Annotated in this window: 111 protein-coding genes and 1 riboswitch (2 of these 112 cut by a window edge); of the genes, 97 read left to right on the forward strand and 14 right to left on the reverse strand. The window is 36.8% G+C overall.

What is annotated here, in order from left to right; translation table 11 throughout:
• From frlD to GCWU000282_RS07620, 4 genes are all read left to right on the forward strand, one after another.
• Nucleotides 1-326 carry the 3' end of a fructoselysine 6-kinase gene (gene frlD, locus GCWU000282_RS07605; protein WP_023354485.1) on the forward strand. 460 nt of this gene lie to the left of the window's left edge, so the window shows 326 of its 786 coding nt (coding positions 461-786); its start codon lies beyond the left edge, outside the window; it ends in the stop codon at nucleotides 324-326.
• A 19-nt stretch (nucleotides 327-345) separates the two neighbouring features.
• Nucleotides 346-1089 (forward strand): GntR family transcriptional regulator, encoded by a 744-nt coding sequence (locus GCWU000282_RS07610; protein WP_023354486.1) that lies wholly within the window; start codon nucleotides 346-348, stop codon nucleotides 1087-1089.
• A 15-nt stretch (nucleotides 1090-1104) separates the two neighbouring features.
• On the forward strand, nucleotides 1105-2118 hold the full coding sequence (locus tag GCWU000282_RS07615; protein WP_023354487.1) for an SIS domain-containing protein: 1014 nt from the start codon (nucleotides 1105-1107) through the stop codon (nucleotides 2116-2118).
• Between the two features lie 82 nt (nucleotides 2119-2200).
• On the forward strand, nucleotides 2201-3046 hold the full coding sequence (locus tag GCWU000282_RS07620; RefSeq protein ID WP_035040009.1) for a sugar phosphate isomerase/epimerase family protein: 846 nt from the start codon (nucleotides 2201-2203) through the stop codon (nucleotides 3044-3046).
• Between the two features lie 598 nt (nucleotides 3047-3644).
• Here GCWU000282_RS07620 and GCWU000282_RS07625 read toward each other — a convergent pair.
• Complete coding sequence (locus GCWU000282_RS07625; RefSeq protein WP_023354489.1) at nucleotides 3645-4457, reverse strand: Rpn family recombination-promoting nuclease/putative transposase; 813 nt, start codon at nucleotides 4455-4457, stop codon at nucleotides 3645-3647.
• Nucleotides 4458-4878: 421 nt separating this feature from the next.
• On the opposite strand from GCWU000282_RS07625, the gene GCWU000282_RS07630 reads away from it, so the two are divergent.
• Nucleotides 4879-7137 (forward strand): DEAD/DEAH box helicase family protein, encoded by a 2259-nt coding sequence (locus tag GCWU000282_RS07630; protein ID WP_035040011.1) that lies wholly within the window; start codon nucleotides 4879-4881, stop codon nucleotides 7135-7137.
• Nucleotides 7138-7223: 86 nt separating this feature from the next.
• A complete protein-coding gene (locus GCWU000282_RS07635; protein ID WP_023354492.1) occupies nucleotides 7224-7823 on the forward strand; it encodes a hypothetical protein in 600 nt (199 codons plus the stop codon).
• 245 nt (nucleotides 7824-8068) lie between these two features.
• On the opposite strand, the gene GCWU000282_RS07640 is transcribed toward GCWU000282_RS07635, so the two are convergent.
• Entirely contained in the window at nucleotides 8069-8533 is a 465-nt protein-coding gene (locus GCWU000282_RS07640) for an RpnC/YadD family protein (RefSeq protein WP_156913129.1), read from the reverse strand.
• 699 nt (nucleotides 8534-9232) lie between these two features.
• Complete coding sequence (locus tag GCWU000282_RS15900) at nucleotides 9233-9895, reverse strand: helix-turn-helix domain-containing protein (RefSeq protein ID WP_023354494.1); 663 nt, start codon at nucleotides 9893-9895, stop codon at nucleotides 9233-9235.
• Between the two features lie 230 nt (nucleotides 9896-10125).
• Here GCWU000282_RS15900 and GCWU000282_RS07650 point away from each other — a divergent pair, with 230 nt between their 5' ends.
• From GCWU000282_RS07650 to GCWU000282_RS07745, 20 genes are all read left to right on the forward strand, one after another.
• On the forward strand, nucleotides 10126-10347 hold the full coding sequence (locus GCWU000282_RS07650) for a DUF3791 domain-containing protein (RefSeq protein ID WP_023354495.1): 222 nt from the start codon (nucleotides 10126-10128) through the stop codon (nucleotides 10345-10347).
• Entirely contained in the window at nucleotides 10344-10853 is a 510-nt protein-coding gene (locus GCWU000282_RS07655) for a DUF3990 domain-containing protein (RefSeq protein WP_023354496.1), read from the forward strand. Before GCWU000282_RS07650 ends, GCWU000282_RS07655 begins: the two co-directional genes overlap by 4 nt.
• On the forward strand, nucleotides 10846-11076 hold the full coding sequence (locus GCWU000282_RS07660) for a hypothetical protein (protein ID WP_023354497.1): 231 nt from the start codon (nucleotides 10846-10848) through the stop codon (nucleotides 11074-11076). Before GCWU000282_RS07655 ends, GCWU000282_RS07660 begins: the two co-directional genes overlap by 8 nt.
• 77 nt (nucleotides 11077-11153) lie before the next feature.
• Nucleotides 11154-11996 carry an RNA polymerase sigma factor RpoD gene (locus GCWU000282_RS07665; protein ID WP_023354498.1) on the forward strand — a complete coding sequence of 281 codons (843 nt, stop codon included), beginning with the start codon at nucleotides 11154-11156 and terminating at the stop codon, nucleotides 11994-11996.
• 321 nt (nucleotides 11997-12317) lie between these two features.
• The gene (purB, locus tag GCWU000282_RS07670; RefSeq protein WP_023354499.1) at nucleotides 12318-13751 is read left to right on the forward strand and encodes an adenylosuccinate lyase; all 1434 of its coding nucleotides are present in this window, start codon (nucleotides 12318-12320) and stop codon (nucleotides 13749-13751) included.
• Nucleotides 13752-14061: 310 nt separating this feature from the next.
• Complete coding sequence (gene leuB, locus GCWU000282_RS07675) at nucleotides 14062-15150, forward strand: 3-isopropylmalate dehydrogenase (protein ID WP_023354500.1); 1089 nt, start codon at nucleotides 14062-14064, stop codon at nucleotides 15148-15150.
• Between the two features lie 254 nt (nucleotides 15151-15404).
• Nucleotides 15405-17078: a dihydroxy-acid dehydratase gene (gene ilvD, locus GCWU000282_RS07680; protein ID WP_023354501.1), complete on the forward strand. Its 1674-nt coding sequence runs from the start codon at nucleotides 15405-15407 to the stop codon at nucleotides 17076-17078.
• 260 nt (nucleotides 17079-17338) lie between these two features.
• Nucleotides 17339-19045 carry a biosynthetic-type acetolactate synthase large subunit gene (ilvB, locus tag GCWU000282_RS07685; RefSeq protein ID WP_023354502.1) on the forward strand — a complete coding sequence of 569 codons (1707 nt, stop codon included), beginning with the start codon at nucleotides 17339-17341 and terminating at the stop codon, nucleotides 19043-19045.
• Between the two features lie 81 nt (nucleotides 19046-19126).
• A complete protein-coding gene (locus tag GCWU000282_RS07690; RefSeq protein ID WP_023354503.1) occupies nucleotides 19127-19744 on the forward strand; it encodes an SAP domain-containing protein in 618 nt (205 codons plus the stop codon).
• A gap of 75 nt (nucleotides 19745-19819) precedes the next feature.
• Nucleotides 19820-20905: a 3-phosphoserine/phosphohydroxythreonine transaminase gene (serC, locus tag GCWU000282_RS07695; protein ID WP_023354504.1), complete on the forward strand. Its 1086-nt coding sequence runs from the start codon at nucleotides 19820-19822 to the stop codon at nucleotides 20903-20905.
• Between the two features lie 142 nt (nucleotides 20906-21047).
• A complete protein-coding gene (locus GCWU000282_RS07700; RefSeq protein ID WP_023354505.1) occupies nucleotides 21048-22214 on the forward strand; it encodes a phosphoglycerate dehydrogenase in 1167 nt (388 codons plus the stop codon).
• Between the two features lie 193 nt (nucleotides 22215-22407).
• A complete protein-coding gene (gene nadA, locus GCWU000282_RS07705; protein ID WP_035040313.1) occupies nucleotides 22408-23313 on the forward strand; it encodes a quinolinate synthase NadA in 906 nt (301 codons plus the stop codon).
• Nucleotides 23314-23326: 13 nt separating this feature from the next.
• Nucleotides 23327-24697, forward strand: coding sequence for an L-aspartate oxidase (locus GCWU000282_RS07710; RefSeq protein ID WP_035040316.1), 1371 nt, complete (start codon nucleotides 23327-23329; stop codon nucleotides 24695-24697).
• A complete protein-coding gene (gene nadC / locus GCWU000282_RS07715) occupies nucleotides 24663-25529 on the forward strand; it encodes a carboxylating nicotinate-nucleotide diphosphorylase (RefSeq protein WP_035040017.1) in 867 nt (288 codons plus the stop codon). Before GCWU000282_RS07710 ends, nadC begins: the two co-directional genes overlap by 35 nt.
• Complete coding sequence (locus GCWU000282_RS07720) at nucleotides 25517-26080, forward strand: transcription repressor NadR (RefSeq protein WP_023354509.1); 564 nt, start codon at nucleotides 25517-25519, stop codon at nucleotides 26078-26080. Before nadC ends, GCWU000282_RS07720 begins: the two co-directional genes overlap by 13 nt.
• A 302-nt stretch (nucleotides 26081-26382) precedes the next feature.
• On the forward strand, nucleotides 26383-26901 hold the full coding sequence (locus tag GCWU000282_RS07725) for a DUF3592 domain-containing protein (protein ID WP_156913130.1): 519 nt from the start codon (nucleotides 26383-26385) through the stop codon (nucleotides 26899-26901).
• Between the two features lie 203 nt (nucleotides 26902-27104).
• Nucleotides 27105-27509 (forward strand): HipA domain-containing protein, encoded by a 405-nt coding sequence (locus tag GCWU000282_RS07730; protein WP_023354511.1) that lies wholly within the window; start codon nucleotides 27105-27107, stop codon nucleotides 27507-27509.
• A gap of 55 nt (nucleotides 27510-27564) precedes the next feature.
• Complete coding sequence (locus GCWU000282_RS07735) at nucleotides 27565-27861, forward strand: hypothetical protein (protein ID WP_023354512.1); 297 nt, start codon at nucleotides 27565-27567, stop codon at nucleotides 27859-27861.
• A gap of 90 nt (nucleotides 27862-27951) precedes the next feature.
• Complete coding sequence (locus GCWU000282_RS07740; RefSeq protein WP_035040021.1) at nucleotides 27952-28470, forward strand: hypothetical protein; 519 nt, start codon at nucleotides 27952-27954, stop codon at nucleotides 28468-28470.
• A gap of 159 nt (nucleotides 28471-28629) precedes the next feature.
• The gene (locus GCWU000282_RS07745; protein WP_408605504.1) at nucleotides 28630-29835 is read left to right on the forward strand and encodes an IS256 family transposase; all 1206 of its coding nucleotides are present in this window, start codon (nucleotides 28630-28632) and stop codon (nucleotides 29833-29835) included.
• A 360-nt stretch (nucleotides 29836-30195) separates the two neighbouring features.
• Here GCWU000282_RS07745 and GCWU000282_RS07750 read toward each other — a convergent pair whose 3' ends face one another.
• On the reverse strand, nucleotides 30196-30831 hold the full coding sequence (locus GCWU000282_RS07750) for a tetratricopeptide repeat protein (protein ID WP_023354516.1): 636 nt from the start codon (nucleotides 30829-30831) through the stop codon (nucleotides 30196-30198).
• A gap of 370 nt (nucleotides 30832-31201) precedes the next feature.
• Here GCWU000282_RS07750 and GCWU000282_RS07755 point away from each other — a divergent pair, with 370 nt between their 5' ends.
• From GCWU000282_RS07755 to GCWU000282_RS07765, 3 genes are all read left to right on the forward strand, one after another.
• Nucleotides 31202-31855 (forward strand): YesL family protein, encoded by a 654-nt coding sequence (locus GCWU000282_RS07755; RefSeq protein ID WP_023354517.1) that lies wholly within the window; start codon nucleotides 31202-31204, stop codon nucleotides 31853-31855.
• A gap of 51 nt (nucleotides 31856-31906) precedes the next feature.
• Nucleotides 31907-34024 carry a glutamine synthetase III family protein gene (locus GCWU000282_RS07760; protein WP_023354518.1) on the forward strand — a complete coding sequence of 706 codons (2118 nt, stop codon included), beginning with the start codon at nucleotides 31907-31909 and terminating at the stop codon, nucleotides 34022-34024.
• A 72-nt stretch (nucleotides 34025-34096) separates the two neighbouring features.
• Nucleotides 34097-34654: a manganese efflux pump MntP gene (locus GCWU000282_RS07765; protein WP_023354519.1), complete on the forward strand. Its 558-nt coding sequence runs from the start codon at nucleotides 34097-34099 to the stop codon at nucleotides 34652-34654.
• 106 nt (nucleotides 34655-34760) lie between these two features.
• On the opposite strand, the gene GCWU000282_RS07770 is transcribed toward GCWU000282_RS07765, so the two are convergent.
• Nucleotides 34761-35144, reverse strand: a complete 384-nt coding sequence (locus GCWU000282_RS07770; RefSeq protein ID WP_023354520.1) for a DUF2500 domain-containing protein — start codon at nucleotides 35142-35144, stop codon at nucleotides 34761-34763.
• Between the two features lie 357 nt (nucleotides 35145-35501).
• Between GCWU000282_RS07770 and GCWU000282_RS07775 the strand changes: the two genes are divergently transcribed.
• The 5 genes from GCWU000282_RS07775 (at nucleotide 35502) to GCWU000282_RS07795 (ending at nucleotide 40166) form a co-directional block, all read left to right on the forward strand.
• Nucleotides 35502-36518 carry a transporter substrate-binding domain-containing protein gene (locus GCWU000282_RS07775; RefSeq protein ID WP_051384159.1) on the forward strand — a complete coding sequence of 339 codons (1017 nt, stop codon included), beginning with the start codon at nucleotides 35502-35504 and terminating at the stop codon, nucleotides 36516-36518.
• Nucleotides 36518-37192: an amino acid ABC transporter permease gene (locus GCWU000282_RS07780; RefSeq protein ID WP_023354522.1), complete on the forward strand. Its 675-nt coding sequence runs from the start codon at nucleotides 36518-36520 to the stop codon at nucleotides 37190-37192. The genes GCWU000282_RS07775 and GCWU000282_RS07780 overlap by 1 nt, the downstream gene beginning before the upstream one ends.
• Nucleotides 37182-37931, forward strand: a complete 750-nt coding sequence (locus tag GCWU000282_RS07785; protein ID WP_023354523.1) for an amino acid ABC transporter ATP-binding protein — start codon at nucleotides 37182-37184, stop codon at nucleotides 37929-37931. Before GCWU000282_RS07780 ends, GCWU000282_RS07785 begins: the two co-directional genes overlap by 11 nt.
• A 178-nt stretch (nucleotides 37932-38109) precedes the next feature.
• On the forward strand, nucleotides 38110-38358 hold the full coding sequence (locus tag GCWU000282_RS07790; protein WP_023354524.1) for a hypothetical protein: 249 nt from the start codon (nucleotides 38110-38112) through the stop codon (nucleotides 38356-38358).
• 26 nt (nucleotides 38359-38384) lie between these two features.
• Nucleotides 38385-40166, forward strand: a complete 1782-nt coding sequence (locus GCWU000282_RS07795) for a helix-turn-helix domain-containing protein (protein ID WP_023354525.1) — start codon at nucleotides 38385-38387, stop codon at nucleotides 40164-40166.
• Nucleotides 40167-40189: 23 nt separating this feature from the next.
• Here the strand turns inward: GCWU000282_RS07795 and GCWU000282_RS16630 are convergent, their stop codons facing one another.
• Nucleotides 40190-40360: a hypothetical protein gene (locus GCWU000282_RS16630; RefSeq protein ID WP_023354526.1), complete on the reverse strand. Its 171-nt coding sequence runs from the start codon at nucleotides 40358-40360 to the stop codon at nucleotides 40190-40192.
• Nucleotides 40361-40581: 221 nt separating this feature from the next.
• Here GCWU000282_RS16630 and GCWU000282_RS07800 point away from each other — a divergent pair, with 221 nt between their 5' ends.
• Both GCWU000282_RS07800 and GCWU000282_RS07805 read left to right on the forward strand, forming a co-directional pair.
• Nucleotides 40582-41157 carry a hypothetical protein gene (locus GCWU000282_RS07800; protein WP_023354527.1) on the forward strand — a complete coding sequence of 192 codons (576 nt, stop codon included), beginning with the start codon at nucleotides 40582-40584 and terminating at the stop codon, nucleotides 41155-41157.
• Between the two features lie 16 nt (nucleotides 41158-41173).
• Nucleotides 41174-41368: a hypothetical protein gene (locus tag GCWU000282_RS07805; protein ID WP_035040024.1), complete on the forward strand. Its 195-nt coding sequence runs from the start codon at nucleotides 41174-41176 to the stop codon at nucleotides 41366-41368.
• Between the two features lie 246 nt (nucleotides 41369-41614).
• On the opposite strand, the gene GCWU000282_RS07810 is transcribed toward GCWU000282_RS07805, so the two are convergent.
• Together GCWU000282_RS07810 and GCWU000282_RS07815 are read right to left on the reverse strand one after the other, a co-directional pair.
• Nucleotides 41615-41872 carry a DUF2442 domain-containing protein gene (locus GCWU000282_RS07810; protein ID WP_023354529.1) on the reverse strand — a complete coding sequence of 86 codons (258 nt, stop codon included), beginning with the start codon at nucleotides 41870-41872 and terminating at the stop codon, nucleotides 41615-41617.
• A gap of 28 nt (nucleotides 41873-41900) precedes the next feature.
• The gene (locus GCWU000282_RS07815; RefSeq protein WP_023354530.1) at nucleotides 41901-42152 is read right to left on the reverse strand and encodes a DUF4160 domain-containing protein; all 252 of its coding nucleotides are present in this window, start codon (nucleotides 42150-42152) and stop codon (nucleotides 41901-41903) included.
• A 212-nt stretch (nucleotides 42153-42364) separates the two neighbouring features.
• Between GCWU000282_RS07815 and GCWU000282_RS07820 the strand changes: the two genes are divergently transcribed.
• The 7 genes from GCWU000282_RS07820 to GCWU000282_RS07850 all read left to right on the forward strand — a co-directional run bounded on the left by GCWU000282_RS07820 (nucleotide 42365) and on the right by GCWU000282_RS07850 (nucleotide 47260).
• Nucleotides 42365-43201, forward strand: coding sequence for an ABC transporter ATP-binding protein (locus GCWU000282_RS07820; RefSeq protein WP_023354531.1), 837 nt, complete (start codon nucleotides 42365-42367; stop codon nucleotides 43199-43201).
• On the forward strand, nucleotides 43188-43901 hold the full coding sequence (locus GCWU000282_RS07825) for an ABC transporter permease (RefSeq protein ID WP_023354532.1): 714 nt from the start codon (nucleotides 43188-43190) through the stop codon (nucleotides 43899-43901). Before GCWU000282_RS07820 ends, GCWU000282_RS07825 begins: the two co-directional genes overlap by 14 nt.
• A 107-nt stretch (nucleotides 43902-44008) precedes the next feature.
• On the forward strand, nucleotides 44009-44305 hold the full coding sequence (locus GCWU000282_RS07830; RefSeq protein ID WP_023354533.1) for a type II toxin-antitoxin system RelB/DinJ family antitoxin: 297 nt from the start codon (nucleotides 44009-44011) through the stop codon (nucleotides 44303-44305).
• A 5-nt stretch (nucleotides 44306-44310) separates the two neighbouring features.
• The gene (locus tag GCWU000282_RS07835) at nucleotides 44311-44727 is read left to right on the forward strand and encodes a putative toxin-antitoxin system toxin component, PIN family (protein ID WP_035040027.1); all 417 of its coding nucleotides are present in this window, start codon (nucleotides 44311-44313) and stop codon (nucleotides 44725-44727) included.
• Nucleotides 44728-44740: 13 nt separating this feature from the next.
• Nucleotides 44741-45706 (forward strand): ABC transporter ATP-binding protein, encoded by a 966-nt coding sequence (locus GCWU000282_RS07840; RefSeq protein WP_023354535.1) that lies wholly within the window; start codon nucleotides 44741-44743, stop codon nucleotides 45704-45706.
• Nucleotides 45703-46494, forward strand: coding sequence for an ABC transporter permease (locus GCWU000282_RS07845; RefSeq protein ID WP_023354536.1), 792 nt, complete (start codon nucleotides 45703-45705; stop codon nucleotides 46492-46494). Before GCWU000282_RS07840 ends, GCWU000282_RS07845 begins: the two co-directional genes overlap by 4 nt.
• Nucleotide 46495: 1 nt before the next feature.
• Nucleotides 46496-47260 carry an ABC-2 family transporter protein gene (locus tag GCWU000282_RS07850; RefSeq protein WP_023354537.1) on the forward strand — a complete coding sequence of 255 codons (765 nt, stop codon included), beginning with the start codon at nucleotides 46496-46498 and terminating at the stop codon, nucleotides 47258-47260.
• A gap of 245 nt (nucleotides 47261-47505) precedes the next feature.
• Here the strand turns inward: GCWU000282_RS07850 and GCWU000282_RS07855 are convergent, their stop codons facing one another.
• On the reverse strand, nucleotides 47506-48780 hold the full coding sequence (locus GCWU000282_RS07855) for an ArsB/NhaD family transporter (RefSeq protein WP_035040029.1): 1275 nt from the start codon (nucleotides 48778-48780) through the stop codon (nucleotides 47506-47508).
• Nucleotides 48781-48950: 170 nt separating this feature from the next.
• On the opposite strand from GCWU000282_RS07855, the gene GCWU000282_RS07860 reads away from it, so the two are divergent.
• The 21 genes from GCWU000282_RS07860 (at nucleotide 48951) to mnmA (ending at nucleotide 70593) form a co-directional block, all read left to right on the forward strand.
• Complete coding sequence (locus tag GCWU000282_RS07860; protein ID WP_023354539.1) at nucleotides 48951-50480, forward strand: YifB family Mg chelatase-like AAA ATPase; 1530 nt, start codon at nucleotides 48951-48953, stop codon at nucleotides 50478-50480.
• The gene (dprA, locus tag GCWU000282_RS07865; RefSeq protein WP_023354540.1) at nucleotides 50477-51577 is read left to right on the forward strand and encodes a DNA-processing protein DprA; all 1101 of its coding nucleotides are present in this window, start codon (nucleotides 50477-50479) and stop codon (nucleotides 51575-51577) included. The genes GCWU000282_RS07860 and dprA overlap by 4 nt, the downstream gene beginning before the upstream one ends.
• Nucleotides 51578-51604: 27 nt before the next feature.
• Nucleotides 51605-53683: a type I DNA topoisomerase gene (gene topA / locus GCWU000282_RS07870; protein WP_035040032.1), complete on the forward strand. Its 2079-nt coding sequence runs from the start codon at nucleotides 51605-51607 to the stop codon at nucleotides 53681-53683.
• Between the two features lie 286 nt (nucleotides 53684-53969).
• Nucleotides 53970-54743 carry a GTP-sensing pleiotropic transcriptional regulator CodY gene (gene codY / locus GCWU000282_RS07875; RefSeq protein ID WP_023354542.1) on the forward strand — a complete coding sequence of 258 codons (774 nt, stop codon included), beginning with the start codon at nucleotides 53970-53972 and terminating at the stop codon, nucleotides 54741-54743.
• A gap of 224 nt (nucleotides 54744-54967) precedes the next feature.
• Complete coding sequence (flgB, locus tag GCWU000282_RS07880; protein ID WP_023354543.1) at nucleotides 54968-55363, forward strand: flagellar basal body rod protein FlgB; 396 nt, start codon at nucleotides 54968-54970, stop codon at nucleotides 55361-55363.
• A gap of 48 nt (nucleotides 55364-55411) precedes the next feature.
• Entirely contained in the window at nucleotides 55412-55855 is a 444-nt protein-coding gene (gene flgC / locus GCWU000282_RS07885; protein WP_023354544.1) for a flagellar basal body rod protein FlgC, read from the forward strand.
• A gap of 48 nt (nucleotides 55856-55903) precedes the next feature.
• Complete coding sequence (locus tag GCWU000282_RS07890) at nucleotides 55904-56230, forward strand: flagellar hook-basal body complex protein FliE (protein WP_035040034.1); 327 nt, start codon at nucleotides 55904-55906, stop codon at nucleotides 56228-56230.
• 34 nt (nucleotides 56231-56264) lie between these two features.
• Nucleotides 56265-57875: a flagellar M-ring protein FliF C-terminal domain-containing protein gene (locus tag GCWU000282_RS07895; protein ID WP_023354546.1), complete on the forward strand. Its 1611-nt coding sequence runs from the start codon at nucleotides 56265-56267 to the stop codon at nucleotides 57873-57875.
• 3 nt (nucleotides 57876-57878) lie between these two features.
• Nucleotides 57879-58895 carry a flagellar motor switch protein FliG gene (gene fliG / locus GCWU000282_RS07900; RefSeq protein WP_023354547.1) on the forward strand — a complete coding sequence of 339 codons (1017 nt, stop codon included), beginning with the start codon at nucleotides 57879-57881 and terminating at the stop codon, nucleotides 58893-58895.
• Nucleotides 58888-59709 (forward strand): FliH/SctL family protein, encoded by an 822-nt coding sequence (locus GCWU000282_RS07905; protein ID WP_023354548.1) that lies wholly within the window; start codon nucleotides 58888-58890, stop codon nucleotides 59707-59709. Before fliG ends, GCWU000282_RS07905 begins: the two co-directional genes overlap by 8 nt.
• A gap of 22 nt (nucleotides 59710-59731) precedes the next feature.
• Nucleotides 59732-61045, forward strand: coding sequence for a flagellar protein export ATPase FliI (gene fliI, locus GCWU000282_RS07910; RefSeq protein WP_035040036.1), 1314 nt, complete (start codon nucleotides 59732-59734; stop codon nucleotides 61043-61045).
• A gap of 18 nt (nucleotides 61046-61063) precedes the next feature.
• Nucleotides 61064-61534, forward strand: coding sequence for a flagellar export protein FliJ (gene fliJ, locus GCWU000282_RS07915; RefSeq protein ID WP_023354550.1), 471 nt, complete (start codon nucleotides 61064-61066; stop codon nucleotides 61532-61534).
• On the forward strand, nucleotides 61527-62345 hold the full coding sequence (locus GCWU000282_RS07920) for a MotE family protein (protein WP_023354551.1): 819 nt from the start codon (nucleotides 61527-61529) through the stop codon (nucleotides 62343-62345). The genes fliJ and GCWU000282_RS07920 overlap by 8 nt, the downstream gene beginning before the upstream one ends.
• An 83-nt stretch (nucleotides 62346-62428) precedes the next feature.
• Nucleotides 62429-63859, forward strand: a complete 1431-nt coding sequence (locus GCWU000282_RS07925; protein ID WP_023354552.1) for a flagellar hook-length control protein FliK — start codon at nucleotides 62429-62431, stop codon at nucleotides 63857-63859.
• Between the two features lie 40 nt (nucleotides 63860-63899).
• Complete coding sequence (locus tag GCWU000282_RS15905) at nucleotides 63900-64853, forward strand: flagellar hook capping FlgD N-terminal domain-containing protein (protein WP_023354553.1); 954 nt, start codon at nucleotides 63900-63902, stop codon at nucleotides 64851-64853.
• Nucleotides 64854-64948: 95 nt separating this feature from the next.
• Nucleotides 64949-65350 carry a TIGR02530 family flagellar biosynthesis protein gene (locus GCWU000282_RS07935; RefSeq protein ID WP_035040040.1) on the forward strand — a complete coding sequence of 134 codons (402 nt, stop codon included), beginning with the start codon at nucleotides 64949-64951 and terminating at the stop codon, nucleotides 65348-65350.
• Between the two features lie 88 nt (nucleotides 65351-65438).
• Nucleotides 65439-66926, forward strand: coding sequence for a flagellar hook protein FlgE (locus tag GCWU000282_RS07940; protein WP_023354555.1), 1488 nt, complete (start codon nucleotides 65439-65441; stop codon nucleotides 66924-66926).
• Between the two features lie 81 nt (nucleotides 66927-67007).
• Nucleotides 67008-68006 (forward strand): glycosyltransferase family 2 protein, encoded by a 999-nt coding sequence (locus GCWU000282_RS07945; protein WP_242828943.1) that lies wholly within the window; start codon nucleotides 67008-67010, stop codon nucleotides 68004-68006.
• The gene (locus GCWU000282_RS07950) at nucleotides 68003-68947 is read left to right on the forward strand and encodes a glycosyltransferase family 2 protein (RefSeq protein ID WP_023354557.1); all 945 of its coding nucleotides are present in this window, start codon (nucleotides 68003-68005) and stop codon (nucleotides 68945-68947) included. The genes GCWU000282_RS07945 and GCWU000282_RS07950 overlap by 4 nt, the downstream gene beginning before the upstream one ends.
• 9 nt (nucleotides 68948-68956) lie before the next feature.
• A complete protein-coding gene (locus GCWU000282_RS07955) occupies nucleotides 68957-69418 on the forward strand; it encodes an RrF2 family transcriptional regulator (RefSeq protein ID WP_023354558.1) in 462 nt (153 codons plus the stop codon).
• A gap of 92 nt (nucleotides 69419-69510) precedes the next feature.
• Nucleotides 69511-70593: a tRNA 2-thiouridine(34) synthase MnmA gene (gene mnmA, locus GCWU000282_RS07960; protein ID WP_023354559.1), complete on the forward strand. Its 1083-nt coding sequence runs from the start codon at nucleotides 69511-69513 to the stop codon at nucleotides 70591-70593.
• On the opposite strand, the gene GCWU000282_RS07965 is transcribed toward mnmA, so the two are convergent.
• Nucleotides 70583-71422: a histidinol-phosphatase HisJ family protein gene (locus GCWU000282_RS07965; RefSeq protein ID WP_023354560.1), complete on the reverse strand. Its 840-nt coding sequence runs from the start codon at nucleotides 71420-71422 to the stop codon at nucleotides 70583-70585. The genes mnmA and GCWU000282_RS07965 overlap by 11 nt on opposite strands.
• Before the next feature lie 9 nt (nucleotides 71423-71431).
• Entirely contained in the window at nucleotides 71432-73201 is a 1770-nt protein-coding gene (locus GCWU000282_RS07970) for an Rqc2 family fibronectin-binding protein (protein WP_035040043.1), read from the reverse strand.
• A 380-nt stretch (nucleotides 73202-73581) separates the two neighbouring features.
• On the opposite strand from GCWU000282_RS07970, the gene GCWU000282_RS15910 reads away from it, so the two are divergent.
• The 6 genes from GCWU000282_RS15910 (at nucleotide 73582) to rpiB (ending at nucleotide 80901) form a co-directional block, all read left to right on the forward strand.
• The gene (locus tag GCWU000282_RS15910; protein WP_169730267.1) at nucleotides 73582-74979 is read left to right on the forward strand and encodes a CAP domain-containing protein; all 1398 of its coding nucleotides are present in this window, start codon (nucleotides 73582-73584) and stop codon (nucleotides 74977-74979) included.
• A 258-nt stretch (nucleotides 74980-75237) separates the two neighbouring features.
• Entirely contained in the window at nucleotides 75238-77178 is a 1941-nt protein-coding gene (locus tag GCWU000282_RS07980; protein WP_023354564.1) for an InlB B-repeat-containing protein, read from the forward strand.
• Nucleotides 77179-77346: 168 nt separating this feature from the next.
• Nucleotides 77347-78915, forward strand: coding sequence for a DEAD/DEAH box helicase (locus GCWU000282_RS07985; RefSeq protein ID WP_023354565.1), 1569 nt, complete (start codon nucleotides 77347-77349; stop codon nucleotides 78913-78915).
• Between the two features lie 4 nt (nucleotides 78916-78919).
• Nucleotides 78920-79969, forward strand: a complete 1050-nt coding sequence (locus tag GCWU000282_RS07990; RefSeq protein WP_023354566.1) for an L-threonylcarbamoyladenylate synthase — start codon at nucleotides 78920-78922, stop codon at nucleotides 79967-79969.
• Between the two features lie 39 nt (nucleotides 79970-80008).
• On the forward strand, nucleotides 80009-80458 hold the full coding sequence (locus GCWU000282_RS07995) for an arsenate reductase/protein-tyrosine-phosphatase family protein (protein ID WP_051384161.1): 450 nt from the start codon (nucleotides 80009-80011) through the stop codon (nucleotides 80456-80458).
• Nucleotides 80459-80472: 14 nt separating this feature from the next.
• On the forward strand, nucleotides 80473-80901 hold the full coding sequence (rpiB, locus tag GCWU000282_RS08000) for a ribose 5-phosphate isomerase B (protein ID WP_035040334.1): 429 nt from the start codon (nucleotides 80473-80475) through the stop codon (nucleotides 80899-80901).
• Here the strand turns inward: rpiB and GCWU000282_RS08005 are convergent.
• Nucleotides 80882-81400, reverse strand: a complete 519-nt coding sequence (locus GCWU000282_RS08005; protein WP_023354569.1) for a DUF402 domain-containing protein — start codon at nucleotides 81398-81400, stop codon at nucleotides 80882-80884. The genes rpiB and GCWU000282_RS08005 overlap by 20 nt on opposite strands.
• Nucleotides 81401-81532: 132 nt before the next feature.
• On the opposite strand from GCWU000282_RS08005, the gene GCWU000282_RS08010 reads away from it, so the two are divergent.
• From GCWU000282_RS08010 to metK, 4 genes are all read left to right on the forward strand, one after another.
• Nucleotides 81533-82549: a S66 family peptidase gene (locus GCWU000282_RS08010; RefSeq protein WP_023354570.1), complete on the forward strand. Its 1017-nt coding sequence runs from the start codon at nucleotides 81533-81535 to the stop codon at nucleotides 82547-82549.
• Nucleotides 82550-82625: 76 nt separating this feature from the next.
• Nucleotides 82626-83177 (forward strand): DUF5662 family protein, encoded by a 552-nt coding sequence (locus tag GCWU000282_RS08015; RefSeq protein ID WP_035040338.1) that lies wholly within the window; start codon nucleotides 82626-82628, stop codon nucleotides 83175-83177.
• Between the two features lie 176 nt (nucleotides 83178-83353).
• Nucleotides 83354-84397 carry a PTS transporter subunit IIC gene (locus tag GCWU000282_RS08020; RefSeq protein WP_023354572.1) on the forward strand — a complete coding sequence of 348 codons (1044 nt, stop codon included), beginning with the start codon at nucleotides 83354-83356 and terminating at the stop codon, nucleotides 84395-84397.
• A gap of 121 nt (nucleotides 84398-84518) precedes the next feature.
• Nucleotides 84519-84622, forward strand: a riboswitch (SAM riboswitch).
• Nucleotides 84623-84769: 147 nt separating this feature from the next.
• Entirely contained in the window at nucleotides 84770-85960 is a 1191-nt protein-coding gene (gene metK / locus GCWU000282_RS08025; protein ID WP_023354574.1) for a methionine adenosyltransferase, read from the forward strand.
• Nucleotides 85961-86081: 121 nt separating this feature from the next.
• Here the strand turns inward: metK and GCWU000282_RS08030 are convergent, their stop codons facing one another.
• Together GCWU000282_RS08030 and GCWU000282_RS08035 are read right to left on the reverse strand one after the other, a co-directional pair.
• Nucleotides 86082-87776: a DAK2 domain-containing protein gene (locus GCWU000282_RS08030; RefSeq protein WP_035040048.1), complete on the reverse strand. Its 1695-nt coding sequence runs from the start codon at nucleotides 87774-87776 to the stop codon at nucleotides 86082-86084.
• A gap of 13 nt (nucleotides 87777-87789) precedes the next feature.
• Entirely contained in the window at nucleotides 87790-88146 is a 357-nt protein-coding gene (locus tag GCWU000282_RS08035) for an Asp23/Gls24 family envelope stress response protein (RefSeq protein WP_035040050.1), read from the reverse strand.
• 209 nt (nucleotides 88147-88355) lie between these two features.
• Here GCWU000282_RS08035 and GCWU000282_RS16820 point away from each other — a divergent pair, with 209 nt between their 5' ends.
• From GCWU000282_RS16820 to GCWU000282_RS08150, 23 genes are all read left to right on the forward strand, one after another.
• On the forward strand, nucleotides 88356-88526 hold the full coding sequence (locus GCWU000282_RS16820; RefSeq protein WP_035040052.1) for a hypothetical protein: 171 nt from the start codon (nucleotides 88356-88358) through the stop codon (nucleotides 88524-88526).
• Nucleotides 88527-88538: 12 nt separating this feature from the next.
• Complete coding sequence (locus tag GCWU000282_RS08045) at nucleotides 88539-89651, forward strand: hypothetical protein (protein WP_023354578.1); 1113 nt, start codon at nucleotides 88539-88541, stop codon at nucleotides 89649-89651.
• A gap of 346 nt (nucleotides 89652-89997) precedes the next feature.
• On the forward strand, nucleotides 89998-91719 hold the full coding sequence (locus tag GCWU000282_RS08050) for an extracellular solute-binding protein (RefSeq protein ID WP_023354579.1): 1722 nt from the start codon (nucleotides 89998-90000) through the stop codon (nucleotides 91717-91719).
• 176 nt (nucleotides 91720-91895) lie between these two features.
• Nucleotides 91896-92822 carry an ABC transporter permease gene (locus GCWU000282_RS08055; protein ID WP_023354581.1) on the forward strand — a complete coding sequence of 309 codons (927 nt, stop codon included), beginning with the start codon at nucleotides 91896-91898 and terminating at the stop codon, nucleotides 92820-92822.
• A gap of 12 nt (nucleotides 92823-92834) precedes the next feature.
• The gene (locus GCWU000282_RS08060; protein WP_023354582.1) at nucleotides 92835-93734 is read left to right on the forward strand and encodes a carbohydrate ABC transporter permease; all 900 of its coding nucleotides are present in this window, start codon (nucleotides 92835-92837) and stop codon (nucleotides 93732-93734) included.
• Nucleotides 93735-93736: 2 nt separating this feature from the next.
• Nucleotides 93737-94483 carry a copper homeostasis protein CutC gene (locus tag GCWU000282_RS08065; RefSeq protein ID WP_023354583.1) on the forward strand — a complete coding sequence of 249 codons (747 nt, stop codon included), beginning with the start codon at nucleotides 93737-93739 and terminating at the stop codon, nucleotides 94481-94483.
• A 22-nt stretch (nucleotides 94484-94505) separates the two neighbouring features.
• Entirely contained in the window at nucleotides 94506-97061 is a 2556-nt protein-coding gene (locus tag GCWU000282_RS08070) for a transglutaminase-like domain-containing protein (protein WP_023354584.1), read from the forward strand.
• A 3-nt stretch (nucleotides 97062-97064) separates the two neighbouring features.
• Nucleotides 97065-98381, forward strand: coding sequence for an alpha-L-fucosidase (locus GCWU000282_RS08075; RefSeq protein ID WP_023354585.1), 1317 nt, complete (start codon nucleotides 97065-97067; stop codon nucleotides 98379-98381).
• Nucleotides 98382-99776 (forward strand): leucyl aminopeptidase family protein, encoded by a 1395-nt coding sequence (locus GCWU000282_RS08080; RefSeq protein ID WP_023354586.1) that lies wholly within the window; start codon nucleotides 98382-98384, stop codon nucleotides 99774-99776. It abuts the gene before it with no gap.
• 183 nt (nucleotides 99777-99959) lie between these two features.
• On the forward strand, nucleotides 99960-101153 hold the full coding sequence (locus tag GCWU000282_RS08085) for a metal ABC transporter substrate-binding protein (protein ID WP_023354587.1): 1194 nt from the start codon (nucleotides 99960-99962) through the stop codon (nucleotides 101151-101153).
• 105 nt (nucleotides 101154-101258) lie between these two features.
• Complete coding sequence (locus GCWU000282_RS08090; RefSeq protein ID WP_023354588.1) at nucleotides 101259-101954, forward strand: metal ABC transporter ATP-binding protein; 696 nt, start codon at nucleotides 101259-101261, stop codon at nucleotides 101952-101954.
• A 12-nt stretch (nucleotides 101955-101966) separates the two neighbouring features.
• A complete protein-coding gene (locus GCWU000282_RS08095; protein ID WP_023354589.1) occupies nucleotides 101967-102809 on the forward strand; it encodes a metal ABC transporter permease in 843 nt (280 codons plus the stop codon).
• A gap of 57 nt (nucleotides 102810-102866) precedes the next feature.
• Nucleotides 102867-103532 carry a hypothetical protein gene (locus GCWU000282_RS15915; protein WP_023354590.1) on the forward strand — a complete coding sequence of 222 codons (666 nt, stop codon included), beginning with the start codon at nucleotides 102867-102869 and terminating at the stop codon, nucleotides 103530-103532.
• 320 nt (nucleotides 103533-103852) lie between these two features.
• Nucleotides 103853-104491: a TetR/AcrR family transcriptional regulator gene (locus GCWU000282_RS08105; protein WP_023354592.1), complete on the forward strand. Its 639-nt coding sequence runs from the start codon at nucleotides 103853-103855 to the stop codon at nucleotides 104489-104491.
• Between the two features lie 84 nt (nucleotides 104492-104575).
• Nucleotides 104576-106330, forward strand: a complete 1755-nt coding sequence (locus tag GCWU000282_RS08110; RefSeq protein WP_023354593.1) for an ABC transporter ATP-binding protein — start codon at nucleotides 104576-104578, stop codon at nucleotides 106328-106330.
• Nucleotides 106331-108055, forward strand: a complete 1725-nt coding sequence (locus GCWU000282_RS08115) for an ABC transporter ATP-binding protein (RefSeq protein WP_023354594.1) — start codon at nucleotides 106331-106333, stop codon at nucleotides 108053-108055.
• A gap of 8 nt (nucleotides 108056-108063) precedes the next feature.
• Nucleotides 108064-109551, forward strand: a complete 1488-nt coding sequence (locus GCWU000282_RS08120) for an ABC transporter ATP-binding protein (RefSeq protein WP_023354595.1) — start codon at nucleotides 108064-108066, stop codon at nucleotides 109549-109551.
• 16 nt (nucleotides 109552-109567) lie between these two features.
• On the forward strand, nucleotides 109568-110269 hold the full coding sequence (locus tag GCWU000282_RS08125) for an energy-coupling factor transporter transmembrane component T family protein (protein ID WP_023354596.1): 702 nt from the start codon (nucleotides 109568-109570) through the stop codon (nucleotides 110267-110269).
• A gap of 40 nt (nucleotides 110270-110309) precedes the next feature.
• Nucleotides 110310-110891, forward strand: a complete 582-nt coding sequence (locus GCWU000282_RS08130) for an MptD family putative ECF transporter S component (RefSeq protein ID WP_023354597.1) — start codon at nucleotides 110310-110312, stop codon at nucleotides 110889-110891.
• Between the two features lie 108 nt (nucleotides 110892-110999).
• Nucleotides 111000-111497 (forward strand): hypothetical protein, encoded by a 498-nt coding sequence (locus GCWU000282_RS08135; RefSeq protein ID WP_035040056.1) that lies wholly within the window; start codon nucleotides 111000-111002, stop codon nucleotides 111495-111497.
• Between the two features lie 301 nt (nucleotides 111498-111798).
• Entirely contained in the window at nucleotides 111799-112413 is a 615-nt protein-coding gene (locus tag GCWU000282_RS08140) for a TetR/AcrR family transcriptional regulator (protein WP_023354599.1), read from the forward strand.
• A 118-nt stretch (nucleotides 112414-112531) separates the two neighbouring features.
• Complete coding sequence (locus GCWU000282_RS08145) at nucleotides 112532-114193, forward strand: histidine kinase N-terminal 7TM domain-containing protein (protein ID WP_035040059.1); 1662 nt, start codon at nucleotides 112532-112534, stop codon at nucleotides 114191-114193.
• Nucleotides 114190-115343 carry the 5' portion of a sensor histidine kinase gene (locus GCWU000282_RS08150; protein ID WP_023354601.1) on the forward strand. It continues 121 nt past the right edge of the window, so the window shows 1154 of its 1275 coding nt (coding positions 1-1154); its start codon is at nucleotides 114190-114192; the stop codon falls past the right edge of the window. The genes GCWU000282_RS08145 and GCWU000282_RS08150 overlap by 4 nt, the downstream gene beginning before the upstream one ends.

Below are 115343 nucleotides of genomic sequence, written 5' to 3' on the forward strand. Positions count from 1 at the left end.
TAGCGGTTTTGCAAGCTGATTATTTCTTTTTCGCATCAGATTTTGGTGATACTGAGGAATTAAGACAAAAAATGAAAGAGCTTCATGCAAAAGGACCGAAGTTGGTGATTGTTACTTTAGGAGAGAAAGGCAGCCTTGTGTATGATGGAAATGACTTTACATTTTTTGGAATTGTACCATGCCGGGTAGTAGATACTATGGGTGCAGGAGATAGTTATATTGCGGGCTTTTTAAAAGGTATTATGGAAGAAAAAAATATTTTGGATTGTATGAAAATGGGAGCTGAAAATGCCAGTCAAACTATTGGATACCATGGAGCGTGGTAAAGAGGAATTATTGTGAAAAATGGAAGAAATTAAGCGTGAAATAAAACAAGAAATAGATTATCAGTCACCTATTTATCTGCAACTGAGAGAAGTAGTGCGTGCTAAGATTGAGGATGGAGAGTATCCACCGGGAACAGCTATTCCATCGGAAAACGTATTGGCAGAGACATACGGAATCAATCGGTTGACAGTTAGGAATGCCATTGATGCTCTTGTCAAAGAAGGATTATTGAAAAGAGTACAGGGTAAGGGTGTTTATGTAATGGTTAAATTTGAGAGAGATTTGGAAGTATTGGGAGGTTTTTCTCAAACCATGAATGAAAAAAATGCAAAGTCGGCAAAAAAGATTCTAATTCGGGAATGCAGAGTGGCGGGTGAGCATATTGCAAGGATTTTAGAGATTAAGCCTGAGGATGTTATCTACTATATCAAACGTTTGGATTTTGCGGATGAAGAGGCTATTGCTATGCAGGAAATATACATTCCTTATAACTTAGTACCCAATTTGGAAGAAGTGGATATTTCCGTATTCAGTATGTTTGAAATATATAAATTTTACGGTGTAAATCCAAACAGAGCCTGGCAAACGCTCGATTTGGCACGACTTACCAAGTCAGATGCCAGATTGATGAATATTGATGATACACAGGCAGTATTTTTATTTTCTTGTACAACCTATGATGATAATCATCGAGTAATTGAATACTCAAAATCATATACTCGTGGAGATAAGTGTAATTTTACAGTTCATTTTCACAAATAAGAGGAGGAAAATTCAATGCTGAAATTTGATGAGCAAAAGCAAAGAGATAGCGTCAATGGGGCTCTTGCTTTAAGACCTGAAATAGAAAAAGTAATAGATTCCGCTCAAAAACAGGGTTTTGATCATATTTTCTTTTTAGGAATCGGTGGTACCTGGGCATCCGGTATGCAGGTGGAAGTATATATGAGAGGCAAAAGCAGTTTATCCGTACTTGTGGAAAATGCGGCAGAGTTTATCACAACAGGAAACAAAAGGCTGACTAAGGATTCTTTAGTGATTTTTTCTTCAGTGACAGGGAGCACGGAAGAAATGGTTAAAGCTATAGAGAAGGTCAGAGAAATTGGAGCAAGAGTGTTCGGCTTTGTGGATAAGCCGGATTCTCCAATGGTGGAGCAATGTAACTGGTGTATTTCCTATCCAATGAATGAGCAATTAAAATTTTTTATGGTTGCAAATCGTCTGATGTACAATAATGGAGAATTTCCGGAATATGAAAGATATAATCAGGAGATGGAAACACATCTGGCGGATATTTTGATTGAAGTAGAAAAAGAAGCGGATGACTTTGCCCGAAAATATGCTAAAAAGAAATACAAAGCTTATAAGAAGCATCCGGAAATGCCACATTACTTTGTGGCAGCAGGTAGTACCTGGGGCAGTACTTATTCCTACGCTATGTGTTATTGGGAAGAACAGCTTTGGATTCGCACCAAGTCTATTACTTCCGGAGAATTTTTCCATGGCATGCTTGAAATTGTAGATGCGGAAACACCTATTACCTTATTTATCAGTGAAGATGAACAAAGACCTTTAAGTGAAAGGGTAAAAGCCTTTTTACCAAGAGTTTGTCGGAATTATACCATTATTGATACAAAAGACTATGAACTGAAAGGAATCAGTCCGGAATTTAGAGGTTCGATTTCTCACTTGGTAATTCGTGCAGTTAACAATCGTGTAGATGCTTATATGGAAAAAGAATTTTGTCATCCGATGACGATACGTAGGTATTACAGGCAGTTTTCTTATTAATGGCATAATATTTTTCATAACAAAAGAGGATGTAAATCAAGAGGATTATTTAATCGAAATGCAAAGCGATAGGAGGAAAAAGATGGGTAAAATTTCAATCAATCAATTTGCAGTTATGAGTGTACAATATTTTCACTATTCATTTGATTATTATTTGAAGTCGATGAAGGAATGTGGTATTAAGATGGTTGATCTCTGGGGAGCGATTCCACATTATTGCCGCTTGGACTATCCTTTTATAGAAGATGCCAGACAAAAGCTGAATGAGATGAAGCAAAAGATGAAGAATAATGGTCAAAAGGTGGTTGTATATACACCGGAGACTTTAGCATATCCATATAGTTTTTCTTCACCGGATGAAGCGGTTCGGAAAAGAACTGTTGATTATTTTGCAATGGCAATGGAAGATGCTCTTTATTTGGGAACAGATAAGTTATTTATCAATTCCGGATGTGGGCTTTTGGATCATTTCAGAGAGGAATCTTTTGGATATTTGATTGATACATTCAAAAGGATTGCTAAATTGGCGGAAGAGAAGGGAATCAAACTATTGTTAGAACAACTTCAACCCTATGAAAGTAATCTGGTGGTCAATTTGCAGGATGTAAAAAGAGTTTTGCAAGAAGTGAATTCCCCCAATTTTTATGTTTGTGTAGATGTAGTGGCTATGGCAGTAGCCGGAGAAAGTTTAAAAGAATATTTTGAAGAATTGGGTAGAGACAGAATACAACTTATTCATTTTGCAGATAGTTGTCATTATATTTTGGGTGATGGCGAATTGCCATTGGAAAAATATCTTAAAACGTTGGAAGAGTACGAGTATGACGGACTTATTGATTTGGAAATCAATGATTCAATTTATTGGGAAAATCCACATGAGTCAATAGCAAGGTCTGTACAGTGGCTGGAGAATTATTTTAGTAAATAGGATATTTATAGCATCGATTCGGATTCTAAAGAATGTACTTGATGAGAATAAAAACATCAAATTTGGTATAAAATATGTTGTATAAGTGGCATACTTTACATTTTGTTGTGGGGTATGCCGCTTTGAGTTTAAGGGTAAACTTGACTGCGTGTTAAGTGCAGATGTTAAATACCTGTAAATGCAACCTGAACGATATTGTTTTTGTTTATTTTGTTAGCAGTTTGAGGTAATATTGATGTTATGTCAGGTATAGAAAAAAGTTAACGAATAAAAAAGGTGAATATATTAAGAAAATTCAATTTCTGTAAAGTTTCATTTTGAGACTCAACAATGTGTAAAAAAGTAGTATAAAATAAAACTGCCAATATGTAACCCCGATTTTGGTTACAATATTGGCAGTAATTTTATTTTGACCTTCTACTTAAAATCATTATAATTTGTATATTCAATTATCCCATAAAATGTAGCAAGCAGGGAAACAACAAGATTTGTGGTATATATTAGCTAAGCTAAACGCAATACCTATCTTATAGGTAAAATATACCGGAGATTTTTACAGAGCCATAACCACCATCCATTGGCAGACCAGTAAATTTTGTTATAAGTTCGGGATTTTCAAAGCCATAATCATCTTCTCTGAAAGCCCTGTAATTTCCGCAATTAGCTCATCCTTGAAACCTCTTTTCTTCAAATCACCGGCAATTTTAATTTTTTCATTTTTAGCACCCTCTCTTCTACCCCGTTTCTCACCAATTTCCTCACTTTCACGCATCCATCTCTGTAAAGTTTCATCCATTTTTATAGCACCTCCTTCTTCAAACTTAAATCTGGATTTAATTTCACTTGTCACAGGGAACTCATCTGTATTGTAAGTATCATTTTCTGTAAACACTTTCATCAGTTTGGAAAACTTTGAACCGTTGTCGATTACTGTATTTGCATATATTTCGGTAAGCCCGTCCTCTACAACCTGCCCCGTTTCCATAACTACTTTTTTCACATGATATAGCGGAAGTCCGCTCTTAAACATATCAAAGGCTGATATAAATATTATGCAGACATCAGGAACAAATTCAAACTTTGTTCCGGTTTCCGTTATATTTGTAGTTAATACAGAGCCATTATAACGGACTCTTCTAAGATGGTCATCATTATCTGATTTCTGGACTTCGATGTTAATATGCCGCCCGTCTCCGGTTACACACTTTGCATCCATAATTATAGAACGCCCTTGCAGATTTTCCACCTTGCATTGAGGTATATTTTCGGTAACTATGAGTTCATCATCATCTAGGATGACTCGGAGTATTTCTTCGCAAAACTCTTTGCTTTCAGCCATCTTGCTAAACATCAAATCATCAATCGGGTTCAGCCCTCTGGCATATTCTTCAAATTCTTTCTTGGTTGGCATTGTAGTCCTTTCTTTCCTAGGATTTGCTATAATGCCTATATGGCTATTATAGCAGATATTTTGGAAAATATAAACTTAGAAATTCCTGCTAAGTAGAGAAAAGATATACTCAGTTTAGAATTAACATAGATATGAGCCACAATAACCGGGAAGAATTTGATGCCTTTATAGAAATTTACAGAGTAATATGAAAAATAAAAATTGTAATAATTATTGTAGCTCATATTTACAAATAAAATTATAAGATATTTTTACTTTTTAGCCAACGTTAAAGTAAACAAAAATTTGAGAGTTTACTATACAAAATAAACAAAAATAAGTATACACGAATTGTATTTAGTATTAAAAAAGATTGTATTTCTAATGCTTTGATGATAACATGTTTCTGTAAACTGATTATGTATTAATATTGGGGGAAGAAATGATGGACTTTATTGAAGTAAAATCAAACGGAACTGTAATATCAAAAAAAGGTACTAATCCAAGAGTTCCTTATAATCATCAAAAAGATGCGATGGCAAAGCTAAACTTAATTGATAAAGAGGATTCTTTCAGTACGCTTGTTGTATTGCCAACAGGTGGTGGAAAGACTTATACAGCATCAACCTGGCTTTTAAAAAATGCGGTTGATAAAAAGAAAAAAATAATATGGATAGCACATAGACAAATGTTATTAGATCAGGCGGCAGAATCTTTCCAAAAATTTGCGTATGCAGAAGCAATGCCACATATAAGTGAGTTTACATATAGAATAGTTTCAGGGTCATCAAGCCATGACAGAAGTATAGATATTTCCGAAAAAGACAATATTTTGATTTTAAGTAAAGACAGTATAGGGCGAAATATGTCGGTACTTGATAAATGGCTTAAAGGAGAAAAAGAAATTTATCTTGTAATTGATGAAGCTCATCATGCTACAGCAAAAACATATAGAAAAATAATAAAATATATTGAAGAACGAGTTCCTAATTTAAAGTTGTTAGGTCTTACAGCAACACCATTTAGAACAGCAAAGGAAGAAGAAGGACTTTTGGCAAAAATATTTAAAGATGGTGTTGACATTTCGGGAAGTGCGGTAAAAGGTAATCTGGGGATAACATATCAAATTGGTTTAAAAGAATTAATAAATGCCAGAATATTATCTACACCGATTTTTGAATGCAAATACACAGATGAAGACTTTGGTGTAAATCTTGGACTGGATGCATTAGAGAGCATTCAGAGATTGGATGTATTACCTGATGAACTTGCTGAAGAAATGGCATCAAATGCAGCACGTAATAAGTTAATAGTTGATACATATGTAGAAAATAAAGATGAATATGGGCAGACCATTGTATTTGCGGTAAATATTATGCATGCAATCGCCCTGAGTAAGCTGTTTACAAAGGCCGGAATTAGGTCTGATTATATTGTATCTGATATTAGAGACAAGATAACAGGTGTGACGATATCAAGAAAAGAGAATGAGAGAAAGCTTCAAAAGTATCGAGATGGAGAGTTACAGGTGCTAATCAATGTTAATATTTTAACAGAGGGAGTGGATCTTCCGCAGACTAAGACTGTATTTTTAGCCAGACCGACGGTTTCAAAGATTTTAATGACTCAGATGATTGGACGGGCACTTCGTGGTACAGCTGCAGGAGGAACATCAAAAGCCTATATAGTATCCTTTGTGGATCAGTGGAATGAAAACATTGCTTGGTGCAATCCTGCATCATTGTTTAGCGGTGAAGGAGAATTTCAAGATATTGACACTAATAGAGATAAGCGTCAAATTAGTGCGATTGCAATTTCAAAAATTGAAGAGTTTGCATCAATGTTGGATGACACGATTGATACATCTGCACTGGAGAATGTTCCATTTGTTAAAAGAATACCTGTTGGAATGTATGCTTTTACATATTTGGAAGAAGACGGCATGGATTTATCTTATCAGGTAATGGTATATGATAGTACGAAAGAAGCTTATAAAAAATTGATGGATTCTTTACCTGAGTTATTTAAGGTATTCGATATTGAGGAAGAGTATCTTAGTGATGAATTATTAGAAGAGCTGGAAGAACAGTGCAGATCATCATATTTCTGTGGTGAAATGGTTCCGCCATATGAGAGCAGAGATATTAAAAGTATTTTGAAATATTATGCTCAATATGATGAAGTTCCTACCTTTTATACTTTCGATGATATTGATAAAAATAAACTTGATATTTCAATCCTTGCTCAGCATATCGTAGATGAAGATATGGGACCAAGGAAGAAGAGTGAGTATCTGGACGGAATCTGGGAAAATAATGATGACAACTTACTTAGACTTTTCTTTGGAAGAAAAATATATTTTATGAAGCAGTTGGAATTGGAAATTCTTAAAATTACAGATAAAGATATATTTCTGGAAGAAAGTAATGTGAAATATGGTAAACGTAATTTTGAGGACATGCCTCTTAATGAGATTGGGAAAGTAGCACCGGATGTTGAGAAGGAATTAAGGGACAAAACATTTGAAGCATCCTTAAATAATAAAGGGCAATATGAATGTGCAATATGTAAGAAAGCATATTCAAACAGGATACCTTTCCAGATAGATCACATAATTCCGATGAATAAAGGTGGAAAAACCGTTGTGAGTAATCTGCAAGTCCTTTGCAGACAATGTAATGCTTTGAAAAGTGATAACTAATAATTTATCCTACTGTGCTATGCGAGATAAGAGGCCTGTGACTTATGGCGTGAATAATTGTGGTTTATATATAGGAGCAGTAAAAAATGGAAGAGTTATTGTATGATGTGTCTACACTTGCAAGGATTATTATAGAAAGTGATTTATCAGCTAAGGCAATAAGCAGGTTTTTATCCCGTATCTGGAATTATGAGGGTTTATATTTACCTATAAACTACAGATTTAATAAAAGAAAATTTTTTACTGAGGTCTTAGATGAAGTCTGCTATTGGCAAAATAAAAAAGATTTTGATAAAGAGTTATCGGGGGTGAATAATGATCTTCAATCTATTGGAAGTGAAATTACATATATCGCAGAAGATGACTATTATAATCTGAAATCATATTTTATGGAAATAAGGCTCAGAATAATATTTCTTGATAATAAAGACTATATAAGAATGAAACTTAGAACTTTGCTGCAAGATCATGGATATAAGAGAAGAACCGCAGGGTTAAATTCATATTTTAAACAATGCATGTATTTTTATCATATTAAGACATTCGTTAGAGGCGGGGTACTCTGCGATATAGAGAAAATAGCTTTGGATGATATGATTGTATTTCGTGTACTCGACAATCCCAGAGAGTATATTGAAGCTTTTGAGCTTTATAAAGAGAGCGGATTAAACAGCTATTCTAAGTAGTTTGCGCTTAACTTAAGAAGGGTGGGAATCTTGTGATAGAGATACCTACCCCTCTTTACCGTTTAAGATGCTTATGTACAGTTTCTTTGCAGAAACTTAGTCTTACCTTTTGTTTAGAACAACAATTATTATATATTCAATTACCCCATAAAGAGTTGCAAGTAGTGAGATAACAAGACAAGCGGTATATATCTTAGCTAAGCTCAACACAATGCCTATATTATGGGTAGGATGAGAAACCGGTTTCACAGAGCCGTTACCACTTGCTTTGAAAGACCGGTAATTTCTGCAATTAACTCATCGGCAAACCCTCTTTTCTTCAAATCACCCGCTATTTTAATTTTTTCATTTTTAGCCCCTTCTCTTCTGCCTCGTTTCTCACCGCGTTTTTCTCCCCGTTTCTCACCAATTTCCTCACTTTCGCGCATCCACTTCTGTAAAGTTTCATCCATTTTTACAGCACCTCCTTCATCCAACTTAAACCTGGCTTTGATTTCACTTGTCACAGGGAATTCATCTGAATTGTAAGTATCATTTTCTGTAAACACTTTCATCAGTTTGGAAAATTTAGAACCATTGTCGATTACTGCATTTGCATATATCTCGGTAAGTCCGTCTTCAATAACCTGCCCTGTTTCCATAACTACTTTTTTCACATGATAGAGTGGAAGACCACTCTTAAACATATCAAAAGCAGATATAAATATCACGCAGACGTCAGGTACAAATTTGAAGTTGTCGGGCTAATGTGCTTGTTTAATTGATTAAGTCACGCCTTCGCTGATAAATGTCCAGACTCGCTCCGGTTTTTCTGAAAGAGGTTGTTTTAGTATTGTTCTGTTGACGAAAAACCTAATGCGCTCGCTTAGGCATTATCAGCTCCGGCTGTTTAATTGATTAGTAGTTAGAAACAAACACATTAGCCACATTGGGCGAGCGATAGGGGGCTGTCTTTAATTTGGTGTTTAAGTTGTTATTTACATAAGTCTATGGTGACAGCTCCGAATGATAAATTCTAAGCGAGCGCATTAGGCATAGCGAAGCGAATGCCGGAGCGAGTCTGAAATGTTATCATTCGGAGCGTCAACTTTGCTAAAAAATTTGAAAGCGAAAATTCAAATTTAAGTATATGTAAGATACTCAGTTTAGAATTAATATAGATATGAGCCACAATAATCAGGAAGAATTTGATGCCTTGATAGAAACTTATAGAATAATATGAAATTTGCAGAACATAATAATTATTGCAGCTCATATTTACAAATAAAATTATAAGATATTTTTACTTTTAGCCAACGTCAAAGTGTACAAAGATTTCAGAGTTTACTATACAAAATAAACAAAAAAATGAGTAAAACAAAACCGCCAATATTGTAAGCCTAATTCAGTTACAATATTGGCAGTTATTTTTAATTGAATCTTCTACTCAAAATTATTACAATTATATACTCAATTATTCCATATAGAGTAGCAAGTAGGGAGACAACAAGGTAGGCGGCAAGATTTGTTATATCTGAGATTTCTGTTGCTGCCATTGCTAAAGAAACAATAGTGAGTAAAACACCTGTTGGGATGGAAATATATCTTAAAAGCGTAAGGATATCATCCATAGTCCGCTTGCCTGATATAATTGCAGCACCCAAGTTTATAAAAAGAAGTATAATGAATGTAGGTAAATCATATAAATCTAAGAATACATCAGTAAAATTAGACTTTGAAAGAATTCCTATTAGAATTGAGGTTCCAATAAATAAAGAAAGCCCGGCAAATAGGCGGATTATAACTTTGTTTTTAGAAAAACCGTTTTCACGAATTATTTCCACAAAATTAGTTTCAGCCTTTTGCAGATAGACATCTTCGGTCAAAGCTTCCCCTGAAAGAAGTTCATTTACCTTAATGTTAAGCGCATTGCACAGAGATTCATAATAAGAAATGTCCGGAAGGCTTTTTCCTGTTTCCCATTTAGAGATAGTTTTATCGCTAACACCTATCTTGTCTGCTAGTTCTTTTTGGGTAAGGCCGATTTTGGTTCTTGTAGTTGCAATAAATTTGCTGATTTTTTCAGTATCCATATTTATCTCCTAAGTTTAGATTATACCTATATAATACAGAGAGAATGAAAGAGAGACAAGCTACGATTTGTAGAATGACTCTACAAAAGGGAGAATTGTACTGCTTAATGAATAACCGGGATAAATTATCTTTCCCATTTCTTTTCAAATAGTGTATAATAATTATACGATTTGTAAGTTTTGTTTTAATAATTTTGTTCTAAAAGAGGGGGAGAAAGGAAACAACAAGTATGACTGATTTAAAAAAGAAAATTAATTATACGGTGGTCTGTATAGCTGAGTTTGCAGATAGATTTGATATTGCTGTAAAAGATGCTTTTAATTATTTGTATAAATATCAGGGAATAGCTTTTCTTAAAGAACATTATGATATAGAACATACATTAAGTATTGATGATGCTATAGACGATTTGATAATAGTGTGTAGTAATAATGGAGGCTATTTAAAATGATTTTATACCATGGAAGCAACACAGACATTAGAACAATTAATCTTGCATTATGTCGTCCTTTTAAAGATTTTGGCAGAGGTTTTTATCTTACTGTACTGAAAGAACAAGCAGAAAATATGGCAAAAAGAGTTGCCGGAATTTATGGTGGAAGTCCGGTGATAAATGTATATGATATTGATGAAGGTTTCATACATATGAGAGAATTAAACATAAAGAACTTTGGGGTAGAAACATCTGAAGAGTGGGCTAGATTTGTCCAAAATAATCGCAATAGAAAATTTGAAAATTTCTCAAGTATTGAATGCAATTTCGATAATAAATATGATATTGTCATTGGTCCAATTGCAGATGATGATATGGCGCTTTTGTTTAGGCAATATGAGAATGGTATGATAACATTTGATATGATGTTAAATGGTATGATATATAAAAAAACAACAAATCAATATTCTTTTCATACAGAAAAGGCAATAAGTCTACTTAAAAAGGTGAAAAATTATGGATAAGAAAAAGCAGATGATAGAATATATGGTTCAGGATCTTATAGAAATAATTTCCGAAACACAAAACTTAGAATATGAAAATGCGATGAACTTGTTGTATAATTCAGAAATATATAACAAGTTATTAGATATAGAAACCGGACTTTATAGGGAAAGTCCGGCTTATGTGTATGGATTATTACAAGATGAATTTAATTTTGGACATATAATTCAAGCGGAAATGTGATTCACTTGGTTGAAAATGAAATAATCAACATAACACAATCCCAATAAAAGATTAGTCAGAAGGAGATTTATAATAAAATGGCAGATAAACAATATGAATTCAGTACCCGTCTTGCTGACCTTGTGGCACAGGCACAAATTAGCGGGAATAAGGTGCACGAAAGCGATATAAAAGAATTTTTTGAGGACTTGGAGCTTGATGACAGTCAGTTTGACCATATTTTTGCTTATCTTAAAGCTTCTCATATAACCATAGAAGGGTATGAAGCCAAAGAAGAGATTGAAGCAGAAGTAAGAGAGTATGAGAATGCAGCCAAAGAACAGCTTGAAGAGGCTGCAAGAGAAGGATTTGATAAAAAGAGCGGAATAAAGAAAAAAAGTAATAAAAAAACACTTAACTTTCAATCTGAATTTTTAAATATGTATTTGGAAGAACTGCGATATATAGAGAAAATGACGGTCAAAGAAGAAGAGAAACTAATTGAACTGTTATTAAAGGGGGATGAGAAGGCTGAGGCTTCTTATATAGAAAGAAAACTTCATAAGGTAGTTGAAATAGCAAGAGGCTTTGAACTGACTGAGGATTATTTTAAAGAACTTATCTCCGAAGGAAATGTAGGACTTTTAATCGGATTAAAAGAACTCAAGAACCTTGAAAGAGATGATAAACCGATTGAATTTATTGAAAGCAGAATAGAAAGTGCTATGCAGGATTTTATAGAAGAAAGCCTTGAGATGGAAAGTACTGCCAATGCTATGGTTGCCAAGGTAAACTTTGTAAGCGATGCAGCTAAAAAAATGAAAGAAATGAACGGTTCATCACCTACGCTTAAGGAACTGGCAAGTTATACTAATTTGACCGAAGCTGAACTAACTGATATCATAGAACTGTCAGGTGATAATTTAAAGAGTAAAGAGTGATTTACCGGTATTCACTGGTAGTTAATATGTTCAATCAAAAACAGGCAGAATATTAAGCAAAATTATTCACGAAATATCAAGAAAGCGCATAATTAAGCCGCAGGCTTAGAATTATGTGCTTGCGCAGATATTTTGATGTAATCACATTTAGCGAAGGCTAAATGCGTGAATAATTGAAGCGAATTTCTTGCAGTAAGATTTCTTATCTTTTGAAATGTCTCATACGTAAATGTTGAAGCAAATTGCCTGAAGAATAATTATCTATCTGAACGGCAACACTATGAAAGAATATAATTTATCGTAAAATTACAGGAGGATAATATGAGTACAGACCGTTATGACAGCCCACTTTCAGGGAGGTATGCAAGCAAGGAAATGCAGTACATATTTTCACAGGATAAGAAGTTTACCACCTGGCGCAGGCTCTGGATTGCACTTGCAGAGGCAGAAAGAGAACTTGGGCTAAATATCACCGAGGAGCAGATAGCAGAGCTTAAAGAGCATGTGAATGATATAAACTATGATGTAGCTGTGGCAAGGGAAAAAGAAGTCCGTCACGATGTTATGAGCCATGTCTATGCTTACGGAGTACAGTGTCCTAAGGCAAAGGGTATTATCCACCTTGGCGCTACGTCCTGCTACGTAGGAGATAATACAGATATTATTATAATGACGGAAGGACTTAAGCTTGTTAAGAAAAAGCTTCTTAATGTAATGAGTAAGCTTGCTGATTTTGCTGATAGATATAAAGCTCTGCCTACACTGGCATTTACTCATTTTCAGCCTGCTCAGCCTACAACTGTAGGAAAGAGGGCTACACTTTGGCTTATGGAGTTAAAACTTGATTATGATGATGTCTGCTATATGATAGACAGTATGAAACTTCTTGGTTCAAAGGGAACTACAGGTACTCAGGCAAGTTTTTTGGAGCTCTTTGACGGAGATCACGAGAAGATTAAAAAGATAGATAAGTTAATAGCTGAAAAAATGGGCTTTACAGACTGCTTCCCTGTATCAGGTCAGACCTATTCAAGAAAGGTAGACTCAAGGGTGCTGAATGTGCTTGCGGGCATTGCTTCAAGTGCGCATAAGTTTTCAAATGATATAAGACTTTTACAGCATCTTAAAGAAGTGGAAGAGCCATTTGAAAAGAGCCAGATAGGTTCATCTGCTATGGCTTACAAGAGAAATCCTATGCGCAGTGAGAGAATAGCCTCCCTGTCAAGATATGTAATGAGTGATTTGATGAACCCTTATATAACCGCAGCTACACAGTGGTTTGAGAGAACTCTGGATGATTCCGCAAATAAGCGTTTGTCTGTTCCTGAAGCCTTCCTTGCTATAGACGGTATACTTGATTTATATATGAATGTGGCAGACGGACTTGTAGTATATGAGAAGGTTATAGAGAAGCATATAATGGCTGAACTTCCATTTATGGCTACCGAGAATATAATGATGGATGCAGTTAAGCGTGGTGGAGACAGGCAGGAGCTTCATGAGAAGATAAGGACTTTATCTATGGAAGCAGGAAGAAATGTAAAGGAGAGAGGGCTTGATAACAACCTGCTTGAACTTATAGCAGCCGAACCTTCCTTCGGTATTACTCTCGAGGAACTTAAAAAGCAGATGGAGCCTTCTAAGTACACCGGTCGTTCCAAAGAGCAGGTGGAGGATTTCTTAAAGGAAGTAATAAGACCTATACTTGAAGAAAATAAGGCAGAATTGGGACTTGAAGCGGAGATAAATGTGTAAATTAATGATGTACATAATGAAGAATTAAGGAAGATTTAGAATAATTATAACAATTTAATAATGATAATGTTTGAAAAAATTAAATATTAAACCACAATAATTTGAGTTTAACAATAACACATTAAAAGAGGTTGAAGAATTATCTTTCAACTTCTTTTTCTTATTTTAGATTAAAACCTATCTTTTTTATAATCCCTTAGAATAAACACTATATCAAACTATTATGTTTATTAAATAGTACACCCTTGCATTTAAGCTGGTCATATTGTATTATTAGGGGAAACATTTGTAAGCAGGAGGAAGAAAGTATATGGAAGCTAATATTACTCTTATAAAAGGTGACGGAATTGGACCTGAAATAGTAAATGAAGCTGTGAAAGTGCTTGACAGGATAGCTTCTGTATATGGACACAGGTTTAATTACAATGAAATCCTTATGGGAGGCTGTTCGATAGATGAGTATGGAATTCCTCTTACAGATGAAGCTATAAATACAGCCAAGGCAGCAGATGCAGTCCTTCTTGGTGCAGTAGGAGGCAATACGGATACTTCCCCTTGGTACAAGCTTCCGCCTGAAAAGCGCCCTGAAGCTGGACTTCTTAAAATAAGGAAGGAACTGGGGCTGTATGCCAATATAAGACCGGCTATTTTGTTTGATGAATTAAGAGCTGCCTGCCCGTTAAAAGAGTCTACAGGAGAAAAGGGCTTTGACTTTGTTATATTCAGAGAGCTTACAGGTGGGCTTTATTTTGGAGAGAGAAGCACTACAGTTGTAGAAGGAAAAAGAAAAGCGGTAGATACCTTAGTATATACAGAAGATGAGATAGAAAGAGTGGCAAGAAGAGCTTTTGAGGCTGCAGCAAAGAGGAAAAAACAGGTATGCAGCGTTGATAAGGCAAATGTACTGGATTCTTCAAGGCTCTGGAGACAGGTAGTCTCTGAAGTAGCTAAAGATTTCCCGGAAGTAAACCTTACCAACATGTTAGTTGACAACTGTGCTATGCAGCTGATAGCTAATCCTGCTCAGTTTGATGTAATTCTTACTGAAAATATGTTTGGAGATATACTTTCAGACGAGGCGAGTATGGTAACAGGTTCGCTGGGAATGCTTCCTTCGGCTAGTCTCGGAGAAGGAAAATTCGGCCTTTATGAGCCAAGCCATGGTTCAGCTCCTGACATAGCGGGACAGGATAAGGCAAATCCTATTGCAACAATAATGTCTGCAGCTATGCTTCTTAGATATTCCTTTGGACTTGATGCGGAGGCTGATAAGGTGGAAGAAGCAGTTAAAGCGGTACTTAAAAAAGGATTTCGCACAATAGATATTAATACAGAAGGCAAAGTTTTGGTCGGATGTAAGGAAATGGGAGACAGAATAGTGTCCGAGATTGAAAAATAATATTTTCTAACTCCAAATTATTGTGGCTAAATTATATACGGGAATCTGACAACAACCTTCATGTATTTAGAGATCTGTAACTTTGGCATGAATAATTTTGATAATCAGTTAAATTAATGATACAAGTGTCAAAAGTATAAAAACCGATTGATGCTCGATTGTAAGGGAATTTATTATCTTTTGATATGCAAAAAATGAGCAGATTACGAATTTTTTGCAAGGTTTTATGATAGTAACAAGAAAGGAAATAATAAATGAGAAGTGATAACGCAAGAGCCGGTATGCAACAGGCACCGGCAAGGAGTCTTTTCAATGCGCTGGGTTTTACAGCGGAAGAGATGAGAAAACCTATAGTCGGTATAGTAAGTTCATATAATGAAATAGTACCGGGACATATAAACTTAGATAAAATAGTTGATGCGGTAAAGCTGGGAGTTGCAGAGGCAGGCGGAGTACCTGTGGTTTTCCCTGCTATTGCTGTCTGTGACGGCATAGCTATGGGGCATATAGGAATGAAATATTCTCTTGTAACAAGAGATCTTATAGCAGATTCAACGGAAAGTGTGGCTATGGCTCACCAGTTTGATGCCCTGGTTATGGTACCTAACTGTGATAAGAACGTGCCGGGACTTCTGATGGCGGCAGCAAGGGTAAATATACCTACAGTGTTTGTTTCAGGCGGGCCCATGCTTGCAGGAAGGGTTAAGGGGTGTAAAACCAGTCTTTCCTCTATGTTTGAAGCGGTTGGAGCTTATGCGGCAGGAAACTTAAGTGAAGAGGATGTACTTGAATATGAAAATAAAGCCTGTCCTAGCTGTGGTTCCTGCTCAGGTATGTATACAGCAAATTCAATGAACTGTCTTACAGAGGCTCTAGGAATGGGGCTTCGTGGCAATGGAACTATACCGGCAGTTTATTCTGAGAGAATAAAACTTGCAAAACACGCAGGTATGGCAGTTATGGAAATGTTCAGGCAGAATATAAGACCTCGTGATATAATGACAAAAGAAGCTATTATTAACGCACTTACAGTAGATATGGCTTTGGGCTGTTCTACAAATTCAATGCTTCATTTGCCGGCGATTGCACATGAAATAGGCTTTGATTTTGATATAGCTTTTGCTAATCCGATAAGTGAAAAAACACCTAACCTCTGTCACCTTGCACCTGCGGGACATACTTATATGGAGGACTTAGACGAGGCAGGCGGTGTATATGCGGTTATGAAGGAACTTGCGGATATAGGGCTTATAAATACTGAATGTATGACAGTTACAGGTAAGACTATAGGTGAAAATATAAAGCACGCTTACAACAGAGATGAAGAAGTTATCAGACCTGTAAGCAATCCATATAGTAAAACAGGTGGACTTGCAGTACTTAAAGGAAACCTTGCACCTGATGGAAGTGTGGTTAAGCGTTCTGCCGTTGCAGAGGAAATGATGGTACATGAAGGCCCTGCAAGGGTATTTGAGTCGGAAGAGGATGCTATTAAGGCAATAAAGGGTGGTAAGATAGTACCGGGAGATGTAGTTGTTATCAGGTATGAAGGTCCTAAGGGTGGTCCCGGGATGAGAGAGATGCTTAATCCTACCTCAGCGATAGCAGGTATGGGATTGGATTCAACAGTAGCCCTTATTACAGACGGAAGATTCTCAGGAGCTTCAAGAGGTGCATCTATAGGACATGTTTCACCGGAAGCGGCAGTAGGAGGTCCTATAGCTCTTGTCAAAGAAGGAGATATAATTTCTATCAATATACCTGAGATGACACTTAATATGAAGGTGCCGGATGAGGAGCTTGAAGAAAGAAGAAAAGCCTGGAAACCTAAGGAAATGGGAGAAATTACAGGTTATCTTAAGAGGTATCAGGCTATGGTTACATCAGGAAACAGAGGAGCTATTCTTGAAGTGCCTAAGATGTATTAGTAATCACAAATTTTGGATAATTAATTTTTTGTTTGATTGGCGGCGGAATTTATAATATACTTAAGTTATAATAGTTTCAGTATAATATAATATTTTTACAAAAATAAGTGAATTACTAATATTTTTGCAAGGATTGTGATAAGCAAAGCTGTAGCAATCCTGTATCGTTGGATGCCAAATACTTTTGACACCCACATCATATCATGCTGTATAATATTGGCATATAATCGGAGTTAACAAATTTAGAAAAAGGAGAATTTATGGCAGAACTTAATGGATCACAGATTCTTGTTGAATGTTTGAAGGAGCAGGGAGTAGATACTATTTTCGGATATCCGGGTGGAGCGGTACTTAATCTTTATGACGAGCTTTACCGCCACCAGGATGAAATAAACCATATCCTTACTTCTCACGAGCAGGGAGCTGCACATGCGGCTGACGGATATGCGAGAGCTACAGGTAAGGTCGGAGTCTGCCTTGCTACCAGTGGACCGGGTGCTACCAACCTTGTAACAGGTATTGCAAATGCTTATATGGATTCAGTTCCTATGGTTGCAATTACAGGAAATGTAGGCACCAACCTTCTTGGTAAGGATTCTTTTCAGGAAGTGGACATAGCAGGCGTAACCATGCCTATTACAAAGCATAACTTTATTGTAAAGGATGTTAAAAAGCTTGCAAAAACAATAAGAAGAGCATTTAAAATAGCTTCAACCGGCAGACCGGGACCTGTACTTATAGATATAACAAAGGATGTAACAGCTAATAAATGCGAATATATAAAGGAAGAGATAAAGAAGACAGAAAAGAAAAAACCAGGGGATAATTTCACTGATAAAGAGCTTGACAAGGCTGCAGAGATGATAGCGAAGGCTAAACGTCCTGTTATTTTCATAGGTGGCGGAGCCATCATTTCAGAGGCACATAAAGAAATTAAAACTTTAGTAGACCTTATGGATGCCCCTGTTTGTGATTCTCTTATGGGAAAAGGTGCATTTGACGGCACAGACAAGCGTTATATGGGCATGATAGGTATGCATGGCACAAAGACAGCCAACTTCTCGGTAACAGAATGTGACCTTTTAGTTGTTCTTGGAGCAAGATTCTCAGACAGAGTTACAGGCAATACCAAGAGTTTTGCAAAGAGGGCTAAAATCCTTCATATAGATATAGATCCTGCCGAGATAAACAAGAATATAAAGGTTGACCTCAGCATTGAAGGTGATATTAAGGATGTGCTTAAGGAGCTTAATAAAAAGCTTAAACAGCAAGATCATGAGGAATGGATGGAGCATATAGCTGAGATGCAGGCTAAATTTCCACTCAGATATCATGAAAACGAACTTACCGGTCCATATTTTATAGAAGAGCTTTACAGACTGACCAAGGGTGAGGCAATTATTTCTACAGAGGTAGGACAGCATCAGATGTGGTCTGCACAGTTCTATAAGTATAGTAAGCCAAGAACCCTGCTTACCTCAGGTGGTCTTGGAACTATGGGCTATGGCCTTGGAGCTTCTATAGGAGCACAGATAGGTTGTCCTAAGAAGCAGGTTATTAACCTTGCCGGTGATGGCTGTTTCCGTATGAACATGAATGAGCTTGCAACAGCAGCACATTATAATGTACCTATAATTGAAGTTGTATTCAATAACAATGTACTAGGTATGGTTAGACAGTGGCAGACTCTTTTCTACGGCAAGAGATACTCGCAGACCATGCTTTCTCAGGATATTGACTATGTAAAACTTGCTGAGGCAATGAGTATAACCGCTTTCAGAGTAACCAAGAAAGAGGAAGTAGATGAGATTATTAAAAAGGCCCTTAAGGTTAAGGGACCTGTATTTATAGAGGTAGTAATAGACAGGAATGAAAGTGTATGGCCTATGGTTCCGGCAGGAGCTACTCTTGAGGAGACCTTCTCTGAGGAAGATGTAAAAGAAAAGGAAGCTAAGGCTAAGAAATAAAGATATGAGTTAAAGAAACAGACTTTCATAAAGTGAGGGCTGTTTCTTTAACTATAAAGTTGAATTTGTGGAGGAGGACATTTGAAGGAAGGTAGACCCAATTTTAGAGATATAAAATCATTTGAAGAATTTAGTAGATACTATTGGTATCGAGAAGAACTAGCCGAAATTTGTAAGTCTCTTGAATTAGAATACAGATGTACAAAACAAGAACTAAATCATATTATAGAACAATATTTTAAGGGAAATAGAGTAGAAAAATCCGTAAAGAAATTAACCAAAAATCAAACCAAAGCGATAACCTTAAACACAACATTGTTTGAATGTGGTTTTTCCTTCAACCAAAAATTTCGAGAGTATTTTTCGGCTGTAACGGGTGTTAATCCATTTAAGTTTAATGCTGATATGGCAACTGCATGGAGAAAAGTAAAAGCAGAAAATGACTTAAACTTTACAATTAAAGATATGCTTAAAGTATATTATGGCGAGTCTGACTACGCTAAGTATGATAATTCAGCCTGTCAATGGAATCAATTCCTAAAGGACTTTTGCTCAGATGAATTTAGCGACTATTATTCTGACAAGTTAAAAGTTGCTGCTATTCTATGGAAAGAAGTTAGAGACTCAAAAAATGAAAAAATTTATTCGAGACAACTACTAAATGAGTATGGAGATAAAATAGAGGAGTATCATAAATAACTTCAAATTTGTAGCAGCATAATGTTGTAATATTATTTGTTAAATAAATAACAATGCATAGAGGAGGGAAAATTTATGGAAAGAGTATATAATTTTTCAGCAGGACCTGCGGTACTTCCTGAAGAAGTGCTTAAAGAGTGTCAGGAAGAGATGATGAATTATGGTGAAACAGGCATGTCCGTTATGGAGATGAGCCACCGTTCCAAAGCTTTTGAAAACATTATAAATACTGCGGAAGCAGACCTTAGAGAGCTTATGAACATACCTGATAATTATAAGGTACTTTTCTTACAGGGCGGAGCCTCACTTCAGTTTGCCATGATTCCTATGAATCTTATGAAAAACAAGGTAGCTGACTATATTATTACAGGTCAGTGGGCAAAGAAGGCATTTGCAGAAGCTAAACTCTACGGTGATGCAGTAGCAGTGGCTTCCTCTGCTGATGAAACCTTTTCCTATATTCCTGACTGCAGCGACCTTCCTATCAGGGATAATGCTGACTATGTGTATATATGCGAAAATAATACAATATACGGAACCAAGTTCAAAACCCTTCCGAATACCAAGGGTAAAACTCTAGTAGCCGATGTTTCATCCTGCTTCTTAAGCGAGCCTGTAGATGTAAGCAAATATGGCATTATTTATGGCGGAGTTCAGAAGAATGTGGGACCTGCGGGAGCTGTAATAGTAATTATAAGGGAAGATTTGATTACGGAAGATGTGCTTCCCGGTACACCGACTATGATGAAATACAAGACTCACGCGGATAACAAGTCACTTTACAATACCCCTCCCGCTTACGGTATCTATGTATGCGGTAAGGTATTTAAATGGCTTAAGGCTCAGGGCGGACTTAGTGTAATGAAGGAGAAAAATGAAAAAAAAGCTGATATTCTTTACAATTTCCTTGATAATAGCAAACTTTTTAATGGCACGGTCAGAAAAGAAGACCGTTCACTGATGAATGTACCTTTTATAACAGGCAATGATGAACTGGATGCAAAATTTATAAAAGAGGCAACAGAGGCAGGCTTTGTAAATCTAAAAGGACATAGGACGGTAGGCGGTATGCGTGCCAGCATCTATAATGCCATGCCTTTAGAGGGAGTGGAGAAGCTTGTGGAATTTATGAAAAAATTTGAGGCTGAAAATTTAAAATAAACCATTAGGACAGAAATTATAAACTGAAAAATATAAATAAAACAGATTTGAACTAGGAACTTGATTTATTACAGAAGCGTAAAATGCAGGGTAAGTATCTGCAAAACAGAAAGTATCCTGTGGGTGATGAAAGGGGAAGAGTATGTATAAAGTAAAAACACTGAACAAGATATCAGACATAGGACTTAAAGAGTTTACTGATAATTACAGCTTTACAGAGGAATTAAATGAGGCGGACGCAGTTCTTGTAAGAAGTGCGGATATGAAGTCTCTGGAATTCGGCGGTAATCTTCTTGCAGTAGCCAGAGCAGGTGCGGGAGTAAACAATATTCCTCTTGATAAATGTGCGGAACAGGGAATAGTGGTATTTAATACACCGGGAGCCAATGCCAATGCAGTTAAGGAGCTTGTAATTGCCGGACTTTTGCTTGCGGCACGTGATGTAGTTGGTGGAATAAACTGGGTACAGGCAAATAAAGGAGCAGAAGGTCTTTCTAAGCTTGTAGAAAAGGAAAAGAGTAATTTTGCAGGAAATGAGATAGAGGGTAAGAAACTCGGTGTAATAGGGCTTGGTGCCATAGGTGTTCTTGTGGCAAATGCCGCAAAGAGACTGGGAATGGAAGTTTACGGCTGTGACCCTTATATTTCCGTAGAACATGCCTGGAGCCTTTCAAGAGATGTAATTCACGTAAAGACGGTGGAAGAAATATTTAGAACCTGTGACTATATTACAGTGCATGTTCCGCTTATGGATGCAACAAAGCACATGATAAATGCTGACAATCTTAAGCTTATGAAGGATGGAGTCGTAATTCTCAACTTCTCAAGAGATGCACTTGTAAATGATGAAGATATAGAGAAAGCTTTAGCTGACGGCAAGGTGAAGAAGTATGTGACTGACTTTCCGAATGAAAAGAGTGCCAATATGGATGGAGTTATTGCCATACCTCATCTTGGAGCCTCTACAGAGGAGTCGGAAGATAACTGTGCAGTAATGGCAGTTAAGGAAATAATGAATTATCTTGAAAACGGAAGCATTAAGAACTCTGTAAATTATCCTAACTGTGAGGTGGCAAAGCTAATAAGCAAGGCGAGAATTACACTTTTACATAAGAATATCCCAAGTATGATTACCAAGTTTACTACTGTACTTTCTTCTTATAATGTAAATATAGAAGAGATGGTAAATAAGAGTAGAGGAGACTATGCGTATTCGGTATTTGATATAGATACGGAAGTCACAGAGGAGATGAAAAAGGCACTTGAAGAGATAGAGGGAGTACTTAAGGTAAGAGCTATACAAGACTGAATCTAAAATATAACTATACAAGAATCATAGGATGTCAAAGGTATTTTGCTTTTGACATCTTTTATTTTACATATATATTTACAAGTGTCTTGTCAGATGTAAAGTTATGTGTTATCATAACATTCCGAAGAACATATTAAAAGAGTGGGAAAGGTTTGTTATGGAAAATGATATTAAATCTACAGTCAGTAAAGTGAATTTATCAGAAAAGATAAGAGAGTTGTGTAGAGAAAAAGATGCAGCAATATTGGCTCATTATTATGTTGACGGTGAAATACAGGATTTAGCAGACTTTGTGGGAGATTCATTTTATCTTGCCAAGATGGCTAAAGAACTTCCAAATAAAATAATAGTCTTCTGTGGGGTGACTTTTATGGGTGAAAGTGCCTGTATAATGAATCCGGATAAAAAGATTCTGGTGCCTGATATGTCTGCCGAATGTCCTATGGCAATAATGACAGAAAAGGAAGAGATTGAGGCTGTGAGGGAAAAATATGAAGATCTTGCAGTAGTCTGTTATATAAATTCATTAGCAAGGACAAAGGCACTTTGTGATGTCTGCATCACCTCTTCTAATGCATTTAATATAGTAAAAAATCTGCCACAGAAGAATATTTACATGATACCGGATGGTAATCTTGCAAGATGGATAGCCACAAAACTACCGGAAAAAAATATAATACCCGGTAAGGGCTATTGTCATGTGCACCATAGGATAACACTTTCTGATATACTTGAGGCAAAAGAAAAATATCCCGGAGCACCGGTACTTACCCACCCTGAATGTCGTATAGAAGTGTGTGAAATATCTGATTATGTGGGGAGTACAAGTGGAATTATACAATTTGCTTCAGAAAGTGATTGTAATGAGTTCATTATATGTACTGAGATTGGTGTTGGGCATAAGCTTCGTGCCGATAACCCTGATAAAAAGTTTCATTTTATAAAAAAGGGTGTATGTACAAGTATGCGCAGACTGAGTCTGGAAAGTGTATATAATTGCCTGCTAAATGAAACTCCGACAGCCTATGTGGAAGAGGAAACAGGCAGAAAGGCAGAGCATTCTTTGGTAAGGATGCTTGAACTGGCAGGTAATTAGAATGGAGAGTGTTATGAATTTAACAACAGATGTTCTTATAGTAGGAAGTGGGGTTGCGGGGCTTTATTGCGCGCTTAATTTACCGGATAACTTACAAGTCACTGTTATTACCAAAGCTAAGGTATACGAATGCGATTCATATCTTGCACAGGGAGGTATCTGTGTACTGAGGAATGACGAGGATTATAACAGTTATTTTGAAGATACACTCCGTGCCGGACATTATGAGAACAGTAAGGAATCAGTAGATATAATGATTAAATCTTCACGGATGGTGATAGAGGATCTTGTAAAATTTGGAGTTGATTTTACCAAAGATAAAGCAGGGAATTTTATTTATACAAAGGAAGGAGCACACTCGGTTCCGCGTATTTTGTTTCATGAAGACATAACAGGTAAGGTTATTACAGAAGCGCTTATAAAAGAAGTTCAAACCAGAAAGAATATAAAGCTGATAGAATATCTTACTATGATAGATGTGATTAGTTCAGAAATAAAGGGTATGAGAAGGTGCAGAGGAATAGTTGCCGTACATTCAGGAAAAGATAGTTATACGTCTGATAAACTTATAACTATTGAAGCTGCAAATACGGTGCTTGCATGTGGCGGTATAGGCGGACTGTATGAACACTCTACTAATTATGAACATCTTAAGGGAGATGCTATAGGAATAGCAATTAAAAACGGAATAAGACTTAGAAATATTGACTATATACAGATACATCCTACAACGCTTTATACAGAAAAGCCCGGAAGAGCATTCCTTATATCCGAGTCGGTAAGAGGAGAGGGAGGAATTTTACTTAATGCAGAAGATAAAAGGTTTGTAAATGAACTTTTGCCCAGGGATGTGGTGACAGAGGCAATTTTTGCAGAAATGAAACGTACCGGAGCAAAGCATGTATGGTTGTCTATGGAAAATATAGACAAGAAAGAGATTGTAGGACATTTTAAGCATATATATGAAAAATGTTTGGAAGAAGGTTTTGACTGTACCAAGGAGCCTATACCGGTAGTACCTGCGCAGCACTATTTTATGGGAGGAATAGATGTAGACAGTTATAGCAGAAGCAGTATGAAGAACCTGTACGCAGTAGGTGAAACCAGCTGTAATGGGGTACATGGAAAAAACCGTCTGGCAAGCAACTCACTTTTAGAAAGTCTTGTATTTGCAAAGCGGGCAGCCTGCCATATAGGAATGAACAGAAACAATAAAGTATCAGATACAAAATTTGATGAAATAAGTAAAAAATTTCAAGAACAAAATAAATATTACAAAGACATAAGTGCATTGTTTGAAATGTATAAAAGTTCTATATTTGAAGAAATAGAAAGGGAAAGAAAAAAAGATGAACAGAATTACAATGGAATTAAATGCGGATGAGATGATATTGCTTGCATTGAAAGAAGATATTACTTTTGGGGATATTTCCTCAGATGCAGTTCTTCCAAAAGCTGCTATGGGTTCAGTAGAGCTTATAGCAAAGCAGGATGGTGTAATTGCGGGGCTGCCTGTATTTAAAAGGGTATTTGAGCTTATAGATGGCAGTATAGATATAAAGTTTATGGTTGATGATGGGGATTTGGTGCATTCAGGAGAGAAATTGGCGGTACTTAGGGGAGATTTGCATTCCCTCCTGTCAGGTGAGCGTACTGCACTTAACTATTTGCAGCATATGAGCGGTATTGCAACATACACCCGCTCCATGGCAGATATTTTAGAAGGAAGCGGCATTAAACTGCTTGATACAAGAAAGACAACACCATGTAACAGGATATTTGAAAAATATGCAGTCAAGATTGGTGGTGGAAATAATCACAGATTTAACCTGTCAGATGGGGTTATGCTTAAGGATAATCATATAGCAGCGGCAGGTGGTATAAAGAATGCGGTGGCGATGGCAAAAAAAGAGGTATCTTTTGTCAGGAAAATTGAAGTGGAAGTAGAAAATCTTAATATGGTAAGAGAAGCAGTAGAGGCAGGAGCAGACATTATAATGCTTGATAACATGGATTATGAAACTATGAAAGAAGCTTTAAAAATAATAGACGGAAAAGCTGAAACAGAATGTTCGGGGAATGTAACAGCAGAAAATGTTGCAAAATTAGCGGCTCTGGGTGTAAACTATATTTCAAGCGGAGCGCTTACACATTCTGCTCCGATACTTGATATATCCATGAAAAATATGCGTCTGGAGGAGATATGCAAAGTTTGAAAGGTGTCGAAAGAAGAAATAGAATTGTAGAAATACTCACATCATCAGAGGAACCTGTACCGGGTGGCACTCTTGCCCTGAAATTAGGTGTGAGCAGACAGGTAATAGTAACGGATATTGCCATTATAAGGACAAAATTTCCAGATTTAACTGCAACAAGGAATGGATATATATTATCCGGCAATACCGGAAACAGGCGTATTTTTAAGGTAAGACATGATGATGAGGATATTGAAGATGAACTTACCTGCATAGTTGACCTTGGAGGAACAATTTTAGATGTATTTGTAGAGCACAGGGTATATGGAACTATAAGTGTACCTCTTGATATAAGTTCAAGAAGAGATATAACTAATTTTATGAATGATTTAAAAAGCGGTGTCTCCACTCCGTTAAAAAATATTACTCATGGCTATCACTTCCACACAGTAGAAGCCCATTCCGTAAAAATAATAGATGAAATTGAAAACATGCTGAAAGAAAAAGGATATCTCATAGAGGCAATGAGTTCACAAAACATATGGAAACCTAAAAGCTATAAGGAGATGTAGAACAATAAATAATTGATGAGAATTAAGTAAAATAAAAAATAGCATCTTAGATTTGTGATAAACATTTTTTACTGAAAAAATTGTTGAAGAAACATTTTGAAAAGACGGGGATTGTATGCGGAATACAGTTTTATAGGGCTAGTTATAAAGTTTAGTGGGAAAAATTTGAAATTTATGGTATTATATATATGACACATATGTAAAAAATATAATAATCTGATATAAGCTTGCCTATGCGGGAATTTTTATTCTTTGCAAGGGGTAGAGGGGGCAGATGCAGATTGAAGGGGAGGATGTTAAGTATGAGTAAAAAATCGGAACGTCGTGAACAGCATAAGGTAAAAGTCAGGAAACAGCTTTACAGCTGCATATTTGTTGGGATAGTAGGACTTGTTTTTCTGATACTTGGTATTACCGGAGTGATAGGAAATTTTCTGGAATATAATGACTATAAGAATTCGGAGGAGATTACCACTGTACAGGCAGAGGTAACCTATTCCGAGGTCAAAGAGAGAAAAGACCCCAACGGAACCGTCGAAATGTATTGGGATGCAGAACTTACGTATTCAGTAGCGGGGCAGAAATATAAGGGAAAAAAGGAATTTTCCACAGCTGCAAAGACTGGAGATATCAGAGAGATAGAGGTATATCGCTCTAGAAACGGAGGATATAAGCTGCCAAAAATCAAAGGCTTCGAGCAGCTTATCATAGCGGATATTATGATGATAGTTTCTATCGGATTGGGAGCAGTTCTGTTTTTAATAGGTTTGATTATGACTATCGGAACAGGAAGAGAATTAAAAAAGATAAGTAAAGGGTAAGAAAGGGCGAATACCTGAATAGAATAAAATAATAAAAGAAACAGGGTGACAGAAATACTTTGCATTGTTATACTGTTTTTTACTGTTATATATTAAACAAAGGGTGAAAATCTTTTATAAGAGATTTCCACTCTTTATTATTATAGAAGATTTTTCTTTGATATACATCAAATAAAAATGTATAATATTTACAAGGGTATCAGTTGATTCACGCTGATATAGAGATAGAAGGAAGAATATACGAAACCTGGCTGTGTGCTTCAGCAGATTTTAAAGCACAGGGAGAATCTAAAGTAGCTTTAGACGATTATTATCAGATAAATACAGTACAGGGGACTTCACGCTACAATTTTTGCAAAGAGAATGGATGGCAGAGATATATAGATACAATGTTGGCGGTTGATTTTCTTATATTAAACAGAGACAGGCATGGAGCTAATATAGAAGTACTGCGTAATAGCAGAAAACATTATTTAAGAATAGCACCGCTATTTGATCATGGACTTTCACTGTTATGCTCTTGTTACAATGAAGAGCAGATAGAAAAATTTGATGTTATGGAAGATAAACCTTGTCAAAACTTTATTGGAAGCAGGTCAACCTCTTAAAATTTAAAATTAATAGAAGATAAGAAAAGCATTTTTAAGAAGCCTTTGAAAGAAAATGATAAGAGTATTTTATACAATACCTAAAGAAGCCGGTTTGCTTTGGGTTAAGGAAAGGGTGATACCAAGTGGAAGGCAGAATATTGGCAGCATATTGAAAAATCATAAGCTGAAGCAGTATAATGAGATGAAGTTATTAGAACTGTCCGGAGGAAGAAGCTCGCAGGATAATTGTTATATCAAGAAAGTAGAATATGAAGATATTCCTTTAGAAATCAGAAAGCGAAGTGAAGAAAATGTACTGGAATGTTTTACATCAGGAGAACATGATGTTATTATGCAGATTAAATCTTAAATGTTAATATTTTGGCATAAGGTGGCTTTTAGTAGCCACTTATGCTATTACGTTCTTAATTTGTGGCGATTGCAGGAAAGAGGTAAAATTATGTGGAGAAAAAAATTATTTGTAATAATTTTTATTCTATTAGTATTTGTGATGATGGGAATGTATTTCTATCCTAGAGATATAAACATTTCAAAAGGAGAGAAAAAAACATTTGTAGTATTTAGTAATTCTGGCTTGAAATTTGAGGATGATAAGGTTGAACCAATTGTTGAAAGTAAAACATATGAGTTGCCAAAGAATAATGAAGTGGTAAACAATATTTTAAAAAATATTAAATTATATCCGACTTTAAAGGGATTATTTGAGAAAGGAGCTTATCTGTTTGAGGATATTGATTATACGATAAATATTTATATATTTGATATGCCGTCAGGAAAAAGTACTGGTAAAATATTAAATCTGACTATTAATTCGGCGGGATATGTAATATATAGTAATAATGATATTGATGTAATTATGAGTCTTGGTTTTGATAAAAAAAATAAGGCAGACAAATTAAAAAAAGAATTAGAAGAAATAATTAAAAATGAAGGAATAAAAGTTAAAAGTATAGAATAAGTATAATGCACTCACGCCTCAGGCTTAATGATAAATCCCGTATGTGAAACTTTTTCTGTAAATAGCTATTAAGCAATAGGTCTTCTATGATAAAATATAAATCATAGGAGGCCTTTTATTATGGCAAAAAGAGAAAAGAAACCGGTACACAAAGTTGTAATGACTGAAGGTAAAAGAAACATTATTCAGCAGTTACTTCAAGAGTATGATATTGAAACAGCTGAAGACATTCAGGATGCACTTAAAGATCTGTTAGGTGGAACCATCAAAGAGATGATGGAAGCAGAAATGGATGAACATCTTGGATATGGCAAATCTGAGAGATATGACAGTGATGACTACAGAAACGGCTATAAGCCTAAGATGGTTAACAGCAGCTATGGGCAGGTCGGAATTGAGGTTCCTCAGGATCGCAAGTCTACTTTCGAGCCTCAGATTGTTAAAAAGCGTCAGAAAGACATTTCAGACATTGACCAGAAGATCATATCCATGTATGCAAAAGGAATGACAACAAGGCAGATTTCAGAGACAATAGAGGACATATATGGTTTTGAAACGTCTGAAGGTTTCATTTCAGATGTAACAGATAAAATCCTGCCTCAGATTGAAGACTGGCAGAACAGGCCATTAGATGAAGTTTATCCAATCCTTTATATTGATGCTATCCACTATTCTGTCCGTGATAACGGCGTAATAAGGAAGCTTGCAGCCTATGTCATCTTAGGTATTAATACTGAGGGAAAGAAAGAAGTGCTTACAATACAGGTAGGTGACAATGAAAGCTCAAAATACTGGCTATCCGTACTAAATGAGCTTAAAAACAGAGAAGTAAAGGACATCCTTGTAATCTGCGCTGATGGTCTTACCGGTATAAAGGAAGCCATTGGAGCAGCCTTTCCTAAAACAGAGTATCAAAGATGTATTGTTCATCAGGTTCGTAATACATTGAAATATGTACCTGATAAAGACAGGAAAGCATTTGCGACAGATTTGAAGACCATTTACCAGGCTTCTGATGAAAAGAAAGCTCTAGTGGCCTTGGAACACGTGACAGGAAAATGGACACCAAAGTATCCTAACTCAATGAAACGCTGGAAGGATAACTGGGATGTTATTTCTCCTATTTTCAAGTTTTCTTCCGTTGTTAGAAAGGTTATTTATACAACTAATGCTATAGAATCGCTTAATTCTACATACCGTAAGCTTAACCGTCAGAGAAGCGTATTTCCAAGCGATACAGCCCTCCTTAAGGCCTTGTATTTAGCCACATTTGAAGCAACTAAAAAATGGACTACCACGATACGAAACTGGGCACAGGTCTACGGTGAGTTAAGCATTATGTATGAAGGACGACTGCCTGAATAGAATACAGTGGTAAAAGATGTGGGTGGCTTAGCCACCCTATATTGACAACCCCTTTTTTAGCTGTTATATATATAACAAGGGTGAAAATCCTATTTAAGAGATTTCCACCCTTTATTATCATAGAAGATTTTTATTTACAGACTTATCTTCATAGTCTCGATAAATCAATGTATTGTTATTCCGTTTTTTTACTGTTATATATTAAACAAAGGTGAAAATCTTGTATAAGAGATTTCCACCTTTTGTTATCATAGAAGATTTATACTTGCAGACTTATCTTCATAGTCTAACTAAATCATGTTCGAACAACAGCTTGTTAGTAAAAAGAACACAGCCAAAATTAAAATGCTTGAGTCTAAACTATGAGAATAATGATTTTAATCCGGACAATATTCCCTTATTCTTTATACCTGCCATCTGTCTAAGAGTTTTTCCGTTTTTATAACCATGTAATTCTGCTTCTTTTATCATTTCATCTGCTCTTTTTAGGTCGCCTTGTTTTGCTATAACAACTGCATAATTTGCATAGGCAATCCAGTAGTCAAAATCTGCCTTATCAAATAAAGGCAGTCCTTTTTCATAATATGGCATAGCCTTATCATAATCACCCCTTAAAATATGTATGGTTCCTATATTGGAATATGCGGCAGCTTCATTAGGGTTAATCTCAAGAGCCATATTATAATATTCGATAGCTTTATCTATATAATTTAAACTCCTGTAACATCTTCCAAGTTTTGTTAGAATACCAGAATTATATGAATCTTTTTCATAACACTCAATAAGAATTTCTAATTCTTCTCCGTACTTATCGGCTTCATGCAGCTGATTAGCATATCCCAATTTGCGAATAATATCATCTTCAGTTAAACTCTTATTAATTATATTTTCGTTAGTATCTAAAATATATTTACTTCCACAAAAAGCACACTCATATACATTGCCCTGCTTTTTTAGCTGGTTTCCACCACAGGCTTCACATTTAAGTAAAATCATTTTTTATATCTCCTTTAATAATCCTTTCATAAATTCACAACTTTTCTGCATTAAGTATTATAATAATTCATATACAAATGATAGTGGCAAACATAGGAAAATATTCTATATTGTAACATTCTTTATTAATTTTTACAAACAAAAACTCTACTCTGTTGTTCTTATTTTCATATTGTTATTTGATATTTTAAAACTGAGAATTTATGCAAATTGAAATAACAACTAAATTTTCACAGTTTGGACTTAATAATAATAAATTTTATCAAAACCTTAAAATCTGAGTTGCTATTTTCTGCTTGACATCTCCCCTGAATACGTAGATAATTATATAGTTATGAGACATCAGCAAAAGATAGATAGAGGTTAGAAAATGGGAAATTTATTTAACATGGACAATGCTTTCTTTCGTTTTATGGGAAAGCTTTTTGACGTAGTTGCGCTTAATCTTGTGTTTATAATTGTCTGTATACCGCTTGTAACGATTGGACCAGCCATATCAGCACTTTATTATGCTTCGGTTAAATCCATCAGGCGTGACAGAAGTTATCCTATTAAAGAGTTTTTTAAGGCGTTAAAGAGAGATTTTAAACAGAGTTTTATAGTGGGACTCATCCTTGTTTTGGCAGCAGCAATAATCTATGTAGACATAAGATTTGTGGTTGATTATATAAAAAATAATTTTACTGCCATGCGATATGTATATTTAGTTATCGGACTGGTAATATCATTTATATCGGTTTATATTTTTCCGCTTATTTCGAGATTTTCACTAAAAATATCAGGACTTTTCAGATTGTCATTTTATTTGGCAATAAGGCATCTGCTTACAACAATAGTTTCGATTATCCTGTTGTTTGGAGGCTTTGTACTTGTATATATTTCTGCAGGTTTAGCCCTGCTTTTTGTGCCTGTGTCAGTCAACCTTCTTATATCTATTATGATGGAAAAGGTACTTGTAAAATGTATGGATATGGTTCAAACAGATGAGGACAATGAAAATAAGGATCAGTGGTATTTGGATTAGAACAGAGCCCGGTAAGATATTGTAAATATCATTTTATGAAAGAGGAAAAATATGGACACGGATAAGTTTGCACTACCCAGAGATTTTGCAAAAAATGTATTTAACGATGAGGTAATGAAGGATAGGCTTCCAAGTGATGTGTATAAGGAGCTTAGAAAAACCATTGACAATGGCGAAGATTTGAATGAAAAGATAGCCAGAGCAGTTGCACATGCTATGAAGGCTTGGGCTGTGGAAAGAGGGGCTACCCATTTTTCACACTGGTTCCAGCCAATGACGGGAATAACCGCTGAGAAACATGATTCCTTCCTCAAACCTGAGGGTAAGGGCGGCATAATAATGCGCTTTTCAGGAAAAGAGCTTATTAAGGGAGAATCAGATGCATCTTCCTTCCCCTCGGGAGGACTTAGGGCTACCTTTGAGGCAAGAGGTTATACTGCCTGGGATTGTACTTCACCTGCGTTCTTAAAGGAAGATACTGCGGGAGTAACACTTTGTATACCTACCGCATTTTGCTCCTATACAGGAGAGGCTCTTGATGAAAAGACACCTCTGCTTCGCTCTATGGAGGCTATAAGTAAGCAGGCAACACGTATTGCAAAACTTTTTGGTGACGAGGATGTAACCAATGTCAGCTGTTCAGTCGGCCCTGAACAGGAATATTTCCTTATAGACAGAGAAAATTTCTTAAAACGTGAGGATCTTTTATTTACAGGGCGTACTCTTTTTGGGGCTATGCCGCCTAAGACACAGGAACTTGATGACCATTACTATGGCAATATTCCTGAGAGAATAGAGCTTTTTATGAAGGAGTTGAATGAGGAATGTTGGAAGCTTGGAATCTATGCCAAGACTCAGCATAATGAGGTGGCTCCTGCCCAGCACGAGATGGCTCCGGTATTTACAACCGCCAATATAGCAACAGACCACAACCAGCTTGTTATGGAAACTATGAGGAAGGTGGCAAAGCGGCATGGACTTGAGTGTCTGCTTCATGAGAAACCTTTCGCAGGTGTAAACGGTTCAGGAAAGCATAATAACTGGTCTATAGTTACCAATACCGGGAAAAATATGCTTGATCCGGGCAAAACTCCTCATGAAAATATACAGTTTATGCTGGTACTTGCGGCTATAATAAAGGCGGTAGATGAAAATGCTGTATTGCTCAGGCTGTCAGCATCCAATCCGGGTAATGAGCACAGGCTCGGTGCGGATGAGGCTCCTCCTGCAATTATATCTATTTTCCTCGGAGACCAGCTTGAAGATCTGGTAGAGCAGATAATAGAGACGGGAGAGGCTACTTCAAGTAAACAGGGAAGAAAGCTTGATATAGGTGTACACAGCCTGCCTAATCTTTTTCTGGATGCTACAGACAGAAACAGAACTTCACCGTTTGCATTTACGGGAAATAAGTTTGAATATAGAATGGTTGCTTCATCAATGTCCATAGCCGGTGCCAATACAGTGCTTAATACCATAGTTGCAAATGTGTTCAGAGATATGGCTGATAAGCTTGAGGAAGCGGAGGATTTTAATCAGGCTGTACATGACCTTATTATAGATACTCTCACAGAGCATAGAAGAATTATTTTCAATGGAAACGGCTATTCTGAGGAGTGGGTTAAAGAGGCCGAAAGACGTGGGCTTCCGAATACAAAATCAATGGTTGAAGCTATACCTTCGCTTGTAAGTGACCATACTATAGAAGTTTTTGAAAAAGAAAAGGTGTTAAACCGCACAGAGCTTGAATCAAGGGCGGAAATCCAGTATGAGAAGTATACAAAGACAATAAATATAGAAGCAAAAACTATGGTAGATATGGTAAGGAGATTGTTTATTCCTGCTGTAATCAAGTATCAGACAGTGCTTGCAAAGGCTATAAATGAGATGGAACATACCGGCATAGGCCTTGAGTGTTCAATACAAAAGAATCTGCTAAAGAAAATTTCATCCCTTCTTGAAGATGCTGACAGAATGACTGATGAGATGGAAGTAATGATTATAGAGGCGAAGAAACTGCCGGAGGGCAGAGCGCAGGCAGAAGAGTTTAATGTTAAAGTTGCGCCTGCAATGCTTAAGCTTCGTGAAAGCATTGACGCCCTTGAGACTATAGTGGATAGTGACTACTGGCCTATTCCAACCTACAGAGACATATTATTTGAAGTGTAGATTTTGAGTGCATAAATATCCGAATATACAGATATTTATGCACTTTATCTTCTTAAAGTAAGAGGTTAATTTATGAATATTATTGATATACTGTTTATTGGATTGGGGCTTTCGATGGATGCCTTCGCAGTTTCGGTCTGTAAGGGCTTGGCTATGAAAAAAATGAATATTAAGAAAGCTTTGGTCTGTTCACTTTACTTCGGAGTATTTCAGGCTTTAATGCCGCTGATTGGTTATTTTCTTGGAAGTGGATTTAAGAATGTGGTAAGCTCCGTAGACCACTGGATAGCCTTTGTGCTTCTTGGAATCATAGGAATAAATATGATAAAAGAGGCAAAATCCTGTGAAGCGGTAAATGATGCCATGGATGTAAAAACTATGCTGACACTTGCGGTTGCAACCAGTATAGATGCACTTGCAATCGGGGTTACTTTTGCATTCTTAAAGGTAAGTATTATACCCGCAATCTCTATAATCGGCACAACAACCTTTGTCTGTTGCTTTATTGGGGTTAAACTTGGAAGTATATTCGGAGAGAAATTAAAGACCAAGGCTGAGATTGCAGGTGGAGTTGTGCTTATACTTATGGGCACGAAGATACTTATAGAGCATCTTTTCTTTCAGGGATAATGAATTCGCCCCCAATTTTACCATAACAGTAAAAATCACTCTTACCTGCTTATAGGTTTAGAGTGATTTTTTGCTTTAAAGTTATTTAAATTACAAGGTATAAAAGTTAATATATTCTTTCAAAACCAAAATATCTGCTTCCCTGATGTTCCAGTATACCGATGTCGCCCTCTATTAATGTTCCGTATTCATAATTGTTAACTTGAAATTCCTTTCTGCTGCCCTGTTCAAATTCAAATGTAATATAATAATCAGTACTTGTACTTCCTCCATGCATTCCATGTACGTTTGTTCTTCTTGATACAACCTTAGCCTGCGATTTTAATCTCGGAGCCGCATTATTTCGGGCATTTGTGCGAAGGGAAGATACGATAACTGCTATTATTAAAAAAATAATTATAGCAAATGTTATAACAAACATAACAGGCAATATGCTTAAAATAGTAAAACCCGTATCCGGAAAATAATCATCATTAAAAAAATTAAACATAAATTTCCTCCTTATATCCGAGCAGGCATTATATCAGCGGGGCAATTATAAAGTGGTTTTAAAGTGTGTTGTAATTATTCATATGCTTGATAGTATAATTATATCATCAATATCTTTAGAAATTTTTAAGAAAAACTGAAATATCACATAAAACCGGATAAATTAAATAGAAAATCCAAGTTTGAAACTAAATATTCATTTCTTAATATCCGTGGTTAACAAATCACACAGTGTAATATTAAAATAATAATGTATATTTATGCAAATTTATGCTTTAAATATTCAAATGATTATGCTATAATACCTTCATCACAAAAAGTAAATGAAGAATATTTATTCACAGAGAGGAGTAACAATATGAAAAAATCAATGAAATTTGTCGCAGCATTAACCCTTGCCTTTGCTACTATGCTCACAGCCTGCTCAGGCAATGGCTCCAATGCAGAAGGCTCTAAGAGTGCTTCCAAAACAAGTGCTTCATCGAATATGCCGGCAAGTAAGACAAGCAGTGCCGGTAGTACAACAAGTACTGCAAGCAATACCGCAAGTACAACAAGTACAGCTTCTACTGTTAATACTTCAGAAGCAACTAAACTTGACCTTTCATCAATAACAGGCGATGGCGACAGACTTGATAAGATACTTGCAGCAGGAGTTATAACCTGTGCAACAAGTCCTGATTTTGCTCCTAATGAATTTGTGGATTTAAGTAGCGGCGAAACAAAGTATGTAGGCTGTGATATGGATCTTGCCCAGTATATAGCGGACAGTCTCGGAGTAAAACTTGAGATTAAAGCTATGAAGTTTGATGCAATCAAGGCAGCTGTTACTACAGGCCAGGTAGATATGGCGATAGCAGGATTTGCATATACAGAAGAACGTGCAAAAAATATGCAGCTTTCGGATCTTTTTGGTAACACTGATGCAGATGAAGGACAGGGAATAGTTATTCTTAAAGAGAATGAAGCAAATCTTAAGACAGCTGATGATTTTACAGGAAAGACTGTACTTGCGCAGAACGGTTCCATACAGATTGATCTTACTACTAATCAGTTATCACAGGCTACCTGCAAGCCTATAACAGATGTAAATAATGGTATTATGGAGGTACTGGCAGGCAAAGCCGACGGACTTACCCTTGATCTTGGTGTTGCGAAGATGTTTCTTAATGCGCATAAAGAACTTGCGATAAGTGAGTTTAAGTTTGAGTATGAATCTAAGGGAAATGTAATTGCCTGCACAAAGGGCGAAACAAAGCTTGTAAATGCAATAAACATGGCAGTAAAAGATGTGAATGATAAAGGACTTTATAAACAGTGGAAGGATAAAGCAATTGAGCTTGCAAAATCACTTGGAGTAGAGGTTAATGAATAATGGACATTATTAAAAATATAATCTTCTTAATAAACAAGTATGGTAATCTGTTTTTAATAGGTACAGGATATACATTGTTGTTAAGCCTTATAACTGTATTTTTTGGAACTATCTTAGGTTCTGTACTGGCTATGCTTAAAAATAATAGATTTTGGCTTGTAAGATTTATTGTCTCAGCTTATATAGAGATAGTAAGGGGTACACCAATACTTTTGCAATTATGTATATTTACATTCTTGATTCCACTTGCTTTTTCGGCATTTAAGCCATCTGATTTTGTCAGTGTGACTGTAGCACTCATATTAAATTCAGCAGCCTATGTATCTGAGGTAATAAGGTCAGGAATAGAAGCTGTAGATAAAGGTCAGACGGAGGCAGCGAGGTCACTTGGTTTAAATAAAAGACAGACTATGTTTAAAATAGTATTGCCTCAGGCAATAAGGTATATACTTCCTGCACTTGGTAACGAGTTTATTATGATGATTAAGGAAACCTCTCTTGCATCCACTTTCTTTGTAGGTGATTTGATGACCAGATATCAGGTCATAACAGGAGCCACTTTTCTTGTAATTGAGCCACTTATCATAATCGGAGTTATATATTTTATACTTACTTTTACACTATCAAGAGGTGTGGCTGTGCTTGAAAGGAGGATGAAGGCAGGTGAATGCTAATCATAATGAATACTTAATTGATGTAGTAGATTTACATAAAAGCTTTGGTGAGCTTCAGGTACTAAAGGGAGTTAATGAACATATCAGTAAAGGAGAGGTTATATCTATAATCGGACCTTCGGGCGGTGGCAAGTCTACCTTCCTACGTTGTTTGAATCTCCTTGAAGTACCTGAAAAGGGTGAAATTTATTTTGAAGGAACCAATATAGCGGATAAATCAGTAAACATAGATATACACCGCCAGAAGATGGGAATGGTATTCCAGCATTTCAATGTCTTTCCACATCTTTCAGTTGGTGAAAATATTACACTTGCACCTACTTTACTTGGTAAGAAAAATGCTGAAGAAGCTAAGAAAAAGGCAATAGAGCTGCTTGACAGAGTGGGGCTTCTTGAAAAATATGACGAGAAACCGAACAAACTCTCGGGAGGACAGAAGCAGAGGCTTGCTATAGTAAGAGCCTTAGCTATGGAGCCTGATGTAATGCTCTTTGACGAGCCAACCTCAGCCCTCGACCCTGAAATGGTAGGAGAGGTGCTTGCAGTTATTAAAAGCCTTGTAAGTGAAGGAATGACAACTGTAATAGTTACCCACGAAATGGGTTTTGCAAGGGAAGTATCAGACAGAGTGCTCTTTATGGATGGAGGCATTATAGCTGAAGAAGGAAGCCCGGAAGAAATATTCGGCAATCCGAAGAACCCTAGGACTAAGGACTTTTTAAGCAAGGTGCTGATGTAAATATTAAAATAATAAGAATATATAATTAAGGTCGGGCTTTGGCTTGACCTTTTTTGAATTTAAAATACTTTTAAGGTATGTTACAATTAACTCGGAATAAGTAGAGTCAGAGGTAACCGAATGAAATTTTATCGAACTTATTGCATCGCCCAGTGCCAGACTTGAGAATGAGGTCTTAATGTACTTAAAGTCTGAGATAAAGAAAATTGCTAATGCAAGTGAGGTAATTGAAGCATTGGCAAAAGGGTATTTAAAATTTAGAGGAGAACCTGTTACTAAGAAAATGGTGAAAGATGAGAAAGCACAGGTTCAAAAGGCAGGGCTAAACTGCTATAGATATGGATTTATTTCGCGTTCGGGATTTAAGGATGTAAATAAGGATAATGATAGATTAGTTTTGATTAAGTTAGAGGACTTGTTTGGATAGTTTTTAAAACAGCATAGGAGCATACTATGAAAAGTTTAACAGATAATTTTGGCTATGCATTAAAAAATATAAGAGAGACTATGGGATATAGTCAGGATGAAGTATTCCATGGCATAATCTCAAGAACGGCTTGGAATAAGTATGAAAATGGAGAGCTTACACCGGATATGTTTATGTTTCAGGTTCTGCTTGAAAGACTTGGTGTCTCAGATGAAAGGTTTGAGTTTATTACACCAGATGCACTTCATAAGTTTTATGTGTGGTATCTTAATTGTTTTGCTTATGCAGAAAAAAGAGATTGGGAGAAGCTGTTAATTGAAAGGGAAAAATTTGATTCTTTGACTAAGGTAAATGTCGGGATATATTATCAATACAGAGATTTTATAGACTATATAATAAACAGACAGGTGAATAATAATTATGAAAAAGCATATTTTTATATAAAAAAAGCTATAGATTATACAATAAAAGATATAGACCAAATAGTAAAACAAAGAAAACGCCTTTCTGTATTCGAGTGGCATTTAATAACCAATTTATATGACATAGAGTATGAGCTGTTTCCTGATAAAAAAGAGAGGATAACAGGTAAATTATATGAGTTTTATAAATATGCAGACAGAAGCATAGAAGATGGACTTGTTAAGCATAAGATAGTTCCAAGATTGGGGCTTGCTTTTTTAAGAAATGATAGAGAAAGCTTTGATATCGGTGAAAAGCTTGAACTTGAGGAAGATATTCTTAAAATGCTTACAAAATTTTTCTGTATAAGAGAGCTTCCGGAGATATTGAGGCTTCTGATAGAAGATGAGCCGGCTTTTGGCAAAAAGAATATTTATATGAAGCAGAAAGAAGCAATAGAGAGTGTATTTGCTATGGTAGGAGTTTCTGTCGGTTTTATGCCTGAAATTCATATAACAAATGTAAAAAAATACATGGTTTTAAGTGATGTGTTTAGACTTAGAAGGAAAGAGACAGGTTTAAGCGTAGAATCTGTAATTGCAGATATTTGTGATGTAAAGACCTACAGTAGAGCAGAACTTGGTAAAAGTTATCCTAAAAAGACCATATTGAAGAATATAGCAAAAAGATTAAATTTAAGATGGCTCTACTTTAAGGGAGAGATAGAGAGTGCTGAGTATGAGGATTTTATGCTTATGAGTGAATGCAGGAGGCTTGCTTCGCTCAGGGAAGTTAAGAAACTTTGTAGAGAGAAAGAAAAACTAAAACAGAGGCTTGATATGAGCATTCCGATTAATAAACAGGCGGTAGAAGGACTGGAGATTTATACAGAAGAGATTTCAGATGAAGAGAAGATAAAAAGATTGTGGGAGATATTTTCGTATACAGGACAAGTTTCAGAGAATAGTATATATACAAGAGAAGAGATTGAGTTTTTGAGTAATATATCCAGGCTGGTGGGAATAAAAGAGCCTTATAAGGGGATAGAAATGCTTGAAAGGCTTTTTGCAGATGTAAGCAACAAAAAAAGTGCATTTAATATTAGGATAGCAATTGTTTCAAAAAATTTGGTATGGCTATATAAAAATACAAAAGAATATGAAAAGAGCTATAATATTGCTTTAAATGAGGTAAAGACAGTTATTATAGAAAATGATGTAGGATTTTTATTGAACCTGCTTGATTATATTTCTACTATAGAAGAAGAACTCAGTAATATAGAACAAGCAAAAAAGATTTGTAAGGATATGTTCTATATTGCCGAGTTATATGAAATGTATGAAGATGCAATGATGATAAAAGAGTATTATGAAAAAGTATTTGACAGTAATATAAAGTGGTATTAGCGTTTTCATATAAAACCTATTATTTATATAGATTTTATTCCTCTTGTAGTATCGCCTGTTTTGTCTGCACATATACTTTTTATAGATACACTTGTATAACTGCTTTTTGATATTTCTGAAATAGTGGTTATTGAAAATATAAGACAGACTATAATTGTAGTAAAGGCTAAAAGAACTTTTTTCTTTGTTTTCATATGAATACCTCTTTCTTAATTTGATTTATTTTTGATACACTTACGCAGAATAACATAATATTAAATAATAGAACAGACCGGTTGGGTTTACATTTTTTATTCATTTATGTAAACTCTAGTGGTATGTTAATGTGTAGGGATATGTGATATGATGAGGGCGCTTAATTAAGTGAAAAAATCTCGAGAGAATCTGATTGTTTTAACTTGAAAGGAGTTATATAATGAATAAAATAAGTAAATACTTTACATTTATGTTAGCTATGGTGATTTTGACTTCAAGTGTTTTCTCCAGTAGTGTTTATGCCAGCATTATGATTGGTATGAAAAAAATAACAAATACAGAAATTATTTATGTTGAAGCTGAAAAAGGAGTAATTGTGCCGGTAGAAGTTACTGAGACTATATATACTCGCGATAGAGGATTTAGCGGATTAAGGAGCATTACAAGATATTCAAACTCACCCAAAATAGGTGAGTATCGTACTTATAAAATTAAAGTTTCCAATGAGGTTATGGGTTTACCTTTGTATACAAGTGGAAGTTTATCCGCATTAGCTAAGAAGAAGGCAGCTAAGGCAATTTCAGCAGCAATCACTAAAAAGTTGGGTGCTAATTTTATACCGGGATTAAATTTCGTTTCTTGGATTTTGAACACTGTTGCAATTGCTAATGCAGTCGCAGGAAATAAAGGATTAGAAGTAACCATTGATATGAAATATACGGAGATTAACATGCATAAAGATGGCTATTCAGTGAGAGGATGGTCTGCTGTAGGGCTATCTATTGATACCTATTAAGATAGGAGATATAATAATGGGTAAAAAATATTTATATGCAATAACTTTCCTTCAGTTGATTGTGTCTGTTGCAGGAATTATACTTATAATAATGAATTTACTTGGAATACGCAAGACGGATAATTTATTTCTTTTTATATTTTTGACAGTATTAGCAATATCTCAGTGTATAGACAGTATTACTAAAATCAGAGATAAAAGTAATCACTGAGTTTTTTCTATACCAGACAAATTATTATAGTTTTTATTAATGAAACAGACCGTTAGGATTTACAAAACTAAAAACGTAAAACCTAATGGTCTGTTAATATTGTGGGAAATGTGTTAAGATAGAGAGTATTTGCTTATAATCCCATCTTTGACAACTTATTATTAACTAATTACAATATTTTGCAAATATTTTTTCAGTGTGGAAGCCCTTTTTTAATATATTGTTGTTATTTTTAAGTAAGAATAATTATACATAGTCTACAACTCTTCCATTTTCCCAAAGTTCATTACATGATAAGTCAATATCATCATTCCAAGAGATACCATATCCCCCGGAATCCACTTGTACCTGTTCAAACAAACCTTTGACATTTGAGAGAGTTTTAAATGATTCAAATTTGTTAAAAAGAGAAGCAACATTATATTGCTTGCATTCACCATTGACAAAATTTATAAGAAGATTATATTCGGGCAAAGGTTTAACATCTTTAATCTTATAAAACATCGTATCTCCTTTCTGCCGTCTATAGCCATTATAATGGTGGCAGCTTGATAAACTCCTGTGTATCCCAAATTTTTTGTAATTCCGTTTTATGCTTAACCGCCCATTCTTTCACAAGAGATTGTGCTTTAGCAGGTAAATCACCTTCAATCATATTAAGGGTATTAATATCAAAAGCGCCTATATATTCACCATATAAAGCATGAAAGTGTGGAGGGTTATGTTCGCTTTGTTGAAAATACATTTTTATTATAATACCATAAAATCGTGAAATGATGGGCATTCTTAAATCTCCGTTTCTATATGTTATAATTTAATTATATCAAGAAATTGTATTATTATCAATACGCTCTGCACTTGAGATTCTCTTTTGCAAAACTAAAAAGTATACTATATTGTGTTCTGTTAATGTTGTAAGAAATGTGTTAAAATAGGGCGTATTTATTTAGAGTAATAATATATAAAAATGAAATTCTGATAATAAAGGAGTCTCTAATGCTAAAAATAACCAACCTACGTAAATCCTTCCGAGAAAAATCAGTCCTAAAAGATGTATCATTTACCGTAAATACAGGTGAAATAGTCTGTCTTTTAGGAAACAACGGAGCAGGAAAAACAACCATAATAAATTGTATATTAAAAATGATACGCCAAGATTCGGGAGAGATAACACTTGATGATAAGGACATACATAAATGTAAAAACAGTGAGTATTTTAATAAAGTAAGTGCCTTACTTGAATCAAGTACCAATGTATATGACTATTTAACAGGCTGGCAGAATATAGAGTATTTCGCAGGGCTATCCAAGATAGACAGTAAAAGCCCTGAAATAGCTAGGTACATAGACGATTTTGAATTAAAAGAAGCTATAAATAAACCTGTAGGTGAGTATTCAAGAGGAATGCAACAAAAACTTGCTCTGATAATATCTCTTATGCAGTCGCCCAAGCTTTTGCTTTTAGATGAACCAACCTTAGGTCTTGATATAAAAAGTAAAAACTCGGTTATTGACAACCTTAACTGCTTGGTAAAAGAAAAAGGAATGGCAGTCATACTTACCACACACCAGATGGAAGTAGTGCAGAAGCTTAACTGCAGAGTTCTAATACTAAAAGACGGAGTAGTTAAGGATTTCTCAGAAAATATCGAAGATAAAAACCTAAGTTATATAGTTTCATACATTAAAGACGGGAAAATAGTGGAAGAAGAGGTAGAAGGAGAGTTTGCGGAAGTTTATGACAGCTTTGCAAATGAAGAAATAATAGAGATAGTGAAGAAAAAGAAAGACATGGAAGAAAAGGTAATGGAGGCACTTGATGAATCTGATTAAAGCTGAATTTAGAAAAAGTCTTATCGAAGCGGTAAGCTATTATCCTGATTATATAGTAGGACTTATTACAGATTTTTTTATATTACTGATTGTAATAAATACTGAGGGAAATACCACCGAAAAGGTATTTGGATATATATTGTGGATGCTTGCAAGCGGAGTTATATCAGAAGCCTCTATGTGCATATCCACAGAAAAACAGCTTGGAACTTTGCAAAATATTATGATTAAACCTTATTCGATAGCGCAGATTGTTACGGTAAAAACTGTGGTATGGTTTAGCATCAATGTTATAAAAGCTATTATAACCCTTATTATTGCAATGTTATTCTTTGGTATTGAAAACCTGTTCAGGGCAGAATATTTATACATTACAATTTTTGTCTGTATAGGAATAATGGGGCTGTCCTATGTACTGGCTTCTGTAACCCTTATGTTTACGAAGGTGGCTTCTTTTGTAAATATCATAAGCTACGGTTTTCTCTTTTTGTCGGGAAGTATAGTTAAAATCCCTGATGTTTTGGTTTATACAAATCCGATATCTTATGGGGTAAAATATGCTTCTTTAATCTTAGAGAACGGACTTAGACTTACAGATACAATAATTTTCTTGTCAATATGTGCAAGCTGGCTGTTAGCGGGATATTTGATTTTTAAGTTTATGTTTAACAGGAGCAAGCAGTTTAGGTGGACTTATTAAGATATTTATTCTTGTGTTTTGCATTGTATTGATATTTTCATTATAAAAACATATAATGGTATTAAAGAAACATTATAAAGGAATACAATATGTAAGGAGGAAATATCATGGGAGAACAGGTTTTGATACAATTTAGGGCAGATAAAAAATTAAAACAGGAAGTAACAGACATATATGAACAGTTAGGTATAGATTTACCTACTGCATTTCGGATGTTTATGAAACGTAGCAAACAGGTACGGGGTATTCCGTTTGATTTAATATTATCAGAAGATACTATAACAAGAACAGATGCACTTAAGGCATTTTATGAAGCCAGAAAGCAAACAGCTGATATACCGGAAATGTCTTTGGAGGAAATTAATGAGGAAATAAAGGCAGCCAGAGCATCAAGAAAGAGGTGATTAATTTGGTATATGCAGTAATAGATACAAATGTGATTGTATCTGCACTTATAACGAAAAATCCTGAATCTGCTACGATAAAAGTTTTGGAGGCTGTTTTATATGGAGATATCACTCCTTTGTACCATTTGGATATTATTAATGAATATCAGGAGGTGCTTCATAGAAGTAAATTTAAAATTTCAGATGCAGTAATAAAGAAAATAATTGGTGCTATAATACAATATGGAGTAGAAGTATTTCCAAAGCCAACAGGAGAAATTTTAATAGATATGGATGATTTAATATTTTATGAGGTGGCTATGGAAAAGCGGGATGATAACTCATATTTAGTTACCGGAAATCAGAAACATTACCCAATTAAAGATTTTATTGTGACACCTGGTGAAATGGTTGATATACTTGGTGAAAGTAAAAAATAATTAAGGAAAACTTATGAAAGAAATTTTAACAGTAAAAAATCTTACAAAAGAATATTTTGTAAAAACAGGTAAAGAAACCGTAAAAGTAATAAAGGGCATAGATTTAAGCATAACAGAAGGTGAAAAAGTCGGTTATGTAGGACTTAACGGAGCAGGCAAATCTACTACCATAAAGATGCTTACAGGTCTTATCAAACCTACAGGTGGTGAGATTAGTATACTTGGTTTCAATCCTTTTGAAGAAAGAAAAAACTATGTGGAGAATATAGGGGTAATATTTGGACAGAGAAACCAGTTGTTCTGGGATTTAAGAGTGGAAGATTCTTTCATATTTAATAAAAGCCTGTATAAGCTGTCGGATAAGACCTACAAAGACAGACTGCAATTTCTGAATGAATATACAGATATTGCACCGCTTATGAAAAAGAGAGTTCTGGAGCTTTCTTTAGGGCAGAAGATGAAATGTAACATAGCCTTATCTCTGCTGCATTCTCCGAAAATTTTATTCTTAGATGAAGCAACCATAGGCTTAGACCTTATAGTTAAAAATGAAATCAAAAAACTCTTAAACGAGGTAAACAGAGAGTTTAATACAACTATGCTGTTTACCTCACATGACATGAAAGATATAGAAGATGTATGTGAAAGAATTATCATTCTTGAAAAGGGAAATATTCTTCACGATTTACCATTAAAGGACTTTAGAAAGCTCTATGGCGGTACAAAGAATGTAAGACTTTTACTGGAAAGTAAAACTGATTTAGACAAAATAATTTATTTATTTGAACAGAAATGGGCAAATAAATTTATGAATTTTGGCACTGACAGGGGAGAAAATTCTATAAATTTTTCATTTAATGAAGAAAAAATAAATATTTTTGAAATTATGGAAGAATTAAAAAATGAAGGAATAAAGCCTACAGATTTCACGATAAACAGTGACAGTTTGGAGGATATAATAAGGGGAATATATAGATGAGCCTGTTAGTTAAGTTAGAAAAATACCTGTCAGTTATGGCTATTTCCATAAAAGCAAGCTCAGCTTACAAAATAAAGCTGTTTTTCTATGCCCTTACAGGCATAACTCAATTTATAAGCTATTATTACCTGTGGAGTTCCTTGTATAGCGGGGAGCGTGAATATAATGGCTTTACGGGCGAAACCATTCTCACCTATTTTGTGGTATCATTTCTGATTCAGAGCATTATTCCGAGGTGGATTGCTATGGAAATAGGCTGGGGAGTTAAAAGAGGAGAAATTATCAACGTCTTCCTAAAACCGCTTGGCTTTAGGACATATTATCTGTTATATGCTTTCGGAGATGTGATATTTACCCTAATATTTATGGGCTTGCCTATAATACTTATCGCATTGTTCAGTACTTCTTTAGTACCTTGCGAAAATATTTTGTTATTTATATTAGTTTTAATTTTAAGCTATGGCATAGCCTTTAACCTTTTTTATCTTGTGGGACTGGTAAGCTTTGTGACAACTAATATCTGGGGAATATTTCTGACCTTTGACCTTGTAAATTTATTTTTGTCAGGAGCCTTGCTTCCGATTAAATTTATGCCGGAATGGCTGATAATGATTACAAAGATACTTCCATTCAGGTATGTTGTAGACTTTCCGATTTCCGTATGGCTTACGGGAAAGGCTGATATTTATGAGATTCTTGTTCAAATTATGTGGTTTATTTTTCTTTGCATATTCACAAAAATTGTATACAAGAGGGCTATTTCAAAGTTAGATATTTTTGGAGGCTGAGATGGGAATTTATATAAAATTATTTTTTACAAAGCTGTCCATGCTTAAAATGTATAAAAAAGATTTTTACTTAGGACTTCTTTCCTGCATAATAAAAGCAGTAATAAGCATTTTTTTGATCGAATTCATATTAACTAATTTTAGCCTTGTGGGAGGTCTTGAAAGTGAGAAAGCAGCTTATCTGTATTTCCTTATAGTTTTTATTCAGGCTGTATCGTGGATGCTTTTGCCGGGAATTATCGGTTTTACAGGTATATACATAAGAGATGCGGAGCTTGATATGGTGCTTTTGAAACCGGTAAATAAGTTGGTTTATATAATTTTTGAAAATATAGACATAAAAGAATTTCCGAATGTAACAGTAAATCTTGTGATTTTTATTATATCAATCATTAGGCTTAACTGTGGTTTATTTATAAGTATAATGCTGTTTTTATCAGTATTTCCGGGAGTGATTATAATATTCTCTCTTTGTCTTTTAATTAATATTTTAGGTTTTAGATATAAGGATACACTTATGCCTATTAAATTTCTGTTTTCACTGGTTGATATGTGCAAATATCCCCTGACTGTTTATAATCCGGTGATAAGATTTATATTTACAGTTATAATTCCTGTTGGTTTTATCAGTTATTTTCCGATTATTCAGATAAAAAATATAGCCTGGATATTTGCATTGGGTATAGCGGTCTCAGGTGTATTTTTGATTGTTTCTGTGTGTTTGTTTGAAAAAGCATTTAGGTTGTATGAAAGTACAGGTTCTTAGAAAGAAGAGATAATTGGAAATAAGATAAACAGCTCCTACCTCACTTTTGGGATAAAAACCGTCGAATAGTTAAAATTGAAATGGAGATAGAATAAAAAGCTATAATAGTATATAAATAGAGCTGAATGATAGATTCCTAAGCGAGCGCATTAGGTTTTTCGCAGAAAAACCGGAGCGAGTCTGGAAATACTATCATTCAGCTCTATATTTTTAGCTATTTACATAATTTTGAAAGACCGGTTGTTTTATCTCCACACAAACCATATAAACAGATATCCCGCCACAACAGCAGCAACTGTAAACGGAAGTCCTATCTTCATAAAGTCCTTAAATGAAACCTCATAGCCTTCCTTGCGAAGAAGTCCGATACCTGCTATATTTGCAGAAGCACCTATAGGAGTGATATTACCTCCGAGGGTAGCACCCACAAGCAGACCAAAGAAAAGAAGATAAGGCGCAATTCCCATTTCATTGGAAACACTTGCAATTACAGGCAGCATAGTAGCCACATAAGGAATATTATCTACAAAAGCAGAAATGAGGACAGAACCCCACACTATAATAGTAAAAAGCAGCAAGACATTGCCACCGCCCATATGAGCAATGATATCAGCAAGGTCTGTAATTATCCCCTGCTCCTGAATGCCGCCGATTACAGTAAAAAGACCCGCAAGGAGTGCCATGGTAGCATAATCTACATTCTTTATATTCTCAACCATAGTATCTTTATCTTTGGTAGCAAGGTATTCCCAAACCACACAGACAACTCCCCAAACCATACAAATTACACCGTTTGTTATTTCAGGCTTATCAGGAATGAAAGAAGCCGCTATAAGAAAAACAATATGTCCTACCATTGCTATGGTTGGTATATAATCCTTTACCTCAGTATGTTCATCAGAAGATACAGGCATAGTATCTTTACGGAATAAGAACATCATAATAGGAATTGTAAAAAGTGCTCCAAGCTCAACAGCAAAGAAGATTCCAAGCTTACCGTTCATAAAGAAGAAGTCCATAAAGTCCATCTTAGCCGCACCTGCAAGCATAATAGAGGTGGTATCACCTACAAGGGTTGCCGCTCCCTGGAGGTTTGAAGATACTGCTATGGAAATTATCATGGCAACAGGTGAAATCTTTAGCTTTTTACAGATAGCAAGAGCAACCGGAGCAACCATATATACTGTAGCAACATTGTCTATAAAGGCTGAAATTATGCCTGAAAAAAGAGACATAAAAATAGTAGTCCACATTACATTTGGGGAAAGATTAAGTATATGATTGGCAATAAGGTTAGGCATTTTGGATTGAATAAAATAATCTACAATGATTACCGTACCAAAGATCATAAGTAAGATATTCCAGTCTATGACATGGGCGAGGTCTCCAAATGGAAGTACACCTACAGCTAAAAATATGGCTGCCGTTGTACAGGCTATCCAAGGACGCCACTTTGCCGGAAGGAATATCATAAGGGCATACATAATGACAAAGAGTATGATTGCGATTGTTTTTAACATGTAAACTCCTTTAATAACTATAATAAAAAATATCATCTAAGTATAATACACTATGAAGGTATTAGCTTGCAATATATTTCACTGAAAAATTATTATTTATGTTTACAAACACACTTCCATCCATTATAATTGTTTTGACTATTTCTTAAATTTACTAAAACTAATATAATATGTTTTCTAGTGTAAAAAGTGTTGCCTTATCCGGCATCAACGGAATTATTACCAATGTAGAGGCTGATATCAGGAATGGACTTCCGGCATTTAATATGGTGGGATTTCTTTCTACCCAGGTAAGAGAATCCGGTGAAAGGGTAAGGGCGGCTATTCTTAATTCGGGCTTTTATTTAGAGCCAAAGCGAATCCTTGTAAATATATCCCCGGCAGATATTAAAAAAGACGGAACCTCATTTGACCTTGCAGTGGCAATAGCTGTTCTTGCTGCTCAGATGGGCTTTGATAATGAGTATTTGAAAGAAACAGCCTTTGTAGGCGAGCTTAGCCTTAATGGAGAGGCTAAGTCCGTAAATGGCGTGCTGCCTATGGTTTGTGCCGCAAAAGATGCGGGAATCAAAAGATTTGTACTTCCCGTGACTAATTACAGAGAGGCAAAACTGGTTGAAGGAATTGAAATAATCGGAGTGGAAAGCCTTGCCGAAACAGTAGAGATTGTACAAAATAAAATTGTTAAAGGCAGAGAAATCGAAGAAATATTAAACTTAGGTGAAGATATAAAGCTGCCCGATTTTTCGGAAGTGCATGGACAGGAAGGGATAAAAAGGGCTATTGAGATAGCGGTCAGCGGTATGCATAACATACTTATGATAGGACAGGCCGGTTCAGGGAAAAGTATGCTGGCAAGCCGTATTCCGTCTATAATGCCGCCTATGTCTGTAGATGAAAGCCTTGAAGTGACTAAGATATACAGTATATCGGGGCTGCTTGATGAAGGGAGAGGACTTATCGAAACGAGACCGTTCAGGTCGCCGCATAATTCCATATCCCTGCCGGCACTTGCAGGCGGTGGAAGCAAGGTGAGAGCGGGGGAGATAAGCCTTGCCCACAATGGAGTGTTATTTTTGGACGAGTTGCCTGAATTTAACCGTCAGACCATAGAGGTGCTCAGACAGCCTCTTGAGGAAAAGAAGATAACCATTGGCAGGATAAACGGTACAGCCACTTATCCGGCGGATTTTCTTTTGGCAGCGGCTATGAATCCCTGCAAATGCGGATTCTACCCGGATAGAAAACTTTGTCATTGTAATGAGGTACAGATAAAAAATTACCTTTCAAGAGTCAGCAGACCTTTAATAGACCGTTTTGACATAGTGGCAGAAGTTAAAAGAATAAGCTTTGCCAGCATATTTGAAAAAGAAGAAAAAGAAGCGGAAAATTCTGAAGATATCAGGAAACGTGTCTGTGCTGCCAGAGACATTCAGGAAGAAAGGTTTAAGAATGAAGGAATTCATTTTAATTCTCAGATGGATTCTAAAATGACAGATGAATTCTGCAAGATAGATTCAAAGACCAAGAGGCTTCTTGAAGAGGCCTATAAAAATATAAATTTGAGCCTCAGAGGCTACTACAGGGTGCTTAAAGTAGCCAGAACCATAGCGGATATGAGGGAAAAAAGAGAGGTTACGGAACTTGAAGCTGCGGAGGCTATCCATTACAGAGAGATGATTGAGAGGTTCTGGGGATGAGAGAAGAATTACTTATGTTCTGGCTCTCCCTGGAAGGGCATGTAGCAAAGATAAAATATGACATACTGGTGGCAAATTATGGAAGTCTGGCAGAAGCCTATGAAGCGGTAAGTAAAGGAAAATGCCTTAAACTTAAAGGTTTGGGTGATAAACTTTTAGAAAGACTGAAAAAACTGTCTGATAAGTCGGAGATTGAAGAAAAATATGAATGTATGAAGGATAAGGGAGTGAAATATTCCCATTATTTTAATAAAGACTATCCGGATAAGCTAAGAAATATATGCTCAGCACCGATAGGACTCTTTTATAAGGGCAGCTTACCGGATAATGAAGAAAAAATAATAAGTGTAGTTGGTTCAAGAGATGCTACCGACAAAGGCCTGTATTATGCTAATAAAATATCTAAGGAACTGTCGGACAGCGGAGTAAGTATAGTAAGCGGTATGGCACTCGGCATAGATTCCTCGGCACATTATGGTGCTTTACAGGGAAATAAAGGGAAGACCTACGCAGTGCTCGGCTGTGGAGCAGATGTGTGCTATCCGCCCAATAATATAGAACTGTATTTGTCCATTATAGAAAAAGGAGGGGTGATTTCTGAATTTCCGCTGGGAACACAGCCTGTGAGGGCTAATTTCCCGCAAAGAAACAGGATAATAAGCGGAATTTCAGACGGAGTTTTTGTTGTAGAAGCAAGGGATAAAAGCGGAAGTCTGATTACAGCCGATATGGGGCTTGAACAGGGAAAAAATATTTACGCCCTGCCCGGCAGGAGTGAGGAACCGTTAAGCCGCGGAACCAACAAACTTATCCAGTACGGAGCCAAGCTTGTAAATGAAGCAAAAGATATACTTGAGGACTTTGATTTTCCGATTTTAAATATAAAACAAGAGTGTTTACAAAATTTAATACTTGAAAGCCATGAAAAAATAGTGTATGCTACCCTCTGTTTAACACCAAAACATATTTCTGAAATTTTATCTGAGACAGGACTGGATGAAGGTGAACTTTTTAAGGTTCTTCTGGAACTTGAATTTAAGGGATATGTAAGACGGACAAGCTTTGAATATTATATAGCTGTCCCACTATATTTATGATGCAGCATTAAAGAGAGGAAGATGAGTATGCCTAAGTATTTGGTAATAGTTGAGTCACCTGCAAAAGCAAAGACAATCAAAAAATATCTCGGTACGAATTATGAAGTAATAGCGTCCATGGGACATGTAAGGGATTTGCCCAAGAGCCGGATGGGAGTGGATATCGAGAATGACTATGAACCAAAGTATATAACCATAAGGGGAAAGGGAGATTTGCTCGCAACTCTTAGGAAGGCGGTAAAGAAGTCGGATAAAGTATATCTGGCGACTGACCCTGACCGCGAAGGAGAGGCAATTTCCTGGCATTTGGTAAAGGCACTTAAGCTTGAAGAAGGAAAATATAAGAGAATTACCTTTAATGAAATAACAAAGACAGCAGTGAAAAATGCTATAAAATCTCCGAGAGATATAGATATGAGTCTGGTAGATGCACAGCAGGCGAGAAGAGTACTGGACAGAATGGTGGGCTACAGTATAAGCCCGCTCCTTTGGAAGAAGGTTAAAAGAGGACTTTCTGCAGGCAGAGTACAGTCCGCAGCTTTAAAACTTATATGTGACAGGGAAGATAAGATAAATGATTTCATCCCTGAGGAATACTGGACTTTGGATGCGCATTTAACCGCAAAAGGGGTTAAAAAGCCTGTAATAGCCAAGTTTTACGGAGATGAAACCGGTAAACTTTCCATTACCTCAAAAACTGAGATGGACAAGGTAATGAAAGAGCTTAAGAAGGCAAACTACAAAATTACGGAAATAAAGAACTCTGAGAGAATGAGAAAGGCTCCGCTTCCTTTTACCACAAGTACATTGCAGCAGGAAGCTTCAAAGAGCCTTAATTTCTCTACCCAAAAAACAATGAGGGTTGCACAGCAGCTCTATGAAGGCGTGGAGATTAAAGGACAGGGGCTTGTAGGACTTATTTCCTACTTACGTACCGACTCTACCAGAATTTCAGAAGAGGCAGATAAGGCTGCAAGGGAATATATAGATAAGGCCTATGGAGAAAAATACTTAGCAGAAGCGGCGGTTTCAAAAGATAAGGGAAAGAAGATTCAGGATGCGCATGAGGCTATCAGGCCTGCTCATACAGAACTTTCTCCGGTTGTTGTAAAGGAATCTTTGTCAAGAGAGCAGTTCAGACTGTATTCGCTTATCTGGAAACGATTTATTGCAAGCAGGATGAAGCCGGCAGTTTATGATATTAAGTCTGTTAAAATATCAGCAGGAAAGTATGTGTTTACGGCTTCCGCATCTAAACTTAAGTTTGATGGATTTATGTCGGTCTATGTAGAGGCTGACTTTGAAAAAGAGGTGGACAGTATTTCGGCAGGCATTGATGAGAATACCGAGCTTAAATTTGAAAAATTTGACGAAGTTCAGCATTTTACCCAGCCGCCTGCGCATTTTACGGAGGCTTCTCTTGTAAAGGCTTTGGAAGAGTTGGGGATTGGTCGTCCAAGTACTTATGCACCTACAATTACTACAATTATTGCGAGAAGATATGTAGCCAAGGAGAATAAGACTTTATTTGTTACAGAGATTGGCACAGTGGTTAACAGAATAATGAATGCGGCCTTTCCTGAAATTGTAGATATAAATTTTACTGCCACAATGGAAGAACTTTTGGATAAAGTAGAAGTCGGCGGTATAGAATGGAAGGAAATTGTCAGAAATTTCTATCCTGACCTTGAAAAAGAAGTTAAGGCAGAAGAAGAAAATCTTGAAAAAATTGAAATTCAGGATGAGGTTACAGAGGAGATTTGTCCAAATTGCGGAAGAAATCTGGTTATTAAATATGGGCCTCATGGTAAATTTCTTGCCTGCCCTGGCTTCCCTGAATGTAAATTTACAAAGCCTTACTTAGAAAAGGTAGGAGTGGACTGCCCTGTATGTGGTTCGGATGTCGTTATCAGGAAGACAAAAAAAGGCAGACCTTTTTATTCCTGTGAGAAAAGCCCTGAGTGTGAGTTTATAAGCTGGCAGAAGCCTTCTGCGGTAAGATGCCCTGATTGTGGGTCTTATACTGTAGAAAAAGGCGGAAAACTTGTATGCTCAAATAAAGAATGCCAAAAAATTGTTAATAAACCGATAAAATCAGATAAGTAATGCTTCACAATAGCGTAAAAATACAAAAATAAATTAATAATTTAAACAATTAATTAATTTATCTTGATTATTGGTACAATTATGTGGTACAATTTCCTTGTACAAAGATATTCGTCCTCAAATCTGCCTCATAAAATAGAATCATAAAAGCTTATAGTTGATTTTGTTTGAAAAGATAAAACACAGTCTTTTATGTATATTTATTTTATAGGGTAATCGCGAATGTACATAAACTTAAAATTATATCTCAACATTATGATGCGAGAAACATCAGGAGGGGGCTGAAATGAGTGTTCAGTTATTGGATAAGACCAGAAAAATTAACAAGTTACTGCACAACAACGATTCTCACATGGTGGTTTTCAATGATATTTGCGGAGTACTAAGCGAAATATTGGACTCTAATATCATGGTGCTCAGCAAAAAAGGGAAGGTATTAGGAATAAAAAACAGAGATGACATTCCTGCCATAAAGGAACTTATAAAGGACAATGTCGGGGGGTATATAGACGGTGACTTGAATGAAAGGCTTTTAAGTATACTGTCTACCAAAGAAAATGTTAATCTTACTACCTTGGGCTTTGAGTTTGAGGGTGTTAATGACTATCAGGCTATAATCATACCGATAGATATAGCCAGCGACAGATTCGGAACCTTATTTATTTACAAGGTAAAAGCGCCATATACAATTGATGATATTATATTATCCGAATATGGAACAACAGTAGTCGGTCTTGAAATAATGAGGTCGGTAAACGAAGAAAATGCTGAAGAAAGCAGGAAGATTCAGATTGTTAAATCAGCGGTAAATACATTATCTTTCTCAGAACTTGAGGCTATTACTCATATCTTGAATGAATTAAACGGAAATGAGGGAGTTTTAGTTGCCAGCAAAGTGGCTGACAGGGTTGGAATTACCAGGTCTGTTATTGTAAATGCTTTAAGAAAATTTGAAAGTGCAGGAGTTATCGAGTCAAGATCATCAGGAATGAAAGGTACTTATATTAAAGTACTGAATGATGTGGTATTTGACGAACTTACCAAAGTAAACAACAAATGATGGAACATTTGTGGGTACAAAGGGATTTGGTTTATGACTGAGTCCCTTTATACATTTTAAAAGCTAATTTTAAACTAATTTTGGATTTAGGTTGTAATTTTGTTAAAAAATATTTATAATAGATATGTTAGGGTATAATTATTATGACTATGCCTATAAATGGCTTGCAATATTATTATACCCGATTAAGTCGGTGACCATATTTTAATATAGGAGTTGTTAATATGATTGCGTCAGATGCATATAATTTTATCAATGTACTGGGGAAGGCTGCGGATGCAAGTTGGCTTAGAAACAATTTGATTTCAAACAATATTGCAAATAACGATACCCCGGGTTATAAACGTAAGGATGTACAATTTGAATCCTATCTTGCCATGGAGCTTATAAGAGGCGGAAGCCTCAGGCACAGGGTTGCAAATGCTGATTTAGACAGACTTGACGGTATTGCATATACAGATTATGCAAGCCTTAGTTATCGTGCTGATGGAAATAATGTGGATATTCACACAGAAAATACATATCTTGCAGAGAATCAGATCAGATACTATACACTTTTAGATTCTATGACGCAGGAATTTTCCAGACTTAAGCTTGCATTAACTTCTACAAACCAGTAGGCTTAAAATAATAATATAATTGTAACAGCATAAAGAGAGGTATAATAAATGTCAATTTTTGGAGCAATGGATATAAGTGCCACAGGTATGACGGCGCAGCAGCTCAGAACAGATGTAATTGCACAGAATATAGCTAATATAAATACAACAAGAGATCAGAACGGTAATGTCTACAGAAGAAAAAATGTAGTATTTACGGAAAAAGACGTTACAGGTTTTTCACAAATTCTTTTAAGAACAGCCGGAAGAGTCGGAAACGGAGTAAAGGTGACAAGTATTTATTCTGATACCAAGAGCCCTGTAAGGCTTGTTTACGATCCTTCACATCCGGATGCGAATGAGGATGGCTATGTGACATACCCAAATGTAAACACGGTTCAGGAAATGACTGATATGATAGATGCCACAAGGTCTTATGAGGCAAATGTAACAGCGTTCAATGCGACAAAAAATATGATCTTAAAGGCGCTTGAAATGGGAGGAGCACAGTAGTATATTTCAGTTCAACAATTCAAATACAATATTTTGGAGATGATTATAATGGATATTGCCGCAATAGGTAGTTTAGTTCCGCTTAAAAATATTAACGGTATAAATACAAAGAGTTCACAGGCAGGCATAGTTCAAGGGAATGGTAGTGAGGGATTTGAAAGTATATTCAAATCAGCTCTTGATATGGTTAAACAGACTAATGATCTCACTAACGCAGCAGAGCAGGAGGAAATGAAATTTGCTCTCGGTAATTCTGATAATATTGCCAACCTTATGGTAGCTCAGAGGAAAGCTAATATTTCGTTGCAGTATACAGTAGCTATCAGAAATGCAGTAATGAGTGCTTACAGGGAAATAATGAATCTGCAGTTCTAAATTCACTTTAATACTGCTGAGGAGAAAATTGTAGATGAATACGTTTTTAGAACGCTTAAGAAAAATACCGGCCAGATTTTTGGAATTTTGGAATAAATATTCACCGGTGCAAAGGATACTGATGATAGCAGTTGGTGTAGGAGTCTTTCTTGCAATCATTTTGGTATCTTATTTTGTTACAAGACCGGTAATGACGACACTGGTAAAAGCCGAGAAAACTTCGGAGACAGCTAAAATTAAAGATTTACTTGATGATAACGGAATATCTTATGAACTGTCATCAGATGCACTTACTATATCGGTTGATCAAAAAGACTATTCAAATGCTTTGCTGGTACTTGCTAAAAATGATATCCCTTCAATAGGAATGTCGATTGATGAACTTTTTAATAACGGATTTTCGACAACCGAAAGTGAGAAGAAGTTAAAAGCAAATATATATAAGCAGGATTGGCTGAGGCAGGTGCTTCTTAATATGGACAATATTGAGAATGCTGTAGTGTCTATAACCTCACCAACCACAGGAAATACTCTTTTTGCGGAAACTAAGGATACATCTGTTAGTGTAATCTTAACAGTAAGCAGTGATTTTAAACAAGAAAATGCAAAGACTATAGCTAACATACTTGCCGGAGCTGTCGGAAATGACAGCACAAAGGCTATTACCATAGCGGATCAAAGCGGTAATCTTTTGTTTAACGGTGCAGATAATGATGTGTTTAGCGGTGGTATCAACTCAATAAGTGATTATGAAAAGAATGTCACCGGAGTTAAAAAGGAAGAGATATATAAACTGCTTGTAGGTCTTCCGGCTTATGATGATGCTAAGGTGGCGGCTAATTTCATATTCGATATGAATAAAATCAGCTCGGTATATACAGAGTATACACCTCCGACCGGAGCCGAACAGGGTTTAAAGTCACACGACTATAGCTATGAGGCTCAGAATTCCAATGCAAACGGAGGGACACCTGGAACAGATGCAAACAGTGAAACCGACTATATGGTGCAATCCGGTGGAAATGCCCAGGGAAATGTATCTATAAATGAAAATGATTATTTGCCAAACAAGAAGGTAACCAATACTGAAGCTGCTATGGGAGCGATCAAGCCTAATGAGTCCTCAATAGCCATAACACTGATTTCTTATGTGAACTATAATGAAACAGAAATGAAGAAGAATGGCAGGCTTGAAGGAACCACATTTGATGAGTTTATGTTTGCAAACCAGGCAGCAACCGAGCTCACTGTTCCGGAGAATGTTATAACGCTGGTTTCAAGAGCTACAGGAGTACCGGAAGAGAATATCCAGATTTTAGCCTGGCAGATGCCTATATTCCAGCCGGAGGAAGGCGGAGGTTTCTTCACCTTTACCAACATACTTATGATTATGTTGGCGGTTCTTATAGTAGCACTCCTGATATTTGTAGTATTTAGAGGGCTTGCGCCTGTTGAAGTTGTTGAACTTGAGCCTGAGCTTTCGGTTGAACAGCTTCTTGCTACAACCAAGGAAAATCAGTCACTTGATGATATTGAATTCTCAGATAAGTCTGAGACCAGAAAGATGATAGAGAAATTTGTTGATGAAAATCCTGAAGCTACAGCTCAGCTTCTTCGTAACTGGCTGAGTGATGAATGGGGGTAAATAATGTCTACTAAGACTTATTCTGAATATACGGGAATTGAAAAGGGTGCAATTCTTATGATTGCACTCGGACCGGAAAAATCTTCCGCAGTATTTAAGCATCTTAAAGATGATGAAATAGAAGAACTTACCCTTGAAATTGCAAATACCAGAAGTGTTTCACCGGAAATAAAAGATGCTGTTTTAGATGAGTTTTATGAAATTTGTCTGGCTCAGCAGTATATTTCAGAGGGTGGTATCGGCTATGCAAGAGACCTTCTTGAGAAGGCGCTCGGTGCTGACAAGGCTCAGACTGTAATCGGTAAACTTACGGCAAGCTTACAGGTTAGGCCTTTCGAGTTTGTACGTAAGGCAGATGCTTCACAGCTGTTAAGCTTTATACAGGATGAACATCCTCAGACAATAGCGCTTATTCTCGCCTATCTGCCTACATCGCAGGCAGCGGCGGTGGTATCTTCACTTCCGCCTGAAAAACAGCCTGATGTGGCAAGGCGTATAGCAATGATGGACAGGACTTCACCTGATGTTATAAAGGAAGTGGAAGATGTGCTTGAGAAGAAACTTAATTCTCTTGTAAATCAGGATTACACCATTGTAGGCGGTGTGGACAGTATTGTGGAAATCCTCAATACGGTTGATCGCGGTACAGAGAAACATATTATGGAGACTCTTGAAATTGAAGAGCCGGAGCTTGCAGATCAGATTCGCAGGAAAATGTTTGTGTTCGAAGATATCCTGCTGCTTGATAACAAGTCAATTCAGCGGGTACTTAGAGATGTTGACAATAATGACCTTTCTATTTCCCTCAAAAATGTCAGCGAAGAGGTTCAGACAGCTATATTTACCAACCTTTCGAAGCGTCTTGCTTCTATGATAAAAGAAGAAATGGAATTTATGGGACCTGTACGTGTTAAGGACGTTGAAGAGGCACAGCAGAAGATTGTTAATATTATCAGAAAACTTGAAGATTCAGGAGAAATCATTATTTCACGTGGCGGAGGAGACGAGATAATTGTCTAATATTATAAAAGGCTCTAGGGCAATAGACGGAGCCGAAGGCTTTGTAATAGATTCTAATGCAAGGGCTGATTCATATTTTTCTTCACTTGTTAAAGAGCATGAGGAAGAGGCCTCAAAGGATCAGGAAGGGAACATATTACCTTTAGGTGACATAGTTCCCGAGCCGGCTGTAGAGGAGGAACCTAAGCTTACACCTGAAGAAATAGAAGAAGAAGCAAGGAAACGTGCTGATGAAATAATTTTAGAAGCAGAAGAATTAAAGAAACAGATATTGAATCAGGCTGTTAAAGAGGCAAAAATTAAAGAGAAAAATCTTAGTGAAGCTGCTAAAGAGGCAGGTTACAAAGAAGGCTATGAAGCTGCTAAGGCAGAGTTTGAAATCAAGTTTAAAGAACTTGAAGATGAAAGAGTCAGACTCAGAGAGGAATTTGAAGCCGAAACCGAAAGATTGGAGCCGCTTTTTGCGGGACTTGTAATTGATTATGTAGAGAGACTCACAGGGATAGTGGCAAAAGAATATGAAACTGTCATATATAATATGCTGGTATCCGCAGTCAATAATGCAGACAGCAGCCGCAGCTATATTATTCATGTGCCGAAAGAGCAGTTTGAGTATGTAAATTCGCGAGAAGGCTATATTAGGGATCTTGTCGGGGATCGCGTATATATTGAGATAGTGGCAGACCATGTCTTACCGCTTAACAGTTGTAAGATAGAAACAGATTCCTGTGTTATAGATGCGGGTTTGGATACAAGGCTTACAACTCTTGTGAATTCTATTAAACTCTTAGCAGGTAGCAAAAAGCAAAATTGATTAAAGATAGGAGGGCATAGTATTGATTGACATAAACAGGTATTATTCCCTTTTAGAACAGCCTTTGGAAAAAAAATACGGCAAGGTAACCAAACTGATAGGACTTACTATTGAATCACTTGGACCAAGTGCCAATATTAATGATTTATGTATAATCTATGCAAATAATAAATACAGTAAGGGAACCTATGCAGAGGTAGTCGGATTTAGGGACAACCGTATTCTGCTGATGCCCTATGGTGATTTAGAGGGTGTCGGAGTGGGGAGCCTTGTTGAGAGTACAGGGGCTCCCTTTCATGTTGATGTAGGCTATGATATGCTTGGAGTTGTTGTGGATGGTTTAGGAAGACCGATAGATACAAGTGTTACCTTTGAAAAAGAAGACAGTTATTCGGTTGAGGCTATGCCTCCGGATCCGCTCTCAAGGCAGATGATAGAAGAAGTACTTCCGTTAGGAGTTAAAGCCGTAGATGCACTTTTAACTGTGGGCAAGGGGCAGAGAGTCGGTATATTTGCAGGCTCCGGTGTAGGAAAAAGTACCCTTATGGGTATGTTTGCAAGAAATACCAAAGCAGATGTCAATGTTATTGCCCTCATCGGAGAGCGAGGCAGAGAGGTAAGAGAGTTTATAGAACGGGATTTGGGCGAAGAAGGTATGAGGCGTTCTGTGGTGGTAGTGGCTACATCCGACCAACCGGCTCTGATAAGAAAAAAGGCTGCTAAGACGGCTACAGCAATAGCTGAATTTTTCAGGGATAAGGGTGAAGATGTGCTTTTGATGATGGACTCACTTACCCGTTTTTCGATGGCACAGCGTGAAATAGGACTTGCAAGCGGTGAGCCGCCTGTTACAAGGGGATATCCTCCAAGTGTGTATTCAGAAATGCCTAAACTTCTTGAAAGAGCAGGAAATGGTAAGGACGGCTCTATTACGGGGCTATATACGGTGTTGGTTGACGGTGATGATATGAATGAACCTATAGCGGATACAGCCAGAGGTATACTAGACGGACATTTTGTTCTTTCAAGAACTTTAGCACAAAAAAATCATTATCCCGCAATAGATGTTCTGCAAAGCATATCCAGATGTATGTCTGCTGTAGCGGATAAGGAGCATAAAAGGTTTGCCGGTATGATGAAAAATGTAATGGCAACCTACAATGGCGCAGAGGATCTTATAAATATAGGAGCTTATAAGTCAGGTTCAAATCCGGATATTGATTTTGCTATAAGTAAGATTAAAGAGGTAAATGCTTTTTTAATGCAGAGTACAGATGAAAAATTCTTGTTTGAAGATGAACTTGCAGGGTTGAAATCAATTTTTTCGGAAACATAATAATAGCAAAGGTGAAGTATGGCAAGATTTAAATATAAGATGCAAAACATACTTGAATTAAAAATGAAACTTGAAGAACAACAGAAAATGGCTCTTGTTACAGCAAGACTTAACCTCAGTGACGAGGAAGAGAAACTTGAGAGCCTGTATGCCCAAAAAAGGAAGTATGAAGAGGCACTTAGGGAATCCTGTAAAAATAAGTTGAATGTCAATGCTATAAAATTAGGAACCTCAGCCTATGAGAGCATGGATTATTTCATAGGTTTACAGAAAATTGAAGTAAAAAAAGCAGAGGGAAAAGTTGAACTTGAGCAGAATAAAATGCGTGAGGCTATGAAAGAAAGAAAAATTCAGGAAAAGCTGAGGGAAAAAGCTTTTAATGTTTTTCTGAAAGAACTTGCTGCGGAGGAAGCTGCAGCTGTGGATGAGTTGGTGGCTTATAAGTATGGAAGTGAGATATATGAAGAGGAGTGGAAGTTAGATGGCTGATATGGATGATTTAGATAATATAGAGGAAGCAGGAGAAACCGGTCAACCTGAAGGGAAAAAAGATAAAAAGAATAAAAAGAGTGAAGGAAAAGAAGGGATATTCAGCAGAATACTCACATTTATAATAGTTCTTTTTATAGTAGCTATATGGCTTGCCATTTTTGCTTTTCTTATTAAATATGATGTGGGCGGATTTGGTTCTACTGTACTGAGACCTATACTTAAGGACATACCGGGTGTGAATGAAATACTTCCGGATATACCTGATGAGCAGGCGGCAGAGGAGAATAACTATCCGTATAAAAATCTTCCTGATGCTATGGAAAGGATAAAAGAGCTTGAAGCTCAGGTAGCTGCCGCGAACGGAAGCCGCAGAGGAGATGCAAATTATCTTGCACAGCTTGAGGCAGAGGTGGCAAGGCTCAAAACCTTTGAAGAAAATCAGTTGCAGTTTCAGACGGAAAAGGACAAGTTTGACAAAGAGGTGGTATTTAACGATAAAGCTCCGGATATAGAGGAGTACAAAAAATATTATGAATCAATTTCACCTGACAATGCTGCCGAGATTTACAGGCAGGTAGTGGAACAGCAGGAAAACGAGAAAAAACTGGTGGAGCAGGCAGAAATGTATAAAAGCATGAAACCTGAGGAAGCTGCTAAGATTCTCAACGGAATGGGTGGAGACCTTGATTTGGTTTCAAATATTCTGCTGCATATGAAGACTAGAGAGGCGGGAGCAATTCTTGCCAAGATGGATTCGAATATGGCGGCAAAAGTAACGAAAAAAATTTCAATAATGCAGAGAAAATAGGCTTAAGTTTTTCTCCCTTTTATCCGATATATATTACAAGGTGTGTTGTACACCTAATATTAAGGATAGGAGGGAGATTTTTTATGGCAACGGCGCAGGTAAAACTGAATGCTGTTTCACCATCGGTAACGGCTAAGTCTAAGTCACAACCTGTAAAAACCGATACATCATTTTCGGATATACTTAATAAAGAAAATAACGTTTCAGGATCTAAAGGTGGTTCTAAAGAGTCCAAAACTAATAATATAGTTTCGGAAAAGTACTTTAAAGAAAGTGGCAAGACACCGGCTAAAGCTGATAAAAGCACAGGCAGCAAGGTGAATGAAAAAGGATATGCAGGCAAAAATGCTACAGCCTATAAGGCTAAGGATGCTGCGGAAAAAAACTTTGTTGAAGAACCTGAAAATGGTGAAGAACAGGATGAAAAAGTAAAAAATCTGATGGCAATACTTGCAAATATAATAGCCGGTATTTCTCAAAAGACAGGAACTGATGAAGCTGCCGTCAAGGATTTTATAGCAGAAAACAATTTAACATCTGAAAATTTGCTGGACATTAATAGCTGGAAAGGTTTCGTTACCGAGGTGAACGGACTTGACAATATTTCAGCTATACTCACGAATGATGAAGCTTTCCGGGAATTAAATGATATTTCGGAGATGCTTGATAAATATTTAGATGAGATGGAGCAAATGACTGCCGGAATGACAGAAGGGGTCACAGATGAGGGTGAGAAGGGAGTTAGGCTATTTTCGGAAGAGGGAATTAAGCTTGATGAACTCCTTGAAAAGAGTAAGAATGTTTTAGCCGGAAAAGAGGCAGGCACTGAAGAAACTGTAGAAAAAGATACAGAAGAGATGTCTGTAATAATGCCTTTGATGACAGATGAGAACGGTATCGAAGCTGCGCATACCAAATCAGGGTTTGAGCAGAACAGCCGTAGTTCACAGGGAGAGAAGCAGAATGCTTCCGCAGAGGTCACAGGAATTTCCTCACAGAATTTATTTGATAATATTGCGGCAAATCTTCAGAAGCTTGAGGGTGCCGGTTCACTTCCGGAGGGAACTACTGCCAAAGCCATACTTGAGCAGGTTACAAATCAGATACATAATCTTCATGCACCGGATAAGACAAGTCTTGAATTTATGCTCACACCTGAGACGCTTGGAAAGGTAGCTGTAAATGTATCTTCTAAGAATGGAGTATTACAGGCAGAATTTAGAGTAGAAAGTGCTCAGGCAAAGGCTGCACTTGAGAGTCAGATGGTTGAACTTAAACTGAATTTTGAAAATCAGGGACTCAAGGTAGAGAGCGTATCTGTAATGATTTCTGAGAACGGTATAGGAAATGATGACGGAAACAGAAATACCGGAGAAGAAGGAAAGAGGAATAACAAAAGAAACAGAAATTTTGATATCGAAGAGAGGATTGACAGCATATCTGTTTCGCCGGAAGAAGCAATCAGACTCTATACGGATGAGGATACGGGAAGTAATATAAATCTTGGTGCATAAGTTAATCCAAAATATAATTTGGATTTAAGAAAGGTAAAATATGTCAGATTTTAGTACAAACTATAGCTCTGCCAGAACTGACAAAGGCCTTGAGGCACAGGTCAGAGACGGTGTTATAAGCAAAACTAAAAATTTACAAAATGTCAAGACTGCTGATGACTTGAATAAACTTGGTAAGGATTCTTTCTTAAAGCTCCTTTGTGCTCAGATGGAAAATCAGGATCCGATGCAGCCACAGAGCAATACTGAGTGGGTATCGCAGCTTGCAACTTATTCTTCACTTGAACAGATGCAGAATCTGAATGCAACTATAGCAAATTCACAGGCTTATGGTCTTATCGGACAGGAAGTGGTTATGGCTGCCAAAGATTCTGACGGGCATGAAACTACTGTAAGCGGAAAGGTTGACTTTGTATCAGTAAAAGGAAATAAGTCTTATCTGTCTATTGACGGTAATTTGTATCCGGCTTCAGATTTACAGTCTGTCATTAATCCGGAATATCTGAAAGGAGCAACCTTACCAAAGGTTGAAAATAAGCAGCTTAAATTTAATAAAGACAATCCGGGGGCAGTGAAGTTTAGAGTGCATATGGGTGAAGGAATAGGAAAGGCAGATGCACTCGGACTTAACATTGCGGGAAAGGACATTCCTGCTAAGAACTTCCATGTGGATAAAGACGGAATTGTAACAGTATATCCGGAAGCACTGAAGGATCTTAAGCCGGGAACATACAAGGTGGATGTTAAGTTTAAGAATGATTTTAACACACATAATAATACCAATCTTTCGCTGACAGTTACAGAGGGTGATGAGCCAAAGAAGCCGGAAACACCAAAGAAGCCTGAAGAAGATAAAAAAGCCGAAGGTGATAAAAAATCAGAGGGTGATAAAAAGCCTGTTGAAACAAATAAGCCGGATGAGGCAAAAAAAACTGAAGAAACTAATAAGCCTGTTGAATCCAAGAAACCGGATGAAACACCAAAGACACCATAACCCTATAACAAAGGCAATATGGGGTGATAAAAAATATGTATAAGTATTAACTTTTGCCCCAAATTGTCGATAAACTTAATGTGGGAGGTGAGATTGTGAATGTAAAAAATGGAAGTTTAGGTTCCATTGAGCAGATTAGAGGAAGATATCTTGATCAAAATGCCAAAGAGAAAAAGGTCAATGATAATAGTGGCTTTACAGGACAAAGTTTTAGGGATATACTTATAAACGAGTCTGAAAAAGAAGCAGGAGCGCTGAGATTTTCAAAACATGCTAATGCAAGGCTTGCCAGCCGAAATATCAATTTGTCAAATGAACAGATATCAAGGCTTTCAGAAGGAACTGACAGGGCAAGACAGAAGGGAATCAATGAATCGCTTATAGTAGTAGATGAGCTTGCATTTATAGTAAATGTAAAGAATAATATGGTTGTAACTGCTGTAGGTGACAGTGAAGATAAAATTTTTACAAATATTGACGGAGCAGTAATAAGTTAAAGCCGGACCTTAATGGGGGCTTTTGCTTCTGAATGACAGAGGAAGCACTTATTATAAAATAAAAAGTTTACAATGGAGGTCATTTATTATGATGAGATCACTTTTTTCCGGTGTCGCAGGACTTAAAGTACACCAGACTAAGATGGACGTTATAGGTAACAATATAGCAAATGTAAATACAGTTGGTTTTAAATCAAGTTCTACAGTATTTTCTGATGTATTCTATCAGACTACTCAGACTGCATCAGGTCCTAATAAGGAATCTAATGTGGGTGGTGTCAATCCGAAGCAGATTGGTCTTGGTGCCAATGTTTCATCCATATCTAAGAATATAACTGATCCGGGCGGTTCACAGACTACCAATAATGCTCTTGACTGTATGATTAACGGAGACTCATTTTTTGTAACAAAGAATGGCGGAAGAACATATTTTACAAAGAATGGTGCTTTCAAGGTGGATACAGACGGTACTCTTGTAAATTCAGAGGGTGCTAAGGTACAGGGCTGGCAGGTAGACCCTGATGATCCTAACAAGATTAAGCCGGGTCCTGTTTCAAACCTTAATATAATGTCACCTGAAAATATGTATACAAATCCTGAGGCTACAACAGCAGGTTATTTATCGGGAAATATTGACAGAACAGACAGCCAGATTGCTCCGGGTTCTGCCGGACGTACTTTCCAGATGAATTTCTATGATAATCTGGGTTACGAATATACCGCTAAATTTGTAATGAAACAGAGCAAAAACTCCGATAATGCTTACAATATAGAACTTAAAGATATCCTTAAAGATGGCAAATCCATTATGTACAACGCAGAGAAAAAGGATGATGGAAGCATAGAATACACAACAACCGGCTGGGGAGCAACCCTTTCTAAAGATAAACAGGAGTTGAGCAGTGTAGGTACAGTTGACAGTGTTGATGACGGTAAGCCGAATTTTGGTGATCCGGGTAAATTCAACATGGTATTTGACGGAACAACCGGTAAGTTTAAGAGTCTTGTTGAAGATCCGTCTGATGAGTATGATCCATCAGGCATGGATGATACCGTAATTAAAAAGATGTATCTTAATATCGGTGGTAAAACACCTAACCCATTCAAGAATATTGAACTTGACTTTTCACAGATGACTATGTTTGCGAGCCAGACTTCATCTAAGATAGAGTCAACCATGGGTGATGTAGACGGCAATGGTAAGGGTAAGATGAAGGGTACTATGAAGGGTGCTACCATAGATAATGCAGGAAAGATTTATGGTTCTTATGACAACGGTGACCTTAAGCTTCTCGGACAGATTGCGGTTGCAAGCTTTAAAAACCCTTCAGGTCTTGAAGCAGTCGGTAACAGTAACTTCGTTGAGACCATGAACTCAGGAAAATTTGACGGAGTAGGAAAAGACATTACTACCGATGGCGGCAAGATTAGTACAGGTATGCTTGAAATGTCAAATGTAGACCTTGCGGCACAGTTTACCGATATGATTACTACACAGCGTGGTTTCCAGGCTAACTCAAGAACAATTACAACAACAGACTCAATCCTTGAGGAACTTATAAATCTTAAGAGATAATGTGAACGCGTAGTATCTATGATATATAAAAGTAAAAACCTCAGCACAATTCTTTATGAATGGTGTTGGGGTTTTTATCTTTTGATTGATTTTGATGTGGTAGCAAGCCTGTTTACAGACGAACCACAATTTGATATACTTAAAACTCAAATACTAACCGAAAGAAGAAAAATGATGACTTTTGATATAATAATACCTACATATAAGCCGGGAGCAGAGCTTATCGCCTTGCTTAACGGAATACTTATCCAGACCTCAAGGCCGGATAATATATTTATTATAAATACTGAGGAGAGATTTTGGAAAACAGAATTTGAAACTGTCTTACCCGTAAATGTAATCCATATTAAAAAGTCCGATTTTGACCATGGAGCTACAAGAAGAATGGGTGCGGAGCTGTCAAAGGCTGATGTATTTATATGTATGACTCAGGATGCAAGACCGAAAGACGGTAGGCTTTTTAGTAATCTTCTGTCTCCCTTTAATGATGAAAAAGTGGCTATAGCCTACGCCAGACAGGAAACAGATGAAAAGGCGGGAGAGATAGAAAGATATACCAGAGAATTTAACTATCCGAATAAGGATAGGATAAAAACCTCGGAAGATATAAAAACTATGGGAATTAAAGCCTGGTTTTGCTCGGATGTATGTGCGGCTTACAGAAAGAGTGTTTATAATGAGGCAGGCGGTTTTGTAAAGCGTACCGTATTTAACGAAGACATGCTTATGGCGGCAAAGGTAATGGAAATGGGTTTTAAGGTAGTCTATAAGTCAGATGCAAGGGTGATTCATTACCATGAATACAGTATGAAACAGCAGTTTTGCAGAAATTTTGACTTGGGTGCATCTCACAGAGAGTATAAAGAAGTATTTGAAAAAGTATCTTCCTATAAAGAAGGCGGCAGACTGGTTAAAGATACAGCCCTTCATTTGCTGAAAGCAGGGAAATTTTATCTGATACCGAAACTTGTATTTCACAGTGCTGCAAAGCTAATCGGTTATAAACTTGGCAAAAAATATGATAAGCTGCCTAAGAGTTTAGTGTTAAAATTCTGTATGAATAAGGATTATTTCAAATGATTGCTATAATTATGGGTACTTACAACGGAGAAAAATACATAAAAGAGCAGATAGACTCTATACTTTCACAGGATTATGCCGGATGGAAGCTGTTTATCTTTGATGATGGTTCAAAGGATAATACGGAGAAGATTGTAAATGAGTATGTGAAAGATTATCCGGATAAGATAAGTTTTAGGAAAAATAAAATAAACTTTGGGGCTGCGGGCAATTTCTTTAACGGAATAAAAGAAACAGCAACCGAGCTGGCTCCTGAGGCAGAGTATTTCTGCTTTGCGGATCAGGATGATGTGTGGGTAAAGGATAAACTCAGCCGTTCACTTGCTAAAATAAATCAGATAGAGGATGGTAAGCCGGCTCTTGTATTTTCGGATGTAGTCATTACTGATAAAAACTTAACAATAACCGCCACTTCATATTTTGAGGTAGAAAAAGTAGACAGGACAAGGGTTTCGCTTAATTACCTGCTTATGGAGAATAAGCTGATAGGTGGTACGGTTATGATAAACAAGGCTTTGGTAGGATTGGAGCTTAGGGCGGAAGAGATTGGACTTGTACCTCATAAAAAAGCTAAGATGCATGACTGGTGGTTTGGCTTAATTGCGGCAGGTCTTGGAAAGATTGGCTATGTAGAAGGCTTTACGGAATATTACAGACAGCATGAAAACAATGTAGTCGGAGGCGGGAATTTTACTTCTTATTTTAAAGCAAGAATTAGTAAAATGCATGAAAATAGAATGAGAATAAGGGAAAATATAGCTCAGGGAGAGGGATTTCTAAAGTATTTCGGAGAATATCTTGACGAGCCTGAGTTAAGTGCGGTGAAGGAGTTTGCTGCACTTAAAACTAAAGGATATTTAGGAAGAAGAATAAGTATAATTAAAAACAGATTTCTTAAATCAGGACTGATAAGAAATATAGCATTATTTATATTTGTGTAGGAGAAAAGAATGAAGATTTCAACTAAAGGAAGGTATGGCTTAAGGGCTGTACTTGATATAGCCATGCATGACGAGGCTGCTTCGGTAAGCAGTATAGCTGCAAGGCAGTTTATTTCGGAGAACTATCTTGAAAGGCTGATAGCTATGTTAAAAAAGGCCGGTATAGTAAACAGCCTCAGAGGGGCACAAGGAGGCTATGTGCTTGCAAGACCGGCTGAGGAGATTTCGGTGGGAGAGGTACTTAGGGCACTTGAAGGTGACCTTAACCCGGTAGACTGTTCTGAGATAGATGGTTCACTTTGCGAGGGCTCAGATACCTGTGTGACTAAATTTGTATGGAAGAGGATTTCGGACAGTATAAAACAGGCTGTAGATAATCTTATGATATCTGAGCTTGCGAATGAAGGTAAGCATTTATTGGAAGAAAACGGTTGTGATAAAAATTCGATTCCGGTATGTAACAGGAAATAGCCAATCCTGTATCATTGGGTGTCAAATACTTTTGACACACATATCATCAAATTTGAAAGATTAGATTTTTGTAAAATTAGAATAGGAGAAAAATGGCAAAAAAAGTAGTAGTTGGTTTGTCGGGGGGAGTGGATTCATCGGTAGCAGCCTATCTGTTAAAAAAGCAGGGATATGAAGTCTACGGAGTTACTATGGATATTTGGACAGAAGGAGCTGTAGATACGGTAAACGGAGGCTGTTTGGGCTCCCAGGCCAAGGAAGATGCAAGAAAGGTTGCCGAGACCTTGGACATACCTTATAAGGTGGTAGATGTGAGGGGGAAGTTTAGGGAAAATGTAATGAATTATTTTGCTGATTCTTACAAAAACGGAGAAACACCCAATCCCTGCACCTTATGTAACAGGAGGGTAAAATGGGAAGCACTTTTTAAGGGAGCAGAGCTTTTTGGTGCGGAATATGTGGCAACAGGACATTATGCAAAGATAAGAAAGCTTGCAAACGGAAGGTATACTATTGCAAATTCATACACAGCAGCTAAAGACCAGACCTATGCACTTTGCAATCTTACACAGGAACAGTTAAGGCGAACTTTACTTCCCATAGGAGATTATGAAAAGAGTGAAGTAAGAAAAATTGCAGCGGAAGCCGGTATAGAAATCGCTGCAAAGCCTGACAGCATGGAGATTTGCTTTATACCGGATGGTGATTATGCAGGATATCTTGAAAAAGAGTATGGAATTGCAGCCCATAAAGGCAACTTTGTGGACGTTGACGGTAATGTATTAGGAGAGCACAGGGGGATTGTACATTACACCATAGGTCAGAGAAAGGGACTGGGTATAGCCTTTGGCAAGCCCATGTTTGTAAAGGAAATAAGACCTGAAACCAATGAAGTAGTGCTTTCAGATAATGAAGGTCTCTTTACTGAAAGAGTAGTGGCAGAAAGAATTAATTTTATGGCTGAAACCAAAGAAGAAATAGAAGCTTCGGATAAAATTTATCTGGCAAAAATCAGATATAATCATAAGGGTGGGGAATGTAAACTGTCTTTTGAAGAAGATAGAATTGCGGCAGAATTTTTAGAACCACAGAGGGCTTCTGCCCCGGGGCAGACATTGGTTGTCTACAATGAGGCAGGAGAGGTTGTCTGTGGAGGAAGAATAGTTAGAAACTAATCTTTATAGGCTTTCTGTTTTCAAAAATATAATAACCGTCAAATTCAAGTTCTTTTAACAGAGCTTCGCATTTATCAAAATCATAGGCAAGATGTTCAGGTTTATGTCCGTCTGAGCCTATGGTTATTTTTGTGCCGCCAAGTTTCTTATAACGTTTTAATACATTGGCCTGCGGATTAGGTGAACCAAGTCCGTATTTATAGCCTGCGGTATTTACTTCCAAGGCTTTATCAAGTTCTATTATACGGTTCAGGATGGGATCGATAAGCCCGGCATATTCACGGTAAGAGTAGTTACCTTCTCCGGGATTTCCCGCTTCATCTCTTATGTATCTGAATATATAGTCAAGATGCCCAAGAGTATCAAAATCCGTGAAATTGTTTATCATCTCTGACATTATTTCAAAATATCTTCTTACGGCCTTCTTGCTGTCGTGATACAGCCAGAATTCAGGGTAATACGGATCCATACCGTCTATAAGATGTATGGAGGCAATTACAAAATCAAAATTGTTGCTTTTTAAAAGAGTTTCATATTCAGGAAGGGCTTTTTTGCATAAGCCTAATTCTATTCCTGTAAGCACATTTATTTTATCCTTATATGCAGCCTTCAGTTCCTTAATTTTATTAAGATACTCAGGTATATCAAGACTGAAGATGTTCACAGGGTTACCGTTATCGTCCTGAATTTCGGGATAATAAAGGTCTTCGTGGTCGGTAAAACAATAATGCTTAAGCCCAAGCCGTATGGCTTCTGTAAGCTGGTCTTCCATAGGAGTTTCAGAGTCTCCGGAGAAGGAAGAGTGTGTGTGCATATCCGCAATTATCATAAGTTCCTCCTATATCTGCTTAAGCCCCGAAATATCGGAATCAGCAGTTAACGAATAATTAGTATAATAAACTACATAGCCCGGTTTTGCACCGTTCGGCTTTTTAACTTCTTTTTTCTGTACATAGTCCACTTCGTGCTTTGTACCATCCCCCGAAGCTAGGGAGGAGGTATTGACAGAGGAATAATGGACAGCGAGCTTGCCGGCTTCTTCAAAGGTTCTGTCCGGAACTTCTCTGCCATTAGTAACAAGCAGGACATGGGAGCCCGCACATTTTTTGGCATGGAACCACCAGTCACTGTTTGAAGCCAGCTTGAAGGTAAGATAATCGTTTTGAATATTGTTCTTACCTACATATATATCAAATCCGTCACTTGAAATGAAATGAAGGGGTGTACCTTTAGCTTCTTTCGCCTTACCCTTTTTGCCGCTTATACCGTTTTTTTTGGCATAGCCGGCATTTTCAAGTTCTTTTCTGATTTCTGCAAGGTCTTCCTCGTTTTCAGCTATATCAAGAGACATTTTAATGGATTCTAAGTGGTTTAGTTCTGCCTGCGCTTCTTCCTGCTGCACAAGTACAGCTTCGTAAGTTCTTTTAAGACGGGCATATTTATCAAAATATTTCTTTGCATTTGCCATAACAGGAATAGTTGTATCTAAGTTAATATTTACTTCCTTACCTGAATAGTAATCGGTACAGGTAAGTACTTTATCCCCATCATTTGCCTGATAACCATAGGTGGTGATAAGCTCACCGTAAATTCTGAATTTATCCCTGTTTTCTGTATCTCTAAGCTGTTTGACAAAAATATCGAGCTTGTTTGCCGTTCTGGATATAGCATTAGTTATAAGTTTTCTGAGGTCGGTAGATTTCTGCCTTATTCTGTCGGTCTTGTCTTTGGAATTATAAAACTCCTCAAGCAAAGAAGAAATATCAGAAAAAGTTTTGCTTTCCATATCACTGTATATACTAAGCCTGAAAGCGGCAAAAGCCTTTGGTGCAAGGTTTGCACCATAATAAATAGTCGGTGTAAATTCACCTTTTTTAATAAGGTTGATGAATTTTTGAAAATTATCAAAAACCGCGCCTACATTTTCTGTATTAAGTGAAGCTGTGGACTGATCTGCATCAAGACCTGAAAGTGCGCAGATTTCATTTGCAAGCTGCGGAGAAAAACCTGTAAGAGATGTGTATATTGCTTTTCCTATAGACACAGGCTTCTTTGCAATTACATCGGTAAAGTAGTCTATACCGGCTTCCAGAGGGTTAATCCTGCCTTCCTGTTCAGGCACAAAGTAACTTTTCCCGGGCAGGATTTCTCTGACGGAACTCACAAGCATGGATACGTGTTTAATACTGTCCAGTACTTTTTCTTCATCATCAAGTAAGATGATATTACTGTATTTTCCCATCAGCTCAATCACGAGATTTTTGACAGATAAATCTCCCATTTCATCTAAATGCTCCGTCTTTATACGTATTATTCTTTCAAGCCCCGGCTGTGAAATATCAAGTATTTTGGCACTTCCGAGATGCTTTCTGAGAAGCATACAAAAATTTGGAGCCGTCATAGGAGACTTCCTGCTTTCTTCTGTAATATAGGCAAGCGGAAGGGAAGCATTGGCAGAGAGAAAAAGCCGGTACTGGGTTCTGTTATTTTTCACTGTAAGTACAAGTGCATCTTTCTCAGGCTGTGCAATCTTAGTAATGTAGCCGCCGGTAAGGTGAGTTTTAAGTTCATAAGTAATTCCGGCAACTACAGTTCCGTCAAATGACATATCGTTTCCTCTTTCTAAATTATTTATGTCCACTCCGTTTACATCGGATTCTTTAATCTAAAACTTTAGTCTGCCCGTAAATTTAGCAGTTACAACTGGTTTGAAAAAATCCGCTTCTTCAGCTGTCAAGCCAAAAATATAATATAACAACATATTATTATAACATATTGCTTAATCATATAGCAAGATATTGGAGAATCGTAACCTTATAAAAAGTTACAAAAATATTACAAAATGATTACGATCCTCTTGCATTATCATAAGAACTATGATAAGATGTGCTTAAAGGACTTGCGATAAAACTAAAAAATGTATTTTTTTGAAAGTTTGATGAGCTAATGTACACAGAAAGTGAAAAAATGAATGGGAATGAGGAAAATATGAAGCGATTTTTTGTAAATAAAAGAACAGCTTTGATTTTTAGTGCTATGTTCTTGCTTGCATCAATAATATCGATCTTAGAATTGAAAGATGATATAAAGGCTGATAACGGTACCGGTACAATCGGATTAAGTGTAGATTATCGTTCGCCGGAAGATATCAGAAATTATATTGCTAATTACGGAACAGAGGAAGATGCAGATGTTGTTTATGATGAAAAACCTATGGATACAAAGCCGTATTCGTTAGGAAAGCTATCCAAAGGGACTTTAGAGTCTGCACTTAAGCTGCTGAATCAGATGAGATATATAGCAGGTATTCCGTATGATGTCGAATTAAGCGGTAGATATAATGAATTGGCGCAGGCGGCAAGTGTGGTGTCTTTAGCCAACGGAGATATTGATCATAATCCTAAAATGCCTAAAGGAATATCGGATAGTCTGTATAGGTTGGGAAAAGATGGAGCATCTAAAAGTAATTTAGGCATGGGCTATAGAAGCATTAATAGCTCACTTATAAGCTATATGGAAGACGGTGGCTATAATAAGGACAGGGTTGGCCATAGAAGATGGATATTGAATCCGGCTATGAAAAAAACCGGTTTTGGTTTTGCAACAGATTCTAAGTCTTATGGATATACCGCTCACTATGCTTTAGATAGCTCAGGCAGCTCAAAATATAATTCACCTATTGTTTGGCCTGCACAAAACATGCCGGTAGAGTATGTCAATGACAGCTATCCCTGGAGCATATCTTTAGGCTATGAAATAAACATTTCTGACATTCATGTCGAACTTGTAAGAATTTCAGATAATAAAACATGGAAATTCTCATCCGCGTCGTCAGATGGTTACTTTACGGTTGACAACAGAGGATATGGGCAGAAGGGCTGTATTATTTTCATTCCTAATATGGGCTATAATGATGGAAGAGCTGAGTATATGGATGGGGATAAATTCAGGGTTACTGTTAAGGGATTGAAACATAAATTATCTTATCAGGTGTCGTTTTTTAATCTGCATCCTAAAGATGTAAGTTATAAAACTAAAGCAAATAATAAGAATAAATTAAGTTATAACGGAAAAAAAGTAAAATTTAATTCTGATACCAAAAATGAAAATATAAAAACTGCCAAGCAACAAAAATTCGGTAAAAAAACAGTTTTTTTATCAAGAAACAATAAACGGATTTTTTCCGTAAATATGAAAAATAAGTGTAAGTATATACTTATGTATTCTTCCGGTAAAGATATGGCTAAGTTTAAGATAATAAATCTAAATATTAAAACCCCTGTAATTAAACAATTAAAGCCGGGGAAGACTTATTATGTTAAATTATGTGCAGTTAAATCAAGTAAGATTAAGTGGGGAAAGGTGAGAAAGATTGTAGTGAAATAACCATTGATTGGTTAATAAATATTATTTCAAAGGCCGGCAGGAATTATGCCGGTCTTTTGTTGCCCTCCCACCCAAATTATGAAATAAAATTAATTGGCTTATATTTCAAAAACTGCTATAATCATATTGTATGATGTGGGTGTCAAAAGCATAAAAATTCGATTGGTCTTGCTTGCAAGAGAAATTATTGTATGTAATAATAAATTTTTAAAAGATTAAGGTGTGTAATAATTCGATACTGCTGATATAGGAGAAAATATGAAATATATTAAACAAACCTTTTACTGTGCCACACCGGCTATTATGCTAGCTCTTTGTTTATTTTGTAATGTTTTTACACAAATAGCTTTGGCGGCGGATATTACTCTCAATTTGAAATATACGGTAGAAAATGCAGAGGCATATTATGTTATAACAAAAGGAGAGACACCAAGCACCTTGCAGGTGATTTCTGAAGGTCATGTTGTGTCGGGTCAGTTAAGTCAGGTGACTTTTAATGATTCTGAAAAAATACGTATAATCTATTTCGTAAAACCTGCGGAAGGTTATCTGCTTACAGGTGCGGGAACTACAGGAAAAGGTAATATTTCAGCCATTCACGAGTTAAAAGATCCTTCTAAGTTTAACCGTACGGAAGCACATGTACCACAAGAAGTCATTGAGCGTTTAGAAAATGAAGGATATAAGCTTGCGTGGGGTTACACCAGACATGCCGGTAACAGAAATCATCTTGATGACAGGGTAGACGGATACCGTCCGAAGGTGGAAACGACAATTACTCACAATGCATCCAATATTGAAGTCGGCCAGACTTTGACTATGAATATTGTTGTGAAACCTCAAAGGCCGTTCCGAAACAATCAAGATAACCGTACATATGAAACCTCTATTCCGGATGGTGCAACCAAAGTCACTATTGATGGTAATAAGATTATAACAGTCACTGATTTGACGAAGGAAAATAATAATGAGTACAGAGGAACTGTCAGTTATGTAATAACTGAAGATGATGTTAAGGTAAATAATCATACAGTTGTTGTCAATTCTAGGGTGGATTATACCTTGGATTTATCTGTTAACACAGGAGATTATCAGGGAGCCAGAACAAGGACAACAACAAGGGTAGATGCTACACCGGGTACGGCAACTTTTAACCTTGTAAGCAGCCCGATACGAAAACTTGAATATGATTTAGGGTATGTCGGAGCTCCTTCAATTCCGAGTGAAACACACAACAGCGGAAACAGTGTGAATGTTAATGCGATAACCTCTACTCGTGACGGATATGAGTTTGCAGGATGGTCTTATAAAGATTCTGTGGGAAATACTGTAATTCTTCAACCATCTGATACATTTTCTATGCCTGACAGAGTGTCCGGTACTAAACTTGTTGCTTTGTGGAAGACGGGGCTGACAGTGGATAATAATAATGGTGAGTCGGTGTTGCAAGATTCAGCCATAGTAGGGCAGCCGATATCCTTAGTCAGGCCTGTGAAGGAAGGCTATGTATTCTTGGGTTGGAAAGATTCTGACGGAAATACATACGGTGCTGATAAAACTGTTATTATGCCTGATAAACGATTTACTCTGCTTGCCCTGTGGAGAAGTTTGTCTGAGGGAAATGCTTCGGTATTTCCTGATGAAGATGATTTAAATGACGGAAATGTAACCGCCACTGATAACAAACTTGCGACCGGCTCTAGTATTAAAACCGCAACCGAATCAAGTATCAAAACTGCGACCGATTCCGGTGTCAAACCGGTGACAGGCTCAAGTATCAAAAAGGCGACCGGAAAGAAAAATAAATCTGCAACAGGCTCTAAAAGTAAAACATCAATCGGTTCAAAAAATGAATCCGGAAACGGCTCAAAAGGTAAGCAGGCAGAAAGTTCAAGTGACAAACAAGCAGCAGGTTCAAACAGTAAACAGGCAGCCGATTCCGGTGATAAAATAATTGGAAAATCGAGGAAGTGGTCAAATAACGGGCAAATTGAGGAACTTAATATTGATCCAAGTGCCAATCCTGCAGCCGGACTAAATATTGAACCTGATGCTGCTTCCTTAATGGGAAAAAATAAAGCCCGTGGTACATTACCTAGGACAGGAGGTACAACAGATATAAGCTTTTGGCTAGGTCTGTTCATATTGTCAACACTTTTTGTTTCGTCAATATCAAATTACAGAAGGAAGAGTGTATAATACCCTAATATGTCATTTGACAAAAATCCCAACACTATGCTATAATCTATCAGTTACCGGGCATCTCATTTCGGAGATGCCTTTTTTTCAAGTTTTATGCAAGTAAAATGATATGAATGAAAGATGTTTAGAACACGAAAGGTGGAAATTTAATTGAAATTTAATGAAATGCAACTCGATGAGCGTATATTAAAGGCTGTTAAGGAACTTGGCTATGAAGAGGCAACTCCTATCCAGACTGAGGCTATTCCTGTAGCTATTACGGGCAGGGATATCTTAGGACAGGCACAGACCGGAACAGGTAAAACAGCAGCTTTTTCTATACCTATCTTAAATAATATTGATTCAGGCAACAAACATTTGCAGGCGGTAGTGCTTTGTCCTACCAGAGAACTTGCTCTTCAGGTTTGCGGAGAAATAAGAAAGCTTTCAAGATATATGCATGGCATCAAGCTTGTACCTGTATATGGAGGACAGGACATAGTTAAGCAGATAAAGTCGTTGAAGCAGGGAGCACAGATTATTGTCGGTACTCCGGGGCGTGTGATGGATCATATGCGCAGAAAGACTGTAAAGTTTGATCAGGTTAAGATTATGGTGCTTGATGAAGCTGATGAAATGCTTGACATGGGCTTTAGAGATGATATTGAAACCATACTTGCAGAAGTTCCTGAGGAAAGACAGACCATGCTTTTCTCAGCTACCATGCCAAAACCAATCCTTGATATTACCAGAAAATATCAGAAAAAGGCACAGAATATTAAGATAGCCAAAAAAGAACTTACGGTAGAAAATATTGAACAGTATTATTATGAAGTAAGAAGAAACTATAAAGACGAAATACTTTCAAGAATCCTTGATATGTATAATCCTGAGCTTAGCATAGTGTTCTGCAATACCAAGAAGAAGGTGGAAGAGGTTGCAAATGAGCTTCAGGGCAGGGGTTACTTTGCAGAAGGACTGCACGGCGACCTTAAGCAGCAGCAGAGAGACAGGGTAATGGGTAATTTCCGTAACGGTAAGACTGAAATCCTCGTAGCTACCGATGTTGCGGCAAGAGGTATTGATGTAAAGGGAGTTGACCTTGTTATTAACTACGATTTGCCACAGGATGACGAATACTATGTACATAGAATAGGAAGAACCGGAAGAGCAGGAAAGGCAGGACTCGCACTTTCATTTGTAAGCGGTAAAGAAGTGTACAAACTTAAGGAGATTCAGCGTTACTGCCATACAAAAATCAGGCTGAAGCCGGTGCCATCCCTTGATGATGTTACAAATACAAGGGTGGACAGCCTCTTTGATGAATTGTCTGAGATAATTGAAAATGAAGACTTAACCAAGATGACAGAGCTTATAGAGCAGAAGGTAAATGAAGAAGACTTTACCTCTCTTGATGTGGCAGCAGCCTTCTTAAAGCTTTATCTTTCTTCTAAGGAAAGTAACGGCGAAGATAATTCTGAACTCGACAGCGAATTTACAGGCAGTACTGAAAGCGGTATGGTAAGGCTGTTTATCAATATCGGTAAAAAAGACAGGGTTAAACCGGGCGATATCTTAGGCGCAATAGCGGGAGAATCAGGCATCTCAGGCAAGCTTGTAGGAGAAATCCAGATGTATGATAAGTATACTTTTGTAGAAGTTCCTGCTGAGAATGGTAAAGAAGTGCTTTTTGCTATGAAAAATGCTAAAATAAAGGGAAAGAAGATTAACATAGAGCCTGCAAACGCGAGGTAGTAAGATGAAGACGGAATATGTGGATTTAAGGGATGGTAAGGATGTAAAGGAAGGTCTTTACAAGGCTGCGGAAATTATTAAAAATGGCGGACTTGTAGCCTTCCCTACAGAAACTGTGTATGGGCTTGGAGCTAACGGGTTGGATGAAAATGCAGTTCCCAAGATTTATGAAGCCAAAGGAAGACCTTCCGACAATCCCCTTATTTTACATATAAGCGAATTTGACGAAATAAAAAACATTGTAAAGGAAATCCCTGATGTTGCCTTTGTTTTAGCAGATGAATTTTGGCCGGGACCTTTAACTATGGTGTTTAAGAAGAGTGACATAGTTCCATATAGAACTACAGGGGGACTTGAAAGTGTTGCTGTAAGAATGCCGTCAAATAAGATAGCAAGAGAGCTTATAAAGATAGCAGGAGTGCCTGTTGCAGCTCCGAGTGCCAACTCATCCGGCAGGCCAAGTCCTACTAAGGCAGACCATGTCCTTTGTGATTTAGACGGAAAAATAGATATGGTTATAGACGGCGGAACAGTGGACATAGGACTTGAGTCCACTATTGTAGATGTAACCGGAGAAGTACCTGTTATACTGAGACCGGGTTTTATTACCGAGGAAATGCTTTCAGAGGCTATAGGCAGGGTAGATATAGATGAAGCTGTAAAAAGTCTTACTCTTGATAAAAACTTAAAGCCCAAGGCTCCGGGTATGAAATACAGACATTATGCACCACAGGGAAAGATGACCATATATAAAGGAAAGCCTGAAAAAGTAGTAAAGATAATAAATGAAGAAACAGCAAAGTCAGAAGGAAAGAAAACAGCGGTACTTGCAACTGATGAAACAAAGAGGTATTATAAAGCTGATATTGTAATTTCGGTTGGAAGCAGGGAAGACTGTGAAAGCATTGCGCATAACCTTTTTGATACACTTAGAAGCTTTGATGATATGGGTGCGGAGATAATATTTTCAGAGGGCTTTGATGAGAGCAGGCTAGGCTTTGCTATTATGAACCGCCTGCATAAGTCTGCCGGTTACAATATTGTGAATGTTTAGGGTGAATTTATATTTATGGGTTTTCAGCAGGAGGTAATCGTGTTCGATAAAATTATTTTTGTATGTACAGGGAATCATTCCAGAAGTCCTATGGCAGAAACCATATACAAGAGTCTGGCTGAAGATGAAGGGCTGCCGTCTATATCAAGAGGGCTGGTTGTATTATTTTCGGAGCCGATAAATGAAAAGGCGGAGGCAGTTCTTGAAAATCATGGTCTGACCTGTGCGGTAGAGTCTTCTAAAGAGTTAGCTAAAGAGGATATCACGGATAACTCACTTATTTTGACAATGACAGATAAGCAGAAAAAACAGGCTCAGGAGAAGTTTGAACTTGAAGAAAATGTATTTACAATCAAAGAGTTTAACGGTGAGGAAGGCGAAGTAAAAGACCCTTACGGAGGTACCCTGGTTGATTATGAGGAGTGCTATAACGAGCTTTTAAGGCTTATCAAAAAGACTATATATAAACTTGATGAAATGGGGAAATAATTATGGAAAACAAAATTATTGCTATCGGAAGTGACCATGGCGGCTTTGAGCTTAAGCAGGAGATTATTAAGTATTTAACAGAAAAAAATATAGAGTATAAAGATTTTGGCTGCTATGATGAGACCTCCTGTGATTACACGGAGTATGGAAAAGCAGTTGCGGAAGCAGTGGCTGCGGGAAAATATGAAAAAGGAATTTTAATCTGCGGTACAGGCATAGGTATATCCATTACAGCAAATAAAGTGAAGGGTATCAGATGTGCCCTTTGCAGCGATTGTTTTTCGGCAGAGGCTACCAGAGAGCATAATGATGCCAACATTCTTGCCTTGGGTGGCAGAGTAGTTGGCACCGGAGTTGCACTGAAAATTGTTGATACCTTCTTAAATACACCGTTTTCAAATGAAGAAAGGCATATAAGAAGAATCAGCCGGATTGAGAGCTAAGGTATTTTTCAAGCTCTGTGACAGGCTCTTGAAGCATGGAATATTCATTATTGTAAACATAATTAAGCAGGTTGTGAAAGCTGTTGAGGGCTTTTATTTCCTGCTCTTTTGTTATGAGATTTTTGTTAATAGCGTCTGCAAATTCGTTAATATCCATAATTCTTATACTATTATCAGGATAAATAACCACATCAATAAGCAGGTCAGTGAAATTTATATCATTTCCGTTAAAAGCAAGCTCTGAAATATCATTATACCAATAAAGCAGTTTTCCATCGCTGTCAAAAAACTTGCTGGTCTTGATGCCGAGTTTCGGATAATAGGCAGAAAAACCGCCCGATATATCCTGACGGAGGCGGATGGCTTTCCAGCCTGAAACAATTAACTCGTCGGATACATAATAGATAGTATCATGATTTAGGGTTATAACCTCATCAGGTATATAACGTCTTCTGGTAACAGTATAAGCTTTATATTTTTCAGGGTTAAAATTAATCATTTTTTTACCTCAATTATGTTATATGTTATCATAAAAGTTAGATTGATAATTAGATTTATTAAGTTTTAATTACTTGTATAATATGGTATCATTTTATTTAGCAGAAGTAAACTGTATTTATAGGAGAAAAACATGAATATACCTGATTTTATAAAAAAAGGCGATATAATAGGGGTTACAGCTCCATCAGCGGGCTTTACGGAGCAGGTTGATTTGACAAAGCTTGAAAACGCAAAGTTTAACCTTTCTGAAAAAGGTTATGAGGTGATTGAAACCTGTAATGTGAGAAAATGTGAAAAGGGCAGGAGTTCAACGGGGAAAAAACGTGCAGAAGAATTTCTCTCACTTATAAGAAATGAAGAGGTAAAGTATATACTCTCTGCAAGCGGTGGTGATTTTCTTATGGAAATGCTTGAATACCAGGACTATGAACTTATAAAGGCCAATCCGAAGTGGATACAGGGTTATTCCGACAATACAGGGCTTATTTATCCGATTACCACTATCTGTGATATGGCAACGGTGTACTCAGGTAATGTTGGTGATTACGGGATGTCACTTTGGCATGATGGGGTAAAAAACAATTTGAAGTTACTTGAAGGAAAAAACATAGAGCAGAAAGAATTTGACCTTTTTGAAAATGAATATGTTAAAAAAGTAACAGGCTACGAAGGATATAATCTCACAGACAAGGTGAAATATGAGTTTGTTTCAGAAAATAAATCTGAGAGTTTTACAGGAAGGCTTTTGGGAGGCTGTCTTGATGTGCTTATTATGCTTTGCGGAACTAAATATGATAAGACTGAGGAGTTTGTGAGAAAATATAAGGAAGACGGCATAATCTGGTATTTAGAAAGCTTTGACCTTTCTTCCGCAAGAATCCAATGTGCGCTGTGGCAGCTAAAAGAAGCCGGTTGGTTTGAAGGGGCTAAGGGCTTTTTATTCGGCAGACCTTGTTTTTTCAGGGAGGAATATGAAACAGACTTTAACGAGGCGGTAAAGACAGCCTTAGACAGTATTAATCTTCCTATAATAACAGGCTGTGATATAGGACACAGACCACCGCGACTGACTATGATAAACGGACTTGTGGCTGAGATTAGTTTTGACGGAGAACATTTTAAAATGAAATACCCGGAATTATGCTAAATAAGTATAAAATCAAGTGAAAAGTAAGAAAGGAAAATGTGCAGGCATCCGGAATGCCCGGGCACAGGGTAATAATGTGAGCAGAGGTTTTTTTGCCAGATTTTTTGGACATTTGAGAACAGTGGGCAAGCATAGGGCACTTGTAAGAAAGCACTGTTTTAAGCTGGGCTTGTACTGGCAGGGACTTACACATGATCTGTCTAAGTATTCTCCGACTGAATTCTGGACAGGGGTTAAGTACTATCAGGGGGATAAAAGCCCTAATTTTATCGAAAGAAAGGCTAATAACGGCTACAGTTATGCCTGGCTTCACCACAAGGGCAGGAATAAGCATCACCTTGAATATTGGATAGATTATGACCTGAGTGACGGTGCAACTATGATGGGACTTGAAATGCCGCCCAGATATCTTGCTGAAATGTTTTGTGACAGAGTGGCTGCAAGCAAAACTTACAGAGGAAGTGCATATAAAGACTCAGATCCCTATGATTACCTTATGCTTGTAAAAGACCACTATATCATTCATCCTAAGACACTTTCAGAACTTGAAAAGATAATGACTATTCTTAAGGATGAGGGGGAAGAGGCAGCATTTAACTATATAAGGAAAGAAATATTAAAAAAATAGTATTTATGGAGAAAGCTTTATGATTTTTTCTATCAGACATTATGAAAAAATAAAATTATAAAAAAATACTGGACTTATGAGTTTTCTGCTGTATAATTATACACGTATCATATGACTAACTTTATATTTCGGGTAAATGCAGAATTGCCTGAAATAGTCAGAAAAAGGAGAATGACGTGGGTAAGAAGTACAGTTCGGTTAAAGATTTTCTGGTTAAAAAAGAAATTGAGATTTCATTCAAACGCTATGGTATTGATGTCTTAGGTTCAATGGCAATGGGACTTTTTGCATCACTTTTGGTAGGAACAATACTTAATACAATAGGCTTGAAACTTGGAATCCCTTTTTTATCTGAGACAATATGGCCGATTGCAAAAGAAATGACAGGTCCGGCTATTGCAGTTGCCATTGCAATGGCACTTAAAGCACCTAATCTGGTAGTTTTTTCTTCCCTGATTGTTGGATACGCAGGAAACCAGCTGGGTGGTCCCGCAGGGGCCTGGATTGCTGCCTGGCTCAGTGTAGAGCTTGGAAAAATAGTTTCAAAGGAAACTAAGATAGATATTATAATCACACCGGCAGTAACCATTATATCAGGTGTGGGTATAGGAACATTTTTAGGACCTGTAATAAACAATCTTATGAGCGGGCTTGGAGAGACCATTATGCTTGCAACCACCTTACAGCCATTCTGGATGGGTATAATTATTTCGGTAATTGTAGGTATAGTACTGACATTGCCTATAAGCTCTGCGGCGCTTTGTATGATGCTCTCCCTTGCAGGACTTGCGGGAGGGGCGGCAACAGCGGGTTGCAGTGCTCAGATGATAGGTTTTGCGGTAATGAGCTTTAAGGAAAATGGTTGGAGCGGTTTGCTGGCTCAGGGACTCGGGACTTCCATGCTTCAAATCCCTAATATTTTGAAAAACTGGAAGATATGGATACCGCCTACATTGGCTTCTGTTATAACAGGACCTATAGCCACAACTGTGTTTAAACTGGAAAATATTCCTCTGGGTTCAGGTATGGGAACCAGCGGACTGGTAGGGCAGATTGGCACAATCACAGCTATGGAGCAGGCAGGAGCCTCAGCATTTATTACTTATTCAGGAATTATAGTAGTTCATTTTATTTTACCTGCGATACTTAGTATTATATTTTATAAAATTTTGAAAAAAGTCGGTTGGATAAAGGATGGAGATTTGAAATTAAATTTATAGTAAAATCCAATAAACATACTTACGTATTTGATAAATAACTATAAATAACTTTTGAAGAAATGGCAGAATTGTCTGCTTGACAGAATCAGAATTATGTAGTACCATTCTAAACAAAGATATTCTCTTATTCAGAGTGGCGGAGAGTGAAGGCTCTGTGAAGCTACGGCAACCCCTGAAAGATGGAAGGTGCCAACCTGAGCGAAGTTTTACTTCGAGCAATAAGAGGATTTGATTATATTTGTCAAGTCCGATGAGGTTAATCAGAATAAGAGAGGTTATCGAAAGATAGCCTCTTTTCTTTGCGGAATTTTATGTTTTCCGGGGAAGAGAATCAGTTTTATCCAATAAATAAATGTTGAAAAGGAGAAGAAGATGGATAAATTTATATTTACTTCAGAATCAGTTACAGAAGGACATCCTGATAAAATTTGTGATGCTATTTCAGATGCGATACTTGATGCCTGCCTTGCAGAGGATCCTATGAGCCGTGTTGCCTGCGAGACAGCTACCTGTACAGGTTTTGTACTTATTACAGGTGAAATTACCACTAAAGCTAAGGTAGATTATGCCAGAATAGCAAGAGATACAATCAAAGAAATCGGTTATGATGATTCAAGAAAAGGATTTGATGGAGAGACTTGTGCTGTACTTGTGGCGATTGACGGACAGTCACCTGATATTGCAATGGGTGTGGATAAATCATTTGAAGTAAGAGAAAATGAAATGAGTGAGTCTGAGCTTTCTGCTATCGGTGCGGGAGATCAGGGAATGATGTTTGGTTATGCCTCTAACGAGGGTGACGAGCATATGCCTTATGCCATTTCTTTAGCTCACAAGCTCACAAGAAAGCTTACAGAAGTAAGAAAGAACGGTACACTCCCATATCTCAGACCGGATGGCAAGAGCCAGGTTTCGGTAGAATATGACAAGGATGATAAACCGGTAAGACTCGAAGCAATAGTTATTTCAACCCAGCATGATGAAGATGTCAGTCAGGAGACTATAAAGAAGGACATAAGGGCAGAAGTTATTGATAAGGTTGTAGATTCTTCTATGGTAGATGAGCATACTAAAATCTACATCAATCCTACAGGCCGTTTTGTAATCGGAGGCCCACATGGAGATGCCGGACTTACAGGAAGAAAGATAATAGTGGATACCTACGGTGGAGCAGCTAAGCATGGTGGCGGTGCATTTTCCGGTAAGGATGCTACTAAAGTAGACAGAAGTGGAGCCTATGTAGCAAGATATGTAGCCAAAAATATAGTTGAAGCAGGTTATGCAGACAAGATTGAGATTCAGCTTTCTTATGCTATCGGTGTAGCTGAGCCAACTTCCATACTTGTGGATACCTTTGGCACAGGAACTGTAAGTGAAGAAAGGCTTGTTGAAGCTATCAGAGAGGTATTTGACCTTCGTCCGGCAGGTATTATTAAAATGTTAGACCTTAGAAGACCTATCTACAGAGGAACAGCGGCTTACGGACATTTTGGAAGAACTGATATAGATCTTCCTTGGGAGAAAACTGATAGGGTAGAAGAACTTAAGAAAATTTTAGGATAATTTTTAATCAGAAATAATAAGTGATTGTAACAAAAAAGACTTCATAATTGCCGGTTAAAGCTTTTATGAAGTCTTTTTGTAAGCTCATTTTATAAACTAAATAATTACAATTCTATTATAATTATTCAACTGAAAGCAGATAATAATAAACAGGCTGACCACCAAACTGAAGCTCAACATCTAAATCCTGATAAACCTCAGAAATCTTCTTAGAAAGAGCATTGGCATCGTTTTCACCAACATCGGCACCATAGTAGAGGGTTATAATACCGGTTTTATCATCTACAAGATCTTCAAGCATTTCAAGTACAGCCCTGTCAACTGAATCACAAACTGATATTATGCCTGCATCACCTATACCCATTATATTACCCTGGCTTATATTCTTTCCGTCTATAACAGTATCACGAACCGCATAGGTAACTTCTCCTGATTTGGTATACTTCATACCCTCAGTCATTTTATCAGTGTTATCTGCCACGTCACCGTCATGAATATAGTTGATAACTGCGGAAATTCCCTGTGGCACAGTCTTGCTTGGGATAACAATTACATTTTTGTCTTCTGTAAGTTCTTTAGCCTGATTTGCTGCGAGAATGATATTTTTATTATTAGGCAGAATAAAAATATTGTCGGCATTGACTTTATCAATGGCATTAAGAATATCATCTGTACTAGGGTTCATAGTCTGTCCGCCTTCGAGTACAAAGTCAACTCCCAGACCCTTAAAAATCTCACTGAGACCGGCACCGGCTGATACTGCTATAAAACCGTCTTTCTTTCTTGGCTCGTTAGAAACTTGAGGAGTATTTTTCTCAGCTTCTTTCTGTTCACGAGCTTTCTGTGTGGCATTTTCAATAACTCTTTCATGGTGTTCTTCACGCATATTATCTATCTTCATGCTTGTGAGCTGGCCATATGTAAGAGCCTTTTGGATGGCAAGTCCCGGATCATTGGTGTGAACATGTACCTTAACTACATCATCGTCAGCAACCACTACTATACAGTCACCAAGCCCTTCCAGATACTGTTTGAAATCTGTCTCATCCTTTTCGGTAAATTCTTTTTCAGACATAATGATGAATTCTGTACAATAGCCAAATTTAATATCAGCAGTTTCTATGTCATCAGTAATTCCGGATTTGCCAGATGAAACAGCAGGAGTGTTTATATTTCCGTCTGCAAGCGGAACTATTTTACCAAGAAGCACATCATAGGCACCTTTAAGTACCTCTAAAAGTCCTGCACCGCCCGAATCGACTACGCCGGCTTCTTTAAGAACAGGAAGCATCTCAGGAGTTGAGTCAAGAACTTTTTCCATATGAGCAATAACCTCACCTGCAAACTTTGCTATATCATTAGTTGTGCCGTCAAGCTCAGCGGCTTTGTCAGCGCCTCCTTTGGCAACGGTGAGTATGGTTCCTTCTTTCGGCTTCATGACAGCCTTGTAAGCAGTTTCGGCAGCCTTATTAAAGGCAGAAGCCAGTACGGATACAGTCACGTTGTCGGCATGGGCTGTTATTTCTTTACAGAAGCCCCTTAGAAGCTGGGAAAGAATAACACCGGAATTTCCCCTTGCACCCCTAAGCGAACCGCTTGACATAGCCTTGGCAAGATTTTCTATTGTAAGATCCTCAACTGCATTTACTGCTTTTACCGCAGACATGGCTGTAAGAGTCATGTTTGTTCCGGTATCCCCATCAGGAACCGGAAATACATTAAGTTCATTAATTCTTTCTTTTTGAGACTCAAGTCTCGCAGCACCTGCTAAAAAAGCCTTTTTAAGCATAGATGCATCCAATTTAGATATTGCCACTTGTGAATCCTCCTTAATCAACGACTCTTACGCCTTCTACGTAAACATAGATATTTTTTACCTTCATACCTGTAAATTCTTCAACCTTATAAGTTACATTTTCAATAAGATTTTCAGCCACTGCGGAAATGCTTACTCCGTAAGCCACAATAATATGAAGCTTAACAGTAATTTCATTATTCTCGATTAAAATATCGACACCCTTGCTTAAGCTGTCTTTCTTTAATAAAGTTGCAAGACCGCTAATCATACTTAGGGAAGCCATACCAACTATACCGAAGCACTCAATGGCGGCGGAACCTGCATAGCTGGCAATAACATCGTTGTTGATTGAAACCTCACCTATATTTGTATTAACATATCCTTTCATAAAACCTCTTTTCCATGTGAGAACACATTGATGTTGATGTTTTGTGTATACTACAAGAATTATACCCATTTCTGTGTAAAAATTCAAGTTTGATATCTTACTTTATTTTTTCTTTTAAATATGGTAGTATTAATATACATCATTTATCTCTGATTATTTACAAAATATTGAGATTATGCTGTAAAAACATGAATATAAGGAGAAGAAAAATGTCAGAGTATGAGAATAGCAACGAAAAGGCTTATAGGAGTATGAATTTTGTGGGTATAGTCAATATTGCTTTAGGAATAGTGTTGGTGGTGGTTTCTGCTGTATGTGGGGCATTCATCATAGCAGGCGGGACAAAGCTGATTAAAGACAAAAAAGGAATAACTTTTTAATGGAGATAGCAGATGAAGCTAAGCACTAAAGAAAAAATTGCAAGAATTATAGATGCTATGCTGTATGGAGATTTTACTACCAAGAAGTATTTATATGGTATATTGATATTTACATTGATTACACTTGTCACCGGGATTATGGCTGTATTCGGTGCCGGTATATGGTACGGACTGACAGCTATGTTAGTGGGAGTGGTAGATTTGATTTGGTGGCAGTCAATGACGCTTACTGAAAGTGAGCTCAAAGAACAGGGCGATAAAGCCAGATATCTCCGGGAGAAACAAAACAAAAAGCTGGAGAAAGAGGAGGAGAAGGTAAGAAAAGAGGAAGAGAAAAGAGAGAAGAAAGAGCCTGAAAGTGAAGTAGAGAAAGCTTTGGGAAAAGCTGAAGAGAGCCTTGAAAAAAATGCAGAGTATAGAATAACAAGCGAAGAAATTAAATATGTACTAAAAAAGTATAAGGCAAAAAAAGACCACAGGGAAATAATTATAGATTCTTGTGAATCTTTGGGGTTGAAAGAAAGCCCTGCGTATATATGGGCAGACAGAAAGAAGTATTATTTTCTGATTCTTACAGACGGAGAACCTCTTAAGCTCGACTATCCGTTAGAATATAATATGAAAATTTATTATGAAAACGGAGTAAAGTCTAATCCTGATAAAGAATATAAGAGGTTTAAAGGAGTTTCTATGGTTTCTATGGCATTTAGTCCGTTTTTACCGGACTATTATCAAAAAAGGACAGATAAGGGAACTGCCTTTTATAAAAACCTGTATAGGCTGGGCAGTGATATGTATTTTACAAATACCTCTGCTAAGAATGTATTTGATATAACAGGTGCGGATTTTGAAATTAAAGATGATGTAACAGAGGATATCAGACATGGTGAGGACTTTAAGAATGCCTATAAAGCGAATATTCTCTGGAGAGACGGGGCAATGTCTTCGGATGAATATAAGAAGGTAATTACAGGACTCCTCAGCAGTCTTGCGAGAGCAGATATAAGGTTCGATGATTTCAACAGAATTTTAGAGCAGATGTATGAGTATAATTTTATAACAAAAGCCTATAAAGAGTTCTATACTAATTACAGAAAAAAATATAGGGAAGAAAAAGGGAAATAAACAGGAGTAATATTCATAATCCTTATTTTCGGTATGCAAGCCGTCAATAAGGATTTTTTTTTGATATTATTCAAAAACTAAAAATGGACAAAAGTGGACAACTGACCAACTTAGTATTAATGTATAAAATTAGCCCTAAAAACCCCTTTACAGATGTTGATTTTTTATTTTTTTTATGTATAATCTAATTGAAACTTGGTTATCTTTAAGCTAAATTTAAAGAAAATTACGATAAACAACAGGTTTATACTATAATTTTTGTATATTACCTATAGAAATAATCTATACAGGTAATAAAATCAGCTTTGGATAATTTAGGAGGAACTTACATTATAAGGAGGAGAACATGAAAAAAGGGTTTAAGAAATTCCTTGCAATGGGACTTGCAACTATACTTGCTGCAAGTACACTTACAGCTTGCGGCGAAAAAGGTGATGCCGGGAAAACAAGTTCACAGAAGACAAGCAAGACAAGTAAGGTAAGCAGTGCGGCAACTTCAGGAGTGGCACTTAATGAGGCGGGTACTTATCCGATAGTAAAGGATGGTAAGCTTGAGCTTTCTGTATTTACACTTAGCATGCCTAATGTACAGGATTTTGAAACAAATGACTTCACTAAATTCTTAGAGGAAAAGACAGGAATTCATATTAAGTTCGTAACAGCCGGAAGAGATGAATATGAGGAGAAACTCAACCTCTTATTACAGTCGGGAGATTATCCTGATGTAATACTCGGTGGTGCACCAAATCTTGCTAAGTATGGTGTAAAAGAGGGAGTTATTATTCCGCTTGATGATTATCTTACAGATAAAAATGTTCCTAATTACTTAAAGCTTGTTGCTAATTATGATATTAACAAGACAAAGGAAGCTGACGGAAAGATTTACTCTTTGGGTGGAGTAAATGACTGCTATCACTGCCAGTTTGCAAGAAGAATGTGGGTAAATCAGAAATACCTTAAGGAAATGGGAGTAGAGATTCCTAAAACTACAGAAGAATTTAAAAATGTGTGTAAGAAATTCTTAGAGTATAAGAAGGGCGGAATTGCAGTTGCAGGTGCGGCACAGGGCTGGCATACACGTATGCAGGATTGGCTGATGGGCGCATTTACCTTTGTACCTAGTAAATCTGCAACTCTTAATGCCAGAGATTATGTAGTACTTAATGATGAAACAAAGAAGATTGAAACTGTTGCCAATACAGATGCTTACAAAGAAGGTCTTAAGTATATGAGAGAGCTTTATAAAATGGGGGCTATCTATGACGGTAACTTTACACAGACAAGTGAACAGTTAAGAACATTAGCTAATCAAGAAGATGAACCTATACTCTTCTTCACAGCAGGTGTTAACTCAGATGTTATAGATCCTGACAGTAATAACAAGTTGTATAGAAATTATGTACCAATGGCACCTATAAAAGGACCTGACGGAACTCAGATTGCCTGGACAATACATAATTCAGGATTCTCATCAGGAGGATTCTGTATTACAGATAAGTGTCAGAATATTGAAGCAGCTCTTCGCTGGGTAGATTTCTTCTACAGTGAGACCGGTGATCTTTGCTCACAGTATGGTGCAGATGAAGGGAAAGACTGGGTACTTAATCCTAAGGGCAAGGTTGGCTTAAATGGTGAGCCTGCGCTTTACGAAGTACTTAATCTCTATTCATCAGATCCTCAGAACCATGACTGGCAGGATGTAGGCCTGAGAGTTGCTCCGGCTCCTTACCGTTTAGGACAGGCAGTAGATGCAAATGTAGATCCATATTCACCGGCAGGACTTGAGAAGCTTTTATTTGATACTTCAAAGAACCTTTATGAACCATACGCAAACAACACAAAGCTTCTTAACCTCTCAGAGCTTAAACTTACTGACGAAGAGAGTACAGCTGTTTCTACAATGGCAGTTGAGCTTGAGAAGATTATAGAAGAAAACTCTGTAGCATTCATAACCGGAACCAAGGATATAGATGCTGAGTGGGAGAGCTACAAGGATGCTATTAATAAAGCAGGAATTGAAGAAATCTTAAAAACATATCAGACTGCGTATGACAGACAGACTAAATAATGATTTTTTGCCTGAAATATAGGCAGATGAAATTAAGGAAGCTGTCCATACTTTGGATAGCTTCCTTATTCAATAGGAAATTAATCTGCAACTCCCTGTTGAATAAAGGTCCCTACGAGGGATGCAAGCTTACTGCAGGGAAATAGATTAATATTTTAGAAAGGAATTATGTAGCTATGGCAAAAAATAGTGCTACGGTAAGTAAAAGCAATAAGATTAAGTCTGCAAACTGGCAGTTCTGGGTTATTATAGCTATTCCTATTATTTACGCTATAATATTTGCCTATGTACCTATGGCGGGAATAGTCCTTGCTTTCCAGGATTTTTCCATAAGAAAGGGAATATTTGGAAGTGACTGGGTGGGACTCAAGTATTTCAAACAATTTTTGACTTCTACCAGCAGTGTTTTAGTAATCAAGAATACATTAATTCTTGGAATATATTCATTTTTGGCTTCTTTCCCGGTGCCTATTATTCTTGCGATAGGAATAAATGAAATGAGAGCTAAGAGATATAAGAAAACTGTGCAGATGGTTACTTATGCTCCATATTTCATATCTATAGTTGTGCTTGTAGGTATGATGATGCAGATGATGGATCTTAGAAGCGGTATAATCAATGTTCTTTTACAGAAAGTAGGTTTTGAGCCGGTAAACTTCTTTGGAAATCCAAAAATATTCAGACATCTCTATGTATGGAGCGGAGTGTGGCAGTCAGCCGGTTATGCTTCTATTATATACTTAGCGGCTCTTTCGGGTGTTAGCAAAGAACTTCAGGAAGCAGCTATAGTTGATGGGGCAAATAGGATTAAGAGAATACTTCATGTAGATATTCCCGCAATCCTTCCGACTATTATAATTATGCTTATATTTAACTGTGCAAGCATAGTGAGCATAGGTCTTGATAAAGTTTTCCTTATGCAAAACTCATTAAATGCTTCTGTATCCGAGGTTATATCAACCTTTGTATATAAGGTGGGTGTAGTTAATTCCAATGTGGGATTTTCTACCGCTGCCGGACTTTTCCAATCAATTGTATCCTTTGTGCTTCTTATAATAGTGAATAGAATATGTAAGAAGATTACAACGAATAGTTTATGGTAAAGGGGTGATATAATGGAGAATGCTAAATTCAGATACATGAGTATAGGTGACAAGACGTTCACAGTGGCGAACTATGTCATACTTACAACTATATTTTTAATGGTACTTTATCCGATTATATATGTGGTATCGGCTTCGTTTTCCAGTCCGCAGGCTGTTATAAGCGGAAGAGTTCTTTTACTTCCCGTAGAACCTACATTAAGAGGATATCAGGCTGTTTTTCAGAATGCAAAGATACTTACAGGATTTGCAAATTCAATATTTTATTTGGTTGCGGGAACTGCGGTAAACATAGTGATGACTATTCTTTGTGCCTATCCTCTGTCCAGAAAAGAATTCAGGGCAAGATGTGCCGTAGCCATGTTCTTTATATTTACAATGTATTTCAGTGGAGGTATAGTTCCTTCATACATTCTTGTAAAGAGCCTTCATATTATGGATACAAGATGGGCTATGATAATACCTACAGCTATGTCTACATATAATATGATAATCTGCAGGACTTATATAGTAAACTCAATTCCCGATGAGCTTTACGAAGCTTCACAGATGGACGGCTGCACTCCTTTTAAGTATATGCTTAAGGTAATAGTACCGCTCAGCAAGCCGATAATTGCAGTGCTTGTGCTTTATTACGGAGTTGCAAAATGGAATGATTATTTTAACGCGATGCTTTATCTGTATAAAGAAGGGCTTCAGCCGCTTACCATAGTTATGAAAGAAATACTTATTCAGAACAAGGTAGACTTAACAAAAGTAGGAAATGCTTCTGCGGTTGCAAAATTACAGGGAATGTCAGAACTTCTAAAATATTCTACAATAGTAGTGGCATCCCTTCCGGTAATGTTACTTTATCCGCTTATTCAGAAGCATTTGGTTAAGGGTGTAATGGTAGGAGCTGTGAAAGGTTAAATATGAAGGATTATATTTTGGAATGCTGTATAGACAGGCTGGAGTCTGCTATAAATGGTGAAAAAGGAGGGGCAACAAGGTTTGAACTTTGTGCCAACCTTATAATAGGAGGAACAACTCCGAGTTTAACATTATTCAGGCAGGTTAGGAAAAATACTAACCTGCCGATTCATGTTCTTATAAGGAACAGGTTTGGAGATTTTTGTTATACAGATAATGAAATTGAAGAAATGTGTGACTCTGTAAAAGAATTTGCCAAGGCAGGGGCAGATGGTGTGGTTGTGGGAGCCTTAACTCCTGAAGGAGATTTGAACGTGGCTGCTATGAAGAGGTTTATAGAGGCAGCAAGTGGTACAAAAACCGTACTTCACAGAGCCTTTGATATGTGCAGGGAACCATTTGCAGCACTTGACAAGGCTAAGGAGTTAGGTGTGGATACAATACTCACCTCAGGTCAGAAGGGAAACTGTGTAGAGGGAGCCGGACTTTTAAAAGAGCTTATAGAAAGAGCCGGTAATGATATAAATATTCTGATAGGCGCCGGAGTAAATGCAAAGGCAATAAAAAAAGTATTTGAAATGACGGGTGGAAAAAACTATCATATGTCCGGCAAGAAGGTTATTGACAGCAGAATGATATATAGAAAAGAAGAAGTAAGTATGGGGCTTCCATCACTTAGCGAATATGATATCTGGGAAACCTCAGAAGAAGAGATAGCAGAGGCTGTAAAGGTACTAAGGGAATTATAGAAATTTTGAAGCAGGAGGGACTATGTTTTCAAAAGAGTTTAATAAAAAAATCATTGAAAGGCTTGATTACAGAATAAAAGAGCTTAAGCTTACTTTATTAAAGGAAGAATTAGACAGGATAGCTGAAAGGGAAGACAGTGATGTAACAGAGGCTCTTTACTATCTTTATGCCTTTATGCCGCTTAGCGATATAGGAGATTATACTACTGAGACCTTTCTTGACTTTGCGAGGCAGGGAGCCTTTCTTTTTAAAGAGGGAGAGTTTAGGGGTAAGGTTGACGAAAAAATATTTGCTGAATATGTGCTTGGAGCCAGAATAAATAATGAAGATATTTCGGAAAACAGAAGTTTTTTTTATAAGGAAGTATCTGATTTAATAAAAGACAAGTCAATGAAAGCGGCTGTGATAGAGCTTAACTATTGGTGTTCATCCAAAGTAACCTATAGAACTACCGATAATAGAACAGCCGGTCCGATTACAGTATATAATAATACCTATGGACGCTGCGGTGAAGAGTCTACATTTGCGGTTTCGGTGTTTAGAAGTGTAGGTATTCCTGCAAGACAGGTTTATGTACCGCTTTGGTCGCATTGTGATGATAATCATGCCTGGGTAGAGGTATGGTGCGATGGAAGGTGGTATTTCCTGGGAGCCTGTGAGCCGGAAGATGAACTGAATCAAGGCTGGTTTTTAAATGCTTCCAAAAGAGCTATGATGGTACATGCAAGGTGCTACAATCCTGAACTTGAAAAAGATGTAAATGCAGGAGTAGGTATACCGGTTGCTGTAAATGTCCTAAGTACCTATGCACCTACTAAGGAAGTTACGGTAAAACTTGTAAATGAAGCAGGGAAAGCTGTTCCTGACACAAGAGTATATTTTAAGGTAATAAATTACAGTTATCTTGGGGACGTAGCCGTAACCTGTACAGATAAAAACGGTATTACAAAGCTTAAAACAGGTAACGGAAGTATTATAATATCTGCAGGCAGTGGTGGCAGTTATGGTGAAATCCTTGTAGATACAGAGAATACTACAAATGTAGAACTAAAGCTTAGCAAGGAGGGCTACAGAGAGGTAGAAAACTCCTTTGTTATGAGAGCGCCGGGGCTTCTTAATTCCGGAACCGGTGAAAATCAGGTGAAATCAGGCGGCTCGGATGAAAGAAAGAAGAAAGAGGCTAAAAAAAGAGCTGACAAAGAAGGAGGCTTATTTGACAAGGAAGCTGCAAATAAAGCGGTAGAAGGTTTTAAGGAAGATGACAGAAAGGCTTTGTTAGATATCCTTTCTAAGTCCTGCAGTAATCAAACTGAACTGCAGAAGTTTTTGACAGAGATTAATGAAATTCCTGCCGAGTGGAAGTTAGAACTGCTTAAAAGCCTTGCAGATAAGGATTATCAGGATACTGCTACCTATACTTTATTTGAACATTGTCTATATACGGACATCAATCTCTGTGAAAAATATCCTAAAGACATTTTTTATAAATATGTGCTTTGTCCAAGAGTTTCTTATGAAAAGATACTTCCGTTCAGAAAATATCTTTTAGAAAAATTTAAAGGTACAAAGGTATCAGATATTGACGAGATCAGGGAATTTTTTAGCAAAGTTAATTCAGAGCTTAAGGAAAAGCCTGAGTTTGAATATGCAAACTTAATCAGTACGGCTTATGGAGCTTATTGGTCGGGCTATGCGAGTGCAAGGTCAAAGAGGGTGATTTTCATACAGATTTTAAGAAGTCTTGGTATTCCTGCAAGACTTAATCCAAAGGATGACTCTATGGAAGTTTACTTAAATGGTGAGTTTGTTGCCATAGAGGTTTCAAAAGAAAGCCCTAAAGGAAAACTGGAGTTTGAATTTGCGGGGGATGTTCACTGGAGTTATTATGAAAACTTCTCATTGTCTAAATTTACGGACAATGAGTATGATCCTTTAAGCTTAAATACGGAGGATATTACAAAGGCAGATAATATAGTGGAACTCAGTGTAGGAACTTACAGGCTGGTAACAAGCAACAGACTTCCAAACGGTAATATATTTGCAAAATCTGTGATTGCCGATGTAGAAGAGGGGAAAACAACTAAGCTTCCTGTAAGCTTTTATGAGGCAAAAATAAGTGATATGCTTTCAGACTACCCTATAAGAAATATAAGCTTTGAAAATAAAAATGCAGAAAAGATTTCTATTCAAGAGCTTACAAAAGCTGATAACGGAATCTTTATCTGGCTGAATGCAAAGGCTGAGCCTACAGAGCATATCTTAAATGAGCTTTTTGATAAAAAGGAGTTGTTTAACAGGCTTAAAACGAAGATATACTTTGTGGTAAAAAATGAAAAAGAACTTGAAGATACCAATATTAAGAGGGTTAGTGAGGCACTTGTCAATAAAGAAATCCTGTTTGAAGCATTTGATACGGAAACAGGAAAACTGGCAAGAGAGTTATATCTTGAACCGGGACTTTATCCGCTTATCTGCATGGTAAACAAAGAAGGTAAGGGAGTTTATGGTACGGCAGGTTACAATGTAGGTACGGCAGACATGTTACTTAAAATATGTGGTTACTTAGAGGAGGAATAAAAGATGAATCAGGTTGTTAAAGACAGAACAGAGCGTACAAAATGGTATAACAGTGCAAGATTTGGAATGTTTATTCACTGGGGGCTTTATGCAATTCCTGCAAGGGGTGAATGGGTTAGAAGTGTATATGAGATTCCGAAGGAAGAATATGATCCTTATTTTGATGAATTTACTACAGAGAATTATAATCCGAAGGAATGGGCAAGGCTTGCAAAGAAAGCGGGTATGAAATACGCAGTACTTACAGCCAAGCATCATGATGGCTTCTGCCTCTTTGATACAAAATTAACAGACTTTAATTCGGTAAAAGCTCCTTGTAAAAGGGATCTTGTAAAGGAATTCTTAGAGGCTTTCAGGGAAGAAGGGATAAAGGTAGGTCTTTATTATTCCATTATTGACTGGAGACATGAAGATTTTCCGCATTTCGGTGATATGCATCATCCGATGCGTAATAATGAAAAATGCAGTAATGAAAACAGAAACTTTGACCGTTATCTGGAGTTTATGTTCGGACAGATTAAGGAATTGCTGACTAATTACGGGCATCTTGACCTTATGTGGTTTGACTTTTCCTACGGAGATATGAAGTGCGATAAATGGAAGGCTAAGGAGCTAATGGAAATGGTACGCTCCATTCAGCCTCATATCATAGTTGACAATCGTCTTGAAGGAAGTGCAGAGGATGCGGGCTCTATTAAGACCTTGGAGCCAACCACTTATTCAGGGGATTTTGCTTCACCGGAGCAGATGATACCACCTGCAGGAATAAGGGATGTGGCAGGTAATCCATTACCTTGGGAGGCTTGTATAACCTTAAACAATCACTGGGGCTACTGCTCTTATGACAATCATTACAAATCTTCTAAGATGGTTATAAGAATGCTTGTTGAATGTGTAAGCAAGGGTGGAAATCTCCTGCTAAACGTAGGTCCGAATGCCAAGGGTGAGATTCCCGAAGAATCAGTAAAGATACTTGAAGAGGTAGGCGTTTGGATGAAGCAGAACGGAAGAAGCATTTATGACTGTGGTTATGCAGAGCTTCCAAAGCCTGAGTGGGGAAGATTTACAAGAAAAGGAAATATTCTCTATGCCCATGTAACGGAGGAGCAGGCAGGAGCCATCTGCCTTCCTAATCTTGCGGGAAAGATAGAAAAAATGCGTCTTGTAAAGGACAATTCCGTTATAGATGAAACTTTCTACTGGAATTTAAAAGAATTTTCAGAGCATTCTTTCTTCTTCTTTTCACCTCATGCAGCAGACTGTTATCCGCTTCCTGATGAAACTGATACGGTAGTTGAGATATTTCTTAAGGAGGAATAAATGGAGATAAGTTTAGGAAACGTAGGAAATACAGAGATAATATACGTAAAAAGCAAAGAAAAAGACTATCCGTATGAAAGTAAGGTGAAGGATATTTTTAATGCAGAATATCTTGAAACCTTGCTGTTTCCTGTAGAAAATGGTAAGAAGATACTTTTGGTGGGATTAGGCAAAGAAAATGTAAAAGAGCCCGGCATCTCTATGGAAATCTCTGCCAAAGCCTGCAAGGAGCTTAAAAAGTATGAGATAAAAGAGTATAGCTTTAATATAGAAAGCCTTAAGCTTAACAAAGAAAGCTTTGTAAGTTTTGCCAAGGGGATTTATCTTTCGATTAAGCCTGCAAGGACATACAAGAGCAAGGTTAAGAAAGAAGATGTAAAAATAGGCATAACAGGAACAAAGCTTGATATAGAGCCACTACTTAAGAAAGCTGAGATAATAAGTGACAGTATAATCTTTGCAAGGGATATGGTAAATGCCCCTGCAAATTATCTTCATCCGAAAGAATTTAGCGAAAAAATAGCTGAATTTGTAAAAGATACAGCCATAGAAGTTGAAATACTGCCTGTCGAAAAGCTCAGGAAAAAGAAAATGGGCGGTATACTCGGAGTAGGGGGAAGCAGTGTATTTCCGCCTTATCTTGTAGTGCTTAGATATAAAGGAAACCCTAAAAGGGGAGAAATCACAGCCATAGTTGGTAAGGGTGTAACTGTGGATACTGGCGGATATTGTCTGAAGCCGTCACAGTTTATGGCAGGTATAAGAGGAGATAATGGCGGTGCGGCAGCGGTAGTAGGAGCTATTGCCATACTTGCTAAACTAAAGGCAAAAGTAAATGTAACAGCCATTGTTCCTACTGTAGAGAATAAAATTGCTCCTGACAGCTATGTAGACGGTGATGTGCTTACTTCCTACAGCGGCAGGACAATAGAGGTTTGTGATACGGATGCGGAAGGCAGATTGATACTGGCTGATGCGGTTACCTATGCGGTACGAGATGAAAAAGCAGGAAGAGTGCTTGACATTGCAACTCTTACCGGTGCGGTTGTAAATATGTATGGCTTCACCATAGGCGGAGTGGTTACAGATTCCGATGAAATGTGGGAGGAGTACTATAAAGCATCCCTTAAGACGGGAGAGAAGCATGCCCGTATTCCTTTTGGCAAAGAGCATGAAAAAATGCTTGAAAGTGATATAGCAGATATAAAAAATGTAGGCGGCAAATTCTGCGGTACTATAACAGCAGGGCTTTTTATAAGAAGTTTTGCCGAGAAAAAGCCTTGGCTTCATATAGACATAGCAGGTACAGCCTGGGTAGACGCGCCTGATTATGCTTATCAGGATAAGTATGCAACAGGTGTGTGTGCTGATACGATAGCAGAGTGGCTGATGTAAATTCGAGTAATTATTCAGCCTTCCCCAATCACAGACACTTAGGGTCACACTTGTGTAAGTAGTTATAAATTTGAGATAGATTTGCAAATTCCCTCTTGACAAATCTGTAAAAGAGTAGTATTTTATCCTTTGTATTATTGCGACTGAGTTGCAAAAATAAAATGAAACTATAAAGGAGAAGATATGAAAAAGAGAATAATGATGCTTACAGCTATGGCTGTAATGGTATGCGGAATATTTGCAGGCTGCGGAAAGACACAGACGGAAACTAAGTCAGGTTCTAAATCAGTGACATCTTCTGCAAGCAGTACAAGCAGTAAAAGTACTGTAAGCTCCGCAAGTACTGCAAGCGAGACTAAGACAGATGATACAAATAAGAAACTCAGTGTAGTTTGTACCATTTTCCCGGAATATGACTGGATAAGAGAGCTTGTAGGGGATAAGAAGGATAATTATGAAATCACTTATCTTATGGATAAGGGTGTTGACCTTCACAGCTACCAGCCTACAGCAGAGGATATAGCAAAGATTGCTAACTGTGACCTTTTTGTATATGTAGGCGGCGAGTCTGACGGCTGGGTTAAGGATGCACTTAAAGAGAGTAAAAATGATAAGATGCAGGTGGTAAATCTTCTTGAGGCGCTTGGAAACAATGTAAAAGAAGAGGAAGTTGTAGAGGGCATGCAGGAAGAAGATGAGCACGATCATGACCATGGTAAGAAGGAAGATGCTGACCATGACCACGAGCATAAGGAAGATGCGGATCACGATCATGATCACAAAGATGATGCAGATCACGACCATGATCACGATGAGGATGGTCATCATCATGACGAGGTTGAGTATGATGAGCATGTATGGCTGTCACTCAGAAATGCTTCTTCACTTGTAAATGAACTGGCTGCAAGACTTCAGATTATTGACCCTGAGAACAAGGATTATTATGCGGGAACCGCAGCTGAATATACCTCTAAACTTGGTGATCTGGACTCAAGATATCTTGCTGCGGTAAAGAAGGCTAAGAATAAAACAGTACTTTTCGGTGACAGATTCCCATTCCGTTATTTAGTTGATGACTACGGTCTTAAGTATTATGCTGCTTTTGTAGGCTGTAGCGCAGAAACAGAGGCAAGCTTTGAAACAGTAGCCTTCCTCGCAAAGAAGGCAGATGAGCTTAAGCTTAATAATGTTTTAGTAATTGAAAATTCTGATCAGAAGATAGCAAAGAAGATAGTTGAGACAACCAAGGCTAAAGATCAGAAGATAGTTGAAATGAATTCTATGCAATCTGTAACTGCTGATCAGATTGCAGATGGAGCTACTTATCTTGGTATAATGGAGGCTAACTTAAAGGCTCTGGAAGCGGCACTTAAATAATGATAATTTACTTACAAACATCCGACTGAATATTGTGCTTCATAGCAATATTTGCGGATGTTTGAAAGTTATTTTAAAGAATAGATAGATTTGGAGAAACAAAGTATGGCGTTTATCACTTGTAAAAATCTTGAACTTGGTTACAAGGATCAGCTTGTAGCCACAGGTATCAATTTTAAGGTGGAAAAGGGTGATTATCTCTATGTAATCGGAGAAAACGGAGCCGGTAAATCTACTCTTATGAAAACTCTGCTAAGGCTTATGAAACCTGTGTCGGGAGAGATTATTTACGGTGACGGACTTCTTCCGTATGAAATAGGCTATCTCCCACAGCAGAGTCTGGCACAAAAAGATTTTCCCGCCTCTGTGTGGGAGATTGTTTTGTCAGGAAATCTTGCAAGGATAGGCAGCAGGGTGTTTTACAGAAAAGAGGATAAACTAAGAGCTGAGGAAAATCTTGAAAGACTGCATATTATGGATCTTAAAAAGAAATGTTACCGTAATCTTTCCGGAGGACAGCAGCAAAGAGTGTTGCTTGCAAGGGCTCTTTGTGCAACGGATAAACTGCTTCTTTTAGATGAACCGGTAAGTGGGCTCGATCCTAAGGTAACGGCAGAGTTTTATGGACTTATAAGTGAATTAAATAAGTCGGGTGTAACCATAATTATGGTGTCACATGACTTGGCGGCAATAGAAAATGAGGCGGGAAATGTGCTTCATATAGGGAGTAAAGGTCAGCTTTTCTTTGGAAGTAAGAAAGACTATCTTAAAAGTGATGCTAGGGAAAGTCTTGGAGTATAGAAGGGAGTAATTTTGGTAGAAATTTTAGAAAAATTGCAGTATTATCTTCAATTTCCGTTTGTAATTTATGCCTTTATAGTAGGTGTACTTATAGCCCTCTGTTCATCGCTTTTGGGAGTTACTCTGGTGCTTAAAAGGTTTTCATATATAGGTGACGGACTTTCACATGTAGCCTTTGGAGCTATGGCAGTTGCAAGTGTAATCGGACTTACCGACAAAATGATAATCATCCTACCTGTTACTATAATAACAGCAATTTTCCTGCTTAAGACAGGGCAGAACAGCTCTATAAAGGGAGATGCGGTTATAGCTATGCTTTCTGTAGGAGCGTTGGCTATCGGCTATATGTTGATGAATTTATTTAATACAAAGGGAAATGTGTCTGGAGATGTGTGTACCACCCTTTTCGGTTCTACATCAATACTTACATTAAGCAAGGAAGAAGTTATCGTCTGCATAGTATTTTCCGTACTTGTAATGGTGTTTTTTGTCTTGTTCTATAATAGACTTTTTGCAGTTACCTTTGATGAAAATTTTTCAAAGGCAACCGGTGTAAAAACAGACAGATACAATCTTTTGATAGCTGTAATCATTGCTGTAATCATAGTTTTGGGAATGAATCTGGTGGGTTCGCTCCTTATTTCGGCCTTGATAATCTTTCCGGCACTTTCGGCTATGAGAATTATCAAGAACTTTAAGGGTGTGGTTATCTTTTCGGCATCTTTATCTGTAATCTGTGCTGTGATAGGGATGTTGGTTTCTATTTTAGTTTCAACTCCGGTAGGTTCTACAATAGTAGTGGCTGATATGGCGGCATTTTTCATATGTGCTGTTATAGGAAGAGTTAAAGGATGATTTGCTCACCATTTAAACACAAAGATTTGTTTTAATTACCTTAGGAGGCTATGAGGTATGAAAAAGAAAATTTTATTATTTACAAGTATTGTAATGATTTTTACAATTACAGCCTGCAATAAGGAACAGGCCGGAAATAAGCTGCAGAAACAGAATGTGGTAGAAAAGGCCATAAGTGCTCAGGTAAATAAGGAGATAGATGAACAGGTTAAAAAGCTTGAAGATGAAGAAAAGGCGACAACAAGCTCTGCTTCTGATACAGAAGGTCAGATTGTTACAGAGAACGGACAGGTCTTGGGAGCAACTTCTGACTTTGAAGCCAAGCTTAAAGAAGCTAAAAATCAGGAAGCTGTAAATGGTGTGGATTATGACCTTACTTCAATGGGAAGTGATATGGTGTATGCTACAGTTTATCTGCTAATGACACAGCCTGAAGATTTTGAGGGCAAAAAGTTTAAAATGAAGGGGCAGTACTTGTCATCATTTTTTGAGCCAACAAAAAAATATTATAATTATTGCTTTATATCTGATGCGGCAGGCTGTTGCAGCCAGGGAATAGAGTTTGAAACTAAGAAAAAACTTAAATATCCTAAGGGTTTTCCGAAAGATGGGACAGACATTGAGGTTGAAGGCGTGTTTGAAAGTTATACGGAAGAAGGAAAGCTTTATTGCCATTTGAAGAATGCTGAAATGACTGTGCTAAAGGATGAAAATAATAAATAAAATATTAAGAAGAGAGATACTGATTTGTACTGACCGCAAAAGTTAGAATTAAAACACTGACTTTTGTGGTCAGTATTTTTTTGTTTAATAGGAAATTTTTTAACAATTTTCTATTAAAAAAAATCTCTCAGTGGGATGAAAAGCTTGCGGCAGTGAAGCTTATCTTACGGTACAACTTGCACGTGAAGTGTGTGAAAGCACACACTTTTTGCAGATTTGATTATTTGTTGGGAAAGGATATTTACAAAAACACTCCAAAGTGATAATATGATTATCAAAGATAATTTGATTATCAAATAAAAATACTGAGGAGGAAGTAAATGTCTTACTGTTCAGATATAACTAAAAACAGAATTTTAGAATGTGCGAAAGATGAATTCTTGAATAAGGGTTTTGAAAAAGCTCAGGTTGCAGAAATTGCAGAGGCTGCCAATGTAACTACGGGGGCAATTTACCGGCATTTTAAGAATAAGGAAGAATTATTTTATACCCTTGTTAAAGAGGTATATGAATACACCCTGGAGATAGTGACGGCGGTAGAAAGCAGGACTGAAAAAGCAGGATACAAGAATGTATTGGGAGAAAATGATGATGAAAATATTGAGGCAATGTTTGCGGAAGTAATGGATTTTGTAAATTACATGTATGCACATTTTGAGGAGTTTAGACTTATTTTTGAATCCGGTAAAGGTTCAAGGGTTGAGAACTTTATTGATGAGATTGTCAACAGATATACAGCTAAAAATATCAAAATGATGAGCATTTCGGAAAGTAAGAATATTGAATTAGATGAAGAGGAAGAATTAGAAGTACATATTCTTACAAAAGGATATGTAACATCTTTATGTGAGTGCATACTGCATAATATCCCGTACGATTTTGCAGGCAGATATATTAAAAATATCATTGCTTTTCAATATTATGGCTGGAAGGGATTGATGAAATTTAAGTTAAAGTGATAAATATCAGTTTTCTGATATCTGTTGGTATAATTCTTTCGTTAAACAGTTAGTTATAACTAATAAAACTTTAGGGGAACAGACATGAAAAATAAAAAAACAAAGGTGATTAGCTTGTTGTTAGAGTATGCAGGCAATAAAAAAACAGAATTATATAAATCGGTTATTTTAGCAATTCTGGGTGAGTTATTCGGTATGATTCCTTTTCTTGTAATCGCTAAATTGATAGAAAAAATATATCTGTCAGAAGTTACATTCCAAATAGCTTTAAAAATGACTTTAATTGCTTTGGCAGGGGAGATATTAAAGGGGATTTTTACATATTATTCAACTATTACTTCACATAAAGCCACATATAATATTCTAAAAAATATAAGGAGTAAAATTGCGGAAAAAATGCTGAAAGTGCCTATGGGTGTAATAATTGATACTCCGATAGGTAAGTTTAAGAACTTGATGGTAGATACGGTATCGAAGCTTGAAGATTCAATGGCTCATTTTATGCCTGAGATAAGCTCGAGTTTAATATCCCCCATCCTTTTTCTGGTCTTAATTTTTGTATTGGATTATAGAATGGGATTTGCCTCCTTACTGACTATTCCTCTTGGAATGCTAGGCTATATAGGGATGATGAAAGATTACGAAACAAGAAGTAAGATATATACAACGGCACAGAATAATATGAACAGCACTTTGGTAGAGTATGTAAACGGAATCGAAATTATAAAGGCATTTAATCACAGTGTTTCTTCCTATGGGAAATTTATAGATGCAATCAATTTTTTTCATGACAGTACGTTGAGCTGGTGGAAGCAAAGCTGGTTATGGGCTGCTTTTGTTCAGGCAGTTATGCCGTCAACCTTGCTTGGAACCTTACCGGTGGGAGCTTATTTATATATGCAATCTTCGATTTCCTTATCACATTTTATTGTTTGTATTATTCTACCTATTGGCTTTATTGCTCATCTGATGAAAATAGGAACTTACTCTGAGCAGTTTGATATGGTTAGGGCAAATTTGGGGATGATAGAAGATTTTTTATCAAAAGAGGAGTTATCAAGACCGGAAGAAAGAGTGAAGTTTGATAATACAGTATTTCGTTTTGAAGATGTAAGCTTTGCCTATAATACAGATAACTTTGTATTAAAGAATATCAGTTTTGATATAGAGCCTCATTCCGTAACAGCAATTGTAGGAAGTTCGGGCTCGGGAAAATCTACTATTGCCAAGTTAATGGCAGGATTTTGGGATGCAGGTAAAGGTAAAATATATTATGGTGGGCAAAATATATCGGAAATTCCGTTTGAACAGCTTTGTGAGGAGATAAGCTATGTTTCTCAGGATAATTTTCTCTTTAATACAACTATAAAGGAAAATATTCGTTTAGGAAATCCTGAAGCAAGTGATGAAGAAATTATTGAAGCGGCAAAAGCAGCATCCTGTCATCAGTTTATTACGGAGCTAAAGGATGCTTATGATACAAGAGTCGGTGACGGAGGAGGGGAACTCTCAGGAGGAGAAAGACAAAGAATTACTATAGCCAGAGCAATGCTGAAGCAATCCAAAGTTATAATTTTAGACGAGGCAACAGCCTTTGCAGACCCGGAAAATGAATACTTGATTCAAAGAGCAATCCATAATCTTGTACAAGGTAAAACACTCATTGTCGTTGCGCACAGGCTTTCTACAATTATACAGGCAGATAAGATTATGGTTATGAAGAATGGAGAGATTGTGCAAAGCGGAAGCCATAGCGAGCTGGTAAATCAAGACGGAGAATATATGTCATTATGGAAAAACTATATAGACAGCATAGATGAGGATAGGGAGGTGAAATAGGTGTTTACGATTGTAAAAAGAATATTGAAAATATCAGGACGCTATCGTTCTAATATTATCTTAGGACTTATCTTTGGGGCATTAAAGTCTGTATCCGCATCTTTTATGTTATTTGCTGTTCTGCTCATCATGCTTAAACTTGAAAAAATGAATCCGGAGATTATTCTGCAGGCAGTACTAATTATAATTTTCAGCATTTTAGGGAGATTTTTGTTTCAGTATCTTTGTGACAGAAATTTAAGTGCTTCCGGATATGAGATTTTTAGAGATAAGAGAATTGAAATAGGAGAAAAATTGAAGAAAGCTCCTATGGGTTATTTTTCGGAAAATAATTTAGGCACAATCCAAACTGTGTTGACAACCACAATTTCTGACTTAGAGGGTATGTCAATGTTAGCAATGAATTTCATTGTGGGCGGTTTTTTTCATGCTTTTAGTATGACGGTGATGTTACTGATTTTTTGCTTCCCCGTAGGCTTGATTTCTTTAGTTGTTATCTTCCTTGGAGCGATTATACTTCAAATTATTGCCAAAAGGGCAGAAAAATACACACCTGTTTTACAAAAATCTCAAGAAGATTTGGTTACACATTCTATAGAATACATCAGAGGTATATCTGTTCTGCGTTCATTTAAAAAGGGAAAAGAGGGTAAGAGTAAAGTTGAGGAAGCATTTAGAAAAAAATGTGATGCAGATATTGAAGTTACACAAGCTACTGCCTTCGTTATGAAGCTTTATGAGATGCTTTTCAAAGTGGCAAGCTGTGTTTTGGTATTAGCTTCGGTTATATTATATCTGAACAATAGTATCCCGCTTTCTTATTCTCTGATGTTTATTGTATCCGCATTTTTAATATTTCTGGAGCTTGAACTGGTTAACAATGGAGCTTTTTTAAGCAGACTTCTGGCAACACAGTTAGATAGGCTGGATTATATTTCTGATATTCCTTCTTTAGATGAAAATGGGAAAGAGATAGCTCTTTCATCCTATGATATAGAGTTTAGAGGAGTTGATTTTGGATATAACGAGAGGAAAATTCTGGAAAATATAAATCTGAAGGTGAAATCAAAAAGCAGTCTGGCCATTGTAGGTGTTTCAGGCTCAGGGAAGACAACACTTTGCAATTTGATGGCAAGGTTTTGGGATGTACAAAAGGGAGAAGTTCTGATTGGAGGGCATAATGTAAAAGACTTTACCTATGATAACTTATTAAAAAACATCAGTATGGTTTTTCAGAAGGTATATTTATTTAATGATACCATTGAAAATAATATCAAATTCGGAAATCCCAACGCCACACAGGATGAGGTGATAGAAGCTTGTAAGAAAGCCTGCTGCCATGATTTTATAGTGAAGCTTGCAGATGGCTATAATACGGTTGTCGGAGAAGGCGGCTCAACCTTGTCAGGCGGAGAAAAACAAAGAATATCCATTGCAAGAGCAATCTTAAAAGATGCTCCGATCATTATTTTGGATGAGGCAACTTCGAGTGTAGATCCCGAAAATGAACATTTACTGATTAAAGCGATTAAAGAATTAACGAAAAATAAAACTCTTATCACTATTGCCCATAGATTGTCTACAGTCAGGGAAGCTGACAAAATAATTGTTATTGATAAAGGACGGATTGCAGAAGAAGGAAACCATGAAGAGTTAATGAAGCAAGAAGGTATATATAAACACTTTATTGAAATTAGGAAAAAATCCATTGGCTGGCAAATATAGGTGATGAAATGGAAAAAACAGTTATTGACTTAGATAATGTAAGTTTTAGTTATGGGGGACAAGCAGAAGGGTGCATAAAAAATATAAATCTTAAAATAAAAGAAGGTGAATTTGTCTTATTAACAGGGCAGTCCGGCTCAGGGAAAACAACAATTATAAGGTTGATAAATGGATTGATTCCACATTTTTTTGAGGGAAATTTGTCAGGGCAGGTGAAAATATTAGGCGCAGACACGAAAACAACTTCTCCGGGCGAACTTGGCAGAAATGTCGCATCTATATTTCAAAATCCCGGAAATCAGTTTTTTGCAACAGACAGTACCTCTGAAGCAGCATTTGCCTGTGAAAATTATGGTATTGAAAGAGAACTGATTAAAAAGAGAGTTAAAGATGCTTTTAAAACCTTTAGTTCTGAAAAACTTATGAACAGGGATATGTTTTCTCTATCAAGCGGCGAGAAACAAAAAATTGCAATTATTGCCGCAAAAACTCTAAATCCTAAAATTTATGTGTTTGATGAACCATCGGCAAATCTGGATATCCACTCTGTTACGGAATTAAAAGAACTTATGAAGAAGTTAAAGGAAGCAGGACACACAGTAGTTATTTCCGAACATAGACTATTTTATCTGAGAGATTTATGTGACAGGTGTCTGATAGTAAACAACGGTGAAATAGTTAAAGAATTATTTGAAAATGATATTAAAAATATTGATGAAAATGATTTGGAAAAATATAATCTTAGAACGTTTGATTTAGAAAAAATAATATTTAAGCCGGAGAGTAAAGCGGACGAAGATGATAAAAAAACTGATTTTGAAATTAGAAATTTATCATTTTCGTATGATGCTTCATATCCGATTTTACAAGCTTGCAATTTAAAAGGCAGCTATGGAGAAACAATAGCTATTATTGGGTATAATGGCACAGGTAAAACTACGTTGGGTAAAATTATTTCAGGATTGTTAAAAAATGAGGATGGAGAATTTTATTTTGAGGGTAGATATGTAAAACAGAAGGATTTGTATAAAAGTGTGTATTTTGTAATGCAGGATGCGGATTATCAATTATATTCAGATTCGGTTATATCAGAGTTAAATCTAAGCGGTGGATTTTCTGTGAAAAGGAAGGATGAAGAACTTGAAAATATAATGAAATTATTGAATATTTTTGAACTGAAGGAATGTCATCCTCAGGCTCTTTCGGGGGGACAAAAACAGAGGGTGACAATTGCAGCGGCGATTGCTTCCAATAAAAGAGTTATTGTTTTTGATGAGCCAACCTCAGGACTTGACTATAATAATATGAAAGCAGTTTCGGAGGCAATAAATACTATTCGTAAAAATAAGGTGATGAATTTTGTGATTTCTCACGATTTGGAATTTTTAAGCAGAGTCGCTACAAAAGCCGTATTTATCGAGGAAGGAAAAGTGAGTAAAACTATTCCTATAAAAAATAACGAAGATTTTGAGTTAATTAAAAGATTTTTACTGTAAAAAGAGGTTGAGAAATATGCTTAAATCTTGTAAACAGCATGGTATAAGATATGATCCGAGAATTAAGTTGTTGCAAGTTCTTTTGGTTGGAGTTCTGGTTTTTGTATTACCGGGGAAAAAATATGAATTACTGTTATTTTTCTCAGTCTTTGTATTTGCAATGCTTAGCGGGATGTATAAAACAAGTATGAAATTTTTGCTTTTTTATGGGGGCTTATTTCTTGTAGCGGAAGTCAGTCCGTTGTTTATTGCAACGACTATACATTATTTTGTTTTATGTTTTACAACAATAGTGTTTGCTGCTTTGAATCTGACCGGAACTACTAAGATTTCAGAACTGCTCGCAGCTCTTCATAATATGAAAATTCCATATTATATCAATATTCCTTTGGCTGTAATACTGCGATTTTTCCCTACACTTAAACAGGATATCATTTGTATAAAGCAATGTATCAAGACAAGAGGAATAGATATTTCTATTCCGGGGATATTAAAACATCCAGTTAAAATTTATGAAATGATGCTGATACCAATATTAATGAGGATGTTATCTGCTGCAACAGAATTGTCGGCATCTGTTGAGACAAGGGGGCTGGGTGTCAAATGCAAAAAAACAAGCTATGAGGAGTTGAGTTTTGGAATATTTGATATGCTGTTGTTGATAGCCATGATAATGTTTTATGTAGTTATAGTCGTTATGAAAATTAATAATTATTAAAACCCAATAATTTGGGTTAAATTTCCGGGAGGGTTTAACAATGGAAGAATCAAAGAAGTTTCAAATTAAAGATTTGATTATAACAGCACTGATGGTCTTATGCTCGCAGCTTATATACAGAGTGCTATCCTTTATGTTTGTATCTCCGTATACAATGCTTTTAGTGGTACCTGTTTGGGCTATTGCGGGAGCAATTACTTATTTTTTAGTGCCTGCTAAAACTAAAAATCCATGGATGATATTACTCTTTTGTGTACTTACAAGCCTTATAGGCTTTTATCCGCCATATATAATAAGTTGTATTGTCGGTGGAGTTTTCGCAATGCTTACAGCAAAAATAAAGGGAGTATTAAATTATAAAGGATTGACTGTCGGTTATATGATATTTTGTGTTCTGGCAGGTTTTGGAGGGATGTACGTACCATTCTTATTTTATGCAGAGCAGACAATTAATTCTTATAAGGAAATGTTTGGAGATAAATATTTAGTTATGTTAAATAAAATAGTTTCACCTATAACAACAGTAACAATGCTTATTATTATAGCTATCTGCGCCTTTATCGGCGGAATCGTTTCAAAGAAACTTCTTAAAAAACATTTTGAAAAATCAGGGATGATTTAAGATTTGCAGAAGCTTATATAAATAATTACATTCTTTCAAGTATACCGTCTTGATTTACAAGCTTTTTGTGCTATACTGAAAATGAAAAAATCAAGGAGGAGGAAAGTTATGAACCCAACTTTAGTAATCGCAGCATTTTTAGGTTTATGGCTGGTTCTATTTATACCATTTATGATTTTGAATGCTAAAAGAAAGAAAAAAGCGGAATCTTTTGTAAGTGGCAACAATGATAAGGCTGTTATACATTTGTACTGTAAAAATATTAAGATTAACGGCCAAAATGTCTCTGTATTTAATCCTGTAACAGGAGAAGGCCTGGAAAAGATAGTAGCGCTTGAACCGGGCAGTTACACATTTGAAGGAATTTTTGAGACAACAGAGATAGGATTGGTAACTAACAAAAATTTGAAAACTGAGGCAGTACAGTTTAATCTTAATCTGGAAAGAGGATGTAAATATTCGGCAGCTATGTATTCATATTCCCCTGAGGATAGAAAATCCTATTATAAAGGAGAGGTAGGAGAAGAGATTTTAAGCATTCCTTTAACCCTGTATGAAGGAAGCGAGAATGTGAAGGCGTATGTCATTTGTTATAAAGAAAATTGATGTTTAGCTGATAAGGTTAAAAATGAGACAGTGAATCGTAAGGTTTGCTGTCTTTTTTGTTTTGAATAATGTGTTGCAATTTGCAATACATTGTTATTTAGCCGTATCTTAGAGAGTGCATTAGAAGATCCTGAGCTTGTAAAGCATTATCTTTAGTATGTAATGGCTTAGTTATGAAGGGGAAATGTTTTTTTGTTGAGCAATGTCTCTTATGTTGACTAAAAATAAAAAATATGGTAATATACCAGTGGAATGTACCGCTGGTATATTCTGTTAATAAGAAATTTTGGAGAAATAAGATATGACTATATCAGAAACACAGAGAAAGATATTGGAAGTGGGCAAAAAAGAGTTTTTAGATAAGGGATTTAAAGACGCTTCACTCAGAAAAATAGTAGCGGAAGCAGGTTTTACCAAAGGAGCATTTTACGGATACTACCCGGATAAAGCAGCCTTATTTGAAGCACTTGTATCAGAAGCGGCTGAAGGACTGGTTTCCATGTTTAAGAATGCACAGGAGGCTCATTTTGAGCTTATCTCTGATGATAAAACAGCTGACAGCAGAGAGCTGTCAACTGAATATTTGAGATATTTTATAAATTATGTATATGACCATTTTGAAGAATTTAAGCTTGTTATATGCTGCGCAGAAGGCACAAAATATGTTAATTATATTCACGATTTGGTGGAGCTTGATGTGGAGCGTACCGAAAAGTACTATCAGATGCTAAGAGAAAATGGGAAGATTGAAGGTGAGGTAAGTAAAGAACTGCATCACATGATTACAAGTGCATACTTTACCGCAGCCTTTGAAACAGTAGTGCATGACATGCCGAGGGAGCAGGCACTTGGTTATATAGAGGAACTTGCGGTTTTCTTTAATTCCGGCTGGGACGGACTTTTAAGGCTTTTATGACATAGGTTGCCTTTTCATTTGCCGAAACTATGCTATCGTAAAATAACAAAATTTATGATATGATATATAAAAAATATTTATCGGTATTAAATAAATGAAAAGGCAAAGGGGGAAGCCTATGAATGAAAGGGGAAGGGAGCTTAGAAGAGACCTTGCAGTGATATTTATTGTTATGGCTGTTTCACTTTTTCGTCCATCTGAACTTTTGGGGATAAGTACGTTTACAAAGACTGTGCTGGCTAATATCAAACCTTTTGTTTATATAGGACTGTTCTTAGTTTGGAGTGCTATGGTTAAGCGGAGTATTATAAATAAATATTTGCGTGACTACCTTCTTGCTGTTGCCTATAGTGGAGTATTCTGGGTACTTATAAGGACAATAAAATTTGAAATGACTATAAGAGGAGATAGGTTAAATTTCTTTCTTCAATATGTTTATTATATTCCGGTAATACTGATTCCGACTTTCACTTTGTTTTCAGCCTTGCATACAAGAAGGGGTGAGAATTACAGGATACCGAAAGCACTGCTTATCCCTGTATTATGTATTTCAATTACACTTATTTTGCTTGTGCTTACCAATGATGGGCATCACTTCTTTTATGGTTTGAAAAATGGAGTGTTTTCAGTTTGGGAATATAGTTACGGAATTGTGTATTATATTATTTTAATATGGATAACCCTGCTTATTACAATAGCTATATTTCTTATACTAATCAGAGCGAAGCTTCCGAACAGAAAGTTCACAGTAGTAAAACCTTTTATTATAATCACCGTAATTGTGATTTATTTTCTTTTGGAGCGTATATTTCCCAGAATATGGGAATATTTTTCAAGCGACTGGGCATCTTTTACTTCATTAGCTTTCATAGCTATTTTAGATTCCTGTATAACAACAGGCATGATACCTGCCAATACAGATTATGAAAAGCTGTTTCGTGCACTTAATCTTGAGATGATTATAGCCGATGACATGGGGAAACCATGTTTTGTAACTGCCGGAGTATATGCACCTTATATCATACCTTCTTATGCTGAAAGTGATATTTCGGAACATAACACCATATTAAAAACATACCGTCTTAATCCTGGGATGGCGGTTTGGAAAGAAGATACATCTAAGGTTACAAGGCTTATAAAAAGGCTTCAGGACAATAGAAACGAGCTTTCATCAAAGAATGAGTTAGACAGAGAAAATGTCAATACAAAACTGGCAATACAGAAGGCACAGGAAAATAACAGACTTTTTGATTTGTCGCAGCAAGCGACAAAGAAGCAAAATGAGGCACTTGACGATATTCTTGAAGCTTATTCCAAGGAAAAAGAGAAAGAAAAAAAGAAAGCTCTGCTTGCTAAAGCAGCGGTCTTAGGTGCCTTTATAAAACGAAGAGGAAATCTGGTCTTTGCAGCGGAGAAATACGGGAATATAAGTTCAGGCGAGCTTAAACTCTGCTTTCACGAATCTATTAGAAATATAGAACTTACAGGAGCAGACTGTTTTTTGGATTTTCACCTTACTGAAGATAAAAGAATTGGTATGAGTACTGCATGTCTGCTATATGAAATCTTTGAGACAGTTGTAGAAAACTGTATTGATGACTTTGGTTCTGTTTTTGTGCGTATAAATGAAGAAGAGAAGAGACTTTCGGCATTTATAAGCATAGGTACAAACAGGCACCTTAAGGAAGGAAGTCTTCCATTTTATGTTTTAGCGGATAGTGATAATGGCTCTTTAAATATAAGTTTTTCTCTTCCCACAGAAGGAGGTGAAGAACTATGATGTTTCATGAATACAGTTATATAGGGAGAATAGCATTATTAATATGTTTACTCATTACCTCTTTATCACTATTCTTTTTAGAATATCGCCTGATAATTGGAAGACGAAAGAGGTTTTATAAAGTAATAAATGCTCTGATTTCATCTATCATATTTATTCTTTACTGCAAACTGCTTGAAAATCATATTCCGCCGCTTAATACTGATAAGTGGAAGCCAGTACATTTGCCGCTTCCTGTGATATTTTTATGGATAATTACCATTTTTGCAGGAATTTATGTGATTATTTTTCTAAAATCAGATTATGAAGCAGAGCAAAAAACTATAAGCAGAAGATCAATTAAACAGGCACTTGATGAGATTCCTGCAGGCATTGCATTTTTCAGGGAAGATGGTACTCTTACTCTTTATAACCATAAAATGCTTGAACTGTCAGAAATTTTATCAGGAAAAGCTTTAATAAACCGTGATGAACTTAGGCAAATGCTTGCCACTAATGAGGAACTAAAAGAAACAGAGGATATTTACCGCTTTCCTGATGGTTCTGCCTGGAGATACGAAGAAGCAGACCTTATTACAGGGGATGGAATGTGCTATAAAAGAGTAAGCTTTTTTGATGTAACAGAGCTCTTAAGACTGAAAGAAGAACTGGAGGAGCAGACTGAAGCTCTTAAAAGAATGCAGGAGGAAATCAAAAAACTCTCCGAAAACAGCCGTAAGTTAGCAAAGGAAGAAGAAACTCTTGCCATTAAAACAGCCTGGCATGATGTGATGGGAGAAGGTCTTACAGCAATCAGAAGACTTATGACTGAGGGAGAAAATGATAAAACCGCAGAGGAAGTAATACTAAAATGGAAAAAAACAGTTGCTTCCATACGCAGGGATAATGATGCTTCTATTTTCAGACAGGGAGACATGGAAGATTTGTATATGGATGCTCAGGCAGTTGGAATTAAGCTTACCACACAGGGAGAGCCGCCTAAAGCCGGTGACATTTACGAGACTTTTATACTCGCTATACGCACATGTCTGCTAAATGCAGTACAGCACGCAAAGGCTACAGAACTTTATGTGAGCTTTACTGAGAATGAGGGGAAATTTGCTCTTTCCATATCAAATAACGGTATGATTCCAGAGAAAGAAATAATACC

The organism is Catonella morbi ATCC 51271 (assembly GCF_000160035.2).
Taxonomy (GTDB): Bacteria; Bacillota; Clostridia; order Lachnospirales; family Lachnospiraceae; genus Catonella; species Catonella morbi.

Bases quoted from the DNA above. Each gene is read 5' to 3' on its own strand.
- GCWU000282_RS07610 (WP_023354486.1), top strand. From the start codon at position 346: ATGGAAGAAATTAAGCGTGAAATAAAACAAGAAATAGATTATCAGTCA.
- GCWU000282_RS07615 (WP_023354487.1), top strand. From the start codon at position 1,105: ATGCTGAAATTTGATGAGCAAAAGCAAAGAGATAGCGTCAATGGGGCT.
- GCWU000282_RS07620 (WP_035040009.1), top strand. From the start codon at position 2,201: ATGGGTAAAATTTCAATCAATCAATTTGCAGTTATGAGTGTACAATAT.
- GCWU000282_RS07625 (WP_023354489.1), bottom strand. From the start codon at position 4,457: ATGCCAACCAAGAAAGAATTTGAAGAATATGCCAGAGGGCTGAACCCG.
- GCWU000282_RS07630 (WP_035040011.1), top strand. From the start codon at position 4,879: ATGATGGACTTTATTGAAGTAAAATCAAACGGAACTGTAATATCAAAA.
- GCWU000282_RS07635 (WP_023354492.1), top strand. From the start codon at position 7,224: ATGGAAGAGTTATTGTATGATGTGTCTACACTTGCAAGGATTATTATA.
- GCWU000282_RS15900 (WP_023354494.1), bottom strand. From the start codon at position 9,895: ATGGATACTGAAAAAATCAGCAAATTTATTGCAACTACAAGAACCAAA.
- GCWU000282_RS07650 (WP_023354495.1), top strand. From the start codon at position 10,126: ATGACTGATTTAAAAAAGAAAATTAATTATACGGTGGTCTGTATAGCT.
- GCWU000282_RS07655 (WP_023354496.1), top strand. From the start codon at position 10,344: ATGATTTTATACCATGGAAGCAACACAGACATTAGAACAATTAATCTT.
- GCWU000282_RS07660 (WP_023354497.1), top strand. From the start codon at position 10,846: ATGGATAAGAAAAAGCAGATGATAGAATATATGGTTCAGGATCTTATA.
- GCWU000282_RS07665 (WP_023354498.1), top strand. From the start codon at position 11,154: ATGGCAGATAAACAATATGAATTCAGTACCCGTCTTGCTGACCTTGTG.
- purB (WP_023354499.1), top strand. From the start codon at position 12,318: ATGAGTACAGACCGTTATGACAGCCCACTTTCAGGGAGGTATGCAAGC.
- leuB (WP_023354500.1), top strand. From the start codon at position 14,062: ATGGAAGCTAATATTACTCTTATAAAAGGTGACGGAATTGGACCTGAA.
- ilvD (WP_023354501.1), top strand. From the start codon at position 15,405: ATGAGAAGTGATAACGCAAGAGCCGGTATGCAACAGGCACCGGCAAGG.
- ilvB (WP_023354502.1), top strand. From the start codon at position 17,339: ATGGCAGAACTTAATGGATCACAGATTCTTGTTGAATGTTTGAAGGAG.
- serC (WP_023354504.1), top strand. From the start codon at position 19,820: ATGGAAAGAGTATATAATTTTTCAGCAGGACCTGCGGTACTTCCTGAA.
- GCWU000282_RS07700 (WP_023354505.1), top strand. From the start codon at position 21,048: ATGTATAAAGTAAAAACACTGAACAAGATATCAGACATAGGACTTAAA.
- GCWU000282_RS07710 (WP_035040316.1), top strand. From the start codon at position 23,327: ATGAATTTAACAACAGATGTTCTTATAGTAGGAAGTGGGGTTGCGGGG.
- nadC (WP_035040017.1), top strand. From the start codon at position 24,663: ATGAACAGAATTACAATGGAATTAAATGCGGATGAGATGATATTGCTT.
- GCWU000282_RS07720 (WP_023354509.1), top strand. From the start codon at position 25,517: ATGCAAAGTTTGAAAGGTGTCGAAAGAAGAAATAGAATTGTAGAAATA.
- GCWU000282_RS07725 (WP_156913130.1), top strand. From the start codon at position 26,383: ATGAGTAAAAAATCGGAACGTCGTGAACAGCATAAGGTAAAAGTCAGG.
- GCWU000282_RS07735 (WP_023354512.1), top strand. From the start codon at position 27,565: ATGATAAGAGTATTTTATACAATACCTAAAGAAGCCGGTTTGCTTTGG.
- GCWU000282_RS07740 (WP_035040021.1), top strand. From the start codon at position 27,952: ATGTGGAGAAAAAAATTATTTGTAATAATTTTTATTCTATTAGTATTT.
- GCWU000282_RS07745 (WP_408605504.1), top strand. From the start codon at position 28,630: ATGACTGAAGGTAAAAGAAACATTATTCAGCAGTTACTTCAAGAGTAT.
- GCWU000282_RS07750 (WP_023354516.1), bottom strand. From the start codon at position 30,831: ATGATTTTACTTAAATGTGAAGCCTGTGGTGGAAACCAGCTAAAAAAG.
- GCWU000282_RS07755 (WP_023354517.1), top strand. From the start codon at position 31,202: ATGGGAAATTTATTTAACATGGACAATGCTTTCTTTCGTTTTATGGGA.
- GCWU000282_RS07760 (WP_023354518.1), top strand. From the start codon at position 31,907: ATGGACACGGATAAGTTTGCACTACCCAGAGATTTTGCAAAAAATGTA.
- GCWU000282_RS07765 (WP_023354519.1), top strand. From the start codon at position 34,097: ATGAATATTATTGATATACTGTTTATTGGATTGGGGCTTTCGATGGAT.
- GCWU000282_RS07770 (WP_023354520.1), bottom strand. From the start codon at position 35,144: ATGTTTAATTTTTTTAATGATGATTATTTTCCGGATACGGGTTTTACT.
- GCWU000282_RS07775 (WP_051384159.1), top strand. From the start codon at position 35,502: ATGAAAAAATCAATGAAATTTGTCGCAGCATTAACCCTTGCCTTTGCT.
- GCWU000282_RS07780 (WP_023354522.1), top strand. From the start codon at position 36,518: ATGGACATTATTAAAAATATAATCTTCTTAATAAACAAGTATGGTAAT.
- GCWU000282_RS07790 (WP_023354524.1), top strand. From the start codon at position 38,110: ATGTACTTAAAGTCTGAGATAAAGAAAATTGCTAATGCAAGTGAGGTA.
- GCWU000282_RS07795 (WP_023354525.1), top strand. From the start codon at position 38,385: ATGAAAAGTTTAACAGATAATTTTGGCTATGCATTAAAAAATATAAGA.
- GCWU000282_RS16630 (WP_023354526.1), bottom strand. From the start codon at position 40,360: ATGAAAACAAAGAAAAAAGTTCTTTTAGCCTTTACTACAATTATAGTC.
- GCWU000282_RS07800 (WP_023354527.1), top strand. From the start codon at position 40,582: ATGAATAAAATAAGTAAATACTTTACATTTATGTTAGCTATGGTGATT.
- GCWU000282_RS07805 (WP_035040024.1), top strand. From the start codon at position 41,174: ATGGGTAAAAAATATTTATATGCAATAACTTTCCTTCAGTTGATTGTG.
- GCWU000282_RS07810 (WP_023354529.1), bottom strand. From the start codon at position 41,872: ATGTTTTATAAGATTAAAGATGTTAAACCTTTGCCCGAATATAATCTT.
- GCWU000282_RS07815 (WP_023354530.1), bottom strand. From the start codon at position 42,152: ATGCCCATCATTTCACGATTTTATGGTATTATAATAAAAATGTATTTT.
- GCWU000282_RS07820 (WP_023354531.1), top strand. From the start codon at position 42,365: ATGCTAAAAATAACCAACCTACGTAAATCCTTCCGAGAAAAATCAGTC.
- GCWU000282_RS07825 (WP_023354532.1), top strand. From the start codon at position 43,188: ATGAATCTGATTAAAGCTGAATTTAGAAAAAGTCTTATCGAAGCGGTA.
- GCWU000282_RS07830 (WP_023354533.1), top strand. From the start codon at position 44,009: ATGGGAGAACAGGTTTTGATACAATTTAGGGCAGATAAAAAATTAAAA.
- GCWU000282_RS07840 (WP_023354535.1), top strand. From the start codon at position 44,741: ATGAAAGAAATTTTAACAGTAAAAAATCTTACAAAAGAATATTTTGTA.
- GCWU000282_RS07845 (WP_023354536.1), top strand. From the start codon at position 45,703: ATGAGCCTGTTAGTTAAGTTAGAAAAATACCTGTCAGTTATGGCTATT.
- GCWU000282_RS07850 (WP_023354537.1), top strand. From the start codon at position 46,496: ATGGGAATTTATATAAAATTATTTTTTACAAAGCTGTCCATGCTTAAA.
- GCWU000282_RS07855 (WP_035040029.1), bottom strand. From the start codon at position 48,780: ATGTTAAAAACAATCGCAATCATACTCTTTGTCATTATGTATGCCCTT.
- GCWU000282_RS07860 (WP_023354539.1), top strand. From the start codon at position 48,951: ATGTTTTCTAGTGTAAAAAGTGTTGCCTTATCCGGCATCAACGGAATT.
- dprA (WP_023354540.1), top strand. From the start codon at position 50,477: ATGAGAGAAGAATTACTTATGTTCTGGCTCTCCCTGGAAGGGCATGTA.
- topA (WP_035040032.1), top strand. From the start codon at position 51,605: ATGCCTAAGTATTTGGTAATAGTTGAGTCACCTGCAAAAGCAAAGACA.
- codY (WP_023354542.1), top strand. From the start codon at position 53,970: ATGAGTGTTCAGTTATTGGATAAGACCAGAAAAATTAACAAGTTACTG.
- flgB (WP_023354543.1), top strand. From the start codon at position 54,968: ATGATTGCGTCAGATGCATATAATTTTATCAATGTACTGGGGAAGGCT.
- flgC (WP_023354544.1), top strand. From the start codon at position 55,412: ATGTCAATTTTTGGAGCAATGGATATAAGTGCCACAGGTATGACGGCG.
- GCWU000282_RS07890 (WP_035040034.1), top strand. From the start codon at position 55,904: ATGGATATTGCCGCAATAGGTAGTTTAGTTCCGCTTAAAAATATTAAC.
- GCWU000282_RS07895 (WP_023354546.1), top strand. From the start codon at position 56,265: ATGAATACGTTTTTAGAACGCTTAAGAAAAATACCGGCCAGATTTTTG.
- fliG (WP_023354547.1), top strand. From the start codon at position 57,879: ATGTCTACTAAGACTTATTCTGAATATACGGGAATTGAAAAGGGTGCA.
- fliJ (WP_023354550.1), top strand. From the start codon at position 61,064: ATGGCAAGATTTAAATATAAGATGCAAAACATACTTGAATTAAAAATG.
- GCWU000282_RS07920 (WP_023354551.1), top strand. From the start codon at position 61,527: ATGGCTGATATGGATGATTTAGATAATATAGAGGAAGCAGGAGAAACC.
- GCWU000282_RS07925 (WP_023354552.1), top strand. From the start codon at position 62,429: ATGGCAACGGCGCAGGTAAAACTGAATGCTGTTTCACCATCGGTAACG.
- GCWU000282_RS15905 (WP_023354553.1), top strand. From the start codon at position 63,900: ATGTCAGATTTTAGTACAAACTATAGCTCTGCCAGAACTGACAAAGGC.
- GCWU000282_RS07940 (WP_023354555.1), top strand. From the start codon at position 65,439: ATGATGAGATCACTTTTTTCCGGTGTCGCAGGACTTAAAGTACACCAG.
- GCWU000282_RS07950 (WP_023354557.1), top strand. From the start codon at position 68,003: ATGATTGCTATAATTATGGGTACTTACAACGGAGAAAAATACATAAAA.
- GCWU000282_RS07955 (WP_023354558.1), top strand. From the start codon at position 68,957: ATGAAGATTTCAACTAAAGGAAGGTATGGCTTAAGGGCTGTACTTGAT.
- mnmA (WP_023354559.1), top strand. From the start codon at position 69,511: ATGGCAAAAAAAGTAGTAGTTGGTTTGTCGGGGGGAGTGGATTCATCG.
- GCWU000282_RS07965 (WP_023354560.1), bottom strand. From the start codon at position 71,422: ATGATAATTGCGGATATGCACACACACTCTTCCTTCTCCGGAGACTCT.
- GCWU000282_RS07970 (WP_035040043.1), bottom strand. From the start codon at position 73,201: ATGTCATTTGACGGAACTGTAGTTGCCGGAATTACTTATGAACTTAAA.
- GCWU000282_RS15910 (WP_169730267.1), top strand. From the start codon at position 73,582: ATGAAGCGATTTTTTGTAAATAAAAGAACAGCTTTGATTTTTAGTGCT.
- GCWU000282_RS07980 (WP_023354564.1), top strand. From the start codon at position 75,238: ATGAAATATATTAAACAAACCTTTTACTGTGCCACACCGGCTATTATG.
- GCWU000282_RS07985 (WP_023354565.1), top strand. From the start codon at position 77,347: ATGCAACTCGATGAGCGTATATTAAAGGCTGTTAAGGAACTTGGCTAT.
- GCWU000282_RS07990 (WP_023354566.1), top strand. From the start codon at position 78,920: ATGAAGACGGAATATGTGGATTTAAGGGATGGTAAGGATGTAAAGGAA.
- GCWU000282_RS08005 (WP_023354569.1), bottom strand. From the start codon at position 81,400: ATGATTAATTTTAACCCTGAAAAATATAAAGCTTATACTGTTACCAGA.
- GCWU000282_RS08010 (WP_023354570.1), top strand. From the start codon at position 81,533: ATGAATATACCTGATTTTATAAAAAAAGGCGATATAATAGGGGTTACA.
- metK (WP_023354574.1), top strand. From the start codon at position 84,770: ATGGATAAATTTATATTTACTTCAGAATCAGTTACAGAAGGACATCCT.
- GCWU000282_RS08035 (WP_035040050.1), bottom strand. From the start codon at position 88,146: ATGAAAGGATATGTTAATACAAATATAGGTGAGGTTTCAATCAACAAC.
- GCWU000282_RS16820 (WP_035040052.1), top strand. From the start codon at position 88,356: ATGTCAGAGTATGAGAATAGCAACGAAAAGGCTTATAGGAGTATGAAT.
- GCWU000282_RS08045 (WP_023354578.1), top strand. From the start codon at position 88,539: ATGAAGCTAAGCACTAAAGAAAAAATTGCAAGAATTATAGATGCTATG.
- GCWU000282_RS08050 (WP_023354579.1), top strand. From the start codon at position 89,998: ATGAAAAAAGGGTTTAAGAAATTCCTTGCAATGGGACTTGCAACTATA.
- GCWU000282_RS08055 (WP_023354581.1), top strand. From the start codon at position 91,896: ATGGCAAAAAATAGTGCTACGGTAAGTAAAAGCAATAAGATTAAGTCT.
- GCWU000282_RS08060 (WP_023354582.1), top strand. From the start codon at position 92,835: ATGGAGAATGCTAAATTCAGATACATGAGTATAGGTGACAAGACGTTC.
- GCWU000282_RS08065 (WP_023354583.1), top strand. From the start codon at position 93,737: ATGAAGGATTATATTTTGGAATGCTGTATAGACAGGCTGGAGTCTGCT.
- GCWU000282_RS08070 (WP_023354584.1), top strand. From the start codon at position 94,506: ATGTTTTCAAAAGAGTTTAATAAAAAAATCATTGAAAGGCTTGATTAC.
- GCWU000282_RS08075 (WP_023354585.1), top strand. From the start codon at position 97,065: ATGAATCAGGTTGTTAAAGACAGAACAGAGCGTACAAAATGGTATAAC.
- GCWU000282_RS08080 (WP_023354586.1), top strand. From the start codon at position 98,382: ATGGAGATAAGTTTAGGAAACGTAGGAAATACAGAGATAATATACGTA.
- GCWU000282_RS08085 (WP_023354587.1), top strand. From the start codon at position 99,960: ATGAAAAAGAGAATAATGATGCTTACAGCTATGGCTGTAATGGTATGC.
- GCWU000282_RS08090 (WP_023354588.1), top strand. From the start codon at position 101,259: ATGGCGTTTATCACTTGTAAAAATCTTGAACTTGGTTACAAGGATCAG.
- GCWU000282_RS15915 (WP_023354590.1), top strand. From the start codon at position 102,867: ATGAAAAAGAAAATTTTATTATTTACAAGTATTGTAATGATTTTTACA.
- GCWU000282_RS08105 (WP_023354592.1), top strand. From the start codon at position 103,853: ATGTCTTACTGTTCAGATATAACTAAAAACAGAATTTTAGAATGTGCG.
- GCWU000282_RS08110 (WP_023354593.1), top strand. From the start codon at position 104,576: ATGAAAAATAAAAAAACAAAGGTGATTAGCTTGTTGTTAGAGTATGCA.
- GCWU000282_RS08120 (WP_023354595.1), top strand. From the start codon at position 108,064: ATGGAAAAAACAGTTATTGACTTAGATAATGTAAGTTTTAGTTATGGG.
- GCWU000282_RS08125 (WP_023354596.1), top strand. From the start codon at position 109,568: ATGCTTAAATCTTGTAAACAGCATGGTATAAGATATGATCCGAGAATT.
- GCWU000282_RS08130 (WP_023354597.1), top strand. From the start codon at position 110,310: ATGGAAGAATCAAAGAAGTTTCAAATTAAAGATTTGATTATAACAGCA.
- GCWU000282_RS08135 (WP_035040056.1), top strand. From the start codon at position 111,000: ATGAACCCAACTTTAGTAATCGCAGCATTTTTAGGTTTATGGCTGGTT.
- GCWU000282_RS08140 (WP_023354599.1), top strand. From the start codon at position 111,799: ATGACTATATCAGAAACACAGAGAAAGATATTGGAAGTGGGCAAAAAA.
- GCWU000282_RS08145 (WP_035040059.1), top strand. From the start codon at position 112,532: ATGAATGAAAGGGGAAGGGAGCTTAGAAGAGACCTTGCAGTGATATTT.